Raw genomic sequence first — 109,995 nt, 5'->3', positions numbered from 1 at the left:
GGTTCGACATCCGCGGCGAGGTCCAGCCCGACCGACATATCCGCATGGACCCGCTGTGCTTCAACCGCGCCTACGACTGGCAGATGCCGGCCATGACCGCTGAGGCGGCCATGCGGGAGGTGAGCCATGGCTGAGAAAATCCGCCTCTCCCAGATCAGCGACCTTGCCGCACTGCAGGCCGCCATCCGCCGTAAGGGCTTCCCCTGCAACGTGGCCATTACCGGCGCCGGCCGCAGCCTTCCGCAGAACGCCCTGTTCCATAAATGGTGCGAGGAGATCGCCCAGTTCTTCGTCCGCATGGGCAAGACCACTTTCGCCACCGGCGCGCCGATGAACATGGAGAACGTGAAGCGGAACCTGAAGCAGACCTTCCTGGGCGAGGAGGTTGTCCGCGACATCAACCTGAAGACAGGCGAAGTCACCGAGCGCCACGAGCTGCGCCACACCAGCCAGCTCGACAAGGGCGCCATGCACGCCTTCATGACCTGCGTGGACAAGTGGGCAACGGAGCACGGCATCTACCTGCCGCACCCGGAGGACAGCGAGTACATGCGCATGCAGCGCGAGTTCGGGGAGGCGGCATGAGCATCTTCAAGCATGTCTGGTGGGCGATCCGATACGGCGAATGGTGCGCCGGCCTGGATCGCGACTGGGGCAAGAAGGAGGGCGAGACCTTCTTCTACTGCCGACCGATGTACTACGACGGCCATCATTGCTATGTCCGCTTCGGTTGGCTCTGGTTCGGGGTGTCCTACTGATGATCACCTCCCGCCAGCCCCGCCCGAAGAAGTGCCAGAACATCGCCTGCGGGAGCAAGTTCGTCCCGCAGCGCCTGGGGCAGCGAGTATGCAGCCCAGCCTGTGCACTGGCGACCAAGGACGTCCACGCCGAGCGCGCTCGCAAGGCCATTCAGGATCGCGAGCGGAAGGAACTGAAGGTCCGCAAGGAGAAGCTGAAGAGCCGTTCGGACCATCTCCGCGAGGCTCAGCAGGCATTCAACGCCTACATCCGCGAGCGCGACCGCCATCAGCCCTGCATCAGCTGCGACTCGACCACCAACGACGCCGGCCTGATCACCGGCAGTCGCTGGGACGCCGGCCACTACCGGTCGACCGGTTCCTGCCCGGAACTGCGCTTCGAGCCCATGAACGTGCACAAGCAGTGCGTCCGCTGCAATCGGGACCTGTCCGGCAACGCCGTGGAGTACCGCATCCGCTTGGTTCTGCGCATCGGCGCCGATCGGGTTGCGTGGCTGGAGGGGCCGCACGAGGCACAGCGCTACACCATCGAGGAACTGAAGGGCATCAAGGCCAAGTACCGGGCCCTGGTGCGTGAACTGAAGAAGGGAGAAGTCGCATGAGCTGGAAATGCCTGTTCTTCGGTTGCTGCTGGGGCGGCGCCTACACCTGGCACAGCCTGGGCGAGCGCTTGCAGACCTGCACCTGCCGCCGTTGTGGGGCCACGCGGACGGAGACTGCGGTTTGACGTTGGCTGAGTACGTCGCCTGGAACATGGCGATCTTGAGGGAATACGGGTTGATCAAGGGGGAGAAGGACCATGCGACTGAATAGCGCGAGAACTGCCTGGCACGATTGCCTCTATTCGCAGTGGAACAGCAACGCGGCGCACTTCGCCATGATCCAGGAGCTGGGCGTCGGGGTGCAGAAGACCGAGCTCGATAACTCGGTGGGCATTTGCGCGCACCGGGCCCTGGCTGGGCGCATCCAGTCGGCTATCGCCACGCTGCCGCGCCGGCTCCAACTGTTCGGCCACCACATGTACGCTCCGGGCGAGAGTGACGATCTGCGGGAGGAGGCGGAGGACCTGGTGTTTGAGCTGGCCTACAGCCGGGGCGAGCGCATGTACGCCAAGCGCATCCCCAAGGCCCAGGCGGTCGCCGCCGGCGTGCTCCACCGGTACCGCCGTATGCACCAGGGCGGCCAGAGCGCGGCGGCCGACCCGCTGCCATCTCCGGAAGGCTTCCGCGCCTGGGTACTGGACGAGCGCGGCGTGATGCTGGCCAGTGAGTCTTGGGCTAGGGAGTGGGGCGGTTTCGTCTCGGCCTGCTTCCTGGCTTGCGACGACCTGGACAAGCAGGCGCTGATTCCTGTCTCCACCGCCATCAGCCTGATGCTGGAGGCTGCGTGAAATTGTTTCGTTATAACCTTGCTAAAAATCTCGGCTGGCTGTACGCTTTTCCCATAACTCGAACTTCCCCCTAACGAAGTTCAATCCAAAGCCCTGGCCGAAACGCCGGGGCTTTTTTGTGGGCTCTTGATTCCTGGCGCGCGTTGTAGATAATTTTCAGTGGGCGTGATGAACGCCTACCTGCCTGATGGTGGGAACCTTGCGTAGCCCGGTCTTTTGGCCGGGCTTTTTCATTTCTGGAGTCCGGAATGACGCTCGAGCACCGCATCAAGCGCTGGTACTACGAAGCGCAGCGACGCGGCATCCAGCTCGAGCGAATCCTGATCCATCCCGATGACCTTGCCGAAGCGCTGGCGCTGTCTCCATGGCTGCCAATTCAAGTGCTCGGCTCAAGTTTCTGCCGCTGACCTGTCACCACCTCCCCCGGCGGGAAGGCGGCGCCCATTCCACGCAATGCCATGGCAGGCGACTTCTGCAGGGCTCCTTGATGAGAGTGAACATGACTGAGCCGGCTACCACTGCTGCTGGCGGCATTGCCCTGTACAAGCTGGGCGCCTTCGGCTTTGCCGCTGCCATGGCGGCGATTGTCGTGATGGCGCTGACCCTGCCGAAGACCGCCCGCGAGTTCGTGGTCGCCCTGATCTGCACCCTGATTGCCTCGATTGGTGGCGGCGCCGCCGTGATCAAGGGCTTCGGGCTGATGACCTGGGCGGATGACCTATTTGGCCTGTGCGCACTGCTCGGCCTGGTGTTCGCCTGCGGGCTCCCCGGATGGGTCCTGATTCGCGGCTTCTTCGCCTATGCCGAGTACCGAAAGTCAGGGCAGAGCTTCATCAAGATGCTGCAAGACCTGATGGGTGTGGTTCGAGCTGCCGTCTTCAAGTGAGGACGGTTGCCGTGGTCGTTCATGCGCTGCTGCTGGCTCTGTTCCTGCTGGGCTTCATCTTCTGGCGGCTGTCCTTCACCACCAATGACGTGCTCGTCGCCTACATCCGCTGGGGCACGGGCTTCTTCTGCTTCGCGGTCGGCATCGTCGGCAGCTTGATCTACTGGTACCTGACATGAAAGCTACTGACGCCGAGCTCGATATCCTCGCCAAAACGCTGTTCGGTGAGGCTCGCGGCGAGGGATTCGGCGGCATGGTTGCCGTCGCCCACGTGATCCTCAATCGGGTCAAGCTCAATGGCTGGATGGGCAAGTCGATCATCGGCGTGTGCCAGAAGCCCTGGCAGTTCAGCTGCTGGAACGGCAACGACCCGAATTCCGTGTACCTACGTGGCGGCAAACCGATTCCGAGCGGCGAGTACATGCGCGCCCGTGAGGCCGCTGTCGCAGCCGTGGAAGGCCACGAGCCCGATCCCACCGCCGGCGCTACCCACTACTACGCCAAGAGCATGAAGACTCCTCCGGCCTGGGTGAAGGGCGCCAAGCCCACCGTCACCATCGGCAATCATCGGTTCTTCAAGGATGTGCCGTGATCCGCATCCTGGCCGCTGCCTGCGCTGTCCTCGCCTTGGGCCTGGCCGTCTGCGCCTGGTTGCTGGATGAGAAGGGCGAGGCGCTGGCCAATGCTCGTGGCGAGGTCGCCCAGCTCCAAGCCGATGCCGACTTCTTCGAACGCGCGATCCAAGCCCGCGACAGCGTCGACCACCAGTTCCAGGAGGCCCTTGGCAATGTCCAGGCTGAGCACGACCACCTTGCTGATGGCATTCGCACTGGCAAGTACCGCGTGTACGTCAACGCCAAGTGCCCAGTGTCGAACCCCGGCACCGCCGGCAGCGTTGATGCAGGAAGAACCGAGCTTGATCCCGCTGATGGACAGCGTGTTGCAGATCTCCGGGCCGGCATCCAGCGACTAGAAGCCAAGGTGAAGGGGCTGCAGAGCCACATTCGCGAGGTGTGCAAGTGAGCAACGTCGTCGGCCTGGCAGATAACGGACTGACCCCAGCCCTTCGCCACGCCCTGGAGCGCTTGCAGCAAGAGCTGTGGGACGCCCTCGACAAGGCTGCAGATGCTGGCGCCCCGGCTGGGCTTCTGGTCGGGCAACTGGAGTTCATGAAGGCCGCTATCATCGACCAGAACTTCCGGAGCGTGGAGCGCGAGGGCTGAGATGGCCGATTCTTTCTACCGCTGGCCCTGTGGCATGTTCGAGAACATTGGCGGCCCCTGGTCGGTCATGCGCTATCGCCCGATGGCCTGTACGCCGGCTGGTGACGTCGTGATCACTGTTGACTCCAAGGAGGCCTGTGATCGCATCGTCGCTGAGCTGATGACGCGTGACCCTGAGCCCTCACTGGAAGAGGCTCAGATGCTGGCAAGCGAACTGGCCGGCCAATGAACAATGTTGCCGACCTCGGCGAACGCCTGCCCCAGGTGGTCGTCCAGCTCCCCGGTGCCGTCCACCTGATCCCCGTGACCCTGCCGGCGATGACGTCATCGCCGGCAGGGTAGAGGCCAGCATCCTGACCGAGCCGGTTCTGCGCCGGATCGTGGGGGAGTGGCTGCAATTCACACAGGCCAATCAGGGCTGACGGCAATGGCCTATGGGGCAAACACGCTACTGGAGCACCCCGAGAGGTCGAAGTCATCTGATGGGTCGGCAAGCCATCCCATCGCCTTGAGCACCTTTGCGCTGTCCATGGACGTCAGAAAGGGGGTTTGCGCTTTATCGAGCTGCGCAGGGGCGAGGGCCGGGGCGCAGCTGTTGGCTCGTAGGACGTGTTCCCTGAGCATGAAAATTGTCGAGCGATGCCTCCCGTCGAAGATTCTGAAATGGCGTGCTGACAGCCTTACCGTTTCGATGATTGGCAATTTGAATTCGCAGCAATCTATGACCCCGCGGTAGATAGTGCTGAGCTTACCGTGATTTCCGTATCCATCAATTCTGGGGTTGGAGACAAAGTTGTACGCTGCTTCGCCGCTCATAAAGACAATCGTGGGGGCTTTGTCTTCGTCGCTGACCTTGTCGAGGTGCCTCGAATCAATGATGTACTGGCAGTCGTTCCGGTCAGTAAGTCGAATTGGAAGAGCCAAAGTAACCTCGGTTCTGTGATGGGTAGACGTCCATTATCTGGATTTGCCCGCCGCAGGCAAAGCAAGCCTCGAAGGTCCCAATGAATGCCGATGCCTTCGGCCACTATCGGCCAGTTCGCCGAGGGCGAGGCCTGGGCAGATGCCTACATCTGAGCGCACTAGCTAGTTCGGAGGCTGAGCCATAGGCATACTCCAGGTTCGTCTAGAACAGGAGGTTGTCATGGCGTTCAAGGTTTTCGGAGATCAAGAATTCGACAAAGTCCGGCACGCGGTTGCGGAATCGCAACGGATCAAGCAGCGTGCCAAGACCTTAATGGAGAACATCCGAGCCGTTTGTGAGTCGGAATATCCCAAGGAAAGCTGGGGTATTGAGCTACAGATTGGCGAAGATGGAAACGTAGGTATCCAGACTCCCTATGGTCGCGGCAGAGCGAGGCTTGTGATGTCCTTGGGTGAGAACGGAACTCAAGGCATCTATCGCATCGAGCGTGAAGCCTTGAACTGCCTGGACCAATCCGAGTGGCGCCATGTGTGGTCGATCCGGCTGGATGGGAAGGGGTTGTACCCAGCCAACGATCCAAATACGCGGATGCAGTTCGGCGGCTTCCGTGATGATGACAACTACGCCGAGCTTGCCCTGTCGATTCTCTATGCCATCGCCTGCGGCCACGAGCAGTAGTTCCTGATGGAGTTGCAAGCCCCGCCGAGTGCGGGGCTTTTCATTTGAGCTAAAACAATGCGCCCACTTCCTCCCGCCACCATCGGCCAGTTCGCCGAGGGCGAGGCCTGGGCAGATGCCTACATCCCGGCACCTGAGGTGCTGGAGTGGGTCATGGCCACCTTCATCCAGGAGGATGGCGAACTCTTCAACGAGGACCACGCCCACCTGCAGGATGCGCCGATCGCCTTCCTCTGGGCGGCCTCCGGGTTCGAGAAGCAGGGCCGCTACGTGCTGGGCCAGGCCGAGGAAGTCACCTTCCGCTGTGGTCCTTGGCAGAAGGGCCGGCAGGAACAGCAGATGCTCCGCTGGTATGGGTTCGCCCCGACCTTCCTCATCACCCTGGCCGCTGACTACTGCGCCGAGTGCTCGGACGCCGAGTTCTGCGCCCTGGTGGAACACGAGCTTTATCACATCGCCCAGGCGCTCGATCAATACGGCGAGCCCAAGTTCACCGAGGACGGTCTGCCCAAGCTGAAACTCCGGAGCCATGACGTCGAGGAGTTCGTCGGTGTGGTTCGCCGCTACGGTGCCAGCGAGGGCGTGAAAGCCCTGGTCGAGGCGGCCAGCAACCCGCCCGAGGTGGCGAAGATCAACATCGCGAGGGCCTGCGGAACCTGCCTGCTGAAGTCGGCCTGATATTCGGACAGGCATGGACGGTTGAACGCCTATGGCAGCTCTCAGCGGCGAAGTGAAGGCCTTCATCGTTCAGGCCCTGGCTTGCTTCGACACGCCTTCTCAGGTGGTCGAGCAGGTCCAAAAGGAATTCGGCATCACGGTGACCCGCCAGCAGTGCGAGGCACATGACCCCACCAAGGTCTCCGGTCGTGGGCTGGCGAAGAAGTGGGTGGAACTCTTCAATGAGTGCCGCAAGCGCTTCCGCGAGGAGACTGCAGACATTGCCATTGCCAATCGCGCCTTCCGCCTCCGGGTGCTGGAGCGGATGGCTACCCGGACAGAGCAGTCCAAGAACTTCGCGCTGACCGCCCAGCTGCTGGAGCAGGCCGCGAAGGAAGTGGGCGACATCTACGTGAATCGCCAGGCCAAGGTCGAGGTCAGCCCGGAAGACGTGCCGCCGACCCGCGTGGAGGTCGAGATCGTCGACGCCAGGAAGCGCGATGCCGACGCTTAACGTTCCGCAAGGGCAGTTCCTGGCCCTGCCGCACAAGTTCCGGGGATTCGTCGCCGGCTTCGGCTCCGGAAAGACCTGGGTCGGTTGTGCCGGCATCTGCAAGCATGTCTGGGAGTGGCCGGGGATCAACTCCGGCTACTTCGCCCCGACCTACCCGCAGATCCGCGACATCTTCTTCCCGACCATCGAGGAGGTCGCCTTCGATTGGGGCCTGAAGGTCAAGACGAAGGAGAGTGACAAGGAGGTCGAGTTCTACGCTGGCGGGCGGTACCGCAGCACGACCATCTGCCGCTCCATGGAGAAGCCGCAGACCATCGTCGGCTTCAAGATCGGCCATGCCCTGGTCGATGAGTTGGATGTGCTGCCGGTGCTCAAGGCCCAGCATGCCTGGCGCAAGATCATTGCCCGGATGCGCTACAAGGTGCCCGGGCTGAAGAACGGGGTGGACGTCACCACGACGCCCGAGGGCTTCAAGTTCGTCCACCAGCAGTTCGTGAAGCAGCTGCGCGAGAAGCCGCACCTCGCCACGCTGTACGGCCTGGTCCAGGCGAGCACGTTCGACAACGAACTGAACCTGCCGGACGATTACATCCCGTCGCTGATGGAGTCGTACCCGCAGCAGTTGATCCAGGCCTACCTGGAAGGCCTCTTCGTCAACCTGACGTCGGGCACGGTCTACCACGCCTTCGACCGGAAGCAGAACGGCTGCACCGACGTTCACCAGCCCGGCGAACCGCTGCACATCGGCATGGACTTCAACGTCGGCAAGATGTCCGCCGTCACCCATGTGAAGCGCGACGGCCTGCCCCGCGCAGTCGACGAGATCATGCAGGGCTACGACACCCCGGACATGATCCAGAAGATCAAGGAGCGCTACTGGCGCTACGACGGCAACACCTACCAGAAGACCTGCGAGATTCTGGTCTACCCAGACGCCTCCGGTGACTCGCGCAAGTCGGTGAACGCCAGCACCACGGACCTAGCCCTGCTCAAGCAGGCCGGTTTCCAGGTGAAAGCGCCCGCCGCGAACCCACCGGTGAAGGACCGGGTGAACGCGATGAATGCCATGTTCTGCAACGCCGCCGGGGAGCGCCGCTACCTGGTGAACGCCGACAAGTGCCCGACCTACGCCGACTGCCTGGAGCAGCAGGTCTGGGCCGACAACGGCGAGCCGGACAAATCGCAAGGCGCCGACCACCCGAATGACGCGGGCGGCTACTTCATTCACAACCAGTTCCCGATCGTTCGACCGATCACCTCTCTCAGCATGGGATACGCCCACTAATGGCCCACGACGTCACCTATCAGCGCCCAGAGTACCTGGCCGCCATGCGCTGGCGTTGGCCTATGGTGCGCGACATCTGCGCCGGCTCCGAGTGCGTCAAGGCAAAGAAAGAGACGTACCTGCCGAAGCCGAACTCGACCGATGAATCCGAGCAGAACAAGGCCCGTTACAAGGCCTATGTTCAGCGCGCAGTCTTCTTCAACGCCACTGGCGGCACTAAGAAGGGCCTGATCGGTGCCGTGTTCCGCGTGGTGCCGACGCTGAACGTGCCTGGTCTGCTGCAGTACGTGGCGAAGGACATCGACGGCGCCGGCAACAGCATCTACCAGCAGTCCCAGTCGGTGCTGGGTCAGGTGCTGGAGTCGGGCCGTGCGTTCCTACTCGCCGACTACCCGGCGGTTCAGGGCGGCGCCAGTCGCGCGGACCAAGTCTCGGGCCGCATTCGCTCCACCCTGACCGCCTATGACGCTCAGGACGTGATCAACTGGGATGTCCAGAAGGTCGGCGCGGAGCACATCCTCTCGCTGGTGGTCATTCGCGAGTGCCTGAAGGAGCGCGATGGCTTCGGCTACAACGAGGTCGAGCAGTACCGCGTGCTCGAGGTCATCGGCGGCATCTACACCGTCACCTTGTGGCGTCAGACCAGTGGCGGCTGGGAAAGCTCCGGCGCTGTCACTCCGCTGCGTTCGAACGGCAAGCCCTGGGATCGAATCCCCGGTACCTTCGTCGGTGCCGAAAACAACGACGTCACCGTCGACGAGGCGCCGCTGTACGACCTCGCCGAGCTGAACCTCGGTCACTACCACAACAGCGCCGACTACGAGGACGCCGCCTACCTGATGGGCCAGCCGCAGGTTTTCATGGCCGGCCTGGACGAGCAGTGGGTCGAGTTGCTGGAGAAGAAGGGTATCTACTTCGGCTCCCGCGCCATCCTGCCGCTGCCAGCGAACGGCTCCGCCGGCATCCTGCAGGCCCAGCCCAACACCATGGTCAAGGAGGCCATGGACTCCAAGGAGCGCCAGATGGTCGCCCTGGGTGCGCGGCTGATCGAACGTGGCAGCGCCACCAAGACCGCGACGCAGGAAACCAACGAGAACGCCGCCGAGCACAGCGTCCTGTCTCTGGTCGCCTCCAACGTCTCTGAGGCCTACACCAAGGCCTTGGGCTGGATGGGCGAGTTCGAAGGCGCTACCGGTGCCGTCGAGTACAAGCTGAATCAGGACTTCGTCGAAGCCACACTGGACGCCCAGATGTTGCAGGCCCTGGTCGCCGCTTGGCAGGCCGGCGCGCTGACCCAGTCCGCGCTGTTCCGCCTGCTTCGCAAGTTCGACCTGGTCGATCCGGAGAAGACCGACGAGCAACTGCGCGATGAACTGGAGCAGAACGCTCCCGGCCTGAACCTGGATGACGACGATGGCGACGCCACCGTTACTGGTTGAAGCCTCCACCCGCAACCAGGTGCTGATCGAGCGCCTGAAAGCGGGGGAGGTCGAGAAGATCCAGCCGTTCCTGAAGGAGATCGACCGCGAGATCCGCTTGCAGCTGAGTCGGGACAACTTGACCAGCTACAGCCGCCAGCGCCTGGAACAGCTGCTGGCGCAGATCGACGGCATCCTCCTCGCGATCTACCAGCGCTACCTGGTGGAACTGAATGCCGACCTGATCGACATCGCCGAGTACGAAGCGGCCTTCGAGGCACGCAGCCTGGACCAGGTGCTGGTGAACGTCACTGCCGTGGTGCCGACGCTGCCGGCCATCCGCGCGGCGGTGTACAGCGAACCGCTGCAGGTCACCGGCGTGGATGCCGGCAAGCTGCTGGAGCCGTTCCTGCGTGACTGGACTACGTCCGAGGTGCAGCGCGTCACCGGCACCATCCGCAAGGGCTACATCCAGGGCCAGACGAATCAGCAGATCATCCAGGCGATCCGCGGCACCAAGGCGGCGAATTACAACGACGGCGTGCTCGCCACCAGCTACCGGAATGCCGAGGCGGTGGTGAGGACCGCCGTCCAGCACGTGGCCATGACTGCGCGCATGGAGACGCTGAAGACCAACGGCGACGTGGTGACCGGTTATGAATGGGTGTCGACCCTGGACAGCCGCACGACACCGATTTGCCGCAGCCTGGACGGCAGAACATTCAAAGTAGGGAAGGGGCCGATACCGCCGGCACACATCCGCTGCCGCAGCTCGATCGCGCCGACCCTCGACGCCCGCTTCGACTTCCTCAAGGAAGGCGCCACCCGGGCGAGCAAGGACGGCCAGGTCGACGCCAGCCTGACCTACTACGAGTGGCTGAAGACCCAGTCGGCCGCATTCCAAGATGCCGCCCTGGGCCCGACCCGCGCCCAACTGTTCCGCAGTGGCGGCCTGAGCGCCGAGCGCTTCGCCGAATTGCAGCTGGACCGAAATTTCAATCCGCTGACCCTCGAGGAGATGTGGCGGCTAGAACCACTGGCGTTCGAAAGGGCAGGTATCTGAGGTAGGCTTCGCACCATCCCACAATGGAGGTGCAGTCGTGACAATTGAGGTGCAAAAAAAGATCGCCGAGGCTTTGGATCAGCTGTTCGGAGCAGTTGCCAAACTGAGGGATGCATTCCCAGAAAAGCCCTTCACCCCTGACGGAAGGCTTGTCGGTGATATCGGCGAGGCGATGGCGAGTCTGCATTACGACCTCACCCTGAACGAAGGGCTCACGAAGCACCACGACGCCATCGCTGTTGATGGGCGCAATGTTCAGATCAAGGCGACGTTCAGCAACCACCTGACCTTTCCGGTTCACCACGTACCGGACTATTACCTCGGTATCAGACTCCGACCTGACGGCTCGTTCGAGGAAATCTACAACGGGCCAGGTCAATTGATTGCTGAAGGCTTGGCTCGGCGCAAGCCGACCAGCACCGGACTCCATGGGAACCTCATGGGGATGCTGAAAAGGATCAATGGGGAAGTTCCAGATACGGAGCGTATTCCTCGGCGCTGAAACCATCACATCAAACCCGCTTCGGCGGGTTTTTTTATGCCCGCAGGCAGGGCCTGCACCTCGTCTCAGGGAGACCCCTCATGCTCAAGTTTCAACTGGACAGCCTGGAAGGGCTGGATGAGTTCCAGCACGCCCTCTACACCGAGAAGGACGGCAAGTACGTCCTGAACATCGAGGGCCTGCCACAACCGGAAGACGTCAGCGGCCTGAAGAACAAGGTCAACGAACTGCTGGCGGAGAAGAAGGCTGCCGAGAAGAAGGCTCAGGAAGCTGCCGACACTGCCCGGCGCGAGGCTGAAGAAGCCGCCCGCAAGTCCGGCAACGTCGAGGCGCTGGAGAAGTCCTGGCAGGAGAAGTACTCCCGCCGCGAGACCGAGCTCAGCACCCAGCTGGAAGCCGAGCGCAACACCCTGCAATCCCAGATCAAGTCCCTGACCGTTGGCCGCACCGCGACCGACCTGGCGGCCGAGCTCGCCATTCAGGGCAGTGCCAAGGCGCTTCTGCCGCACATCGAGCGGCGTCTCGGCATGGACATTCGCGACGGCAAACCCACCGTCGTGGTTCTCGATGCGGCCGGCAATCCCTCTGCCGCGACCCTCGACGAACTGAAAGCGGAATTCACCAACGATCCGGCCTTCGCGCCGCTGATCGTCGGTAGCAAGGCATCTGGCGGCGGGGCCGGGGGTGCCGGGAAAGGCGGCGGGGCCGCAAAAGGCAACATCGGCGGCACCAAGGAAGAACGTCAGGCGGCCATCGCCAGCCGGTTCTCCGACCTACCTCTCAAGTAAGGAGAAATACCCATGTCCCTGTCCCAGATGCAGGTTTTCAACGACTTCATCATGCCGGCGACTCTCGAGACGCTGGACCAGATGCTCGTCGCGTTCAACGAGGCCAGCGCCGGCTCCATCGTGCTGAGCCCGGACGGCTTCACCGGCGACTTCCTCCAGGAGTCGTTCTTCCAGACCCTCGCCGCTGCCCAGCGCCGCGTCGACCGCTACGCCGCCAACGGCGCCGCCACCCCTACTGATCTGACCGAGCTGAAGAACAGCTCCGTGAAGATCGCCGGCGGCTTCGGTCCGGTGCGCTACGAGCCGTCGCAGATGACCTGGCTGGAGCGCCCGACCGTGCAAGGCATAGAGGTCGCGAGCCGGGCGTTCGCCGAGATCCTGCTGAAGGATCAGCTGAACACCGCCATCGCCGCCCTGGTCGCCGCGATCACCGCCCAGGCCACCGCCACCAACGACGTGTCGGCCACCTTGGGCATCACCCAGGCCGCGCTGAACAACGCGCATGCCAAGTTCGGCGACGCCAGCCAAACCCTGGTGGCCCAGGTGATGCAGGGCACCACCTACCACAAGCTGATTGGTCAAGCCCTCGCCAACGCCCAGCAGCTGTTCGTGGCCGGCAACGTGCTGGTGGTGGATATCCTCGGCAAGCGCACCGTGGTGACGGACGCCCCGGCCCTGCTGCAAGCCGGAACCCCGAACAAGGAGATCATCCTCTCCCTGGTCTCCGGCGCCGCGCTCGTATCCAACAGCCGCGACGTGATCTCCAACGTGCAGACCACCAACGGCAACCAGCGCATCGAGACCACCATCCAGGTGGACTACTCGTTCGCTCTGGGCCTGAAGGGCTACACCTGGGATCAGACCAACGGCGGCAAGTCGCCCACCGATGCCGAGATCGCCACCGGCACCAACTGGGACAAGACCGCGACCAGCATCAAGCACACCGCAGGCGTGGCCCTGATCGGTGACGCTTCCAAGTAACCCCCTGACGCCGGGGCCCAGCGCCCCGGCAATTGAGGTGCAGCATGGCTGAGAACAACATCTGGTACCTGCCCGGTCCGTTCCATCGCTACGAGGATGACGTGAAGGCGCTGGCCAAGAAGGCCGGTCTCCGCATCATCGACGCGAACGTGACGGCGAGCCGTGACGGTGCCGCCGAGAAGACCCCGAAGGTTGCGCTGAAGCCCGAATGGCGCCCGGCCGACGAGTCCGATGGTAAGCTGAGCATTGACGAAATCCGCGCCCAACTGACCGCCAAGGGCGTGCAGTTCGACGAGAAGGCCAAGAAGGCCGACCTGCAGAAGCTGCTGGACGCCCAGGGGTAATCCATGAGTCTTGTCATCGAGGACGGTACCGGCAAGCCTGATGCCGAGAGCTTCGCCACCGCGGCGGAACTGGTGATCTACGCCGGCAAGTTCGGCGTCACCATTCCGCAGACCGAAGGCGAGCAGGAGGCATTGCTGCGCCGGGCCGCCCTGCAGATGCAGACCATGAACTGGAAAGGGTGCCGCGCACATCCCGACCAGGCGCTGTCCTGGCCGCGCAAGAAAGTCGAGGTGGACGGCGAGATCCTGCCGTCCACCTACATCCCGGCGCGCATTGAGTACGGCCAGATGGCCCTCGCGGGTGAGATTTACGCCGACGGCCTGGACCCGCCGGAGAAGCGCACCGGCCCCGTCATCCGCGAACGCGTGGAAGGCGCAGTCGACGTGCAATACGCCGAGGTCGCCAGCGTGAACCGCGGCAAGCTTTTGCCGGCGGCGCCGGATCGCCCGAGCCAGGCTCAGTTCGCCGACTACCTGGCCAAGCGGGGATTGTTTGCTGTTAGGGTATAAAAATGTACTGGCCACTTTGAAAATAGTACTTGATAAGTACTTTGCAGGTAACATATTGTGCGCTCCTCATCAAAAAGGAGCAGATTTATGTTGCCAAACCCCAAGAGCAGTAACTTCCGCACAGCTCTCCGGGCAGCAAGGAAAGAGGCAGGCATGACTCTCTCCGAGCTTGCGGCAGCGGCCGGCATTTCTAACGTAATGCCTGGGCGCTATGAGCGAGGCGAATCCCAGCCGACGATGGGCACCTGGCAGGAATTGAACAAGGTCCTGTTCGAAGTGGACGACGAGGAAATCGAGGCAGAAGCCAAGAAGCAGGAAATCGGCGATTCGCTCACTGAGTCTACGCTTGAAGAAATCCTCGAGGAGCTCAAAAGTCGAGGCTTCAAGACGATCTCGCTTTCCTATAGCTGATTTTTTAAAAGCCCCGCCCAGTGCGGGGCTTCTTCATTCTGGAGCTGAAATGTCCGCCTTCTACGACCGCATGGCCTCGACCGCTTTGCGGTTGATAGAGCGCTTTGGATCCCAGCAGACCCTGCGTGACGTCGTCCCTGGGGCCTACGATCCGGTCTCCGGCGAAACAAGCGGCGATACGCCGATCAGCCAGTCAGCCCAGGTGATCCTGGTTGACTACACCCTGCAGGAGTCCGGCCAGCAGTATGCCGAGGGCTCCGAGATCCGCCAGGGCGATAAGAAGATCATCATCGCCGCCAAGGGGCTGGCATGGCCGCCGGCCTTGACCACGCGCCTGGATGTGGGCGGCGTGCTCTGGCAGATCGTCAACATCAAGGAAGCCAATCCCGCTGGCACTCCGCTCGTGTACTTCTGTCAGGGGCGGAAATGAGCTTCCGCGCCGACATCGCCCGCTTCACGGCCGAGACCGAGAAGGCGGCCGACGAGATCGTTCGCGGCGTCACCATTGCCCTGTTCACAGCCGTCATCAAGGACACCCCTGTGGACACGGGAAGAGCACGAGGGGAGTGGCAGACCACTACCGAAAACCCAGCCCAGGGCGAGAACGGCCGCGAGGACAAATCCGGCGCTGGCTCGATTGCTGAAGTGGTCGGCAAGACCCCGCAGAAGGCTGGCGGCGAGACGCTGCTGACCAACAACCTGCCGTACATCGAGGGGTTGGAGTACGGCGATTCCAAGCAGGCTCCGGCAGGCATGGTCCGAAAGAACCTCGCCCGCATCACCCGACTCGTCCGCGTCACGGTCAACCAGCACAAGGTCTGACATGTCCGAAATCAAGATCAACGCCGCCCTGGTAGCAGGGCTGACGGCGGCCGCGCTCGGCATTCCGACGGCGAACGAAGGCAAGGATTTCACCAAGCCGGCAGTGTCTCTGCCCTGGGCGTCCTGGTTCAACCTGCCCGCCGACACCGATGTCGCCAGCCTGGGGCAGGGTGGTATGGATGAAACCGTCGGCGTCTTCCAGGTCGACCTGAATTACCCGCTCAACGACGGCACGGGGAACATCCTCGCCGCCGTGCAGAAGCTCCGCGACTACTTCGTCGCCGGCCGCCGTCTGGTCTACCAGGGCCAGTGCGTGAAGGTCGAGCGCGTCACCCGCAACAACCTCCGGCCGGTCAACGGCTGGCAGCAGATCAACGTCTCCATCTACTACAGCGCCAACACCGTGCGCCCGGAGGTCTAAGTCATGTCTTCCTGTTTCGCCAACGGCTCCGCCGTCAAACTCTTCTACGTGCGCGAGTATGCGCAGAAGGTCGCCATCACCATCAGCGCGGCCGCCAGCGACGACAGTCTCAACGACTCCAGCAACGGGTTCCTGACTGCCGGCTTCATCGCTACCCACATCATCACCGTCGCCGGTTTTACCGAGGCGGCGAACAATGGCAAGTTCAAGATCGCCACCGCCGCGGCTGGCAAGCTGACCTTGACCGATCTCGACGGCAACCCTGTCACCCTGGTCGATGAGGCTGCGGGCGATTCGGTGACCATCACCATGGAGGGCTCAATTCCCGGCAATCCGGTGTTCAAGCCGATCCGCTTTGTCTCCGAGGGCCTGAGTCCGAACATCAACCAGATCGAGTCGGCCGAGATCAACCAGGCCCGTCAGCGCGCGCCGAGCCGTGGCGGCACCTACAGCACGCAGGGCGAGATCGCTGCGGAAGTCAGTTTCGGGAGCTTCGACGACCTGATCGAGGCCGCCATGCAGGGCACCTGGACCGCCGACGTGCTGATCATCGGCTCCACCGAGCGCTCCTTCGCCATCCTCGAGCGCCACACCGACATCGGTGTCGACTACATCTACCGCGGTAGCCGTGTGGCCACCATGAACATCTCGGCCCCGCTGGGTGACAAGGCCGGCATCACCTTCGGCATCCTGGGCACCAAGGCCGAGGCCTACACCGTTCCGGGTGGCGCGACCTTCTCCCCGGCCACTACCACCGACATGATGGTCACCACCAACGGCTCCTTCGCCGAGGACGGCACCCCGATCGCCTACGCAACCGAATGGAGCGTGACCCTCGATAACGGCATGGAGGCTGCCTTCTCACTGTTCCAGCGCGAGGCCTATTGCATCTCCAACGGCATCGCCTCGGTCACCGGCAGCATGAGCGCCTACCTCAAGGACGGCAGCCTCTGGGCCAAGGTGCTCAACGAGGCCGAGACCGACCATGTGGTCGTGCTGGAGGAGGGCGCCGACAGCTACACCATTCAGTTGCCGAAGGTCCGCTACACCCAGGGCCAGAAGCAGGTCAGTGGTCCCGGCGCGGTGATCCCGCAGTACACCATGTCCGCCGGCTACGACGGCACCACCTCCATGCGCATTACCCGGAGTTAATCTCTCCCCTTTCATTCAATGTTGCGACAAAGCCAGCGGCAGCACGGGTGAACGTCCACATTGGGCGACCATGTGAATTTCGGCCTGGGATTAAAAGCTTGGCCTCGGTCAGGGAAAGAAGGTCCCCTTCTAAAAAACGTGGTTCAGGAATGTGGATCTGCCCGCCATTCCCATCTATCGGGATCAGCGTGTCGCCTGTGTCTAGGTACTGCACCAAAAGCACTTTGCTGGCGCCCAGCTTGTCGATCTGCTGAAGAATGCCTACAGCCTGGTCTGACAGGAGTGCATTGGGATTTAGGCTTTGGCTCAGTTGGGCGAAGCCATCTAGAGCAGTTGTAATGGCTGCGAGCGCGTTATCTATCCGTTCGAGACTTGCCTTCAGTGCGCCTTGGCTCTGGTTAAGGATCGCCTTGATGCTGATCGTGGTCGTGTGGTTCGACTCTATCAATGATCTCAAATCAGCATGATTGCTCTCAGCGAGCCATTGCATGAATTCGTCAAAACTCGCGCTTTTCACGCTGTCGCGCCCGGATTTGAACTGGCCGATGAGACCAATTATTGAGGCGAGAGAAGATGCGAATGGTTCCATATTCACTCCTAGGTGTCCGTAGGAATTCGAGCATTGCACAAGAACGCAGCTGTTTCTTTCATCTGAATATTTTTTTCACCCAATCAGTCCAGGCACGTCTTCGCCTTGAGGTACTCGATGACTGACATAGATCTTTTCAAGACCCGCGGCCGCGCCAATGACGGAATCCGCATCCCCTTGTCTGAGCCGGACGGCAAGCCGACCGAGCATTGGTTGCAGATTCGCTCGGTCTGGTCCGACGAGTACCAGGCGGCCCGGTCGGAACTGATCCGTCAGGCCGTCGAGGACGGCAAACGACTGGCTGAAGCCAAGCAGGAAGAGGTGCAGGCACTTCGCCGGGAGGCCGACCGCCGCCGCCGTGCGGTGGCCGCCGCGTCTCTGGTGTCTGGTTGGTCGTTCGACCTTGAATTCACGCCAGAGGCAGTTGCCGACTTTCTGCTGGAAGCCCCGCAGATCCTCGCTCATGTCGAGCGCATCGCCGAGGACGACCGCCGTTTTTTCGGGAAAGGATCGGCCAGCTCGTCGAGTGGGGCAAAGCAGAACTGACCCTGCTGCGGCCGCCGCCGGGCTCTGACCGACCGCTCCGGGAACACCTGGAGCAGATCTGGAAGGTCACCGGCGAAAGGCCAAAGGAACTGGCCGATCAACCCGACTGCCCGACGGACTTGCAGTACCTCTGGCTCTGGTTCTGGCAACTCTCCCGCCCCTTCAACTTCACCGAACTCCATCATTGGTCGCAACTCACCCGGCGCAATCTGCGCGCCTGGGAGGCTGAGCTGCTGGCCGATCTGCAGCGGATCTGGATATGACCGAATACGCGAAGCTCGTCGTCAGCGTCGACAGTCGGCAGGTGAGAACCGCCGACAGCGACCTGGATAAGCTGACCCAGTCTGCCGGGAAGACGGAGAAGGCCACGGACCAATTGTCCGGCGCATTCCGCCGCCTCGCTGGGCCCCTGGCGGCAGTGATCAGCGCCCGCGAAATCGCCCAGGCGGCGGAGAGCTACACCACGCTTACCAACCGGCTGCGCCTGGTCACCAACGGCACCGAGGAACTGGTGGCGGCGCAGGACACCGTGTTCCAGATCGCGCAGGAGTCCCGCCAGTCGCTCGCGGGCGTGGCCGAGCTCTATCAGCGGATCGCCACCTCCGCGCAGAATCTCGGACTCAGTAGCGCCGAGATGGCCTCGATCGTCGATACCGTATCCAAGAGCATCGCGCTCAGCGGAACCGCGGCGGCGGCATCGGAAGCCGCGTTGACCCAGTTCGCCCAGTCCCTGGCGGAAGGGCAGTTGCGCGGCGACGAATTCAACTCGGTGATCGGTCAGGCGCCGGCGCTGGCCGATGCCATCGCGCGAGGGCTGGGCACCACTACCGACAAGCTGCGCCAACTGGCAACGGATGGGCAGCTGACGGCGGAAGCCGTCACTCAGGCGCTGCTGAAACAAGGTGACGCGGTCGACCAGGCTTTCGGCGATCTGGGCACCACCGGCGGCCAGGCCCTGACGGTGCTGGGCAATAGCCTGACCAAGCTGGTGGGCGACCTGAACGACGCCACCGGTGCTGGCACTCTGTTTGGTGACACCATCATCGGCCTGGCACAGTTCATCGACTCCGGCGCGCTCACTGACGGGATCGTCCAGACCTTCAACATCTGGTCGCAGACGTTTGATGCCGCCAGCCAAGACATTGCCGGTCTAGGCGTTGACCTGGAAGGGCTGGAGGAATCGGGCAGCAGCACCGCCTCCTTCCTCGCGGATGCCTTCCAGCAGATGCCCGCAAACCTGCGTGCAGCTGTGCAGATCGCCACGATCGAGGTAGCCAGTTTCTTTGACCGCGTGAAAGTTCAGGCCGGTGGTGCTGCCGCGCAGATTCACGCCTACATCTCCGGCGGCGCTGAGGCGGCTGCCAAGGTCGGGCAACTGGTAGAGGCCGACTTGAAACGCTTGGAAGGGGTCAAGCAGCAAGCTGTCGACGATGCATTTGCAGAACGTGACGCCATCATTCAGGCGGCCGAGGCCAGCCGGCAGAAGTCCGCCGAGGAGCGTCAGCAGCGAGCCGAAGCCCGAGCTGAACGGCAGAAGCAGATCGAAGACCTGCGCAAGGCCATGCAGGGCCGCCAGATCAGCACGGGCGGGGCGGGCGACGTCGAGAAGCAAGCGAAAGAAGCGCAGAAGGCCGCCGAGCGGCTGCAGCAGTTGTACGACACCAACAACCAGGCTCTGTCCCGCCAGGTGGCACTCTTTGGCAAAACCACCGAAGCCGCCCGTGTCCGCTACGAAGTGGAAAACGGCGAACTGGCCAAGCTGAACACCCAGCAGCAAGAGCGTCTGGTCGGCTTGGCTGAGGAGATCGACAAGCTCAACCAGCGGAAGGAGCTGCAGGAGCGAGTGCAGCAGATCGAGGAGTCCACTTGGACCGACGCCCAGCGCGCCTTGGCCGATTACCAGGCTCAGGTCGAAGACCTGTGGAAGGCCAAGCAAGAGCTGGGGTGGACCGAAGAGCAGTACCAGCGCCGGGTCGACGCCGTCACCGAGGCGCACAAACGTCAGACCGAAGAAGCGAAGACTGCTACGGGCGAGTGGGACGAGATCACCAAAAACGCCGTGCAGAGCTTCCAGAACTCACTGAGCAGCACCATCAAGGACACCATCACCGGGGACTTCGACGACATCGGCAAGCGCTGGGTGGACCTGTTGAACCAGATGGCGGCGGATGCCCTGGCCGCCCAGGTTGCCCGCTCGTTGTTTGGCGAGGCCGGCGGCGGCGCCAAGGGCTCGACGGGGGCGTTCGGTGCCATTGGCGGCTGGCTGAAGGATGCCTTCACCGGCAGCGGTGGCGGTACCGGCTTGGCAGGTCTGTTCTCCAGCTTCGCCGGCCTGTTCGACCGTGGCGGCCCGATCCCGGCAGGCGGCTGGGGGATCGTCGGCGAGCGGGGTCCGGAGATCGTGCGTGGCCCGGCCAACGTGACCGGACGCCAGGAGACAGCGCAGATGATGGGTGGGAACAGCGTCAGTATCGGCTCTCTGGTCTTCCCTAATGTCACCAATGCCAAAGAGGCACGAGAGGCTGGCGCGGTTGCGGCCCGACAAATCGCCCGAGTAGTGCAGGGCGCCGGGAGGTACACCTGATGGCCATGTTCTTGGAAGAGCGCCTGACCGACAAAATCGACTACGGCAGCGGCTTCGCCGCGGCCTATTCGAACCAGATCGTCGTGACGGCAGGCGGAGACGAGTATCGCAGTCAGCGCCATCCGTTCGTGAAAGCGACCATGGCCATCGAGTTCGAGAAGCAGACGGTCGTCGTGATCGACGACATGATCGATCTGAACCACCGGGCCGGCGGGACGCTGCGCGGTTTCCGTGTGCTGCACCCGGTGGACTTCTCGAGCAACAACTACCGCGATGCGCCCACAGCCTTCGACCAGGCGCTGCCGTTGGTGAATCCGACGGTCCCCGGTGTGTATCAGCTGATGCGCTGGTACGGGAACAGCGCTGATCCTGCCTGCGCGCGTCGGCGTATCCGCAAGCCACAGGCGGGAACTGTGCTGGTGGCGGTGGGCGGCGTGATCATTCCAAGTCCGGCGCAGTGGTCCGTCGATAACACGACCGGAATCGTCACGATGGCGGCCGACAAAACCGGCACCATCACGGGGATCAGCAAGGCATCGCAGGCCGTGTTCACTGCGAACAACACTCTGGCCATCGGCGACACTCTGCGCCCGTCTGGAATCCTGGGGATGACCCAGATGAACGGGCTGCGTGGCACCGTGGTGGCGAGAACAGCCACGCAGTTCACCCTGGACATCAACTCCACCGCGTTCTCGACCTACACCAGCGGCGGCACCTTCAACACCCGCCCGCAGTCTGGCGAGGCTGTCACCGCCGGCTTCAAGTTCGACCTGCCCATGCGCTTCAACGCTGACCTGGCAGGCGACTTCTCCAACTGGGACACGATCGCGACTCCGAGCATTCAGCTCATCGAGATATTGAACCCGTAGCGCCACCCCTTCCAAAGAGCCCGCCCTGTGCGGGCTTTTGCATTTCTGGAGCCCCATGAAAGCACACGTCGCAGACTGGCAGACGCGGGTGTACTGCGTCCGGATCGAGCCGGCCAACGATGCACCCGTGGTGCGCTTGGCCGGATATCCGGTCGACCTGGTCATGAGCAATGGCGAGGTTTACCTGACCGAGCAGGGCTACGAGTTCTCTGGTTTGGGCGCCACCAGCACCTTTGCCAGTTCGTCGGTAGACCTTAAGGGCATTCTGCAGCAGGGCGCCATCTATCGCGACGACCTGCAGGCCGGGGTCTACGACAACGCCAGGGTGAAGCTCTTCGCCACCAGCTGGGCCAACCCCATCGAGGACGAAGAAGAGCTTGGCGAGTGCTTCTTCGGCAAGGCCGAGACCATTGACGACCAATACACGGTCCAGTTGATGGGCAAGATTGATGTGCTGTCGCAGTCAGCCGGCGACAGCTATTCGCCCACCTGCCAGAACGTGTACATGGATCGCCTTCTCGGCGCCGCCGGAAAGCTGCCGATCCATCGCAGCCGGTGCACTGGGCCTCGTTCGGCGCCGGATGGCCCGGATTACGACACGAAGAAGGTCACAGGCACTCTCACCAGCGTCACCGACCAGTACTACTTCGTCGATAGCTCTCGTGCAGAGGCGGCCGACTACTTCGCTACTGGCTCCATCCGCTTCCTTACGGGGCCGAATGCCGGGCTCAAACCCATTCAGGTAAAGGCATTCGCCACTGGCGGAGCAATCCTGCTGCAGGAAGCGCTGTTCTACCTGTCTCAGGTGGGCGACCAGTACGAAATGATCCCGGGCTGCCGTAAACGCTTCGACGAGGATTGCGTGGCTGGCAACGGCAATGGCAAGAACTTCAAGGGCCATCCCCATGTGCCTGCTCCTTCCCAATCCGGACAGATTGGGAGGGGCGCATGACACCAGAGGACATCATCGCCGCCGCTCGCCAATCGCTGCGAACACCTTTCCGCCATCAGGGACGCGTGCCCGGACTGGCGCTGGACTGCGCAGGACTGTTCGTTTGCACCTGCCGCGCGGTCGACCTGCCCGTCGAGGATGAGCAGGGCTATGGCCGTACGCCATTCCAGGGCCTGCTGCTGGAAGCCATCCGCCGCCAGCCATTCCTGCAAGAAGTACCGAAGGCTGACCTGCAGCCGAGCGATGTCTTGCTCATGCGCTTCACCCGAGAGCCTCAGCACATCGCCATCGCCACGGATGCTGGAATGATTCACGCCTACGAACACAGCGGGGCGGTGGTTGAACACCGCCTTGCGGACGTCTGGCGCTCCCGCATTACCCATGTATTCCGCTTCGAGGGCCTGGAATGAGCAGCGTCGGCCAGGGACTCGGTAGCGTCATTGGCGCAGTCATTGGGGTCGTCGTCACTGGTGGTAACCCGATTGGCGCCATCCAGGGCGCATCGATTGGCGCCACGATTGGTGGCTACCTTGATCCGCCAAAGGGCCCGACGATCCAAGGGCCGCGCCTCGGCGATCAGTCCGTCCAAGTCAGCACCTACGGCGCCATGCTGCCGCGCTTCTACGGCACCATCGCCGTCGCCGGCAACATCACCTGGCTGGAGAACAACCAGCTCAAGGAGCATGTCCGCAAGAAGAAATCAGGCGGGAAGGGTGGTGGCGCGACGACCACCACCAAGATTTACACCTACAGTGCGACCTTTTTCCTCTCCCTGGGCCTTGGTCCTATCGCCGGCGTACGCCGCATCTGGTGCTCGGACAAGCTGATCTACAACGCCGGCAGCGATGACCTGGAAACCATCATCGCCAGCAACCAGGCGGCGAGCGGCTGGAAGCTCTACCGCGGCACCGACGACCAGCTGCCCGACCCGCGCTACGAGGCGGATGTCGGCGTGGGCAATGCCCCGGCGTATCGTGGTGAAGCCTACCTCGCCTTCTACGACTTCCAGCTCGCGGACTTCGGCAACAGCCTGCAGGGTGCGCAGTTCAAGGTCGAGGTGGTCACGCAGTCCGACTTCAATGGGCTGCGCGGCGCGGTGGATGCCGCTTCTGGGCAGACTTACGGCGGTGGTCAGTACATCTATGGCACCGACGGCGCGACCTTCGTCAGCTATTCGGGCAGCGACTACGTGCACGCCCTTTCGGGTAACGCGACGTTCCGCGGGAGTGCCGCCACCGAGAATACGCTGCCGGCCTCGATCGGTGACCAGTCCTACGCCGGGCGCCTGTCCAATGGGCTCTATCTGTTCTCCAAGCACACCAACCTGACCTATGTCGATGGCGTGGACATTGGGGTCAAGGCCCCGGGCATCGCCCTTGAAACCGGCCTGGTGCTCAACATCCCGCCCGCCGACAAGGCCAACAAGAAGCTGGTCGGCTGCACCATCAGCAGCGACGGCGCGCACATCCTCCTGGCCCTGTGCGACGACAGCCTGGACATCAACACCAGCATCAGCACGGCGACCTATTACCTGCTGGATGCCGAGCTGAACCTGGTGTCCAGCGGGCCGGTGCTGAGCCAAATTTCCGCCCACGTCGGCGTGTGCTGGGGCCGCACGCGCACCTTTGGTTATGTGGCCTCGTGCCTGTCGAATGACCTGCAGCACCTGTTCCAGATCGATGGCGCCGGCGGCGCGCTGCACCGTTATTCGATCACTGCGGCAGGTTTGCAGTTCGAGGAGACCCTGTCGGGCGCCATCAGTTCGGCCGGCTTCTTCACCTACCCGGCGATCTACGAGCAGGACAGCATCCTCTATGTCGCCGCGGCGGCGCGGTTCTACACCTTCGTCAATTCGCCGGAGGTCATGCCCGAACTGACGCCGCTGGCGGCCATCGTCGAGCAGGAGATCGCCCTGTCCAGTCTGCTGACGGCGGCGGATGTCGATACCTCACTGCTGACGGCTCAGGTGCGCGGTTATCGGGTCTCCGGCGGCAGCATCCGCAGCGCGCTGGAGCCGCCACAAGGCACCTGGCCGTTCGACATGATCCAGTCGGGATATGTGCTGAAACCAGTACCGCGCGGCCAGGCCTCGGTGATGACCATTCCCTGGGAAGATCTTGGCGCCAGTGATGGGGACAGCCCGGGCGACCTGCTGCAGGAATCACGGGAGATGGATTCGCAGTTGCCGGCCCGGACCAGCATCAAGTACTTGGATGCGGCGCGCGAGTACGCCATTGCCGAACAATCCGCTGCCCGGGACAACACGCCGGCAATCAACCGCGTCGACCGAGAGTTGCCCATTGTGCTCACCGCCGACGAGGCGGCAGGCGTGGCCGATGTACTGCAGAACCTCGCTTGGGAGGAGCGCAGCGAATATGCCTTCAGCCTGCCGCCGATCTACCTGGCGCTGGAGCCGGCGGATGTCGTCACCATCGTCGCACCCTGGGCGACCTTCGAGCTGCGCCTCACCGAGATCAACTACGCCCCAAGCGGCCGCCTGGAATGCAAGGGACGGCCCAACCGCGCTGCGCTCTACACCAGCAACGCCAAGGGCGGGGAGGGCGTACCGCCGCCGGGCACCATTCCCCTGGCTGGCGCCACGCTCTGGCTGGCGCTGGATATCCCGGTCATCGATGAAACCCAACAGAATGAGCCCGGCTTTGCCACGGGAGCACTCGGCTACACCAATGGCTGGCCCGGTGCGGTACTGTTCAGTTCGCCGGACAACGGCCAAACCTACGCGGAAGTGCAGGGCTATGCCGGCAAGGCGACCATTGGCTACGCGCGCAACGCGCTCGGCGCCAACAGCTGTGCGCTGGTGGATCAAGGCAGCGCCCTCATCGTCGACCTGCTGGCCGGTGAGTTGGAGAGCATCACCCTCGAACAGATGATCGCCAGTGCCAACTACGCGGCCTATGGCGTGGATGGGCGCTGGGAGATTATCCGCTTCCAGACCGCCAGCCTGCAGGCGGACGGTTCCTACCAGCTCTCGGGGCTCGTGCGCGGCGACAAGGGCACTGAGTGGGCAACCGGCCTGCACCAGGCCGGCGACTTCTTCGTGCTGCTCGCCGACCCGGACAACATCTTCATCGGTGCCGCGGTGGAAACCCTGGGCCTGGCCCGCACCTACCGCGCGGTCACCAGCGGCGCCAGTCTGGATTCCGCCGCCGATCAGCCGTTCACCTACCAGGGTGTGAACCTGCGGCCACTGTCGCCGACCTACCCGGTGGCAACCGCAACGCCATCGGTGACCTGGCCTTCAGCTGGACGCGGCGTTCGCGCCTCAGTTCCAGCTGGTGGGCGACCGGGGTGCCCGCTCCAGTGGGCGAGACCAGCGAGTCCTACCAGATCGACGTGATGTCCGGCGCGACGGTCAAGCGCACCATCAGCACCACCTCGCCGGCCGCCACCTACACCGCATCCGAGCAGAACGCCGACTTCGGCTCTGCGCAGCCTGCCATCTCCCTTCGCATCTATCAGCTGAGCAGCGTCGTCGGACGCGGCTTGCCGCTGGAGGTAACCCTGTGACGACGACCCCAAGACCGGCCTCACCGATCTTTCCAACAATGCGGGCAGCACCTGGTGGTCAATGGCGACTGGTCGATCATCGACCAGTTGCTGGACCGCACGGTCAAGGACAAGGACCTGGCCACCCGCGGGCAGTCCGGCCGATGGCGACGCCTACATCGTCGCCGGGAGTCCGACCGGCGTATGGAACGGCAAGGCCACCCAGCTGGCGTTCTGGCGTACCTCGGCCGGGGTCTGGCAGTTCATTGTGCCGCGCACCGGCTGGACAATGCGGGTCAGCGATGAACTGGACACCAACGGCTTGCCCAAGCAGTACGGTTTCGACGGGACCAACTGGGAACTGGTGGCCGGTGCGGGCGCCACGCCGGTTCAGGATGAAGGCTCGACGGTCGTCGCGTCACCGACGCATCAACTTCGTCGGCGCCGGCGTCTCCGTGACCGATGTCGGTGGCGTGGCCACCGTCACCATTTCCGGCGGCGGGGCGGGCGGCGTGGCACCTGCCCTGCAATACACCTGCGAGACCGGCAGCACCGCCGACAGCGACCCGGCGCCGGGCTGATGAAGTGGAATCACGCCACCCAGGCCAGCGCCACGCAACTGTTCATCGACGACCTGACCGCCGATGCGGTGAGCATGACCACGCTTGGGGCCAGCTGTCACCGAACGGCTTCCTGCTCATCCAGAAGGCGGCCGATGCGAATACCTGGCAGCTGTGGAAGTTCACCTCGATCACCGCCGCAACGGGCTACGTGAAGCTGGGGGTAACCCTGATCGCGACGGTGGCGCCTTCACGACGGCGATGCCCTGCTGCTCGAGTTCGACAACGGGGCCAGCGGCGGCGGGGTCTCACCAACCTGACCGAGTCGAAGGTCACCGCCGCGCCGAACGCGACGTGCCGGTCGTCTCCCTCTCCGTGACCATCACGGAAACCAATGGCGACTTGGCCATTGTGCCGAAGGGCACGGGTGCCCTGCTGGCGTCCGTGCCGAACAATGCGGCTTCGGGCGGCAACAAGCGCGGTGACCGCGCGGTCGACTTCCAGCGCAGCCGCTTCGATGCGACTCAGGTGGCCTCGGGTGCCGATTCCTTTATTGGCGGCGGCGCGTACAACACGTCCAGTGCGCTGAATACGGTAGTGGTCGGCGGCTACCAGAACACCGCCTCCAGCAACTATTCTGCGGTACTCGGCGGCCAGCAGAACACCGCCAGCGGCGTGCATGCCTGCGTGCCCGGGGGCCATAACAGCCTGGCCGATGGCGCAGGCTCCATGGCCGCCGGCATCGATGCGTCCACCCGGGCCATTCGCGGCGCGGCCGCCTACGCAGCCGGGATGTTCTCCAGTCGTGGTGATGCTCAGCGCGCGGAATATGTGCTGCGCCGGCAGACCTCTAACGCCACGCCGGCGCGACTCAGTGCGGATGGATCGAGCACCACAGCGCAGTTCCAGATCACGCCGCCGAACAACAGTGCTTACGCGTTCAGCGGGCTGATCTCGGCGCGGGCCAACTCGGGCAGCGTGACATCCATGTGGGAGATCAAGGGTGCGATCAAGCGCGATGGCTCCGCCGGCACTGCGGCGTTGGTGGGGACGCCCACGGTCACGTTGCTGGGGCAGGACGGCGGCGCTGCGGCCTGGGCGGTCGCGCTTACGGCTGACACCACGACGGGCTGCCTGGCCATTACCGTGACCGGCGCGGCCAGCACCTTCATCAACTGGGTGGCTGAAGTCAGGACTGCCGAGGTGGCCTGGTAAAGCCTTGAAGGTCTGCCTGCCCTCGGCTACCTTGTGCTGGCGCGGCGTTCGCCGTGGCACTCCACCGGCCAGGGTTCCCCGGCCGGTACCGTCTCTGTCCATCGGGCATGCGGATTCCTCAATAGAAGGAGTCGGCCATGTCTGCCCGAAAATCCCTCGCGACACCCCGCGCCCAGGCCTTCAAGGCCCAGCGTGGTCGCTGCTATTACTGCCACCTGCCCATGTGGCAGTCCAATCCCGAACAGTTCGCCGCCCGGCATGGGCTGACCATGGGTCAGGTGCAGGCATTGCGCTGCACCGGTGAGCACCTGGTGGCGCACAAGGATGGCGGTGGAGTGGGACACGGAAACATTGTGGCTGCCTGCTGGTGCTGCAACCACGGGCGGCACGCCCGGAAGGCAGAACTGTCGCCGGAGCAGTTCAAGAATCACGTGGGGAAAAGGATGAAGCGGCAGGGCTGGCACAGCGAAGGGCTGCACCGGCTGAAGGGGTAGGGGATGTGCCCAGAACGGGCGAGAAGGGGCGCACCGAGTGATACCAATTTTGATACCAATCGGTGCGTTTTGGTGGGTGCTCGCGTGCGCTAAACCCTTGATTTATCTACTCTCAGGCAACCGAGAAAACCCCTTCCATACCGCATGGTGATATTTGCGGTGGAGATCACGGTGGAATCCTGAGCTTAGGGCGCACGTAGCGCAAAAAAGGCGCGATTGTAGCGTTTCCGCTGCCATCACGGGGATCGATTGTCGATCCAGCTCGACCAACGGGGTCGTTAGCCTGACGCCGATACGTCGGGCTTCGCTGGCCAGCGCCAATCTGCGGCTGTCGTAAAACAGTCATCCGCTGCCGCTAGCCTGGAGCGGCTTCCACGGCACTTCTCGATGCGTCAGTGCATCGACCCACCGTCAATGGTGCAGCCCAGCACGAACAGCTGGGCTTTTTCTCCCGCCTCGCGGCCGTGGTTTGGATCAACCGGAGCATCCATGGAAATCTCGATCCAGCAGGTCATTCGGGGCGACAGGCTCGAGTGGCTGGTGGAGGCCCTTGGCATGAAAGTGCCGTTCCGCGACCGGGCTTCGGCGCTGGCGTTCGCGGTCCGCTTGCAGGAGCGGGTGGAGGCACCGCATTGGTTGCCGAACCCGGAAAAGAGTGAGGGCATGGAAGGGTGATACGGGTGTGCTGTCGTTTTCAGCTATTGCTTGCAAGGCGTTCGTTGCGGCAAGAATGTGCCTTCAGGACCAGCAGGAGATGGCATGTGAAAAAGACTCTGTTGTTTGGCGCTCTCGCCTTGCAAACCGTCGCCCTGGCGGCAGTGGCGGGGGAGTGGCCGCAAGGTGGCGGCGAGAAGTTCACCCAGGAGTGCGTTGTCAGCGCGGCCCGTCAGGTCCCGCAGGACAAGGCGGTAGCCTACTGCAAGTGCTCCAACAGCATGATGCAGGAGGCATTCACCACCCAGCAGCTGGTGGGGGTGACCGAAGGGCGCAAACCTACCAATGAAGAGCTGACGGTCCTGACCGATATCTCGCGTTCCTGTGCCAGCGAAACCCTTAAATGAGCCAGTAACCAGAGCGTCATATCCAATCCCTAGGATGGGCACTGCGCCACGGACGGTGCCCATCTCCCCGCATTCCCTCACTCCCTGAAGAAAACCTGCACCAGGTGATAGCCGAACTGGCTCTTCACCGGGCCGTGGATGACGCGCACGGGTTTCTTGAAGATCACCTGATCGATCACTCGCACCATCTGGCCGGGGCGTACCTCGCCCAGGTCGCCGCCGCGCTTGGCGGAAGGGCAGATGGAGTGCTTCTTGGCCAGGGTGGCGAAGTCTTCGCCTTTATCCAGGCGTTTCTTCAGCTGTTCGGCTTCCGCCTCGGTCTTGACCAGAATATGGCGGGCAAGGGCCTTGGCCATGGGAATTCCTCTTGGACTGTGGAACGGTTCATTGTGCCAGCACGGGCGGTCGCCATACAGTTGCTGTCCTGTGATCCGCGACGCGGATGCCTTCACACCTGATTGGACGAGCACCCCCATGGACCTCTCCGCGATGCTGAAAATCCTGGCCAGCCAGGATGGTTCCGACCTCTACCTGTCCACGGGCGCGCCGCCCTGTGCCAAGTTCAACGGCCTGTTGCGGCCGCTCAGCAATGAGCCCCTGAAGGCCGGTGACGTGGCCAGGATCGCCGAATCGATCATGGACCCCGAGCAACGGGCCGAGTTCGACCGCGAACTGGAGATGAACCTGGCCATCTCGCTGCCGAACATCGGCCGCTTCCGGATCAATATCTTCCGCCAGCGCAACGAGGTATCCATCGTCGCGCGGAACATCAAGCTGGATATCCCGCGCTTCGAAGACCTCAAGCTGCCCGAAGTGCTGCTCAAGATGGTGATGGAGAAGCGCGGCCTGGTGCTCTTCGTCGGTGGCACTGGCTCCGGCAAGTCCACCTCCCTGGCGGCGCTGATCGACTACCGCAACCGCAACACCGGCGGCCACATCATCACCATCGAAGACCCGGTGGAATACGTGCACCGGCACAAGAAATCCATCATCAACCAGCGCGAGGTGGGGGTGGACACCCGCAGCTTCCACGCCGCGCTGAAGAACACACTGCGCCAGGCGCCGGACGTGATTCTGATCGGCGAGATCCGTGACCGCGAGACCATGGAGCATGCGCTGGCCTTCGCCGATACCGGTCACCTTGCGATCTCCACGCTGCATGCCAACAACGCCAACCAGGCGCTGGACCGCATCATCAACTTCTTCCCCGAAGAACGTCGCCCGCAGTTGCTCAACGACCTGGGCAACAACCTCAAGGCTTTCGTTTCCCAGCGCCTGGTGCGCACACAGGACGGCAAGCGCCGCGCGGCGGTGGAAGTGTTACTGGGTACCTCCACCATCAGCGACCTCATCAAGCGCGGCGAATTCCACTCCATCAAGGAGATCATGGAGAAGTCCCGTGGCCTGGGCATGCAGACCTTCGACCAGGCGCTGTTCGACCTGGTAGTGGAGGGCGCCATTCCCGAAGACGAAGCGATCAAGAACGCCGATTCGGCGAACAACCTGCGCCTGAAGCTCAAGCTCTATCGCGATGGTCCTGCTGCAGCCCCAGCACCGACAGCCCCCGCCCCGGCGCCAGTTGCTGCTCCGAGCGCCACCCAGGATGCCGCCAGCTGGGGGCTGGAGCTGAAGCTGGAAGACCTGGAGGAGGATGGGCCGGAGGAGCCAGCGCCTCGTTAGAAGGTTCGGCCATGGACACCCTGGGGCAGCTTAAGTGTTGCAAGTAGCTGCATTGTCCGTAGGAGCTGGCTTGCCAACGAATGGCCCCTTTTCGCTAGCAAGCTAGCTCCTACAAGGCTCCTGGCAACAGCTAACGCAGACATGGCGATTGAAATCGCCCCCACAGGCAGAATCACGACCGATTCCAGCCCAATAGCGCCCAGCCTGTACGGCCAAATTTAATTGCGTCTGTACATAGCGACTGCGCCCCGACGCGCATAGATTCGCCCCACGCACCAAACCAATCCGGGAGGCCGTGATGCGTATCGCCGTTCTGACGTTCGAAGGTTTCAACGAACTGGACTCCTTTGTTGCCGCTGGCCTGCTCAACCGCATGCGCGGGGAGGGCTGGAAGGCGGAAATTACGTCCCCCAGCGAGTGGGTCACTTCGATGAACGGCGTGCGGGTTCAGGCCCAGCAGCCGCTGGAGTTCGCCAACAGTGCCGATGTGGTGCTGTTCGGTAGCGGCATCCTGACGCGCGACATCGCCAAGGACCGCAGCATCCTCGACCGCCTGCAGCTGGACCCGCAGCGTCAACTGATCGGCTCGCAATGCTCCGGAGCCCTGCTGATGGCCAGGCTCGGTCTGCTGGGCGGCCTGCCGGCCTGCACCGACCTCACCGCCAAGCCCTGGGTGATCGACGCCGGTGTGCAGGTACTCGACCAGCCGTTCTTCGCCAGTGGCAACCTGGCCACCGCCGGCGGCTGCCTGTCCGCGCCCTATCTGGCGGCCTGGGTGATCGCCAAGCTGGCGGGCGAGGATGCCTGCGCCACGGCGCTGCACTATGTGGCGCCGGTGGGCGAGAAGGAGGCGTACATGGAGCGGGCCCTGGGTGTGATTCGGCCCTACCTGTAGGCGCGATGAATGCTTCTGTAGGGCCGATTTCAATCGCCAAGGGCGGAGCAACTGCTCCCAGGGCCAGAGGCTGGACCTTCGGCCCGGGTGGCGAATGAATTCGCCCCTACGGGTGTTCGGCCTTCAGATTCGGAGCTCCGGCAGGTCACGGTACAACTCCAGCGCCTGCGGATTGGCCAGGGCATCGGTGTTCTTCACCGGTCGGCCATGCACCACGTTGCGTACCGCCAGTTCCACGATCTTGCCGCTCAGGGTGCGGGGGATGTCGGCCACGGCGATGATCTTTGCCGGCACATGGCGCGGGCTGGTGTTGGCGCGGATCACCTGGCGGATGCGTTCGCGCAGGGCATCGTCCAGCGGCACGCCGTCACGCAGGCGCACGAAGAGCACCACGCGCACGTCATTTTCCCAGTCCTGTCCAATGGCGATGGACTCCAGCACGTCCTCTATTTTCTCCACCTGGCGATAGATCTCCGCGGTGCCGATGCGCACGCCGCCAGGGTTGAGCACCGCGTCGGAGCGCCCGTGGATCACCAGGCCACCGCGCGGGGTTTCCTCGGCATAGTCGCCATGCGCCCAGACGCCGGGGAAGGTGTCGAAGTAGGCGGCCTTGAACTTCGCGCCGTCCACGTCGTTCCAGAAACCCACCGGCATCGACGGGAAGTGCCGCGCACAGACCAGTTCGCCTTTCTCGCCGAACACACGCCTGCCATCTTCGTTCCACACCTGCACGTCCATCCCCAGGCCCTTGCATTGCAGTTCGCCGCGCCATACCGGCAGTACCGGATTGCCCAGGGCGAAGCAGGACACGATGTCCGTTCCGCCAGAAATGGAGGACAGGCAGAGCTCGCCCTTGATGTCGCGGTAGACGTACTCGAAGCTCTCGTGGGACAGCGGCGATCCGGTGGAGAGCAACGCCTTGAGCCGTTCCAGGCGGTGGCTCTGGCGCGGCTTGACACCGGCTTTCTCCAGCGCGGCCAGGTACTTGGCGCTGGCGCCGAAGATGCTGATGCCCTCGGCATCGATCAGGTCCATCAGGCGTTCCGGCGCGGGGTGGAACGGCGAGCCGTCATAGAGCACCAGAGTGGCGCCCAGGGCGAGGCCCGACACCAGCCAGTTCCACATCATCCAACCGCAGGTGGTGAAGTAGAACAGGGTGTCCGATGTCGTCAGATCGCAATGCAGGCCGTGCTCCTTGACGTGCTGCAGCAGGGTGCCGCCGACACCGTGGACGATGCACTTGGGTACCCCGGTAGTGCCGCTGGAATAGAGGATGTACAGCGGCTGGTCGAAGGGGACGGGGGTGAACGCGGGCTCGCCACCGGGCTGGTAGAAGTCGTTCCACAGGGCGACTCGTGCGCGTGTGGTGAAGTCCGTCGGGCGGGTCTCGGCTCGGGAATAGGGCACCACCACCAACTGCTCCAGCCAGGGCATGCGCTCGAGGACTTCATTCAGCTTGTCGGTCAGGTCCAGGTTCTTGCCCGCATAGCGGTACCCGGCGGCGGCGATCAGCACCTTCGGCTCGATCTGGCCGAAGCGGTCGATCACACCATGGGTGCCGAAGTCCGGCGAACAAGAGGACCAGGTAGCACCCAGGCTGGTGGCGGCGAGCATGCCCACCACGGCCTGCCAGGTATTGGGCATGAAGACTGCGACCCTGTCACCGACTCCCACGCCCATGGCCTTCAGGCTCTGCTGCAGGCCCGCGACGTGTGCGACCAGTTCGTTGTAGGTCAGTTGCACGCGGCTGCCGTCCTCGCCAATGGCCACCAGGGCAGGGTGGTTGTCGCGGCGTCGCAGCAGGTGCTCGGCGAAGTTCAGAGTCGCGCCGGGGAACCAGCGGGCACTGGGCATGGCTGGGCCTTCCTCCAGCACCGTGTCGGGTGGCGTGGAGAATCGGATGTCGAAGAACTCCATCAGTGCCTGCCAGAAGGCTTCGCGGCGGTCCAGGCTCCACGCGTGCAGGGCAGGGTAGTCGGGCAGGTCCAGGCCGTGGCGCTGGCACACCTTGCGGCGGAAGGCGTCCATGCGCGTAGCGGCGATCCGCACCGGGCTTGGGGTCCACAGTGGCTGATCCATCTGCGCATCCTCATCGAGTGATCAGGGTCGACCGGTTGCTATTCAGCATAGGCCCTGGCTCAGGGGCGGGTCAGGTCGAGGCGGCTCCAGTCGGGCGCGTGCAGCAGCACGTCGCTGAGTGCCTGGGCTGCGGTGGAGAGCTTGTGCTCGGCCAAGCGCAGCAGCCCTACCCGGCGCTCGACCTGCGGACTGTGCAGGGCAATGCAACGGGCGCCCAGTTCTTCCATCTGCCGAATGCACAGGCTGGGCACGGCGCTCACGCCCAGACCTTGGGCGACCATCCGGCCCACTGTCACCAACTGATGGCTCTCGAAGGCCACCGGCAGACGTCCGTACTGCGGGGCGAGCACCTCCTCCAGCATCAGCCGCACCGCTGACGGGCGCTGCAGGGTGATGAAGTTGCCTTGCAGCAGTTCCGCCCAGCCGATGTCGGCGCGCTGGGCCAGCTCGCAGTCTCCCGGCACCACGGCGACGAAGCGGTCGGTGTAGAAGGGCGTGAAGTCGAGGCCGTCGAGGGAATCCGGTTCGAAGGCGATGCCCATTTCCACCCGACGGTTGCGCACCATTTCCAGTACTTGCTCGTTGATCACGTCGTGGACTGCCACGTTGACCTTGGGATGCTGGTCGCGGAAGGCCTTCAGTGCGGCCGGCAGCAGGTTGCCGGCGAACGAAGGCATCGCGGCGATAGAGACCTTGCCCAGTTGCAGGGTGAAGTGCTGACGCAGCAGTTCCTCGGCGTTGTCCCAATCCGCCAACAGGCGCCGGGCGATGGGCAGCAGGGTTTCGCCTTCGGGGGTCAGGGCCACGCTACGGGTGGTACGCACCAGTAACTGGCCGCCTAGGGAATCCTCCAGGTTCTTGATCGCCAGGCTAAGGGCCGGCTGCGACAGGTGTAGCCGCTCGCAGGCCTGAGCGAAGCTCAGGCTCTGCGCCACGGCAAGGAAGGCACGCAGCTGTTTGATGGTCATTGATTTGGTTTGCTTATTAATCGTTAGGAAAAACAAACTTAACAAATCAGTCTTGTCAGGAGAAGCTCTGGCCCACTCACCGGCGGCACTCCGTCGCGACCAATAAAGACAAGAGGCACATGAGCATGAGTGGACTCGACAAGCGCGTTTACAGCTACGAGGAAGCCCTGGACGGGCTGACCGACAACATGACCGTCCTGGCCGGTGGTTTCGGCATCTGTGGCATTCCCGAGAACCTGATCGCCGAGATCCGCCGTCGTGGCGTCAAGGGCCTCACCGTGGTTTCCAACAACTGCGGTATCGATGGATTCGGCCTGGGCGTACTGCTCGAAGACCGCCAGATTCGCAAGATGATTGCCTCCTACGTGGGCGAGAACGCCCTGTTCGAAAAGCAGCTGCTCAGCGGCGAACTGGAAGTCGAACTGACTCCCCAAGGCACCCTCGCCGAGAAGATGCGCGCAGGTGGTGCCGGCATCCCGGCCTTCTTCACCGCCACCGGCTACGGCACCCCGGTTGCCGAAGGCAAGGAAGTGCGTGAGTTCAACGGTCGCAAGTTCATCCTCGAGCCGTCGATTACCGGCGACTTCGCCATCGTCAAAGGCTGGAAGGCCGATCACTTCGGTAACGTGATCTATCGCCACACCGCGCAGAACTTCAACCCGCTGGCGGCCACCGCCGGCCGTATCACCGTGGTCGAGGTGGAAGAAATCGTCGAGCCGGGCGAACTGGATCCGGCACACATCCATACTCCCGGCATCTATGTCGATCGCATCATCCAGGGCAGCTTCGAGAAGCGCATCGAAAAGCGCACCGTTCGCTCCTGATCCTGACCACGACAAAAAGAATTCGAGGAAACCGACATGGCACTGACCCGCGAACAGATGGCCCAGCGCGTGGCCCGCGAACTGAAAGACGGCTACTACGTGAACCTGGGGATCGGCATCCCGACCCTGGTCGCCAACTACGTGCCCGAAGGCATGGAAGTGATGCTGCAGTCCGAGAACGGCCTGCTGGGCATGGGCGCGTTCCCTACCGACGCTGAAGTCGACGCCGACATGATCAACGCCGGCAAGCAGACCGTAACCGCGGTGAAGGGTGCTTCTATCTTCTCCTCCGCCGAGTCCTTCGCGATGATCCGTGGCGGTCACGTGGACCTCACCGTGCTCGGTGCGTTCGAAGTGGACGTGCAGGGCAACATCGCCTCCTGGATGATCCCGGGCAAGCTGGTCAAGGGTATGGGCGGCGCCATGGACCTGGTGGCCGGTGCCGACAACATCATCGTCACCATGACCCATGCGTCCAAGGAGGGTGAGTCCAAGCTGCTGGAGAGCTGCTCGCTGCCGCTGACCGGCGCCGGCTGCATCCGCAAGGTGCTGACCGACCTGGCTTACCTGGAGATCGAGAATGGCGCTTTCATCCTGCGTGAAACCGCACCGGGTGTGAGCATCGCCGAGATCGCCGAGAAAACTGCCGGCCGCCTGATCGTCCCGGACGACGTGGTCGAAATGACGTTCTGATTGCTCTGCCGCTCTGGAGGAGGCCACCACGCATGGCGCTCCTCCGGCGCGGTTTTTTTAATGTATTTGCAGGAGCGAGCTTGCTCGCGAAGATCGCTTCGATTCGCGAGCAAGCTCGCTCCTGCGTATCAAATGGAGTCCTCCATGCAAGACGTCGTAATCGTTGCCGCCACCCGTACCGCCATTGGCAGCTTCCAGGGTGCCCTGGCCAACATTCCCGCCCATGAACTGGGTGCTGCCGTAATCCGTCAGCTGCTGGCCCAGACCGGTTTGAAAGGCGAGCAGGTCGATGAAGTGATCCTCGGCCAGGTACTCACCGCCGGTGCCGGCCAGAACCCGGCGCGCCAGGCCGCCATCCTCGCCGGCCTGCCCGTCGAAGTACCGGCCATGAGCCTGAACAAGCTCTGCGGCTCTGGCCTCAAGGCCCTGCACCTGGGCATCCAGGCGATTCGCTGCGGTGATGCCGAAGTGATCATCGCCGGCGGCCAGGAAAGCATGAGTCTGGCGCCCTACATCCTTCCGGCAGCCCGCACCGGCATGCGCATGGGCCACGCCAAGGCCCTGGACAGCATGATCCATGACGGCCTGACCGACGCCTTCAACGGCTATCACATGGGCGTTACCGCCGAAAACCTGGTGGAGAAGTACGGCCTGACCCGCGAGCAGCAGGACGCTTTCGCCGCCGCTTCCCAGCAGAAGGCCGCCGCCGCCATCGAGGCCGGGCGTTTCAAGGATGAGATCACCCCCATCCTGATTCCGCAGAAGAAGGGCGACCCCGTCGCCTTCGACACCGACGAAGGCCCGCGTGCCGGCACCACCGCCGAGTCCCTGGCCAAGCTGAAGCCAGCCTTCAAGAAGGACGGCAGCGTCACTGCCGGCAATGCCTCCACCCTCAACGATGGCGCTGCCGCTGTGGTGCTGATGAGCGCCAACAAGGCCGAGTCCCTGGGGCTGCCGGTGCTGGCGCGGATCAAGGCCTACGCCAACTCCGGCGTCGACCCGGCCATCATGGGCATCGGCCCGGTGACCGCTACCCGTCGTTGCCTGGACAAGGCCGGCTGGAACCTCGCTGACCTGGACCTGATCGAAGCCAACGAAGCCTTCGCCGCGCAGTCGCTGTCGGTCGGCAAGGAGCTGGGTTGGGACATGGCCAAGGTCAACGTCAACGGCGGCGCCATCGCCCTGGGTCACCCCATCGGCGCTTCCGGCTGCCGCGTACTGGTGAGCCTGCTGCACGAAATGATCAAGCGCGACGCGAAGAAGGGTCTTGCCACCCTCTGCATCGGCGGTGGCATGGGCGTGTCCCTGGCCATCGAGCGCTAAGCCGCAACACATTCGACCCGCGCTGCGGGTCATGTAGGGTGGAAATCGCTTTTGATTTCCACCCTAGGCGCTACGTCCGGACTCCGATGGTGGATCGATGAAGCGTGATCCACCCTCCGGTAGCTTCACCCTCGTAGGTTGGCGCTGAGTTAGGCGGGCCCAATCGTTGGGCCTCGCAGGCTCGGACCAACCTACGGCTGCTTCACCTATAACTAGAAAGTTCCAACGGACCGGGCCCACCTGGTCCTCGCAAGGCCATCACGCACGAGCCCAAGGCCGAACGGTCACGGGCACCAGACCTCGCCATGCCCCAATAGGGCGTGGCGTCGTCGTTTCAGACAGAAAGAGGGCAAAGACCCTCGGATTCGACCAAGACCACTGTCCCGGCGCCCGGCTGCAATTGCGGCTGGGCGATTGCCGATAAAAACAACACTCCCGAGGTACCCGATGGCCACACAACTTCAAGAAAGCCGCTCAGCACGCTTTGCCATGCGTTGCTCCGCCTGGGCGGAACGCTGGTTCCCCGACTCCTGGGTCTTCGCCGCAGTTGCCGTACTGCTGGTTACCGTCGCTGCCTTGGGCATGGGTGCCCCGGCCAGCCAGGCCGCCAAGGCCTTCGGCGACGGATTCTGGAGCCTGATTCCCTTCACCATGCAAATGGCCTTCGTGGTCATTGGTGGCTACGTGGTCGCCAGCTCCGGCCCGGCCTCGCGCCTGATCGACCTGTTGGCACGCGTGCCGAAGAACGGCCGTTCTGCCGTGTGCTGGGTGGCGCTGATCTCCATGGTCGCGTCACTGTTGAACTGGGGCCTCTCCCTGGTGTTCGGAGGCCTGCTGGTACGCGCGCTGGCCCGCCGTGAAGAGCTCAAGATGGACTACCGAGCCGCCGGTGCCGCCGCCTACCTGGGCCTGGGCGCCGTGTGGGCACTGGGGCTTTCGTCCTCGGCCGCGCAGCTGCAGGCCAACCCGGCCAGCTTACCGCCGTCGATCCTCGCCATCACTGGCGTGATCCCCTTCACCGAAACCATCTTCCTCTGGCAGTCGGGCGTGATGCTGCTGGCGCTGGTCGTCGTGTCGCTGATCATTGCCTACATGACCGCACCCAGTGCCGCCAGCGCCCGTGACGCCAAGGCCTGCGGCATTGACCCAAGCTTCACCGCACCGCCGCAGGTCAAGCCGACCCGTCCGGGCGAATGGCTGGAACACAGCCCATTGCTGATCATCCTGCTGGTGGCTCTGGCGGGTGGCTGGCTGGCCCAGGAGTTCGCCAGCAAGCCGGCGATCACCGCCATCTCCGGCCTGAACACCTACAACCTGCTGTTCATCATGGCTGGCGCTTTGCTGCACTGGCGCCCGCGCAGCTTCCTGGATGCCGTGGCCCGCGCTGTGCCCACCACCACCGGCGTGCTGATCCAGTTCCCGCTGTACGGCTCCATCGCCGCCATCATGACTACCGTGAACGGCAGTGACGGTCAGACCCTGGCACACCACATCTCCACCTTCTTCGTGCAGATCGCCAACCACGACACCTATGCGCTGCTGATGGGGGTGTATTCGGCCGTACTGGGCTTCTTCATCCCATCCGGTGGCGGCAAGTGGATCATCGAGGCGCCCTATGTGATGCAGGTGGCCAATGAGCTGCAATACCACCTGGGCTGGTCGGTGCAGATCTACAACGCCGCCGAGGCGCTGCCGAACCTGATCAACCCGTTCTACATGCTGCCTCTGCTGGGCGTTCTGGGCCTGAAGGCGCGCGATCTGATCGGCTTCTCCTTCGTCCAATTGCTGGTGCACATCCCGCTGGTGATGGTGCTGCTGTGGGCGCTGGGTACGACGCTGACGTATGTGCCGCCGGTCATGCCCTGAGGGTAAGGAGGGAAGGCATCCCTCACCCGATCACGTCGCGCAATCCTGAACGGTCGCACGGACAGCCCCCTCTCCCTAAGGGAGAGGGTTGGGGTGAGGGGGCATGCCTTTCACCCAACAAGACCTTCAGATTGAAACCGTAGCCGGAGCGCTACGCACTCCTTGGCGAATGAATTCGCCCCTGTAGCGGAGGGGCGAACCGCTATCAGCCCCTCTTCGCCAGAATGGCTCGCGCCACCCGCGAGCCATTTTCCTTGCCGAGCACTGCGCAGATGCGTTGGCCGGCGTCCACCAGCCTGCCCATGTCGATGCCGGTCTCGATGCCCATGCCATTGAGCAGGTAGAGCACGTCCTCGGTGGCGACGTTGCCGGTAGCGCCCTTGGCATAGGGGCAACCGCCCAGCCCCGCGACCGAGCTGTCGAACACGGCGATGCCTTCCAACAGGCTGGCATGAATGTTCGCCACGGCCTGGCCGAAGGTGTCGTGGAAGTGACCGGCGAGCCTGTCGCGCGGCACGCGCGTACCCACCACGTTGATCAGGTGGCGGGTTGCGCCAGCGGTGCCGGTGCCGATGGTGTCGCCCAGGGAAACTTCGTAGCAGCCCATGGCGTAGAGCTCGGCGGCGACGGCGGCCACCTGCTCGGCGGGCACCTCACCGTCATAGGGACAGCCCAGCACGCAGGACACGTAGCCACGCACGCTGATGCCATTGGCCTTGGCCGCTTCCATCACCGGCAGGAAACGTTCCAGGCTCTCGGCGATCGAGCAGTTGATGTTCTTCTGCGAGAAGGACTCGGATGCGGCGGCGAACACCGCCACTTCCTTCACTCCAGCTTCCACCGCGGCTTCGAAGCCTTTCAGGTTCGGCGCCAGAGCCGCGTAGGTCACGCCGGCCTTGCGCTGAATCTGCGCGAAGACTTCGGCGGAACCTGCCATCTGCGGCACCCACTTGGGCGATACGAAACTGCCGACTTCGACATAGCCGAGGCCGGCGGCGGTGAGATCGTCCACCAGGCGCACCTTATCGGCGACGCTGATGGGGTGTTTCTCGTTCTGCAGGCCATCGCGCGGGCCGACTTCGACCAGGCGAACCTTGCTGGGAATAGTCATTGCGTCATCTCTCGAGTCAGGGTGTCCGGCTTTGCAAGCCCGGCACCAACCTACGACCTAAATGCATTGGTGCGCACGGCGCACCCTACATCCGGGATCTCCCAGGTAGGGTGCGCCGTGCGCGCCGGACAAGGCGTCAGGCCTCCTCCAGCTCCACCAGCGCGGTGCCTTCGTTGACCAGCTCGCCCTCGGTGCAATACAGCGCCTTGACCACGCCGTCGTGGGGCGCGCGGATGCTGTGTTCCATCTTCATGGCTTCGAGCACCACCAGGGCGGTACCGGCCTCGACTTTCTGGCCGGCCTCCACCAGGACGCGCACGATACTGCCGTTCATGGGCGCCGTCAGCCCGCCGTGATGGGCGTGGCTGGCTTCCACTTCCTCGATGGGGTCGACGCGGGTGACGCTGCGCAGTTCGCCGTTCCATTCCAGGTAGAGGTTTTCACCGCGACGGATCGCCAGGTGCTGGCGGCGCAGGCTGTCCTGCTCCAGGGTGATCTGTTCGCCCTTGAGCTGGATCGGGCTGGCGGCGGTGCCGCGCAGGCGCACCACCTGGCGCTCGTCACCGCAGGCCAGGTGCAGGTCGGTTTCGCTCGGCAGGCCAGCGCGCCAGCCGCTGTTGCGGCTCCAGGGCGAGTGCGGGTCGTCGCCGCGCACGCGCTCGGCTTCGCCCTGGCGGAAGGCTTCGCCAGCCACCTGCCAGAAGGCCGGGGGCAGGGCGGTCGGGGCGGGAAGCAGCTGCTCCTGGTGACGGGCGATGAAGCCGGTGTCCAGTTCCGCCTCGGCGAAGGCCGGATGGGCCAGTACGCGACGCAGGAAGGCCAGGTTGGTCTTGAAGCCGCCCACGGCGGTTTCGTCGAGCATCGCCAGCAGGCGTTGACGGGCTTCTTCGCGGTTCTCGCCCCAGGCGATCAGCTTGGCCAGCATCGGGTCGTAGAAGGGCGATACCTCGTCGCCTTCGGCCACACCGCTGTCCACACGACGGCCTGGGCCGGCGTTGGCTTCGCGGTAGAGGGCGAGGCGGCCGCTGGCGGGCAGGAAGTCCTGGTCCGGGTCTTCGGCATAGAGGCGCACTTCGATGGCGTGCCCGATCAGTGGCACCTGTTCCTGGGTGATGGGCAGCGCTTCACCACGAGCAACGCGAATCTGCCAGGCCACCAGGTCCAGGCCGGTGATGGCTTCGGTAACCGGGTGCTCCACTTGCAGGCGGGTGTTCATCTCCATGAAGAAGAAGTCGCCGCGTTCATCCAGCAGGAATTCCACGGTGCCCGCACCCACGTAACCGATGGCCTGGGCGGCGCGCACGGCGGACTCACCCATGGCCTTGCGGATTTCCGGCGAGAGGCCGGGCGCGGGCGCTTCTTCCACGACTTTCTGGTGACGGCGCTGGATGGAGCAATCGCGCTCGTTCAGGTACAGGCAGTTGCCATGGCTGTCGGCGAACACCTGGATTTCCACGTGGCGCGGCTTGAGGACGTACTTCTCCACCAACATGCGCGAGTCGCCAAAGGCGGACTGGGCTTCACGCTGGGCGGAGGCCAGCGCTTCGGCCAGTTCGCTTTCACGCTCGACCACCTTCATGCCCTTACCGCCGCCACCCGCGGCGGCTTTCAGCAGCACCGGGTAGCCGATGCGTTCGGCGGCGGTGCGGAAGGTTTCCAGGTCCTGGGCTTCGCCGTGGTAGCCGGGCACCAGCGGTACGCCGGCGGCTTCCATCAGCGCTTTGGCGGCGGACTTGCTGCCCATGGCGTCGATGGCGGTGGCCGGCGGGCCAAGGAAGATCAGCCCGGCATCAGCGATGGCGCGGGCGAAACCGGCGTTCTCCGAGAGGAAACCGTAGCCGGGGTGGATGGCCTGTGCGCCGCTGGCCTTGGCGGCGGCGATCAGCTTGTCCACCAGCAGGTAGCTTTCCGCTGGCTTGGCGCCACCCAGGTCGACGGCGATATCGGCTTCGCGCACATGGCGGGCGTTGCGGTCGATGGCGCTGTGCACGGCGACGGTTCGGATACCCAGCGCCTTGGCAGTGCGCATGACGCGGCAGGCAATCTCACCGCGGTTGGCGATCAGCAGGGTGGTGATCATTGTTATTGCTCCTGCCAGGACGGTTTGCGTTTTTCCAGGAAGGCGCGCAGGCCCTCCTGACCTTCGGGGCTTACACGGATGCGGGCGATGGCGCTTTCGGTGTAGCGGCGCAGGTTGGGGCTGAGAACGCCACTACCGACTTCGCGCAGCAGATCCTTGGTGGCGCTCATGGCCTGCGGGCTGTTCTGCAGCAGATTGGCGGTCCAGGCCTCCAGCGCCTGATCCAGCTCCTCGGCCGGATAGCACTCGGCGAGCAGGCCGAGTTCGCGGGCACGTTCGCCGCTGAAGCGCTCGGCGGTCAGGGCATAGCGGCGCGCAGCGCGTTCACCGATGGCCTGGACCACGAAGGGGCTGATCACTGCCGGCGCAAGGCCGATACGCACTTCCGACAGGGAGAACTGCGCGTCCACCGCACCGATGGCCATATCGCAGCAACTGATCAGGCCCAGAGCGCCCCCAAAGGCGGCGCCTTGCACCACGGCCAGGGTGGGCACCTTGAGGTGGTAGAGGTTGTACATCAGCTCGGCCAGTTCGCGGGAATCGTCGAGGTTGGCGTTGTAGTCGAGCTGGGCGGATTCCTGCATCCAGGCCAGGTCCGCACCGGCGGAGAAATGCCGGCCACGGCCGCGCAGGATCAGGAAGCGCACCTTGCCCTGGTCCTTGATGGCGTCCAGGGCGAGGATCAGTTCGCGGATCATCCCGGCGTTGAAGGCGTTGTTCTTCTCCGGGCGGTTGAGCCAGAGGGTGGCGACGCCGTTGTCGGCGAAGTCCAGTTGCAGCGTGGTGAAGTCGGTCATCGTGCTCTCCTGTAGGAGCGAACTTGCTCGCGATCAGCGGTGGTTCCCGGGTTCGCCAGCAAGCTGGCTCCTACGACGGCTCCACCGCTCGCAAGCAGGAGTTACATGCGGAACACGCCGAAGGTGGTCCGCTCGATCGGGGCGTTGAGGCTGGCGGAGAGGGCCAGGCCGAGCACGTCGCGGGTCTGCGCCGGATCGATCACACCGTCGTCCCACAGCCGCGCGCTGGAGTAGTACGAATGCGCCTGGCGCTCGTACTGCTCGAGGATCGGCTGCTTGATGCGCGCTTCGTCCTCGGCGCTCAGGCTGTGGCCGGCACGTTCGCTCTGTTCGCGCTTGACCTGGGTGAGCACACCGGCGGCCTGCTCGGCGCCCATCACGCCGATGCGCGCGTTGGGCCACATCCACAGGAAGCGCGGGTCATAGGCGCGGCCGCACATGCCGTAGTTACCGGCGCCGAAGCTGCCGCCGATGATCACGGTGAACTTCGGCACCTTGGCGCAGGCCACTGCCGTCACCAGCTTGGCACCGTGCTTGGCGATGCCGCCTTCTTCGTACTTCTTGCCCACCATGAAGCCGGTGATGTTCTGCAGGAACAGCAGCGGGATGCCACGCTGGCAGGCCAGCTCGATGAAGTGCGCGCCTTTCTGCGCGGCCTCGGCGAAGAGAATGCCGTTGTTGGCGAGGATGGCGATGGGGTAGCCGTGCAGGTGAGCGAAGCCGCAGACCAGGGTGGTGCCGAACAGCGCCTTGAACTCATCGAACTCGGAATCGTCCACGAGGCGGGCGATGACTTCTCGTACGTCGAAGGGTTGCTTGGCGTCAGCCGGGATCACGCCGTACAGCTCGTCACTGGCGTAACGCGGGGCGAGCGGGGCGCGCAGGTTCACTTCGCCGGCCTTGCGCCAGTTGAGGTTGGCGATGCTGCGACGGGCGAGCGCCAGGGCGTGCTCGTCGCTCTCGGCGTAGTGGTCGGCCACGCCGGACACTTTGCAGTGCACGTCGGCGCCGCCCAGTTCCTCGGCGGTCACCACTTCACCGGTGGCGGCCTTCACCAGCGGCGGACCAGCCAGGAAGATGGTGGCCTGGTTGCGCACCATGATGGTTTCGTCGGACATCGCCGGCACGTAGGCGCCGCCGGCGGTGCAGGAGCCCATGACCACCGCGATCTGCGGAATGCCCATGGCGCTCATGTTGGCCTGGTTGAAGAAGATGCGGCCGAAGTGTTCGCGGTCGGGGAACACGTCTTCCTGGCGCGGCAGGTTGGCGCCGCCGGAGTCCACGAGGTAGATGCACGGCAGGCGGTTCTGCTGGGCGATGGTCTGGGCGCGCAGGTGTTTCTTCACGGTCAGCGGGTAGTAGGAGCCGCCTTTTACCGTGGCGTCGTTGGCCACGATCATGCATTCCACGCCTTCCACGCGGCCGATGCCGGCCACGACGCCTGCGGCGGGTACGTCTTCGCCATAGACCTCATGGGCGGCCAGCTGGCCGATCTCCAGGAAGGGCGAGCCCGCGTCCAGCAGGCGGTTGATGCGCTCGCGGGGCAGCAGTTTGCCGCGCGAGGTATGGCGTTCCTGGGCCTTGGCGCCGCCGCCTTCATGGATGCGGCCGAGCAGGGTGTGCAGGGCACCGACCTGTTCGAGCATCGCCGCGCTGTTGCGGGCGAACTCCGGGGAACGGGTATTGATCTGGGTGTGCAGGATGGCCATCTGGCGCGCTCCGTCGAGTGTCTGTGCCGGCGCTTTCCTGTAGGAGCCAGCTTGCTGGCGAAGCCTTGTTCGCGAGCAAGCTGGCTCCTACAGGAGTGCGGTGTGGCGATCAGCGGGTTTCGTTGAACAGCTCGCGGCCGATCAGCATGCGGCGGATTTCGCTGGTGCCGGCGCCGATCTCGTAGAGCTTGGCGTCGCGCAGCAGGCGGCCAGCCGGGTACTCGTTGGTATAGCCATTGCCACCGAGCAGCTGGATGGTGTCCAGGGCCATCTTGGTGGCCATCTCTGCGGTGTAGAGGATCACCGCGGCTGCGTCCTTGCGCGATTCCTCGCCGCGGTCGCAGGCCTTGGCCACGTTGTACAGGTAGGACTTGGAGGCGTTCATGCCGGCGTACATGTCGGCCAGCTTGCCCTGCACCAGCTGGAACTCGCCGATGGACTGCTTGAACTGTTGGCGCTCGTGCACGTAGGGCAGCACCACATCCATGCAGGCGGTCATGATCCCGGTCGGGCCGCCCGAGAGCACGGTACGCTCGTAGTCCAGGCCGCTCATCAGCACTGCCACGCCACGGCCTTCCGCGCCGAGGATGTTTTCCTCCGGCACCTCAACGTCTTCGAACACCAGCTCACAGGTGTTGGAGCCGCGCATGCCCAGCTTGTCCAGCTTCTGGTGGCGGGAGAAGCCCTTGAAGTCGCGCTCGACGATGAAAGCGGTCATACCGCGAGAACCAGCGTTGACGTCGGTCTTGGCGTAGATCACGTAGGTGCTGGCGTCCGGGCCGTTGGTGATCCACATCTTGTTGCCGTTGAGCACATAGCGGTCGCCTTTCTTTTCGGCGCGCAGCTTCATCGACACTACGTCCGAGCCGGCGTTGGGTTCGCTCATGGCCAGCGCGCCGACGTGTTCGCCGGAGCACAGCTTGGGCAGATACTTGAGTTTCTGCTCGTGAGTGCCGTTCTTGCGGATCTGGTTGAGGCAGAGGTTGGAGTGGGCACCGTAGGACAGGCCGACCGAGGCGGACGCGCGGCTGATCTCTTCCATGGCTACAACGTGAGCCAGGTAGCCCATGTTGGTGCCGCCGTACTCCTCTTCCACGGTCATGCCCAGCAGGCCCATGTCGCCGAACTTGCGCCACATGTCCATGGGGAACTCGTTATCGCGGTCGATCTGAGCGGCACGCGGGGCCAACTCGGCTTGAGCGAACTGATAGACGGAGTCGCGCAGCATGTCGATGGTCTCGCCGAGACCGAAGTTGAGAGTGGGATAGCTCATCGTTACACCTGTGCTTGTCATTGTCGGTGAGTGGGGGAGGGGTCAGGCGTTGACGCCCTGTTTGCGTTCGGTTTCAGCCATGGCCGCCAGGCAGCGTTCCTCGGCCGTATCCAGTTCCAGCTGCATCTGCTGGATATCCAGCAGTTGCTGTTCAAGTTGCGCGCGGCGCGCGGCGATCTTGTCCATGAAGGTTTGCAGCTGCTTGCGGTTGCCGCTGCTGGGGTCGTAGAGGTCGATCAGCTCCTTGCATTCGGCAAGGGAGAAACCGATGCGCTTGCCGCGCAGGATGAGCTTCAGCGCCACCAGGTCCTTCGGGCTGTAGATGCGTTCCTGGCCTCGGCGCTCGGGGCTGAGCATGCCTTGCTCCTCATAGAAGCGGATGGCGCGGGTGGTGACGTCCAGTTCGCGGGCCAGGTCGGAGATGCTGTAAGTGGTGGGCATTGTCAGGGCTCGTGGTGTTTACCTTTACGTTAACGTAAACCTGTGCCAACCTGACTGTCAACTGCGCACCGCAATGGCAGACGACCGCCGGAATGGCTTGATACTTGCTCCTTGCAGGGGAGTGGCGCCGCTCTTTACGGACGCGGGCCGGGGGTGTAGACATTCAAGGCGTGCGACTGACCGCCGGACCATGCCGGGGCGCACGCTGGAGCGAGAGATGGCGCAAGACATTCGAATAAAAACCGCTGCCGATCCACTGCACGAGTCGCGGCAGGCTCGACTGAAACTGGCCAGCGAGGGTGAACTGCCCCAAGGCGTGCTGCGTGACGAAATCGACGCCTCCTGGCGGCGCAGCCTGGGCCATGGCCTCAATTGTCTGGAAGGCGATCAGGTGGGCCTGGAACAGGGCCACGACCTGCAATTGCTGCTGGACAGCAACCGCCTGCTGATCGACGCCGCCACCCCGGAGCTGGAATACCTGGTCAGCCAACAGGGCAAGGGTGGGCTGATCATCCTCGGCGACGCCCAGGCCAACGTCCTGGCCATCGAGGGCCAGACCGAATTCCTCAAGACTTTCGGCCTGCGTGACCTCAAGCCCGGCAGCTGCTGGAGCGAATCCTTGCGCGGCACCAACGCCATCGGCACCGCGGTGGTCGAAGGGCGCCCGACGCTGATCAACTACGGCGAGCATTACCTCGATCGACTCAGCCCGTTTTCCTGTACCTCGGTACCCCTGCGCGATCCCCAGGGGCGTGTGGTGGGTGTGCTCGACCTGACCCGTGAAGGTGTCATGGCGCAGCCCCAGGACAACCTCTCCACCCTGATGCTGGCGGCGGGCAACATCGAGAGCCGGATGTTCGGCCTCTGCTACCCCGACCATCTGGTGCTGGCCTTCCACAACCGTCCGCAGTACCTCGGCAGCGCCTGGCACGGCCTGTTGGCGCTGAGCCTCGACGGCGAAGTGCTGGCTGCCAACGAACGTGCCTGCGACCTCTTGCAGGTACGCCGTGAATCCCTGGTGGGGCGTCGTTCCAGTGACCTCATCGGCGAGCGCTCGCCGCAGTTCATCGCGCGCCTGCTGCAGGGTGGCGTGAGCAGCGTGCAGACCGCCAAGGGCGAGTTCTTCTTCCGTGCCTTGCAGGTGCCTCGCCACACCAACCTGAGTGGTCCTGCACCCACAGCCAAGGCGCCGTCCGCGCAGAAGGCCCAGATACTCGAAGAACTGGCTGGCCGCGACAGCCGCTTCGCCCGTGCCCTGCGTATGGCCCGCCAGGGGCTGGCCAACGAGCTGCCGGTGCTGCTACTGGGTGAAACCGGCACCGGCAAGGAAGTGGTCGCCCGCGCGCTGCACCAGTCTGGCCCGCGCGCCGACAAACCCTTCGTGGCGGTGAACTGCGCCGCCATCCCCGAGGGGCTGATCGAATCCGAGCTCTTTGGCTACCGTGAAGGCGCCTTCACCGGTTCGCGCCGTGGCGGCATGGTCGGCCGACTGATGCAGGCCCATGGCGGCACCCTGTTCCTCGATGAGATCGGCGACATGCCGCTGAGCCTGCAGGCGCGCCTTCTGCGTGTGCTGCAAGAGCGCAAGGTGGCGCCGCTCGGTGCCGGCGAAGAGCAGGACATCGACGTCGCGGTGATCTGCGCGACCCACCGCGACCTCAAGCGCCTGGTGCAGGAAAAACACTTCCGCGAAGACCTCTACTACCGCATCAACGGCGTCAGCCTGCGCCTGCCGGCCCTGCGCGAGCGCGACGACCTGGCGGGAATGATCAGCGGCGTGCTGCACAAGTTCGGCGCCACCAACGTCAGCCTCGACAAGGACCTCACCGAGCTGCTCGCCGGTTACGACTGGCCAGGCAATATTCGCCAGCTGGAAATGGTCCTGCGCTCGGCCCTGGCCATGCGCGAGGAGGGCGAGAAGGTCCTCGGCCTCGACCACCTCACCGACAGCCTGCTGGACGAACTGACCGCCAGTTGCCGCCAGCCCGGCAGCATCCGCGAGAACGAGCTGGAGCTGATCCGTGGCGCGCTGGACCGCCACCAGGGCAATGTCTCGGCCGCCGCCGATTCTCTCGGCATCAGCCGCGCGACCCTGTATCGCAAGTTGAAGCAGCTGCGCGGATGACATTTCCTGTAGGAGCGAATTCATTCGCGAAGGACCGCGCAGCGGTCCATGGCATCAGCCGCGAACCTGTCACCCGAATCGCGAATGAACTCGCTCCCACAACAGCCAACCGACATTCCGGCATTCCATGACCCGCCTCTTCCTCAAGCTGGTGGAAACCAGCGACCCTGACCTGTTGCGCCGTGCCCTAGCCTGGCTCTATGGCTTCGTGCGCCCGCAATTGCGCGCCATCCTGGTGTTGCTGGGCCTGTCCCTGGCCGCATCCCTGCTGGTGCTGGCCCAGCCCTGGCTGACCAAGACCCTGATCGACGACGGCTTGTTGGCCAAGGACTTCGGCATGCTGGTGCAGGTGGCCGTGGCGATGATCGCCGTCGGCATCCTCGGCACGGTGCTGTCCGGCATCAACCGCTATCTGCACACGCGGCTTTCCGGACGCATCCTTTTTGCCCTGCGAGATGACCTTTATCGCCACCTCCAGCAGCTTTCGCCCGCCTTCTATGGGCGCAAGCGCATCGGCGACATCCTTTCCCGACTGGATGGCGATGTAGCGGAGATCCAGCGTTTCGCCGTGGATTCACTGTTCTCCGCCGTCTCCAGCGTCATTGGCCTGATCGGCGCAGTGGCGCTCATGTTGCTGCTGTCCTGGCAGCTGTCGTTGCTGCTGGCGCTGTTGATCCCCATCGAAGTGCTCTGGCTGCGCTGGATGCGGCGCAAGGTGGAACGGGAAGTGCGCAGCCTGCGCGAGCGCTCGGCAGACGTGTCCTCCTTCCTGGTGGAAACCCTGCCGGCGATGAAGTTCATCCAGGCCGCGGGCCAGCAAAAGCGCGAATCCCGTCGTCTGGAAGGTCTGGGCCAGGGCTATATGAGCCAGTTGCTGCGGGTGCAGGTCACTGAGTTCTTCACTCACGCCGTGCCCGGCACGCTCACCTCGCTGTCCCGCGCCTGCGCATTCCTTATAGGCGGCTACTGGGTGATCCAGGGCACCTGGCAACTGGGCGCGCTGATCGCCTTTTCCACCTATCTCGGCATGGCCGTCGGGCCGGTGCAGAGCTTGCTGGGCCTGTATGTCGCCCTGCAGCGCATGACCGTCAGCCTTGGTCGGGTGATGGAACTGCAACAGGAACCTGTGCCGGTACGCCAGCCCGAAGCACCGAAACCCATGCCGGAGGGTAGGGGGGAGCTGCGCCTGGAGGGCGTGCACTTCGCCCATGAACAGCGTGCAGGTAACGTGCTGAACGGCTTGGACGCGGTGATCCCCGCGGGGCTCAAGGTGGCCGTGAGCGGCGCTTCCGGCGTCGGCAAGTCGACCCTCATCGACCTGCTGCAACGCTTCTACGACCCGGACCAGGGGCGCGTCCTGCTGGATGGCGCCGACTTGCGCGAGCTTGACCTCTTCGCCCTGCGCCGGCGCATTGCCGTCGTCAGCCAGGACATCGTCCTGTTTCGTGGCACGCTGGCCGAGAACCTTTCCTACAGTGCCCCGGACGCCAGCCGCGAAGCCCTGGAACAGGTGGCGCGGCTGGCTCGCCTCGATAGCCTGATCGAGTCCCTGCCATTGGGCCTGGACAGTCCGCTGGGCGAGCGCGGCCAGCAGCTCTCCGGCGGCCAGAAACAGCGCATCGCCATCGCCCGCGCGTTGCTGCAGGACCCGCTGATCCTGGTGCTGGACGAAGCGACCTCGGCGGTGGACGAAGCCACCGAGCGTGAGGTGATCGCCGCCATCGACCAGCTCTTTGCCGGACGCACGCGCATCCTCATCAGCCACCGGCCTTCCACCCTGGCTCAGGCCGATATCGCCTTTCGTATGGAGCACGGCCAACTGCACGGCCTGGAACCCGAGCAGGTGACTCATGGCCATTGAACTCGCCATCGGCATCATCGACAGCGGCTTTGCGCTGGAACAGGGCGGGCTCGTCGCTCAATCGCGCCGTTTCTGGCTGGAAGGCGGGGAATTGAAGGAAGGCGACACCCAGCCCGACGCCCTTGGCCACGGCAGCGTGGTGCTGGACACCCTGACGAGCCAGTGCGGCCCGGTCCGCCTCTGTGTCGCCCAGGTCTTCGCTGAGCGCTGGCAGACCAGCCCCTTGCAGATTGCCGCCGCCTTGCATTGGCTGATCGACCAGGACGTCGCGCTGGTGAACATGAGCCTTGGTCTGCGCAACGACCGCCCGGTGCTGCGCGAAGCCTGTGTGCTCGCCCATGCCGCCGGCATCCTGCTCTGCGCCTCAAGCCCCGCCCAGGGCGATCCGGTGTACCCGGCCGCTTATCCGGGCGTGATCCGCGTGACCGGTGACGCCCGCTGCGCGCCGGGGCAATGGTCCTGGCTGAACAGCCCCCAAGCCGACTTCGGTGCTCATGTGGCGGCGGCCAACGGCTTGGCCGGCTCCAGTGTCGGCTGCGCGGCACTGAGCGGAGTCATCGCCGGCTACCTGCAAGCCCGTCCTGGCGCCAGTCGTGAGTCGCTACTGGAGTGGCTGCGCGAAGGCGCCACCTACGAAGGGCCGGAGCGTCGTGGTCATGTCTGAAATCGTCGTGCTCGGCGCGGGCCCTGCCGGCGCAGCGGTCGCATTGGGGTTGAAGCGACTCGGCTATGGCGTGCGTGTGATCAGTGAATGGCGGCGCTTTGCAGCAGTTGAAGGCGTCTCCCAGCGCGTGCTGGACGGCCTGCGTCAGGCTGGCCTGCAACAGGCACTCGCCTGTGCTGCGGCCCCTTCGCCCCGTCGGGTGCTGTGGAATGGCGACGGCCAATCCATCAACCAGGAATCCCTGCTGGATCGCCCTCGCTTCGATGCGGCCATCCGCGAAGACCTGCGCGAGGCCGGTATCGAAGTACTGGAAGCTCGCGTGTTGAAAGTGGAAAGCACCGATGACGGTCACCTGATCCAGATCGAAGCGGGCGAACCACTGCGCGCCGACTTCCTCGTTGAAGCCCGTGGTCGCCAGGCGCCCCTGGCCGGGGGGCGTCTGCGCGGGCCGGAAACCCTGAGCCTGCTGAACCAGTGGCAGGAATCACCCGGCCGTCCGGGTTCGGCGGTGGAAAGCCTGCGCGATGGCTGGGCCTGGATGGCGCGCCTGGAGGATGGGCGCTGCTACTGGCAGATCACCCTGGACGCCCGTGACCTGCCGCCCAAGGACCAACTCCCCGATTACTGCGCTCAGCGTCGTGCCGAATCGACACTGGTGCGCGAGCTGTTTGGCGAAAGTGCGTTGCACCCCGCCAGCCTGCACGCCCGCAGCAGCACCGCCATTCTCTTTCATGAAGCCAGCGGCGCGAACTGGCTGAGGGTTGGGGACGCCGCCATGGCAGTGGACCCGCTCTCCGGCAACGGCATCTTCCAGTCTCTGTCTTCCGCCCTGCAGGCACCGGCGGTGATCAATACCATGCTGCAACGCCCGGAGCGCACCGACCTTGCCCGTCGGTTCCACCAGCGCCGGGTGGAACACCTCTTCCTGCGTTTCGCCCGCACCGGTCGGGACTTCTACGCCCTGGAACAGCGCTGGCCCGACCAGCCCTTCTGGCGCGACCGCCGCATCTGGCCGGATGCCGAACCCATGCATGCAGCAGCCGATTTCAGTCGGGTGAGGGTAGCGCGCGCCCCGGTGATCCACGGCGATCTGATCGACGAAGCCGAAGTCGTGGTCACCGCCGACCAGCCCCTGGGCATCTGGCACCTGCAAGGTGTCGAACTCGCGCCCATCATCAATGCCCTCCGTCGAGGGGACCTGGATCGTGCACTGGCCACCTTGCCCGAATCCCAACGGCGGATGGTGCAAGGCTGGTTGCTGGCGCAGGGCTATCGGCCCTGAAGTCCCGGCAGTACAGCCTGTACGATGGATGGCACTCTTTCCGTCCACCTGATCCCCAGCCAGCCTGCAAACGCCATTATTTTGCTGTCACGGTCCTACGCAAAAAGACCTATCAGGCAATAGCGCTGTCGCATTTGGATCGGCGGGCATCGTCCTCGCGCAAGTCGCCTTTCACCTGTCGCGCGACCATCGCGGGGCAGTGATCATTGCCCGCCACGGCAGGTTCAAAACCTTACAAGAAGAAAGGCATTCAAAGCTTGAGGAGGCCCATGCACAAGACACCTGGATCACCCGTCGACAAGGTCGTTTTCTGGGGGGCTGCGGCGATTTCAGCCTCGTTGGTCACCTGGGGGGCACTCGCGCCCACGGCCATGGCGACGGCGTCGCAGGCGCTGCTGAACACCATCATCGACTGGTTCGGCTGGAGCTTCGTCCTCTCCACGGCGTTCTTCCTGGGTTTCGCGCTGTTCCTGGCTTTCAGCCGCTTCGGCCGAATCAGACTGGGCAAGGACGACGAACAGCCCGAGTTCAGCACGTCGTCGTGGATCGCGATGATGTTCAGCGTCGGCATGGGGATCGGCCTCATGTTCTGGGGCGTGGCCGAGCCGATCACACACTTTTCGACGCTGCCCAACGACCTGGCGCAGCCGCACTCCAGGGAAGCGGCCAAGGTCGCAATGGGTTACGCCTACTTCCATTGGGCGTTCCATCCCTGGGCGATCTACGCCATCGTCGGCCTGGTGATGGCTTACTTCTCGTTCCGCAAGGGACTGCCGAACCTGATCTCCAGCGCCTTTACGCCACTGATCGGCGAGGCAGGCGTGCGCGGGCCATTGGGCAAGTCGATCGACGTGCTGGCGGTTCTGGCCACTCTTTTCGGCACTGCCACCTCGCTCGGCCTGGGCGCGCAGCAGATCAACAGCGGCCTGAACTACCTCTGGCACACCGGCGAATCGAACAGCATTGCATTGGCGATCATTGCGGTGATGACGGTGCTCTTCATCCTTTCCGCAGTGTCCGGCGTGGGCAAGGGGGTGCAGTTCCTGAGCAACGTCAACATGGTGGTCGCGGTGTTGTTGTTGCTGTTCCTGGCGGCGGTTGGCCCCAGCGTATTCATCATGAACACCCTGGTCGCATCGATAGGCGAATACCTCCGCGAACTGGTGCCGATGTCGTTCCGTACCGCGGCTTTCAGCGATGGCAAGTGGCTCGCTGGCTGGACCATCTTCTACTGGGCCTGGTGGATATCCTGGGCTCCCTTCGTCGGTACCTTCATCGCGCGAATTTCGCGAGGCCGCACCATTCGCGAGTTCGTCATCGGCGTCATCTTCATTCCCAGCGGCGTCACCATGGTCTGGTTCGCGATCATGGGCGGCGCGGCCCTCTACTCGGAGCTGGCAGGCGCGGGTGGCATTGCCGCAGCGGTGAATGACCAGGGACCGGCAGTGGCGCTCTTCACGTTGCTGTCCCAGTATCCCGCTGCCACGCTGACTTCGTTTGCGGCCATTGTGCTGGTCGGCGTGTTCTTCATCTCGGGAGCCGACGCGGGTTCCATTGTCATGGGCATGCTGTGTGCCCGCGGCAGCCTGCAGCCGCCAGGCTGGCTGGTGGTGCTATGGGGCACGCTGGCCAGTGCGGCGGCCTCGGTGCTGCTGGTGATGGGCGGCCTGGTAGCGTTGCAGACCGCCGCCATCATCTTCGCCGCGCCATTCCTGGCGGTGATGGTGGGCTTGTGCGTGTCGCTGTGGAAGGCACTGCTGAGCGAGCGGCAGGTCGGCGTGGCGCATGACCCGCTTGCCGCGCTCCGCGACCGAGCGCCAGCCGCTTTGGATTGAAGATGAAGCCCCAAGCGCCGCGCAAGTTTCACCCCCACGCGCGCGGCCAACCCCCCTCTCCCTCGGGGAGAGGGCTGGGGTGAGGGAATTTGATCTCAGCCCGGACTGGACAGGTCTCCCCTGTAGGGGTGAACTCATTCGCCAAGGGCAAGGCAGTTGCCCCTCGGCAACAACCCTCTGACCTCCATCGCCAGCCACCGGATGCTCACTGCCACGCTGCAAGGCTATCGCCGGGCCCGTCCGCGTTGCGCCGGAAGAAGTCGCGCAGGTGCTCGACGAAGAAGGACACCTTTGCCGACAGGTTGAGGCGTTCGAGATAGACCGCGTAGATGTCTGCAGGCGGTGTTTCATAGTCCCCCAACACTTCCACCAGGCGGCCGGCGCGCAGGTGACTGGCGAGGTTCCACTCGGCGCGCATGAGAATGCCGTGACCATCCAGCGCCCAGTTCAGCGCCACCTCGCCATCGTTGGTGCTGAGGCCGCCGCGTACCTTTATCGACTCCGTCTGCTTGCCCAGGCTCAGGCGCCAGATGCCGAAGGCCGCATCGTTCTGACGTAGCACGATGCAGTTGTGCTGCACCAGGTCCTTGGGTGTTTCGGGACGACCGAAGGCCTCGAGGTAGGCCGGTGCAGCACACAACCTGCGGCGGTTCGCGGCGATCTTGCGGGCGATCAGCCGGGAGTCGGGCAACTCACCGAAGCGGATGGCGACGTCGATGGCATCGTCCGGCAGGTTGATCGGCCGGTCGGTCAGGTGCAGCTGTACCTCGACTTCCGGATAGCGCCTGACGAACGAAGAGATCGCCGGGCCGACATGGGTGCGGCCGAAGCCCAGCGGCGCATTGACGCGCAGCAGCCCCTTGGGCTCGGCCCGGCTGCTCGACACCTGACTCTCCATTTCCTCGATCTCGCCAAGGATCCGTTGCGCGTTGATCAGATAGAGCTCGCCCTCGGCGGTGAGGCTGATGCTGCGCGTGGTGCGATTGAGCAGGCGCACGCCAAGGCGCTGCTCGAGTTGCGCAAGCCGCTTGGAAACCGCCGGCGGCGTCAGATTGAGCTCCCGCGCAGTGGCTGCAAGGCTTCCCGCCCTGACCAGTTGGGTGAAGAAGGCCAGCTCCGATACCTGATTCATAATTAACCTGAAGGAAACAATGAAATAACTTTCATTGTATTACGCGACTTCAGGAAAACCATTAACTTTGCTTTCGTGAATTACCCACATGAAATCTGGGTCATTTGCCAGCCACAGCCTGATGCGGCCGCCCGGGCGCCAACTACATCCGACTCACAACAATAATTCGGAGAAAACCATGGCCAAGCGATACCTAGGAAAGCTCTATGTCCAGGTTCTGATCGGCGTGACCATCGGCATCTTGCTCGGTGCGATCTGGCCCCAGTTCGGTGCCGATCTGAAGCCTATCGGCGATGCCTTCATCAAGCTGATCAAGATGGTCTTCGCGCCAATCATCTTCGCCACGGTGGTGCTCGGCATCGCCAAGATGGAGAACATGAAGGAGCTCGGCCGGGTCGGCATGCGCTCGCTGATCTACTTCGAAGTCCTCTCGACCTTCGCCCTGGTGCTGGGCCTGGTGGTAGTCAACTTCGTGCAGCCCGGCCAGGGCATGAACGTCGACCCGGCCACCCTCGACATCAAGAGCATCTCTACCTACACAGCCACCGCGGCGAGTAGCTCCGGCAGCTTCACCGACTTCCTGCTGCACATCATTCCCGCCAGCGTCACCGACGCATTCGCCAAGAACGAAATCCTGCAGATCCTGCTGTTCTCGACCCTGTTCGGCATCGCCCTGGCTCACCTGGGACCGCGCGGCAAGCCAGTGGTGGATGTACTGGAAGCCTTCTCCCACGGCATGTTCTACATCGTCGGCATGGTCATGCGCGTTGCACCGCTGGCTGCCTGCGGCGCGATGGCCTTCACCGTCGGCAAGTACGGTCTTGGCTCGATCGTTTCGCTCGGCAAGCTGATGGCGACCATGTACCTGACCTGCTTCCTGTTCGTGGTCTTCGTCCTCGGCTTCATCGCCCGCTTGTCCGGCTTCAGCCTCTGGAAGTTCCTCAAGTACCTCAAGGAAGAACTGTTCACCGTGCTGGGCACCAGTTCCTCGGAATCGGTCGTGCCACAACTGATGAACAAGTTGGAGAGCGTCGGCGTCTCCAAGCCGGTGGTGGGGCTGGTGATTCCCTCCGGGCTGACCTTCAACCCCGACGGCCAGTGCATCTACTACACCATGGCGGCCATCTTCATTGCCCAGGCCACCAACACACCGTTGACCCTGACCGACCAGTTGATCGTGCTCGGCGTGCTGCTGCTCACCTCGAAAGGCTCGGCGGGCGTCACTGGCTCCGGCTTCATCACCCTGGCCGCCACCCTGGCCTCGATGGACAACATCCCGGTCGCCGGCATGGTGCTGCTGCTCGGTGTCGACCGCTTCATGTCCGAGGCGCGCGCCATCACCAACACCATCGGCAATGCGGTTGGAACCATGGCCATCGCCAAGTGGGTCGGTGCCCTCGACAAATCCCGAATGGATCAGGTGCTGAGCGGCAGCGAACTGCCGGAACAGAGCCAGGCGCAGCAATCATCGCTGCCGAACCACGCCGTAAAGCCGGCCACGACCGCCAGCGGCGCCTGACTCAGCGGACCCGCCAACAGAACACCCAAAGACCCGCCTTGTGATGCAGTGAGGAATAAGAAGATGGATAACGAATCAGCCGTTCAATCGCTTACCGACGTGATGGCAAAGTTCACCGCCTATATCGGCAAGCGCCTGCCGAAGGACGTCAAGGAAAAGACCGCAAAATTGCGCGCCGCGGAGACCAATTCCCTGGCCATCGAGATCTACGATTCGATGGCCGAGAACCAGGACTACGCGGACAAGCTCGACCGCCCGAGCTGCCAGGATACTGGTGTCATCCAGTACTTCATTGCCGCCGGCGCCCGGTTCCCGCTGTTGGGTGAACTCGAAAACATCCTGCAGAACGCGACCCTGGAAGCCACCAAGAAGGGACCGCTGCGGCACAACGCCGTGGAGACCTTCGACGAGAAGAACACCGGCACCAACACCGGTTCGAAGATCCCGTGGCTGGACTGGGAAATCATCCCCGACGCCGACTATGCGCTGATCGACGTCTACATGGCCGGCGGCGGCTGCACCTTGCCGGGTTCGGCCAAGGTGCTGATGCCCGGACAGGGCTACGAAGGGGTGACCGAGTTCGTCTTCGACGTGATCACCTCGCGCGGCGTGAACGCCTGCCCGCCGCTACTGGTCGGCGTCGGCGTGTCCACTTCGGTGGAAACCGCGGCGCGCCTGTCCAAGCGGGCCATCCTGCGTCCGGTGGACTCCTCCCACCCGAACGCGAACGCCGCGATGATGGAAAGGCTCCTCGAAGAGGGCCTCAACGAGATCGGCATTGGTCCGCAGGGGTTGACCGGCAACAGCAGCGTAATGGGCGTCAACATCGAATCCTCGGCGCGTCACCCGTCGACCATTGGCGTGGCCGTCTCCACCGGTTGCTGGGCGCACCGTCGCGGCAAGATCCGCATCAATGCTGACCTGTCCTACGACATCCTCTCCCACGAAGGAGTAGTACTGTGAAAAAAGTCCTCTCGACCCCGATCAAGGATGAAGACCTCGCGGCCCTCAACGTCGGCGACGTGGTCTACCTGACCGGCCAACTGGTGACCTGCCGCGACGTGGCGCACCGCCGACTGATCGAGCTCAAGCGCGAACTGCCGGTCGACTTGCGCGGCGGGGCGATCTTCCACGCCGGTCCCATCGTCCGCAAGAAGGACGACGGCAGTTTCGAAATGGTGTCCATCGGACCGACCACCAGCATGCGCATGGAGAAGTTCGAACGTCAGTTCATCGAGGAAACCGGCGTCAAGCTGATCATCGGCAAGGGCGGCATGGGCCCGGAAACCACCGCCGGCTGCCTGGAGAACAAGGCTGTGCATGCGGTATTCCCCGGCGGTTGCGCGGTTCTTGCCGCGACCAAGGTGGAGGAGATCGAACGCGCGGAGTGGCAGGACCTGGGCATGCCGGAAACCCTCTGGGTGAACCGGGTTCGCGAGTTCGGCCCGCTGATCATCTCCATCGATACCAAGGGCAACAACCTGTTCGAGCAGAACAAGGCGCGCTTCAACGAGCGCAAGGGCGCTGTCATCGAGAAGATCAACAGCCAGGTGCGCTTCATCAAGTGACCTGGCCAGCGATCACGGCAGGGAAGCCGTGATCGCCCCCTTGCGGTGCAAGACGTGCTCCTTGCTCCCGTCTCCCGGACATGCCTCCTGGCGGGTTTCCGCCATCTTCTGTCCGGGTAGTGGCGTTCTTTCCCCACTCCATCGCCGGGAATTCCCACCAGGTTCCCGAAATAGACGCACCACGAGCGTCGGGTACAGGTCTTGCAATCATGAACGGCAAAGACCAGACAACGACTCAAGGGATAAGACCATGCAGAAAGCCTGTCACCATGAGCTGCGCAACGCCTTCCGTGCCCTGCTTGCCAGTCCAGCCTGTTACCACACCGCATCGGTGTTCGATCCCTTGTCGGCACGCATCGCCGCGGACCTCGGTTTCGAGGTCGGCATCCTTGGCGGTTCGGTCGCATCCCTGCAGGTGCTCGCCGCACCGGACATCGCCCTGATCACCCTCAGTGAGTTCGCCGAGCAGGCCACTCGCATCGGCAGGGTGGCCCGCCTGCCAGTTATCGCCGACGCCGACCACGGCTATGGCAACGCGCTCAACGCGATGCGTACGGTGATTGAACTGGAGCGCGCCGGCGTCGCCGCGCTGACCCTCGAAGACACCCTGTTGCCGGCACAATTCGGCCGCAAGTCCTATGACCTGATCAGCGTCGAAGAGGGAATCGGCAAGCTGCGCGCAGCCCAGGAAGTCCGCGACGACCGCGCGCTGGCGATCATCGCCCGCACTCACGCCGGCGTGCAGCCGTTGGCCGACGTCATCCACCGCACCCGCGCTTACCAGGGCGCCGGCGCCGATGGCATTTGCCTGGTCGGTGTGAAGGACTTCGCTCATCTCGAGGCCATCGCCGAAGACCTGCGCGTGCCGCTGATGCTGGTCACCTACGGCAACCCGGAACTGCGCGACGACAGCCGACTGGCCGAGCTGGGTGTGCGCATCGTGGTGGACGGTCATGGTGCCTACTTCGCAGCGGTCAAAGCCACCTACGACAGCCTGCGCGAACAGCGTGGCATCCCAATCGGCAACGGCCTCAATGCCTCGGAATTGGTAACCCGGTACACCTGCCCCGACGACTACATCGCCTGGGCGCGGGAGTACATGAACGTCAAGGAATGATGCTGCAGCCTGACTGGCGATTAACATCGCCTCCACAGGCAATCTCGGCTCAGATCCGCAGGATGGGTTGAGGTACGAAACCCATGCGGACCATGGTTGATGGTTTCTCACGTCCAACCCCGCCGCGCAGGGCCACGGATGCAGCGGCTGCATTCACGGCGATACCTCCTCATGCGTGTCCTCGTAACGAATTCAGAACCGCGTACAGCTTCTCCCGCACGGCTTCTGTGAACTGACTCGGTGGCCTAACGGCATTGGCTGGCAATGACTCTTCGCAAAAAATCGCAAATTCCTCCGCGATCTGTTCGCACAAGTTGCGCAGCTTTTCGGGCGTATCCCAGAGCGTTGGGTCTACGGCCGGCAGCACTATCATCTTGTGGCTGGCGAGGCTCTCGAACTGGAGGTTGATCGCCCCATCCTCCTGCCGTGTCACGATGCAGTGAAATCCCGGCATCAATTCTTCGAAAAGCACTTCAATGCCCCGATTTTCGCTGGTGATGTTCATCGTGGGTTCTCCTCGACCCGGAAGGTGATCAGCGATCGCCGAGAGGGCAGGTCAGCAGTCGGGTGAACTGAACACCGGGCACCCATATTCATCGATGTGCAGCAGCTTGCTGAGCGCATCCTGGGCAGCCAGTGCCCCATCGGACCTGCGCTTGAAGTGAGTGCGGTAATAGACCTGGTGGAGTTGGGGTTCGATATCGGGGTGATGCAGCTTGATGGCGATGAATGCCGGGACGTGATCACCGTTGAGGCGGGTTTCGGTCCAGGCAGCATGCCCGGGGAAGTCTCGTCGGTTCATGGCGGCCTCCTGCTGGGGTGCAACTCAGACATTGCGGATGTCAAATATGAACCAGCAACCAGAATCCGGGATGAGGTATCGATGAATGGCGTGCCCTGGTACTCAGGCAGACGAACGGTCCGAAATTTACGGGAACGGCTGTCCATTACTACGTTGTCTAAGTATCCGTTTTGTCAGGCCGCTGGATAACACCGGAGGCACCATGAAGCGCCTGCTTCAACAACGACTTCAAGATCAAGTGGATTCAGTCCTTCCCGGCTTCGAGGTCCTGTGCGAGTTCGGCCTGGGCCAGGTCATCGAGATCCGCCTGCGGCGAATCAAGTCGCACGAGTCGATACGCATAACGGGCGTACAGCTGGCCGACCTCCGTGGACCGGGCGCGCTTGATAGGACGGTCGAGCAGCTCCTGTTCGAGATTCAGGCAATTGTCGGCGATCTGCCTGCCCAGGACCCTGTAAGGACGGGGTAACGTGAAGCCCGGCGAGCAGGCCCTCATCGGCTCGTGACGACCTCCGCCTGATTTCAGAGGAGACGCAGCATGGACCGATTCACCGGCGGCTGCCTCTGCGGCAACGTCCGAATCGTGGCGTCGGGGCGCCCGTACCGGGTTGGCCTTTGTCACTGCCTCGACTGCCGCAAGCATCACGGGGCTCTTTTCAACGCCTGCGCGGTGTTTCCTCAGGATGCCGTGACGATCGAGGGCGAAACTCAAGACTCCGCTGGTCGATTTTTCTGTCCCCGCTGCGGCTCGTCCGTTTTCGCCCGTACCGCAGACGAAATCGAAGTGAACCTCGGCGCCCTGGATGCTCCAGACCAACTGATGCCGACCTACGAAAGCTGGGTTGTGCGTCGCGAGTCCTGGTTGCCGCCGTTCCCGCTCGCAAGGCGCTACGAGCATGATCGTGATTCGACGGGGCGCCTTGAGGAGTAGGCAGGAACGTTGCGTTCGAGCAGACGAGTCAGCCGATGGCCTTGGCCATTTCAGTGGTGGCGGCCCAGCCCAGCTCTTCATAGACCGGCTTGCCTGCATCGGTCGCGTGCAGCACGGCGAAGCTCAATCCGCGCTGGGCGAACTCCGCTTCCGCCAACTTCATCAGGGACGAAGCCAGGCCGCGGCGCCGATAGGCAGGTTCGACGAACACATTCAGCACATAGCCGCGCTGGTCCAGGTTCGGATGGGCCGGGTGGGGTGGCCAGTCGATACTCATGAGGCCTATCGCCGCCACGGGCTGTCCACCGTCCATCAATGCAAAACCATAGTAACGGCCATCGACCAGGCGCTGATGTAACCAGGGGCGGAAGTGCTCGGTCATCACCCGCAACTCCGAAGGAACTCCGCCTGCCTCGAGGAACATGGTTTCGCGATGCCGGCAGATCATCGGAAGGTCATCCGGCTCCAGCCGACGCACCTTAAAACCTGAAAAGTCGATGTCATCGAGCATCTCTTTCATCGCCTGGAACCGTTCGGAGTGGTCGATGCTAAGGCGGTTACAAGGTGCGTGATAGGTGCAGATCCAAACGAAATCCGCCATACAGAAATTCGATTCAGCCGCGCGAAGGGACGCCCTCAACCGGCTTGCTGCTTGCCATGCAGATCCACTCGTTCCTGGCTTGCCGCAGATCCTCCAGCCCGTGCAGTAGATCGGTTGTGCTCAACAGCGACATGGCATCGCGCAGATGTTGCAGGCCGAGCGTCTGGCCGCTTTTGCAGGCTTGCCATTGCTGTTCGGCGGCCTGGCGAGGATCGTCGAATTGCGTACCGAGTTGGGCAATGCCATTTCGCAGCGTCAGTGGCTTCAGCTTTGACAAGAACCCTGGAAAGTCTGCGAGAAATTGCTCGATGAATCGGCGCAACTCCTCTGGTGGGGTAGAAGGCGACTGGAGCCCGAAGAGGATGCCGGGCCGTCCACCGACGCGCCGATAGCCTGACAGGACGCCATAGCCCAGTTGCAGCTCGGTGCGCATGCGCTGAAAGAAGGCGGGCTCGATCAGCTGCGCAAGTGCACGCCAGATGGCCTCGGTGAGCGTGTCCTCACCGGGTTGGGCACAGAACAGCAGGAGTGCGTGTTGCGGGTCGGCCGTTTCGAATCGAGTCCAGGGCAGTTCGGCGGGGTTTCGTCCATTCGAAGGCAGGGGACCGAATGCCCGGCCGGGTAGCGCACGGGTCTGAGCGACTACCTGAGCCTGGGTCCGGGCATCCAGCCCGAATGCGAGGCCATCCCAGTTGGCCGATCGCCAGAAGTCATCCCAGGCGGACTCCAGCGCTTCAGCGGAAAATGGCTCGCAATCCGCCTCTGCGCCCTGATCCAGGCGGTAGAACATTTGCTGGATGAGGATGCCGCTGGATTGCCTCGCGCGGGACGATACGGACGGCGGCGTCGGCATGACCTCGAGTTGTTCGAGTACCGCCTGCAGTGCTGATGGAATCACGCGAGCGATTCCAATGAATGCAATCTCCCAATCCGTTTGCAGATGGGTCAGGCGGATTTCCAGACCGGCTTGCCGCGCTTCATCAATCATAGCGGCCAGCTTCGTGCGCAACATGGCAAACAAACGGTGCTGCGTGGGTCTGGCCGAGGCTGCGCGCCAACGCAGGAAGAGGGCGCCCTGGCCACTGGGGCTGGGTGGTTCGGGGGCAAGTTGCAGACCCCCAGGGTGAGGTGGTTGGTCGGGTGCAACGTCAGGCCATCGCTCCTCGCCCAGGAAGCGGTTTGTGGGCGGGAGTTGCCAATGTTGGGGCGCGGGCGAGCTGGCCGCGCGTGGATGGCCGCCGCGCAGATGCACCAGCTGCGCAGGCTGCAGTTGGGCCAGCACGGCGGGGAGGGCGGCAAGCATTTTTCGGCCTGATCCGGGCCATTGCCGGTCGTTGCACAACCAGTGTCGGGCCAGTGCCAATGGCCGCATGGTTTCCAGCTGGCGCAGTTGCACGCGAGCGTACTCGTCATGCAAGGCGTCCTTGTCCTGCACGCCGGCAAAGAACTCCAGCCAGCTGAACAGCAGGGCGATGGCATCCGGCTGATCGGCAGATGGCGGGCACGCCAGTTGCAGGTCGAGTTGCAGGATGGCCTGCCGTTCTCCGACCTTGGACAGCTTGATGTTCAGCCGCTCTGCGATCCCTGCGTCGCGGAGATGGCCGAACCAGCTGCCAGGCCCCTCGTGGGCCAGCCAGAAGGCGATGAAGTCGAGGGTCAGTTCGGCGTCTCGCGGCAGGCTGTCGAGGACGAAGGCCAGGCTCAGCTCGGAATCGGAGGGCGCGGGCGCAAGGCCGTTCCGAAGGGGGAAGAGGGCGGGCGGAGACGCTCGTCTCAGCAGCGGGGCGCTGCCGAGCTGTGCTGCATGGCGCTGCGCCAGCCAGTGCAGTTCATGGAGCGGCTGCGGGCCCGCCAGCACCAGGGTCTTCTGGCCGGTTCGATAGAACTGGCGGTGGTGTTCGTGCAGTGCTGCCTGGAAGGCCGGCTGGCGAATCGGCAGGCTGTAGCGATTGCCGGCATGGAAGCGGGCGCAAGGATGGTTCCGCGGCAGACTGGCCGCCAGTGGCAGGGCGCTACGCCCGTCGGCGTGTGTCCAGGCGAGGAACTCGGCATGCAGCACCTCGCGCTCCCTTTCCTGGCTCTGCAGCGCTAACAATGGCGCGGCGATCATGTCGCATAGGCGCGCCAAGCCGCCGTCGAAGGCGCTGCGCGGCAGCTCGAAGAAAAAGTCGGTATGACGTTCGCGGGTGGTCGCGTTGACGTCGCCGCCCTGGGCCAGGACGAATGGAATCAGGCCCTGTCCCAAGGGGAAGCTGGCACTGCCGAGGAAGACCAGGTGTTCGAGGAAGTGCGCCAGGCCGGGAAAGGCCTGAGGAGCATCATGGCTGCCCGCATGTATCCGCAGGGCCGCAGCGGCCCTGCCTAGGCCAGGCTGGTGGAGCAGGACCAGTTCCAGGCCATTGTCCAGGCGGGTGCGCAAGGGGCTGGGTCCGGGGGCGGCGAGTCGGCTGTTCATGATCTCAGCGGCTCGTCGCGATGAGCCGGGCATTCTTCTCGTTGCGATAGGTCAGTTGTTCCGGCGGCTTGGCGGCATGCTCCGCTTCTTCCCGGGCCGCCAGTATCTGGCCGTGGTGTGCCGACTTGGCGCAGACCGGGTCGGCGTTGCTGGCGTCGCCGGTGAGCAGGAAGGCCTGGCAGCGGCAACCGCCGAAGTCCTTTTCCTTCTCGTCGCAGGAGCGGCACGGCTCGGGCATCCAGTCGTAGCCACGGAAACGGTTGAAACCGAAGGACTCATACCAGATATGCCGCAGCGAGTGCTCGAGCACATTCGGGAACTGCACCGGCAACTGGCGGGCGCTGTGGCACGGCAGCGCGGTGCCATCCGGGGTGATGTCGAGGAACAGGCTGCCCCAGCCGTTCATGCAGGCCTTGGGGCGTTCCTCGTAGTAGTCCGGGGTGACGAAGATCAGCTTGCACGGGTGCTTCTCGGCGGCGAGCTTGTCCCGGTACTCATTGGTGATGCGCTCGGCCCGTTCCAGCTGGGCGCGGGTCGGCAGCAACCCGGCGCGGTTCAGCTCGGCCCAGCCGTAGAACTGGCAGGTGGCGAGTTCGACGAAGTCCGCCTCCAGCTCCAGGCACAGTTCGATGATCCGCTCGATGCTGTCGATGTTGTGCCGGTGGATGACGAAGTTCAGCACCATCGGGTAGCCCTGGGCCTTCACCGCGCGGGCCATGGCCAGCTTCTGGGCGAAGGCCTTGCGCGAGCCGGCCAGCAGGTTGTTCACCTCCTCGTCGGCGGCCTGGAAGCTGACCTGGATATGGTCCAGCCCGGCGTCCTTGAAGGCGGCAATGCGCGCCTCAGTGAGGCCGATGCCGGAGGTGATCAGGTTGGTGTAGTAGCCCAGCTCCCGCGCGGCGTGGATCAACTCTTCCAGGTCCTGGCGCACCAGCGGCTCGCCGCCGGAGAAGCCGAGTTGCGCCGCGCCCAGCTCACGGCCCTGGCGGAACACCTCGATCCACTGGGCGGTCGTCAGTTCCTCGCCCTGTTTCGCGAAGTCCAGGGGGTTCGAGCAGTACGGGCACTGCAGCGGGCAGCGATACGTCAGCTCGGCCAGCAGCCAGAGCGGCAGGCCGATATTGTGCTCAGCGGAGCTGGATCCAGAACTTTTCACTGGCGACCTCCATGAACTGCACGACGTCATCCGCCAGGTCCGGCGCATCCGGATACTGTGCGCTCAGGTTGCGAATGATCGAGTCGACATCGCGTTGACCGTCGATCTGCGTGGCAATGGCACCGGCACTTTCGTTGAGGCGGATCATCCCTTCCGGGTAAAGCAGCACATGGCAGTTCTGCGCCGGCTCCCACTGCAAACGATAGCCACGGCGAAACTGCGGGATCTGATGGATATCGAACTCGCTCACAGGGCAATCCCCCGGTGCCAGACCCGCTCACGGGTCACCGTGTGGTAAGGCGGACGGTCCAGCTCGTACGCCATGCTCATGGCGTCGAGCATGCTCCAGAGCACGTCCAGCTTGAATTGCAGGATTTCCAGCATGCGTTGCTGGGCTTCCCAGGTGCGGTAATGCTCGAGGGTGATGCGCAGGCCGTGCTCGACGTCGCGGCGCGCCTCCTTCAGGCGCTTGCGGAAGTAGTCGTAGCCGCTGGCGTCGATCCACGGATAATGCTGCGGCCAGCTGTCCAGCCGCGACTGGTGGATCTGCGGGGCGAACAGCTCGGTCAGCGAACTGCTGGCCGCTTCCTGCCAGCTCGCGCGACGGGCGAAATTCACATAGGCGTCCACCGCGAAACGCACCCCCGGCAACACCAGCTCCTGGGACAGCACCTGCTCGCGGCCCAGGCCCACCGCCTCGGCCAGGCGCAGCCAGGCCTCGATGCCACCTTCCTCGCCGGGCGCGCCATCGTGGTCCTGGATGCGCTGGATCCATTCGCGACGGGTATTGCGGTCCGGGCAGTTGGCCAGGATGGCGGCATCCTTCAGCGGGATGCACACCTGGTAGTAGAAGCGGTTGGCCACCCAGCCCTGGATCTGCGCGCGGCTCGCACGGCCTTCGTACATCGCCCGGTGGTACGGGTGGTGGATGTGGTAACAGGCACCCTTGGCGCGCAGGGCCTGCTCGAACTCGGCGGGGCTCATGGCTGGCTGGTTCATCTCGGGCTCCCTTACAACTCGATGCTCATGCCGTCCCAGGCCACTTCGATGCCGTGGCGGCCCAGTTCAGCGCGCTCGCGGGAATCGACGTCGAGGATCGGGTTGGTGTTGTTGATGTGAATGAGCACCTTGCGCGGGCCCGAAATGCCGTCGAGCACCTCGATCATCCCGCCCGGGCCGCTCTGTGGCAGGTGGCCCATCTCGCTGCCGAGCTTGTCGCCGACCTCGCAATGGCGCATTTCGTCGTCACGCCACAGCGTGCCGTCGACCAGCAGGCAGTCGGCGCGGCGCATCCAGCCGAGCAGTGTCTCATCCACCTGGCCCAGGCCCGGGGCGTAGAACAGGCTGCCGCCGCTCGCCAGGTCCTCGATGAACAGGCCGATGTTGTCGCCCGGATGCGGGTTGCCGCGATGCGGCGAGTACGGCGGCGCACTGCTGCGCAGGGGGATGGCGGTGAACTTCAGGCCAGTACAGGCGGGAATCTCGAACACCGGACTGGCCAGGTCGATGGGGTGCCACGCCAGCCCGCCGTTCCAGTGCTGGAGCATGTTGAACAGCGGGAAGCCGCTGGTCAGGTCCTGGTGAACCATGTCGGTGCACCAGACCGGGTGCGGGCAGCCCTCACGCAGGCTCAAGAGGCCAGTGACGTGATCGATCTGGCTGTCCATCAGGATGATCGCGGCGATGCCCGTGTCGCGCACGCGGCGGGCCGGTTGCAGCGGTGGGAAGGCGTCGAGCTGGGCGCGGATATCCGGCGAGGCGTTGCACAGCACCCAGTCGACGCCATTGGCGCTGAGGGCGATGGAGGACTGGCTGCGCGGCTGCGCCCGGACCTTGCCGCTGCGTACGCCGGCGCAGTTGCGGCAATTGCAGTTCCACTGGGGGAAACCGCCACCGGCGGCCGAGCCGAGAATCTGGATATGCATGGCGAATACGACCTGCCTTGGAATCCTGCAGGAAAAAGGACCCCGGTAAACCGGGGTCAAGCAAGGACGCTGTGCCGGTGGAGGCCAGCTCAGCGCCGTGGAGCATCAGCGGTTGGCGAAGTACAGGGTCACTTCAAAGCCAATGCGCATGTCGGTGTAGCTGGGTTTGGTCCACATGGGTCGAATCCTCTCTTTTGTTATTGCGTGGGGTGAATCGACGAAATCTTCGTCTGTGCTGGCCAGGCAAGGCGGTGCGGTCGCGGCCGCCTTGCCTGGTCCGATCACGGTTTTTCTTTCGCAGCGGTCGACTGCTGCTCCTTCGTGTAGTCCGCGTACTCGCGACTCATGACGTAGGCCTTGATTTTTTCGACCTCGTCCGCCGTCAAAGTGTCCCCGAAGGATGGCATGCCCAGAGGACGCAGCACGCCTTCCCGGACGATCTGCTGGAACAGGCTGCGGCGCGACTCGTCGGATTTGCGCAGGTCAGGCACCAGCCCGCCGCTCATCGCCCCGACGCCATGGCACACGGAGCAGTAGCTGCCGTACAACTGCTGGCCAGCTTTAAGGTCGGCTTCACTGGCGTGGACCGGTTGCGGGATGCGGGTGAGGGCGGCGACTTGTTTCTCCGGAAGCTGCGGCAGGCTGGCCTTGCCGTCCAGCTTGAACACCAGCAGGCGGCTGACGTTGCCGACGCCCGGCGCTTTCGCCGCATCGCCGCCAATCAGCGGGGCGACACCGCCCCAGCCGGCCATGATCGCCACGTACTGTTCGCCCTTGTAGCTGTAGGTCATGGGCGCGGCGACGATGCCGGTCTGGGCGGCGAAGGACCAGAGCTGCTTGCCCTTGTCGGCCGAGTAGGCCACCAGGTTGCCGGCGGCCGTGCCCTGGAACACCAGGTTACCCGCGGTGCTCAGGGTGCCGCCGTTCCAGTAGTGCGGGTAGGGCACGCGCCAGGCTTCCTTCTGCTTCACCGGGTCCCAGGCCAGCAGCGCACCGGACACCGCCTCGCGCGGAATCTCGGTGGCGTCGGAGAAACCGGCACCGGTGTTGAAACCCTTGCGGCGAACGAAGTCCTTGCCTTCGTTGCGGTAGACGCCTGGGATTTCCTGGTAGGGGATGTACACCAGTCCGGTCTGCGGGTTGTAGGACATCGAGTGCCAGCTGTGGGCGCCGAACGGGCTCGGCCACATCACCACGGGCTCTTTCTCATAGCGCGCACCCGGTACCTCCACCGGACGGCCGGTCGCCAGGTCGACGCGCTCGGCCCAGGTCACCTTGCCGAACTTCTCGGCGGACAGGAGCTTGCCGGTTTCGCGATCGAGCACGTAGAAGAAACCGTTCTTCGGCGCCTGCATGATCACCTTGCGGGGCTTGCCGTCGAGCTCCAGGGTCGCCAGGGTGAGTTGCTGGGTCGCGGTGAAGTCCCAGGTCTCGCCCGGGGTGGTCTGGTAGTGCCAGGCCAGTTTGCCGGTGTCCGGGTCCACGGCGAGGATCGACGACAGGTAGAGGTTGTCGCCACCGCCAGGGCTGCGCAGTTCTCGGTTCCACGGCGAGCCGTTGCCGGTGCCGATGTAGAGCAGCTCCAGGTCGGGGTCGTAGGCCATGCCGTCCCAGACGGTGCCACCACCGCCGCCTTTCCAGTACTCGTCGCCTTTCCAGGTCTTGGCTGCTTCGGCCAGCTCCGGATGCTCGTAGGGCTTGGCCGGGTCGCCGGGCACGGTGTAGAAGCGCCAGGCCATCTTGCCGGTCTCGGCGTCGTAGGCGGAGAAGTAGCCGCGCACGCCATATTCCGCGCCGCTGGTGCCGATGATCACCTTGCCCTTCACCACGCGCGGCGCGCCGGTGATGGTGTAGGGCTTGCTGTTGTCGGTGGTCTGCTGGCTCCAGACTTCCCGGCCGGTCTTGGCGTCCAAGGCGATCAGGCGGCCATCGAGAGTGCCGATGTAGATCTTGCCATTCCACAGCGCGACGCCGCGGTTGACGGCATCGCAGCAGGCGTCGCGGGCCTTGCCGCGTTCGATCTGCGGATCGAAGGTCCAGAGGACCTTGCCAGTGGCCACGTCGACGGCGATGGCGCGGCTCCAGGAAAGCGAGGCGTAGAGCACGCCGTCGGAGAACAGCGGGGTCGCTTCCAGTCCACGGTGGTTATCGAGGTCGATGTACCAGGAGAGGCCGAGCTTGCCGACGTTGTCGGCAGTGATCTGCTTCAGGGGGCTGAAGCGCTGTTCGTCATAGGTACGACCGTGGCTGAGCCATTCGCTGCCATCTTTCTCGCTGGCGACAATGGCGGCCTGGTCGACGGGAGCCGCGTAGGCGGCTGGCCCCAGCAGGGCGACGAGCAGGGCGGCGGCGAGGCGGGTACGGTTTCTGTGCATGGGCTGCGTGTTGGACATTTACGCAGGACTCCTTGATGTGCTTGTTATGGGCGGAGTGCTTTCGCTCATCCGATATGAATCAGGCGGTCGGCTGGCGAAAGGTCAGAACACCTGCAGCAGTCGCAGGTTGATGCGGTTGTCTTCCTCGAACCCGTTCTCGACGGACAGGTCCTGCCCGTAGGTCGCCAGCACCTGGGTGGTGGGCGTGATGAAGTAGGAGGCGCCGATGTTGTATTTGCTGGTATCGGGTTCGTCGTTCAGATCGATGCCGTCGACTTCGTTTTCCCCGCCCCAGGTCCTGGATATGCCTGCACGGATATCGAAGCGCTCAGTGAAGTTGTAGCGCAGGAAAGCCTGGCCCTGATAAAGCTCCGACTGCTTGCGTGTCACGCTGTCCGGACCGTAGTCGTCGTTGTCGCCGAAGAAGGTCACGTCGCCCACCAGGTCAAGGGTTAGCTTGTCGGTGAGGCCGGTGATGTAGCCGGCCTGGAGGGTGAACTTCCAGCGGTTCTCGCCGAGGTTTATCGGCTGGTCGTTGTCGTAGCTGCCGGTCGGCGCAAAGATGAACGGCGTGATACCGAAGTAGCGACGCTTGGCCGGGTCGTTCACCAGCCAGATGGTGGACGCGAGGATCAGGTCGCCGGTGCCGCTATCGCTCCCCAGGCCCTTGAGATCGTCCTTGGCACGCAGATTGCCAAAGGGCAGGAGAAACTGCGGATCGATGATGTAGTCGCCGAGCTTCATGAAGTGCACACCCCGGAGGATGCCCACGTCCGAATCCAGGCCTGCGTCGATGGGAGCCTTGTGGCCGTTGGCGTACAGCGCGTTGCGTTCGGCGTGTTGGTAATACAGCAGGCCGAGGTTGGTGCCTTCGGGCAAGGCCGTGTAGTCGCCTGCATCCACATCCAAAGCGTGGGCGGCAGGGGTGAATCCGGCTGCGAGACCGAGGCTGGTGGTCAGGGCCAGGGCCCTGGAAACAGCGGTCTTGTGCGTGCTGCTGGAACAGGCGAGACGAGCTTTACCGCTCTTCGTCATGACATCACCTTTTATTGTTTTTGTTTATCATTGATTGCTGTTCTCTGGCCTTTACTTGAAAGAACAACCAGAAACGCATCAGCTGTTCAGCAGGACCTGTGCCATATTGTTTTAAGTTCTAATTAGTGCTTGAAAATCAATGGCTTGTATAAAAATGCAATTGGCGGTTGGAAGTTCCAGGAAGGTTGCACCGTCTCGCTGTCTCACTCTGAGCCAGTTGCAGGGCGGCAATGCTGTACCGGTCTGATACAACCGTTTCGAGGATGAGCCATGAGCAAGCCCGATGACCCCATTCCCGCCACTGAAGGCAGGACGGTTCTCATGTCGCCTGAGGGCCGCAGGCCGGCCTTCGGATCGCAGTTGATCGCACGCTCGTGGGAGCGCTCCCAGCATTACGGAATTTCGCCTCGCGACCGGGTGCTCTTCGATGCTCCGGTCGTGGTCCGTCCAAAGGACATCCAGGAACACGGAGGGACGCTTCTCGGCGCCGCGAAGCCCGAGATGGAACAGTTGCACGGAGCGCTTGCGCCGAAGGACTGGGTACTTGCCTGCATCGACATGGAGGGCGTGGTGCTCAACTCGATCGGCAAGTGCAACAGCGCCAGCCAGGAGCTCAACCAGGTTTTCCGGCCCGGCGCGCAGTTCCTCGAAACGCTGGTGGGCACCACCGGGCCGAGTTGCGCCCTGGAAGAGCGGGAAACCGTCGTCGTGGCTGGCGCCGACCATTACCTGGAGGAGGCCCATGCCTTCACTTGCATGGCCACCCCGATCTTCGGCCTCGATGGCGGAATAGTCGGCGTGCTGGATGCCAGCCGCAAAGGGCCGGCGACTTCCCTCTATTGCCTGGAGTCCCTGGTCATCGCGGCCCGCGCCATCGAACGGCGGATGTTCATGGAGTTGGGGAATGTCCTGCTGGTGCATTTGCACTACCGGCTGGACATTCTCGGCACCCCCATGGAGGGGCTGCTGGCGTTCGATCCGGTCGGAAAGCTGAAAGGGGCCAATCGCATCGCCACGCAGATATTCTCGTCGCCGGGGTTGAAGCGGGGCATGGATTTCAACGAGCTGTTCGACATGCCTTTCGCCCATGCCGTCTGCTATCGCCGCTACGACCTCAGCGTGCCATTCCGCATGCAGACCCAGTGGGGCTGCCAGCTGCACGCCTGCCTCACCACCTCACCGGAGAAGAAGGCCAGTCAGTTGCAGGAGCCGCCGCGCACCTTCGCCACCGCCGAGCGCCGCCCCCTCGCCGTGCAGGGGCCGTGCCTCGAAGACCCAGCGGTCAGTTCTGCGCTGGAGCGTGCCCGCAAGGCCTTCGCACGGGATATCCCGGTGCTGATCAACGGCGAGACCGGCACCGGCAAGGAGGTGTTCGCACGCCTGCTGCACGAGGGCAGTGCCCGCGCCAGTGGTCCCTTCGTGGCGATCAACTGTTCGTCGATTCCGGCGAGCCTGATCGAATCGGAGCTGTTCGGTCATGTTGAGGGTGCCTTCACCGGCAGCCGCAAGGGCGGGGCGGCCGGCAAGATCGAGCAGGCGCACCAGGGCACCCTGTTCCTCGACGAGATCGGCGACATGCCGCTGGAACTGCAGGGGCGCCTGTTGCGCGTGCTGCAGGAGCGGAGCCTGAGCCGTCTCGGCAGCACTGCCGTCATCAAAGTGGATTGCGCGCTGATCTGTGCCACCCACCGAGATCTGGCACAGCTGTCGCAGGAGCAGGGTTTCCGTGAGGACCTCTACTACCGGATTAACGGTTTGCGGGTCACCTTGCCGGCCCTGCGCGAACGTACCGATCTGGCGCTACTGATCCAGCGCTTGCTGCAGAGCGAGACGGCATCCCATGCGCCGCTGGCGTTGGAGGAATCCGCATTGCAGGCCCTGCTGAGCTACAGCTGGCCGGGGAATATCCGGCAGCTCCATCAGACGCTCCGGCTCGCTGCCGCGCTGGCCGAAGACGAGGGTTGGATCGGGCTTCGACACTTGCCCGACGAAGTGCTGCCGGCCATCGCGAAGGCGTCGGCAAGCCGGGCAGAACCGGCGCCGGCCGCCGCACCTCAATCACTGGCGGGGGATACCTTGCTGGCATCCGAGCAGCGCGCGATCCGTGCCGCCATCGATGCCTGCCAGGGCAATCTCTCGGCTGCCGCCCGTAGCCTGGGGATTGGACGGGCAACCTTGTACCGCAAGCTGAAGGCGATGGGAGAGGAGTGAGGTTCAGGGCAAGACCGCACGCGGCAACGGGTGCAGCCTTGCCGTCTGGTCGGCGCGTCAGCGGGCAGTGGTCGGGTCGATGATTCCGCGAACTTCGGAGACACGATTGGCCGGGAAGCCACCTTGCTCGGCATGTTCGCGGACCAGTTCTTCGTTATCCGCGCGGTACACGCAATAGACCTTGTCGTCCGTCACGTAGCTGTGCAGCCACTGAATCTGTGGCCCCATGGCGCTGAGCACGGCGCATGACTTCTGCGAGATGGCCTGAAGCTCCTTGATCGTGAGCTTTCCCGCATCGGGGATGTCGCGTTCGATGACGTAGTTCGGCATGGTTTTTTCCTTCTTGTTGTGGGTTGTCTGGTGACGCTTGTGTCGTAGGGTGGATGGCGCTTTTTTCCCCCACACAACGGTGTCGGACCGGGTGCCGAATGGTCGCTTGGCACCCTTGTTGGAGCGAATTCATTCGCGATTGAAATCGCTCCCACAGGAGCCCTCAGAGCTTGATCAGCACCGACTTCAGCTCGGTGTAGTGCTCGATGGCTGCCGCGCCCATTTCGCGGCCGACGCCGGAGAGCTTGTAGCCGCCGAAGGGCAGGGCCGGGTCGAGGGCGCTGTGGCAGTTGACCCAGACCGAGCCGGACTTGATGCGCGGAATCATCCGGTGCACCGCCGACAGGTCGTTGGACCAGATGCTGGCGCCCAGGCCATAGGGGTTGTCGTTGGCCATGCGCACCACCTCGTCGATATCGTCGAAGGGCATGGCCACCAGCACCGGGCCGAAGATTTCTTCCTGCACCAGGCGGTGCTGCTGGTCGACGTCGACGATCACGGTCGGCTTGACGAAGTAGCCGGGGCCGAAACCTTCGCCGCCGCAGGCGATGGTGGCGCCCAGTTCGCGGCCGAGGTTGATGTAGCCGGTGACGCGGTCTTGCTGCTTGGCGGAGACCAGCGGGCCCATCTGCACGCTGGGGTCCAGGCCGTTGCCGAGCTTCATGCCGTTGGCGATGCCCGCGATGTCGGCAATCACGTTGTCGAAGTGCTTGCGGTGCACATACAGGCGCGAGCCGGCGCAGCAGACCTGGCCCTGGTTGAAGAAGATCGCGCTGGCGGCGCCGGCGGCGGCTTCGGCGAGGTTGGCGTCGGGCATGACGATGGTCGGCGACTTGCCGCCGAGTTCCAGGGTCACGCGGGTCATGTTGTCCATGGCCGCCTTGCCGATCTGCTTGCCCACCTCGGTGGAGCCGGTGAAGGTCAGCTTGTCCACGCCCGGATGGCAGGTGAGGGCGACGCCGGCATTCAGGCCGGTGCCGGTGATGACGTTGAACACCCCGGCCGGGTAGCCGGCTTCCAGCACCAGTTCGGCCAGCTTGAGGGCGGTCAGCGGGGTTTCATCGGCGGGCTTGAGGATCACGGTGCAGCCGGTGGCGAGCGCCGGGCCGAGCTTCCAGCAGGCCAGCAGCAGGGGGAAGTTCCAGGCGACGATGGCGCCGACCACGCCCACCGCTTCGCGGCGGATGTAGCCGTGGAACTGGTCGCCCGGCATCAGCGGCAGGGACGGGTCGACCGTGGTGCCTTCGATCTTGGTGGCCCAGCCGGCCATGTAGCGGAGGAAGTCGATGGCCAACTGCACGTCCATGACCTTGGCCACGGCGGCGCTCTTGCCGTTGTTCAGGCATTCCAGTTCGGCCAGTTCCTGGGCATCGCGCTCCATCAGGTCGGCCAGGCGCCACAGCAGGTTCTGCCGCTCGCGCGGACGCATGCGGCTCCAGGCGGAATCATCGAAGGCCTGGCGCGCGGCCTGCACGGCGCGGTCCACATCCTCGGCGGTGGCGGAGGGCACTTCACCGAGGATTTCGCCGGTCGCAGGATTACGGAAACTCATGGTGTTGCCGCTGGCGGCGTCCTGCCATTGGGCACCGATCAGCATCCGATGGGGGCGGTCCAGGAAGGAGCGGGTTTGCGGAAGAATTGGGGGAGTCTGCATGGGCGGGGCCTCTTGTTGTTGGTGTCTGGCCCAGCGGGAGCAAGGCCTGTGCCAGCGCCCCTGCAGGCCAGGCAGGACGCCGGGCGCGGAGGTAGAGACGTCCTCTGCGCAACGCATCGATTCGGCAGGGTTGTGCCGGACTGGGGCAGGTGTCTCTGAATGAGACAGCCCGGCTGTCTCGCTTCAGCCGGGCCGGTTCGGAGCGAAGCCGTAGATGCCAGCGTGGGGCTACACCCGGAACTGTTTCAGGGTCTGGTTCAACTGGTTGGCCAGCGTTCCGAGCTGATGGCTCGCCGCATTGGACTGGCTGGCGGCGAGGGCACTTTCCTCCGCCAGGGAGGCCGCCTGCGTCACGTTCAGGTTGATGTCCTCGACCACCTGGGACTGCTCCAGGGTGGCGCTGGCAATCGAGGCGTTCAGGCCTGTCAGGTTACGCAGCGACTGGGCAATCTGCTCCAGGCTCCGGCCTGCCAGGCGAGCCTGTTCGACGGTCAGCGCCGACGCCTGGCTGCTTTCGTCGATGACCTGCACGGCGGCTTCGGAGTTGGCTTGCAGGCGCTCGATCATCGTCTGGATTTCGGCCGTTGATTTCTGCGTGCGTTGCGCCAGCAGCCGCACCTCGTCGGCGACCACGGCGAAGCCGCGCCCCTGTTCACCGGCGCGCGCGGCTTCGATGGCGGCGTTAAGGGCCAGCAGGTTGGTCTGTTCGGCGATGGCGCGGATGACTTCCAACACGGTGCCGATCTGCGCGCTTTCATGGGCCAGGGACTGGATGACGTCGACCGCCTTGCCGATGGTGCCCGAGAGCTGGTCGATTTGTTGCAGGCTGCTGCCGATATTGTCCTGGGCACGCAGCGCTTGTTCTTCGGCGTCGAGCATTTCGCTGGAGGCTTGTTCGGCGTTACGCGCCACCTCCTGCACGGCATAGGAAAGCTCCTGGACCGCGGTGGCGACCAATTCCATCTGTTGCGATTGTTGCTGGCTCTGGCGCTGGGTGTCGTCGGCGATGACCCCCAGGGATTGTGAGGCACGGTCGAGCGAGTCGGCGGTTTCCAGCGAATGGCCGATGACGCCGCGCAGCTTGCGGGTGAAGGCGTTGAAATGTGTGCCCAGGGCGGTCAACTCCTCACTCCAGTGTTCATCGAGACTACGGGTGAGGTCAGCCTCGCCGCTGGCGATGTTGGCCATGGCATTGACCGCCTGGTCCAGCGGTGAAGCGATGCTGCGGGCGATCAGCATGATCAGGACGGAGAGCAGCAGGCCCGTCAGCAACAGGATGCCGAGGGTGTTGAGGGCGTGCGCGCGGAACTCGACCTGCACGTCGTCGACGTAGATGCCCGAGCCGACTATCCAGCCCCAGGGCTGGAACAGTTCGACGTAGGAGACCTTCGGCACCGGCTCGTCGGAGCCGGGACGCGGCCAACTGTAATGGACCAGACCGGCGCCATCGCGCTTGGCGACAGCCACCATGTCGTCGAACAGCCGTTTGCCGTCCGGGTCCCGCGTGCCGGTCATGACCTTGCCTTCGACCTTGGCGCTGGGGTGCATGACCATGCGCGTGTCCAGGCCTTCCAGCCAGAAATAGTCTTCACCGTTGTAGCGCAGGCTGCGCATCAGTTCGATGGCCTGCCGCTGGGCTTCTTCGCGGCTGAGCTTGCCGGTGCTTTCCAGCCCCTGGTAGTAGCGCAGGATGCTGCCGGCGGTCTCGACGACATGGCGGGTCTTCAGGGCCTTGGCGGCGTGCAGGTCGGAGAGGTTTTGGCTGAGCATCAGCCCGGCCAGGGCGAGCAGTACCAGCAGGGAGGTCGAAAGGATCAGCCACAGGCGGTGACTAATAGCGATATGGCGCAGGTTGGGCATGGCAGTTGGCTTCTTGTTGTGGGTCTCCGACGGCCGGAGCAAGGCCTGTGCCAGTCATGGACCTTGTCGAACTGGCGTGTGCGGGCCATCAGGCTGGGGTCGTTCCCAGGCAGGGCTGCCGGCTCCGATTGAGACACCGGGTTGTCTCATGCCACCGCAAGACAGCGTGTGGAGGAAGGGTGAAATCGAGCCCGAAAAAAACCGGGCGCTCCACGGGAGCGGAGACGCCCGGAAAACGTGGGTGACTCAGAGTTGATAGCTGGCCAGTTCGCGGGCAATCACGAGGCGCTGCACTTCGCTGGACCCTTCGTAGATCTGCGTGATTCGCGCATCCCGGTAGTACTTCTCCACCGGGTAGTCCTCCAGGTAGCCATAGCCGCCATGGACCTGGATGGCGCTGGAGCACACCTGCTCGGCGATTTCCGAGGCGAACAGCTTGGCCTGCGAGGCTTCCGACAGGCAGGGGAGGCCGGCGCTCTTCAGGCGAGCGGCATGCAGGATCATCAGGTGAGCGGCATTGATGCGGGTCTGCATGTCCGCCAGCAGGTTGCCGATGCTCTGGTGCTCAATGATCGGCTTGCCGAACTGCACCCGCTCGCGTGCATAGCCCAGCGCCGCTTCGAAGGCCGCCCGGGCAATGCCGAGGGCCTGGGCAGCGATGCCGATGCGGCCACCTTCGAGGTTCGACAGGGCGATAGCGAGGCCTTTGCCGCGTTGGCCCAACAGGTTGGCTTCCGGCACCACGCAGTTGCTCAGGGTCACGGCGCAGGTGTCCGAGGCCTTGATGCCCATCTTGTGTTCGCTGCGGTCGACGTCGAAACCGGGCGTGTCCGTGGGTACCAGGAAGGCGGAGAGGCCTTTCTTGCCCAGCTCCGGGTCGGTCACTGCGAAGACAATGGCGAGCTTGGCCCGTTTGCCGTTGCTGACGAACTGCTTGGCGCCGTTGAGCACCCAGTGGCCATCCACCAGCTCGGCACGGGTGCGCAGGTTGTGCGCCTCGGAGCCCGCCTGGGGTTCGGTCAGGCAGAAGCAGCCTATCGCCGCGCCACTGGCCAGGGCCGGCAGCCACTGGTCCTTCTGCGCCTCGCTACCGTAGTTGAGGATCGGGCCGCAGCCGACCGAGTTGTGGATGCTCATCAGCGCACCGAGGGCGGCGTCGCCGGCGGAGATTTCCTCTACCGCCAGGGCGTAGGCGACATAGTCGATGTAGGTGCCGCCCCACTGCTCTGGCACCACCATGCCGAGCAGGCCCAGTTCGCCCATCTGGCGTACCAGTTCGTCGTCGATCCAGCAGGCTTTCTCCCAGGCCTGTGCGCGGGGTGCCACTTCAGCGCGGGCAAAATCTCGCGCCATGTCGCGGATCATGCGCTGTTCTTCGGTGAGTTCGAGGTCATGCATCGTGCTTGTTCTCCCGCAGGATGGCACCGTCAGGCGGTGCGAAGAGGTTTGCCGGCCGCGCTCGGGAAGCCGCCGAAGAAGGACAGCACCCGTTCTTGCGTCAGCTCCGCCAGGGTCGGCGGGTTCCAGCGTGGCGTCTTGTCCTTGTCGATGATCAGGGCGCGGATACCCTCGATCAGGTCGCCCTTGTCGAACCACTGGTCGTCCAGGTGCAGCTCCAGGGCGAAGCAATCACCCAGCGACAGATGACGGCCCCGGCGCAGCAGTTCCAGGGTCACGGCCATCGCCAGGGGAGAGCGGCTGTCCAGCACGCGCACGGTTTCCTCGGCCCAGTCGGAGTATTCAGCGCAATCCTCGGCCAGCAGCGATTGGCGGATGGCAGTGATATCCGGCAGTGAGAAATGCCGGTCGATAGCCGGTCGCAGCGCTTTCAGCTCCGAGCCGGGAATGCGCTCGGCGGCCAGGCAACCGAGTAACTGCGCGAGGTTCTCCCTCGGCGCATAGCTCCATTTCAGGGTGTCCAGTGCCTGGTCCAGCTCCGCGATGCGTTCGCTGGGCAGGCAGTAGTCGGCGAAGCCGGCATACAACGCATCGGCCGCGCGCACCTGGCAGCCGGTGACGCCCAGGTAGATACCCAGCTCGCCCGGCAGGCGAGGCAGGAAGTAACTGCCGCCGACGTCCGGGAAGAAGCCGATGCCGACCTCCGGCATACCCATGCGGGTGCGCTCGGTGATGACGCGCAATGAGGCGGCCTGCGCCAGTCCCATGCCGCCGCCGAGGACGAAACCGTCCAGCAGCGCCAGGACCGGCTTGGCGTAGTTGTGCAGGTACTCGTCGAGTGCATACTCCTCTTCGAGGAACACCTTGTGCTGGTTGTCACCGGCTGCATGGCTCTCGTACAGCATGCGGATGTCGCCACCCGCGCAGAAGGCCTTCTCACCGGCGCCGCGAATGACCACGGCGACGATGTCCGGGTCCAGCTCCCAGGCCCACAGGTGACGATGTAGCTGGCGCACCATGGGCAGGGTCAGGGCATTGAGCCCGGCCGGGCGGTTCAGCGTGAGGTGGCCGACGCGGTTGCGCACGCTGGCCAGGATGGGCGCCTCGTCACTCATGCTCAGGCTTCCCGACGGAACAGGTTGATGATCGCGGAGAAGTCGAGCCCGCCGTACCCTTGCAGGCTGAAGGTCTGATACAGCTGCTGGGCGGCGGCGCCGAGCACGACCGGTTGTTTCGCGTGGCGCGCGGCCTCGGTGGCCAGTCCCAGGTCCTTGAGCATCAGGTCGGTGCCGAAGCCGCCGCTGTAACCGCGCGAGGCGGGGGCATTTTCCAGTACGCCGGGGAACGGGTTGTTGATCTCCGAGCTCCAGCAGCGGCCGCTGGAGGTGTTGATGATGCCCGCCAGCACCTTTGCATCCATGCCGAGGGCGACGCCCAGGGCCATGGCTTCGGCGACGCCGACCATGGAGATACCGAGCAGCATGTTGTTGGCGATCTTGGCGACTTGGCCGTTGCCGGTGTCCCCACAGTGGACGATGTTCTTGCCCATGGCGGCGAGCAGCGGGTGGGCCTGGTCGAAGGCGCTGGCCGTGCCGCCGACCATGAAGGTCAGGGTGCCGGCCGCTGCACCGCCGGTGCCGCCGGAGACCGGCGCATCGAGCATGGGATTGCCCTGGGCGGCGGCCGCCTTGGCGACGTCGCGGGCACTCAGTGGGTCGATGGTGGAGCTGTCGATCAGCAGTACACCCGGGCCGATGTTGGCCAGCAGCCCATCGACGCCCAAGTAGACGGCCTTCACGTGAGCGGCGGTGGGCAGCATGGTGATGATCGCGGCAACACCGTCACGGGCGAGCTCCGCCGGGCTGTTGGTCGTACGCGCACCGAGCTCCACGAGCGCGGCAGTCGCCAGCGGCGAGGGGTCGAACACGGTGAGCGTGTGGCCGGCCTTGAGCAGGTTGCGGGCCATGGGGCCGCCCATGTTGCCGAGACCAAGAAATCCGATATGCATGCTGGTGTCCTCTTGAAATTGGGCCGGGAGGGCGGTCAACGGTGGGTGAAGTTCGGTGCGCGCTTTTCCACGAAGGCATTCATGCCTTCCTTCTGGTCGGCGCTGGCGAACAGCGAATGGAACAGCCGCCTTTCGAAGCGCACGCCTTCATTGAGTCCCAGCTCGAAGGCGCGGTTGACGCACTCCTTGGTCATCATGGCGGCGGGCAGCGATTTACTGGCTATTCCACGGGCCGCGGCCAGGGTCTCGTCCAGCAGGGCTTCGGCTGGCAGGACGCGGGCTACCAGGCCGGCGCGTTCAGCTTCCTCAGCGGTCAGCTGGCGGCCGGTGAGGCACAGTTCCATCGCCTTGGACTTACCCAGGGCATGGGTCAGGCGCTGGGTGCCACCGATGCCCGGGATCACGCCCAGGGTCAGCTCCGGAAGGCCGAAGCGGGCGTTCTCGGCGGCGTAGATGAAGTCGCACATCAGCGCCAGCTCGCAGCCGCCGCCCAGGGCGTAGCCGGCGACCGCCGCGATCAGCGGCTTGCGCCGTGCGCCGATGCGGTCGGCGGCGGCGAAGAAGTCATCCAGGTAGATCTGCGGGAAGCCGAAGGCGGACATCTCCTTGATGTCGGCACCGGCGGCGAAGGCTTTGGCCGACCCGGTGATCACCAGGCAGCCGACCTCCGGATCGGCCTCCAGGCCGTCAAGGGCCTGGTTCAGCTCGGCGACCAGCTGCGAGTTGAGGGCGTTGAGCGCCTTGGGGCGGTTCAGCGTGATCAGGCCGACGCGGTCCTGCACGGAGACCAGGATGGTTTCGTATTCCATGGCATTACTCCAGGCGGGCCGGCGCGAGGCGCCGGCCCGGAGGGATCATTTCAGGGTGATGGTGGTGTTCACCGCGCCGCCGACATCGTCTTCATCGAACCAGCGTTGGGTGATGGTCTTGGTTTGGGTGTAGAACAGCACCACCTGCTTGCCGTAGGGGCCGAGGTCACCCAGCTTGGAGGCGCGGGAGCCGCTGAAGGAGAACAGCGGGACCGGCACCGGGATCGGTACGTTGATGCCGACCTGGCCGACGTCGATCTCTTCCTGGAAGTGCCGCGCGGCAGCACCGGAGCGGGTGAATAGAGCGGTGCCGTTGCCGTTGGGGTTGGCGTTGATGAAGGCGATGGCCTCATCCAGGCTGGCGGCGTTCACCACGCAGAGCACCGGCCCGAAGATTTCTTCGCGGTAGATGGTCATTTCCGTGGTCACGCCGGAGAAGATGGTCGGGCCGACGAAGTTGCCGTCCTCATAGCCAGGTACGCTCGGGTTGCGGCCATCGAGCACCAGCTTGGCGCCTTCCTCGATACCCGTGGCGATCAGGCCACTGATGCGGTCCAGTGCGGAGCAGGAGACCACTGGGCCGATGTCGGTGCCCGGCTCGACACCGGCACTCACCTTGAGGGTCTTGGCCTTTTCCACCAGGTCCGGCAGCCAGGCTTGCGCCTCGCCCACCAGGATCACCACCGGCAGGGCCATGCAGCGCTGGCCGGCGGCGCCGAAGGACGCGCCCAGCAGGTTATTCAGGGTCTGCTGCTTGTTGGCGTCGGGCAGGACGATGGCGTGGTTCTTCGCGCCCATCATGCATTGCGCACGCTTGCCGTTCAGCGAGGCGCGGTTGTAGACGTGGGTGCCGACCTTGGTGGAGCCGACGAAGGACACAGCCTTGATGTCCGGGTGGTCGCAGATCAGGTTCACCGCATCGACGCCGCCGTGGATCACGTTCAGGACGCCTTTCGGGATGCCGGCTTCCAGCGCCAGTTCGACCAGGCGCATGGTCACCAGCGGGTCCTGCTCGGAGGGCTTGAGGACGAAGGTGTTGCCGCAGGCAATGGCCATGGGGAACATCCACAGCGGAATCATCGCCGGGAAGTTGAACGGGGTGATGCCGGCGCACACGCCGATCGGTTGCAGCAGGGTGTAGGTGTCCACGCCGTTGGCGACGTTGTTGGCCAGCTCGCCCATCTGCAGGGTGCCGATGTTGGCGGCGTGTTCTACCACCTCAAGGCCACGAAAGACGTCGCCCTCAGCGTCCGGCAGGGTCTTGCCCTGTTCGGCGGTGAGCAGGGCGGCCAGCTCCTTGATGTTCTCGCGGATCAGCTGCTGGTACTTGAGGAAGATGCGGGCGCGTGCGCCGATCGGGGTCTTGCGCCAGGTCTTGAAGGCGTCCTGGGCGGCGGCAACAGCGGCGTTCATCTCGTCCTGGGTGGCGAAGGGTACGCGGGCCAGGACTTCCTGGGTCGCCGGGTTGACCACGTCGCGCCACTGCTGGGACTTGGATTCGACGAATTCACCGTTGATGAGCAGCTTGACGCTGGGAACGCTGGAAGAGGTCATGTATGGGTCCTGCCTGCTTTCGTTGGGTCGAGTGAGGCCCCTCGGGCAAGTCGTCCGAGCGGTCGGGGTATTAGTGGGAGGGCCGGCGAACCGGCCCGGAATCAGCCCTTGAGCTGCGGGAAGTCTTCTTCGAAGTACTCGCCGGCGCCCCGTGCATCGCCCTGGCGGCGTTGCACTTCCATTTGCCGCAGTTCCACGCGGCGGATCTTCCCGGAGATGGTCTTGGGCAGTTCGCTGACGAACTCGATGCGGCGCACACGCTTGTAGGGCGCCAGGTGCTCGCGGGCGAAGGCGAGGATGCTCAAGGCCAGTTCGGCGCTGCCGGGCTCGTCGTGGGCGAGGATCAGGAAGGCCTTGGGCACCGCCAGGCGCACCGGGTCGGGGCTGGGCACGATGGCCACTTCCATGACGGCGGGATGCTCGATCAGCGCGCTTTCCAGTTCGAAGGGGCTGATGCGGTAGTCGGAGGCCTTGAACACGTCATCGGCACGGCCGACGAAGGTGATGTAGCCGTCTTCGCAGATCTGCGCGGTGTCGCCGGTGCGGTAGTAACCGTCGCGCATCACTTCGGCGGTCTTCTCCGGGTTGTCTTCGTAGCAGAGCATCAGGCCCAGCGGACGGACTTCCAGCGGCAGGGCCACTTCGCCTTCGTTGGCGGGCTGGCCGTCAGGGTCGAGCATGGTCACCTGGTAGCCGGGTAGCGGTCGGCCCATGGAGCCTGGCTTGAGCTTCTGGCCAGGGGTATTGCCGACCAGGGCGGTGGTTTCCGACTGGCCGAAGCCATCGCGCAGGTCGAGGCCCCAGGCGTGCTGGACCTGCTCGATGATTTCCGGGTTGAGCGGCTCGCCAGCGCCCACCAGTTCACGCAGGCGCAGGCGGCTGCGGTAGCTGGCCAGGTCTTCCTGGATCAGCATGCGCCAAACGGTGGGTGGTGCGCACAGGCTGGTGACGCCGTAGCGCTCCAGCACGCCGAGCAAGGCCGGGGCGCTGAAGCGCGCGACGTTGTGGATGAAGATGCACGCACCGGCGTTCCAGGGGGCGAAGAAGCAGCTCCAGGCATGCTTGGCCCAGCCCGGGGAAGAGATGTTCAGGTGCAGGTCGCCAGGTTGCAGGCCGATCCAGTACATGGTCGACAGGTGACCGACCGGGTAGCTCTGGTGGCTGTGCAGCACCATCTTCGGTTTGGAGGTGGTGCCGGACGTGAAGTACAGCAGCATCGGGTCGGTGGCGAGAGTCACGCCCTCGGCCTGGAACTCGGCCGGGTATTGCTCCGCCGCGCTGTGCGGCGTCCAGTCCGATGCATCACCGCCGACGCTTATGCGGGTGAGGCCTTCGGCCAGGCCATTGAATTTTTCCAGGTGCGCGCCGCCGGCTACTACATGGTTGATCCGGCCGCGCTCGATGCGATCGCGCAGGTCCTCGGAGGTGAGCAGGGCGGTGGCGGGGATCACTACGGCGCCAAGCTTGAAGGCGGCCAGCATGGTCTCCCACAGGGCGATGTCGTTGCCGAGCATCATCAGGATGCGTTGGCCGCGCTTCACGCCCAGGGCTCGCAGGTGGTTGGCGACACGGTTGGAGCGCTCGGACAGCTCCTGGAAGCTATAGCGGCGCTCGCTGCCATTCTCTTCGACTATCCAGAGTGCCGGCGCCTGGTTGTCCTTGGCCATGCCATCGAAATAGTCCAGGGCCCAGTTGAACTCCTTGAGCTGTGGCCAGCGGAAGCCGCGCACGGCGGTGTTGTAGTCGGTGCGGTGGGCCAGCAGGAAGTCACGGGCGGCAAGGAAGGGAAGGCTGTTGTTGTTCATGGTGCGTGCCCTTGATTGTTTTTGTCGGGTCTTTCGGCCGGTGGCCGGGTTGGTGGGTTGAGTATAGGTGGGCGCAAATCAAATAAGAACGAGCAGAAAAACCGGTGCGATGTGCAAAAAAATCATAATTTCATTGAGTGTCTCAAGGGCGGCTGTTCGGCCTTTCGCGAATGAACTCGCTCGCACTGGGTGGATGCCGCTTATTGCATCCACCTTGGGGCGCCGGGTTGGAACTTGGGCGATATGCGCAGCACGGCTTTTGTGTAGGAGCGAGCTCTGCTCGCGAACGGTCCTGCTCCGAAGGTTCGCGAGCAGAGCTCGCTCCTGCAAATGCTGCGGTACCGACCTTTCGGGGGAGGGTTGGCGTTCGTCGCGTTGGGCTTCGCAGCGCTCAGCGCCAGCCTACGGAAGCCCCTCTCCTTGAAGGGAGAGGGGTGGCGCGTGCGGGCCATCGGCCGCTGCGACCTTGGGTGAGGCCATTACCAGAGTGGCAGTGTGTAGCTGAGGATCAGGCGGTTCTCGTCGAGGTCATTGCCGAAGTTGGTCGAACGTACCGTGGCGTTGCGCCACTTCAGCCCGAGGTTCTTCAGTGGGCCGCTCTGCACCACGTAGGCGATATCGGTGTCGCGCTCCCATTCCTTGCCGTCTTCGCGGCCAGCGCCCAGCTCGATGCCGTCGCCGGAGAGGTAGCGGGTCATGAAGGTCAGCCCCGGAATCCCGACAGCCGCGAAGTTGTAGTCGTAGCGGGCCTGCCAGGAGCGTTCCTCGCGGTTGGCGAAGTCGCTGATCTGTACGAAGTTCACCAGGTAGGCGTCGCTGCCATTGACGTAGGCGAAGCCGGTGTCGCCGCTCATACGCTGGTAGCCCAGGCCTACGGCGTGGCCGCCGAAGCCGTAGGTGAACATTGCGCCGAAGGCCTTGTTGTCGACATTGCTGCCGCCCTCGTCGGTGGAGCGGGCAAAGCGCAGGTCGCTCTTCAGGCTCTGGCCGTCACCCAGGGGCAGCAGGTGGTTCAGGCTCAGGTAGTGCTGGCGGTAGAAGTCGTCCAGGCGGCCGAAGCCATAACCAGTGGTGAGGGCGTCGTTCCACTTGTAGCTGAGGTTGGCGAAGTCGAAGGCATCGCTGGTGGTCTGGCGCGCGCGGATGTTCTTCACGCCCACCGTGGTGATGCTCATGTCCTCGTAGTCCGAGGAGTCGCGCTGGTTCACCTGGCGCAGGCGTCCGGCATCGAAGGTCAGGCCGTCGATCTCCAGGGAGTTGAGTTGACCGCCTTCGAACGTCTGCGGCAGCAAGCGCGAATCGTTGGCCAGCAGCACCGGCAGCTTGGGCATCAGGGTGCCGAGCTTGAGGGTGCTCTTCGAGGCGCGCAGCTTGGCGGTCAGGCCCAGCTCACCGTATTCATCCTGGGCGCGCTTGGGCGCTTCGCGGTCACGCTTGAGCAGTCCGGAACCGGCACGGTCGGGGCTGGAGTCGAGTTTCACGCCGAGCAGGCCGATGGCGTCGACGCCGACACCGATCTGTCCCTCGGTGAAGCCGGACTCATAGCGCAGGAGGAAGCCCTGGGCCCATTCCTCGGCCTTGGCCTGGGTCGCGTTGTCTTGGCGGAAGTCGCGGTTGAAGTAGAAGTTGCGCAGCTCCAGGCTGGCTTTCGAATCCTTGACGAAGTCCGCCAGGGCGGGTGTGGAGCAACACAGCGCGCCGCCGACGAGCAGTAGGTGGGAGGTGAGGGTTTTGCGATCCATGGAGGCCTCTTGTTGTTTTAGTGGACGAGCGAATCCGTACCGGCACAAGGGCCGGTAGCGGGGTAAGTCGGAATTGAAAAAGGGCACGCCCAAAAGGAGCGATGGGCGTGCCCGTTAACCTCGCTGCGGGATACGCGTCAGTGGCTGCTGGCGGCGGCAGCCCCCAGGCCGGTCTGGGCGCGGACGAACTGGTCGTCATAGGCGGCGCGTTCGCGGCTGGCGCGGGCGCTGCGATCGAGTGTGGAGACGACGATGATCACCAGGAACGCCAGCGGCATGGAGAACAGCGCCGGCTGGTCGTAGGGGAACAGTGCCTTCTCATGGCCCAGCACGCCGACCCAGACGGCCGGTGCACAGATCACCAGGGCCAGGGCGCTCACCAGCCCGGTCAGCCCGCCCCAGAGGGCACCACGGGTGGTCAGGCCTTTCCAGTACATGGCCATGATCAGCACCGGGAAGTTGGCCGAAGCGGCGACGCCGAAGGTCAGGCCCACGAGGAAGGCGATGTTCATCTGCTCGAAGAGAATGCCCAGGCCGATTGCGACCAGGCCGATAGCCACGGTGGCGATGCGCGACACCCGCATTTCATCCTTCTCGCTGGCGTGCCCCTTTTTCAGCACAGAGGCATAGAGGTCGTGGGAGATGGCCGAGGCGCCCGCCAGGGCAAGGCCTGCAACCACGGCGAGGATGGTGGCGAAGGCTACGGCGGAGAGGAAACCGAGGAACAGGTTGCCGCCCACTGCCTGGGCCAGGTGCATGGCGACCATGTTGCCGCCGCCCACCAGGGCGCCACCCAGCTTGCCGTCGACGAAGTACTGCGGATCGGTGCCGACGATCACGATCGCGGTGTAGCCGAGCACGCAGACCACCAGGAAGAAGAAACCGATGAAGCCGGTGGCGAACAGCACCGAGCGGCGGGCTTCCCTGGCATTGGGCACGGTGAAGAAGCGCATCAGGATGTGTGGCAGGCCGGCGATGCCGAACACCAGGCCGAGGGACAGCGAGACGGCACTGATCGGGTCGGCCAGCAAGGTACCGGGCCCCATGATCTTGACGCCGCTGGCGTGTACGGCGACCGCTCGCTCGGCCAGGTTCTCGAAGCTGAAGCCGAACTCGCTCATGGCCATCAGCACCAGTGCGGTGCCACCGGCCAGCAGCAGGACGGCCTTGGTGATCTGCACCCAGGTGGTGGCGATCATGCCGCCGAAGATCACGTAGACCAGCATCAGGACACCGACCACTACCACGGCCAGCTGATAGTCCAGGCCGAACAGCAGCTTGATCAGTTGGCCGGCGCCGACCATCTGCACGACCAGGTAGCAGCAGACCACGGTCAGCGAGCCGAGGGCGGCGAAGCTGCGAATGCGGGTCTGGTCCAGGCGGTAGGAGACGATGTCGGCGAAGGTGTAGCGGCCCAGGTTGCGCAGGCGCTCGGCCATCAGGAAGGTGACGATGGGCCAGCCGACGAAGAAGCCGATGATGTAGACGAAGCCGTCGTAGCCCTTGGCGAACACCAGGCTCGAAAGGCCCAGCAGGGTGGCCGCCGACATGTAGTCGCCGGCAATCGCCAGGCCGTTCTGGAAGCCCGAGATGCCACCGCCAGCGGTGTAGAAGTCGGCGGTGGAGCGGGTGCGCCGGGCGGCCCACCAGGTGATGGCCAGGGTGGCCAGGACAAAGACGAAGAACATGCCGATGGCATGCAGGTTGAGGGGTTGCTTCTGCGCCGTGATGGTGTCGGCGAAGCCGCTCAGCGGCGCGAGGGCAAGGAGGGCGAGGAGGGCTTTCATGCCTGACCCTCCGCGAGGATTTCCGCGCTCAGTGCATCGAAGCGGGTATTGGCGTGACGCACGTACCAGGCGGTCAGCAGCCAGGAAAGAATGATGATGGCGGCACCCAGCGGGATGCCGCGGCTGAGATGGCTGCCCTCGTAGAGGGGAAGGTGCAGCCAGCCGGGGACGAAGGCTACGAGCATGATGAACAGGTAGTAGACCGCCAGCACCAGGGCGCTGAGCGACCAGGCGAGAACGGCGCGCTCCTGGGCCAGGCGCTGGAACTTCGGGTTGGCCATGATGCGAGCGCTGGCCGAGGTGTTGGGGGAGTGGTGAGGTGTCATATCGGGCTCCGCTTTAGTTGTTTTTGTCGTGCCTGTCGCCGCCGCCTTTTTCAGGCGTGCAGCATTCCCGGCGGCGCCTCGGGTAGGCGTCGCCAAGTTCTTCGTCAGTGAGGTGTTCGTCAGTGACCGCGGCTCCCTCCGGGAGCCAGCAAATGGTGGGTAGAGCAAGGCGCGGGAAGGCCGGAAACCAGGCATGCATTCATGCTGTCAGCCCTCCATTCCAGTGACCCTGCAAGGCGAGAAAAGCACTTGGCTACGGGACGATGGATGTGAGTATATGTAAGCATCCATCCATTAAAGAACAGGCAAAATATCCTGATGGACATGCAAAAAAATCCTAGTCCGGAACAGGTCAAATGGGACGACCTACGATTCTTCCTGGAAGTCGCCCGAACCCGCACCGCAACAGGAGCTGCCCGCCGCCTTGGAGTCGACTACACCACCGTGTCGCGGCGCGTACGAGCCCTGGAGCAGGCGCTGGGTGCCTTGCTGTTCGAGAAGTCGCGCGCGGCTGGGTTTGTCCTGACGGTGGAAGGCCAGCGCCTGCTGAGCCATGCCGAGACCCTGGAAAGCACCTTGCAAGCCGCCTGTGAACAAGTGTCGGGCACGCGCCTGGGGCTTTCCGGCCATGTGCGCATCGGCTGTACGGAGGGCTTCGGCTCCTATTTCGTGACGGCGCAGATGAGTCGTTTCCTCGAGCAGTACCCGCATATCTCGGTGGACATCCTTCCCGTCCCTCACTTCGTCAGCCTGTCGCGCCGCGAAGCGGACATCGCCATCACCCTGGAGCGGCCCGAGCGCGGTCCCTATGTCTGCTCCAAGCTCGCCGACTATCGCTTGCGCCTCTACGGCACGCCTGAGTACCTGGCCAGCCAGCCGCCGATCGAGACCCGCGAGGACCTGGCAAACCATCCCTTCATCACCTACGTCGAGGACCTGGCGTTCAGCCCAAAGCTGCTGTATCTGAATGACCTGCTGCCCGGAGCCATGAGCCAGCTGCGCAGCACGAGTGTCATCGCCCAGTACCAGGCGGCGTTGCAGGGGAGGGCGCTGGCGATCCTGCCGTGCTTCCTGGTGGCGGGGGACCCGAAGCTACAGGCCGTGCTGCCCGATGAAGTAGAAGTGACGCGCCAGTTCTGGATCTACTACAGCGAGGACCTGCGCCGCCTCAAACGCATCACGCTGGTTGCCGAGTACCTGCACCGTTGCGCCGATCGCAATCGTGGTTGGCTGATGGGGGAAGAGGACAGGATGCAGGTTCCGCTATTCGAGGTGTGATCTCGGCGGTGCATGCGTTCAAGCATTTGCCGCCGAGATTTGGCCGAATCGCTCCCGATACGCGGAGGGCGCCAGTCCCACGGTCTGGCGGGGTATCGCAAGTGTTCGTTCAAGCAGCACGTCAGACTAATCGTTTCCGGAAAAAGAAGCGCTTGTGCTCTGGGGGGAATTCATCGAGGTGGCCGAACTCGGTGAATCCGTGTTTTTGGTAGAACTCGGGTGCCTGGAAATCAAAGGTGTCCAGCCAGATACCGACGCAGCCTTTTTCACGTGCAACGTCTTCAGCCATGTTCATCAGGCGTGAGCCTGTGCCTTGACCTCTTGCTTGCTCAGGTATGGCTAGCAGCTCGATGAACAGCCAACGAAAAAAGATCTCGCCATAAAGGCCTCCAATGATTTCGTTGGTGTGCTCATCGCGGACTAACAGGGCGATTGCTTCTCGCTTTGGGTCACCCGCTTGAGAAAGGTTATGGGCCCGCAAGGGCTTGAGGATAGCTGCGCGCTCATCTTCTCCCGGGTTTACCGTCAGTTCGATACGAGTACTCATTCGCTAGTCCTTTAGATGTTCACTGATATGGAGAGGCGCCACTTGCTCAGTTGGCTTGGTTGATCCGTTCGCGTCCGCTTTCTTGTCGTTGGCTACGGCAGCCCGCTGATCAGTGTGCCGGAGTTTCCCTAGGCGATCGATTTGCGATGAGGAGATTAATTCTTCTCCAAGCAGGGGCGCAGGGCTTTTGGGCGATGGCTTCAAGACTTTGGGGTTGAGCGGCGGCAGGTCAATGCGGTGAGCATGACTCCTCGTTGGGTTTCGCGTCGCTCTAGCGCAACGTCGCCCGCACCAAACTGCAAAACTCGCAAGGTTCTTCGCTCAGGCACGGGCACAAGCCGTCCAGCACATAACTCAGTAGGCGTCGTCCATGCCGTCGTCGATCTCGATGCCTTGTTCGCGCGTCTGTTTGATCCGGCCTGCGCGTGTTGCTGAGGCGGGGTCGTCGCAGGACAGCGTCGTGGGTTCCCCTGGTCTTCGTTCGCTATCGCAACCCGCTATGGCCGGCATGCGCCTCTGGTATTGGCGTGGGTTGGCGGGCCTCCCTAGAGTCGCGGAGGGACCGCGTGTCCGTTCATACCAACAAAACCAGAACGAGCCTTTACATGCCCAGCTTCCGCCTCAGCGCCATCGCCCTGGCGCTTTTCCTGTCCGGCGGCGTCCATGCCGACCTGCCCGCTGCCGGCAAGCCTGCCACCGAGTTCACCCGCACCCTTAACCAGGACTGGCTCGAGCGCCTGCCCTTCGCCGACAAGGCCGATTTCGAGAGCGCCCGCCGGGGGCTGCTCGAGCCCTTCAAGGGTGTTGTCGAAAATGCCGACGGGCTGCCGGTGTGGAACCGCAAGGCCTACGACTTCCTGGATGGCAGCGATGCCGCGGCCAGTGTCAATCCCAGCCTCTGGCGCATGGCGCAGTTGAACAACATCGCCGGTCTGTTCCAGGTACGCGAACGCATTTACCAGGTGCGCGGGCTGGACCTGTCGAACATGACGATCATTGAAGGCGACAGCGGGTTGATCCTCATCGACCCTCTGATCAGTACCGAAACCGCCCGTGCCGGCCTGGATATGTACTACCGGCATCGCCCGCGCAAACCGGTGCTGGCCGTGATCTACAGCCATTCCCACGTCGACCATTTTGGCGGTGTTCGCGGGGTGATCGAGGAAGCTGACGTGAAGTCTGGCAAGGTGCGAGTGATCGCGCCGGAGGGGTTTTACGAACACGCTGTCAGCGAGAACGTGCTGGCCGGCCCGGCGATGATGCGCCGCGCCCAGTATATGTATGGTTCGCTGCTGCCTCGGGGCGAGCGGGGCCAGGTGGATGCCGGCCTGGGCAAGAGCACGCCGAACAATGCCACGGTGACGCTGATCCCCCCCACCGAGCTGATCGCCAAGCCCCTGGAGACGCACGTCATCGACGGGGTGGAGATCGAGTTCCAACTCACCCCCGGCACCGAGGCGCCGGCGGAGATGAACCTCTATTTCCCGCAGTTCCGCACCCTTTGCATGGCTGAGAACGCCACCCATACCCAGCACAACGTGCTGACCCTGCGGGGCGCACTGGTGCGTGACGCCAAGGTCTGGGCGCACTACCTGGACGATGCGCTGGTGCGCTACGGCGACAAGGCCGATGTGCTCTTCGCCCAGCACCATTGGCCCACCTGGGGAGGCGCCGAGATCCGTGACTATCTGGCGGACCAGCGTGACATGTACGCCTTCCTCGACAGCCAGACGCTGCGCCTGATCAACCAGGGTCTCACGCCCACCGAGATCGCCGCGCAACTGTCGTCGTTGCCACCGCGTCTGGCCAGCAAGTGGTACAGCCGCGACTACTACGGTTCCCTCAGCCACAACGTGCGTGCCGTCTACCAGCGCTACATGGGCTTCTACGACGGCAACCCGGCCAACCTCGACCCCTTGCCGCCGGAAGTCGCCGGCACGCGCTACGTCGAAGCCATGGGTGGCGCCGACTCGGTGCTGGCCAGCGCCCGCAAGGCATTCGCGGCCGGGGAGTATCGCTGGGCTGCGCAGTTACTTAACCATCTGGTCTTCGCCGAGCCCGGCAACCAGGCGGCGCGAGACCTGCAGGCCGACACCCTGGAGCAGTTGGGCTACCAGAGCGAGAACGCCACCTGGCGCAACGTCTACCTGAGCGGCGCCCAGGAACTGCGCCAGGGCGTGGCGCAGCCCCGTGGCCGCAACGGTGCGCCAGACATGATTCGCGCCCTGACGCCGGGCATGTTCTTCGACTACCTGGCGGTGCGCATCGACGCCATGAAGGCCGCCGGGGAGGACCTGCGCATCAACTGGCGCTTCAGCGACCTGGGCGAGGATTACGCCTTGACCCTGCGCAATGGCGTGCTGACCTACCGCAAGGGCATGCGTCATGCCGAGGCGGAGGTGGACTTGACCATGACCAAGGCGCTGCTGGATCGCATCTCGCTGAAGGAAACCGGCTTCCTCAAGGAGGCCACCGTGGGTGGCATCGAGTTCGAGAGCGGCCGCGTCAAGCTGCTCAAGCTTCTCGGCGGGCTGGACGAGGCCAATCCGCAATTCAACCTGGTGGAACCCTGATTCCACGCCTAGGCTCCGGTCGCGCCCCGAGGCGGCGCGCCGGGGCGTTCCTGCGGCAGTAAGTCAGGCCGGCGGTCACCTACGCGGCGCCGCCGACTTCCTGGCTAAGGCGGCTTTCTATCGCGGGGGCGGGGCTGTTGTGTTCCCGTGTTGGGTAGCCGGCGTGCGGATAGTCATTGTCGTCGCTTCCTTGTGAAGGGCAGTGGGCTGCGCCGAGCGCCAGGCGCCCTGGAGGGCGACCAGCGTCATTGTCACCAGGGCCAGGCTGGTACCCATCACCAGGACCGGCCGCGCGCGACCGCACTCGTCCTGCAGCATGGCCAGGCTGATCCGGTAGCGCCCCCCCTGGCAGGCCCACAGCAGGCCCGCGGTTACCAGGGCGACGATCATCACTAGGGGCGACTCGCCACGTAGCGCCAGGCAAGCGATCACCAGCAGGGACACCTGGGTGCGACGCCAGGCCAGCTCAGTGCGTTCGGCCTGCAGGCCCCGGTCGGTGTTGCTGGTGGTCATCTCAGCGGGGCCAGAACAGGCTGGCCAGAATCAGCGCCGCCAGGCAGCAGCCCAGAGTCAACAGCGGCACCAGCACCGGTAGGGGCAGGGCGCGGCCGTGGCGCAGCGCCCGTTCCACGGCCAGCCAGCGCAGGCAGGCACCGATGCTGACCAGCAGGCTCAGGGCCAGCAAGCAGAGGGTGATGGTCAATCGCAGCCAGGGCTCGAAAGCCTGGCCCGCGAAGGTTTCCACGGCGATGCCGCCGCCCATCAGGGCGAGCGCCGTGCGAACCCAGGCCAGAAAGGTGCGCTCGTTGGCCAGGGTGAAGCGTGGGTCAGGTTCGTCGCCGCCAAGCAGGGTGTCGCTGAGCGACTTTCGGGGGGATGGGGTGGGCATGGTGTACCGGCCAGGAAGGGCCGCCATCGGCAGGGCGCGCGATGGCGGCAGGTGGGTCACTCAGCGCAATCCCTTGCTGCGCAGGGCACCGGGTGAGTAGTCAGAGGTGCTGGCCTGATAGCCGAAGTCGAATGGATGGCGCTGTTCGCTGGTCAGGCCGGAAGCCAGGTAGCGGCCGTTGTTGAGGTCGTAGGTGATCTCCATGGCGTTGACCGCCGACTGCCCGCTGTAGTGGTAGTAGCTGTGGGCCTCGCCGATGCGCCAGAGCTCGCCACGGTTGTCGTAATGGTCGGCCTCGAGGATGGCCCAGGTATCCTCGTCGATGAAGTAGTGGCGCTTGCTGTAGATATGCCGCATGCCGGGCTTGAGGGTGGCAACCACCTCCCATACACGGTGCAGCTCGTAGCGGGTGGCGTTGGGGTTGACGTGGCCGGGTTGCAGCAGGTCGTCGTAGTGCTGGTCGGGGGAGGCCAGCCGGTAGCTGTTGTAGGGCACGTAGAGGGTCTTCTTGCCCACCAGTTTCCAGTCGTAGCGGTCCGGCGCACCGTTGAACATGTCTCGGCTATCGGCGGTACGCAGGCCAGCGGTGGTGGGACCAGCCGTGTCATAGGCAATGCTGGGCGCGCGCCGTACCCGTCGCTGACCGGCGCTGTAGACCCAGGACAGGCGCGGCTCGGCCACCTGGTCGAGGGTTTCATGCACCAGCACCACTTCGCCCACCATGCGCGAAGGAGCGGTCAGCAGGTGGCTGTAGTAGTAGAGGATGTTGCGCGCCTGCTCCGGTGCCATGCCCTTCACCGCGTCGCGGCGGGTGAAGTATTGCTGGGTCGTCATGATGGTGTAGGCGCCGTCCTTCTGGGGCGCCGCGCTGTCGGAGGTCAGGCTGAAGCTGGCGTTGCGATTGCGGGTCAGATGGTTCCAGAGCACCTCCAGGCCATTCTGCGGAATGGGGAAGGCGACCATTCCAGAGAACCCTTCCACGCCGTTGCCGTCATTCACCAGGCGGGCGCTGGTGGCGTTGCGTGCGGCAGATTCACGGAGGGCGTCGGGTACGGCCGCCGAGCGGTGGCTGGGGTAGACCGGCAGGTGGAAGCTGTTCGGGTAGCGCTTGAGCAGGGCGATCTGCCCAGGGCTCAGTTGCTCCTGGTACTGGGTGTAGTTGCGCGCATCGATAGTGAACAGTGGCTGCTCACCGCTGAAAGGATCGGCCGGCGTGCCGTTGGCCGTCAGCTCGGGCCTGGCGGCTTGCAAGCCGCCGTCCCAGGCCGGAATGCGGCCGTCGGCACTGCCAGCGCGTTCGGCACCGATCGGGGTCAGGGGGCCTTGCAGCTTGGCTGCGTCTTCCGGCGAGACAGCGGCCAGAACCTGGCCGGACAGGAGGAGGGTGCAAAAGAGTGCGCCGCCACGCACCAGGCTGTGGGTGTTGATCATGAGGGACTCCATTTAGAAATTGACGCCCAGGCTGATGGACAGGTAATCGCGGTCACCACGGGTGCCGTAGTCGCCGTCGATGTAGTCGGTGTATGCCAGGCTGGCGCTGTAGGTGTTGTTGAGGGAGGCGTCGAGGCCGACGCTGATGGCCTTGGAACCTTCACTGAAGGCCGAGCCTTCGCCGGGGCCGTTGCCGTCCACATCGTGCTGCCAGGAGAGGTTGGGGCGCAGGTCGATACCGGCGATGGCATTGGGGTAGCTCAGGTTGGTGCGCACCCGGTAACCCCAGGAGAAGCGCGTGAGAAAACCCTGGTCATTGCAGTGCTCCGGCGTTTTCGAGGTACCTGCACAGGCGCCGCTGGCAAGGATGCCGCTGCCATAGGTGCCGCTGCGGCCATAGCGTGGACCGAAGGTGCCTTCCAGGCCTCCGACCCAGGTGGCTCCCACTTCGCCCACCACCACCAGTTGATCGGCCCCCAGCACCTGGGCGAAAGAGTGGGTGGCGGTGGCCTGCGCCTGGGTGACTTCCTTGCGTCGGTAGCCGTTGAACAGCGTGCTGTCCGCGTCGGGGCGGATGTCTTCGGCCACCAGGGGCGAGCGTGTGGCGTTGTTCAGCAGCGATTGGATAACGTCTGTACCGTTGAGTTGGATCGGCATGTTCGGCCGGTAGCTGATCTCGCCCTGCAGCGCGGTACCGGTGCTGAGGTTGGTGGAGAACGACAGGCCATACAGGCGGATGTCTTCCGGGTACTGGGCCAGGTACTGGGAGGTACCCAGGCGCAGGGCACCGGCCAGACTCTGGCCGTTGGCGCTGCGAAGGAAAGCACCGCAGTTGGCCAGGGGGACACCGAGGTTGGCGCACAGCTGCGGGGCGAAGCTGGTGTTGGTGTAGTAGGGGCTGCTGATGGTGCCCATGTAGGGCACGCGGCTGTGGTAGTTGGCGATATAGGCGCCGAACTCGGTGTCCAGGTTGGCGGCGAACCAGCGCAGGGACATCCCCCACTGGCCGCCGTTGCGGGCATCCTCATCGCCGGCACGGGGAATGCGGATGCCCTCGTCGGTGAGGTTGACGCCGAACGGGGTGAGGCCAGCCACTGCCGCCGGGTTGCCGGTGAGCACGTTGCCCACGTCGAGGCCGTCGCAGCCATCGGCGAGGAAGTCGTTGCTGGAGAAGAAGGTGCCGCAGTTGTCCAACTGGGTCTGTTCCCAATCCAGCTGGTAGAAGAAGTCCCCGGAGATCGCATCAGTCAGGTTCTGCGACACGTAGAACATGTTTACTGGAACCAGGCCTTCCTTCACCTCCGAACCCGGACGGCGCAAAGCCGAAAGATTGAAGGGGTTGACCACATTCAGACCACCCGGGATGAACGTGCTTTCGCCCCAGTTCACCACCTGCTTGCCCAGGCGCGCCGAGCCCGGTTGATCGGCGATGGCGTAGTTGTAGTAGACGAAGGCGTCCAGCAACTCGGTGCCCGCGGTCTTCGCCGAGCGTTTGCGGTTGTTGTCTTCCACATCCTTGAAACGCTGGTCTTGGTCCCGCAGGACGTAGTCGTACCAGTAGCTGCCTCGCAGGAAGACGCCGACGTCACCGTGGCTCAACTGCAGGTCATGGGTGCCTTTGAAGATGCCGGAGAAGGCGTCGCCGGAGCGGAAATTGCGCCTGCCGTCGTCGCCGGTGGCGCTATTGAGCTGCTTCGGGTCAGGGGTGGCGGTAGAGATGCTGGTGCCGATGGAGAGCGAGGAATCCAGTTGGCCCTCGATCTCGCCGATCTGGAAATCGGCCGCCAGTGCATGACTGACAAGGCAACTCAGGGGCAATAGGAGAAAAGGCGGACGAATAATGCCGCGCATATTGAATCTCATCACTCATTATCCTCTTTGTTTTCGAGTGAGAACCAAGTTTCAGGCGCAGGCACAACAAGTTCGGGTATATCCAGGCAATAGGAATCCCGGCCGCTTGAGCGACGAATCGACACTATTCGGCAGAATCGATATCGAGGTGGGAAGTTGGCTCTGGTTGCCCTTTACTTATTGTTCTGCGTAGTTGGATGAAGTTGCGGATACTCCCTTCTATCTGATGTTTAAGCGATACTAGGGGCGCCCCGGAAACCCGACAAATAGTGTCTTCCGATAGTTGCCATATCACTTCGGCATAGCCAGCGAGACCCCTATGACCCTCAAGCAGCTCCGCTACCTGATCGCCATCGCGGAGGCAGGAAGCTTCTCCGCCGCTGCGCGTCGCTCCTTCATCGCGCAGCCGGCCCTGAGCCGGCAGATCGGTCTGCTGGAAAGCGAGCTGGAAATACAGCTGCTGGAGCGCCAGCACGACGGCGTAGCCCTGACCGATGCTGGCCGACGCCTCTACGAGGTGGCGCGTTCGGTGGTGCAGAAGCTGGATTCGGTGAAGGACGAACTGACCTCGACACGGGGGGATCCCAAGGGGCATGTGTCCGTTTCCATTCCTGCCACCGCCTCGGCGTTGCTGCTACCGGAGATCATCTCGCGGGCGGCGGAGAAGTTCCCCAGCATCACCCTGACGGTGTGCGACGGCCTCACCCGCGAGGGCGGTCAGGCCATCGAGCTGGGCAAGGTGGACTTCGGCGTGGTGCCCAATGCCGAGGAGCTGGAGCACGTAGCCGCTGAACCCATCTTCAGCGAGGACCTTTACTGGGTGGGGCCGGCCAGCGAGGCCGAGAAGAACACCCCCATCACCCTGGCCGAGGCGGCCGCCACGCGGCTGGTCGTGGCGCCGCGGGCCTTGCACCTGCGGCGGCGTATCGAGCAGGCGGCGATGGAGGCGGGGGTGGTGCTCAACGTGGCCTACGAACAGCAGTCGGCCCCGGGGATTGCCAGCCTGGTCCGCAGTGGGCTGGCGGCGACCATCTGCAACTGGCCGCCGCTGGTGGAGCTGTTCGAACCGACGGGTGCGCGGCTGGTGGTGGAACCGCGCATCACACGCACTGTGTCCATCGCCCACTCGATCCACAAACCGCTGTCCTTCGCCGCGTCCTGCATGCAGGACCTGGTGCGCACGATCCTGCTGGATGCGGTGCAGGAAGGCCGCTGGCGCGGCAGCCTGATCGAGCGCGTCGACGAAGAGGCTCAAGCCCTGGAACAGAGCGCGGGCGAGTCGTCCTGAGCCAGTCGCTCGCGGGAGCGCTGCGGGTTCATCGTCACAAGGCCGATCAGGCCCGCCATGATCAGCACGCCGCCGCAAACCAGGAAGCCCTGGGCGTAGCCCTGCGGATGCCCGGCACCGGCGCCATGCACCAACAGGCCGGTGACCACCGGGGCCGAGAGCCCCGCCAGCGAGGCTACTGCGTTGCCGATGGCAAGAATGCCGCCGCGCTGGCTGCTGGGCGTGAACTCCGCCAGCATCGCCGGCCCCACCGAGTACATCACCAGTGCCAGGCCGCCGCTCAGGGTCAGGGTGATGATGCGCGTGGTGACCGAAAGCTCCTGAAGGATCAGCGACGCGGAGAACAGCCCGGCGACGATCAGGCAGCCCGAGACGAAAGCGCCACGGGCCAGGCGTGAGGGCACGCCGCGATGCAGCAGGCGCTGGGACAGCCAGGCCATGAACAGGCTGAGCGGTGTGGTCACCACCACGAAGAGGACGAACATGCGGCCGGTGTTCAGCGGGTCGATGCCCAGGCCCACTTCCAGGTAGCTCGGCACCCAGGTCAGGGTCAGTGCCAGGGACCAGTTGGCAGCGAAGTGGCAGGCGTAGTTGCCCAGCACGCTGCCATCGGTAAGCAGGCGGCGGTAGGGCACTCGATGGGTGTCCGGGGTCACCTGGCCGGCGCGCAGGTTGTCGAGTGTGCCTTCCCGGCCCAGCAGCAGCCAGAGGGCGCACCAGACCACGCCGATGGCCGCCAGCACGACGAAGTTGGTGCGCCAGCCGTAGTGCAGGCTGATCCAGGGGATCATGGCGCCGGCCACCAGCAGGCCCATGGCGCTACCGGAGTGCAACAGCGCGACTGGCAGGCTGCGGCGATCATCCGGAAACCACTTGTACAGGGCGTGGGTCGCCACCGGGGAGGCGGGGCCTTCACCGATGCCCAGCAGCACACGGCAGGCGACGATCATCCAGAGGGAACTCGCGAACAGCATGGGCAGCTGGATCAGCGCCCAGAAAAGGCCCATGCCCAGCAACAGGGTTCGGGTAGGCCGGCGGTTGGCGAGAAAGCCGCCGACCACAGCGGAGACGGCGAAGAGCCAATGCAGGGCTCCGCCGATCAGGCCGAACTCAGTGGGGGTCAGGTCCAGTTCCTCCGTCATCGGCACGGCGACCAGGCCGATCACCACCTTGTCGAGGAAATTGACCAGCATCATGAAGGCCAGCAGGACCGCAATGGTCCAGGCGCTGGCAGGGCGGAAGGCAGTGTTGTCTCGGTTCATGGGGATGCTCTTGTTGTCGTTGTAGAAGACCCGTCCGGCTTCCCCGGCCAGACGGGCACTGCAGGGCGCGTCAACCAGGCATCAGGATGCCCTTGGCGATGGTGTTGCGCTGGATCTCACTGGTGCCGGTCAGGATGCGCATCATGCGGGTCGCGCGGAATAACCACTCGACGGGATGGCCCGCAACAAGCCCTGAACCGCCGTGGATCTGCACCGCACGGTCGGCGATGCGGAAGGCGGTTTCCGAGGCGTACAGCTTGCACATCGATGCCTCGACCTTGATATCGCCGCCGGCGTCGTTGCTGAGGGCGGTGGCGAACATCATGCTGCGTGCCGCATGGAGCTCGGTGGCCATGTCGGCGAGCATGTGGCTGATGGACTGGAACAGCGCGATGGGCTGGCCGAACTGCTTGCGCGTGCGGGCGTGGTCCATTGACAGGTTCAGGGCCAGGCCGGCCATGCCGAGCATGGTTGGGCAGTGCAGCAGGCGGTTCAGCGTGATGCGCCCCATGGCCAGCTTGAAGCCAGCGCCTTCGTCACCGATGCGGTTCTCCACGGGGACGCGGACGTTTTCCAGCAGGATGTTGCCGTGGGCGCCGCCGCCGGACATCACCGAGTAGTCACTGTCCACCTGAACCCCTTCGGCAGTGAGGTCGACGAAGAATGCCGAAATGCCCTGGGGGCCGCGTCCCGGCTCGGTCACCGCCAGCAGCACGGCGATGTCGGCGTAGGTAGCGCCGGAGATGTAGCGCTTGGCGCCGTTGAGTACGTAATGGTCACCCTCGCGGCGGGCTTCGGTACGGATGGCGGTGGCGTCGGAACCGGCTTCTGCCTCGGTCAGGGCAAAGCACACGGCCTTATCCGCCCGGCATACCGGCTTCAGGAAGGCGTCCACCTGGAAGTCGCTGGCGACCCGGAACAAGTGGCCGATACGGGGTGGCCCGGAGAGTTCGCCCAGCACGTGCGGGGCGAGGGGCGAGCCGGTCAGCACGGCCGCCTCCTTCACTGCGCAGAGTTCGGCAATGCTGAGTCCGGCGCCGCCCAGGTTTTCCGGTAGCAGGGCGTTGTAGAAGCCCAGCTCGCAGGAGCGCTTCCAGATATCCCGCAGCAGGGGCCGGGCGACCGGTTGGCCCCAGGTGATACCTTCCCGCTGCACCAGCGGGTCGAGTTCGTCGCGGACGAATGTGTTGATGCCGTCGATGACGCGGCTGGCCTTCTCGCTTGGTTTGAGCATCTGCCTGTCTCCCTTAAATTCGTCGTTCGCTGTTCTGCCAGTACGCTTCGCGGATCAGGCGGCGCACGACCTTGCCGTTGGGGTTCTTCGGCAGTTCCTTGACGAAATCCACCGCGCGGGGCTTCTTGAAACCCGCCAGGGAGCGCCCGCAATACTCGATGATGGCTTCGGCGCTCAGGTTCTCGCCCGGTTTCAGTACCACCACCGCGCGGACTGCCTCGCCCCATTGCTCGTCCGGTACGCCCACCACGGCCGCCTCGAACACCTGGGGCAGGCTGTAGAGCACTTGTTCCACTTCGGTGGGGTAGATGTTGAAACCGCCGGAAATGATCATTTCCTTCTTGCGGTCAACGATGAACACGTAGCCGCGCTCGTCCACCGTGGCCAGGTCGCCGGTGAGGTAATAGCCGTCGCGCATGACCTCGGCGGTCAGCTCCGGCGCCTGCCAGTAGCCCTTCATGATGTCCGGGCCCTTGACCACGATTTCGCCGATCTCGCCAGGGCCCACGTCCTCGAAGGCGTCGTTCACCACCCGCAGAGTGGTCTCGAAATAACAGCGGCCGCAGGAGGCCAGGCGGCGCTGGTCGTCGCCCTCGATCAGGTGGTCCTGTTCGGTCAGCACCGTCACCAGGGAGCACGTCTCGCCTGCACCGTAGCCCTGGGCCAGGATCGGCCCGAATACGTCGATGGCGCGCTTCACCAGGGCCGGAGCCATGGGAGCGGCGCCGTACATCACCAGGCGCAGGCTGGAGAGGTCGAAGCGCTCCACCTCCGGGACGTTCACCAGGCGGTTGATCATGGCCGGCACCAGGAACAAACGGGTGACCCGCTCACGCTGGATGGTCTCCAGCAGCAGATGGTCGTCGTAGCGCTCCAGGAGCAGGTTGCAGGCGCCCACGGCCAGCAACGGCATGATCTGCATGCCACTGGCATGAGTGATGGGCCCCACATGGGCCATCACATCGCCCGGGGCCGCACGCCGGGTAGGGCTGGCGATACTCTTGCGGATCAGCGCCTTGCGGTTGCCGAAACTGAGCATGGCGGCCTTGAGTACGCCGGAGCTGCCAGAGGTGTAGTGCAGCACCGCCAGGTCATCGTCGTCCGGATCACAGTGCACTGGAGCCTCGCTGCCACGCTCCAGCACGTCCAGGTAGCGGGCGTCGCCAGCTTCGTCGTCGAGGGAGATGATCCAGCGCAGGCGCGGCACCTCACTGCGACGGGCATGGAGGGCCGCGGCGAAATGGCCGTCGGCCAGCACCGCCTGGCTGTGGGAGTCGTCAAGGACCTGGAGGATTTCGTCCAGGGAGAGGCGGGCGTTGATCGGAACCTTGACCATGCCGGCCTTGTAGAAGGCGATCTCCGCTTCCACCAGTTCCACCCGGTTCAGCGCCAGAATCGCCACATGGGCGCCCCGGGCCAGCTCCAGGGCCTGGAGCCCGGAGGCAAGACGATTGGTGCGAGCCTCCAGCTGCGCAAAAGTGATCCGTTTCCGGCTATCGACAACCGCCTCGTAGTCGGGCCAGTACAGGGCACTCCGACTGATGATCTTTCCTAAGTTCATTTATTGTTCTCATCGGCAGGACAACTGCGCCGATGCTAGCCAAGCGAACTTCGCGGCAACTAATACAACAGTACGATGCTGGCCATAGCGATATGGAATAGCTGCACCAACTGCTGGACCTGTCGCTCTTCATGGGAAGCACTCATGGCGACATCCCCACGCCGTCCGCAAGGAACGCCGGTGGATCCCGCCAGGCTACCCATAACTCCCGCTGCCAACGCACCACAGCAATTTGCCGATCAGCCCAACCGATAAAGGCCCGGCGCGGTCCTGCGTTCGGGTCACGGTGATAGTCATGCAGCGTCGGCACCAGCACCTCGCTCAGCCAGCGGCTGATCTCGGCAAGCGCAGTTCGACCTCACGCCAGAACGCCTGATCGGCGATACCGCTTATGGCACGGCCCCGATGCTGGCCTGGATGGTCGAAGAGAAGGACATCGGGCCCCACGCTCACTGAGCGTGTGATTCTGTCGGCGGCATGGGCGGCAGCTACTTTTTCAACAGAATCGGCCAGGAGTGGCCGTCTGGGGCGGGGAAACATACCCGTCCCATTTCTTCCTAAGGTTCGAAAAAATACAGAACGCCATCTGCCCGACTCACTGCAATGCCTGCGCGAGTAGGAACGATCAAGTTACACAGACGAGAGTGAATGCCCTTCCACAGAGGCTCGCCTGTCGCAAGGTCATACGCCGCAGCGTACATACCGTGTACCCATTCGATACCTATTCACGCCATCGCTTGAGTAGCATCTCGATAAAGAGTTCTGCGGTGCTCGACAGGGGTTCGCCATCTCGACGTACCAGACCGATAGTGCGCTCGATGTGCGGCGGAGGCAGGTCGCGGGAACAGAGGTTCTCATGTTCTGCATCCGGCATTGCCATGCGCGGCAAAATCGCGACACCAAGACCGCATTCAACCAGGCCAAGCGAGGTGGACAGATGCTGCACCTCATAGAATCCGTTGAGTCGGATTCCGTGGCCGGAAAGAGCACTGTCGAGCAACATTCGGTTGCCGCTGTCCCGGCTCACAGTGATGAGTCGCACCCCCTGCAAATCTTGCCAACTCACCTCAGGCAGCGCTGCGAGAGGATGGTCGCTGCGCATTGCGAGTACGAAAGGGTCACGAAGTAGGGGCGTGAAGCTAATGTCTGGGTGTTGGGCGCTGATCATGTTGATGCCAAAGTCAGCGTCTCCACTCACCACTCGTTCAAGGCCTTCGTTGGCGCTTACGTCGAGTATTCGGATGCGAATGCCCGGATACGCCTCATTGAAAACTCGTATCACGCTGGGCAGGAAGTAGAACGCCGCGGTCGGGATGCACGCGATCGTCACGGTACCTTTTTGATGTGTCTTGAGCTCACGTATGCCCTGTATCGAGGACTCGTAGTCTTCCAGCATCCGTCGAGCCCGGGGCAGGTATTCCTTGCCTATTTCGGTTAGCCAGGTGCGCCGCGTGGTGCGCTCCAGCAGCTTGGCTCCAAGGGTTTCTTCCAGTTTCTGAAGGCGGCGAGACAGCGCCGGCTGGGATAGATGGAGTGCCTGGGCGGCTTCCTGAAAAGACTGTGATTCAGCTACTCGCACAAAAGCTGCGAGGTCGAGAAATTCTATTCTATGCATGAAAGGATCTCTATGGTTCTGCTTTGCGCATTAATGCTTGAATCCTATCAGTTGGCATTGATCTTTGCATTTGAAGCATCAAAAGGGCGCTGACAAGCTGTAGCCATCGTTGGAACGGTCACGGGTTAAACCAAGATGATGAACAGCATCCCTTGCATGATTATGCGTGGCGGCACCTCGCGCGGCCCCTTCATCCACATGACCGATCTGCCTGATTCGCAGGAAGCGCGTGCCCAGGTCTTACTCGATTTAATGGGCTCCGGACATCCGCTCCAGGTAGACGGTATTGGCGGCGGTAACTCCCTTACCAGCAAAGTGGCCATCGTTGGACACTCCAGTCGTCCGGACGCAGATGTGGACTATCTGTTTGCCCAAGTGGACGTGACTGAGCGCCGGGTAGATTTCACTCCCAACTGCGGCAACATGCTTTCGGCAGTTGGCCCGTTCGCGATCGAGACCGGCCTTGTGGCGCCCACCTATGGCGAGACGCGAGTGCGAGTGTTCAACATCAACACTCAGCGCATCATTGAGTGTTTCGTACCCACTCCGCGTGGTCGCGTGGAATACGAAGGCGATACCAGTATCAGTGGCGTTCCAGGCTCTGCAGCGGGCATTCGTCTCAGCTTCCTGGACGTCGCTGGTGCCAAGACCGGGGCCCTGCTTCCTACAGGTCATGCTATCGAGCAGATTGAGGGTGTCGACGTCACCTGCCTGGATGCCGCGACACCGACGGTGATGATTCGTGCAAGCGACCTGGGTGTGGATGGTCACGCCGATCCGGCTTCACTGGATGCCAACAGCGCAATGCTTGAGCGTCTGGAGCGCATTCGCTGTGAAGCGGGCCGTCGCATGGGCATGGGAGATGTCAGCCAGTCGGTGCTGCCAAAACCCATTCTGCTGTCGTCGGCAGTTGGCGAAGACGGAACGCTGTGTGCGCGCTACTTCGTACCACAGCGCTGCCACAAGGCGCTTGCCGTAACTGGCGCGATCGCTCTTGGCGCCGCTGTGAATGTTCCCGGCAGCGTGGCCCATCGCCTCGCCCTGGAAACCAGTCGCGTAGAAGCTGGCCAACCCCTCGCGTCCATACGTATCGAGCACCCCTCAGGCCATCTGGACCTGCGAGTCGAGTTGCGTGATGGCAACCCGATGGATATCGCCCGAGTCTCGCTGATCCGAACTGCCCGCAAGATCATGGATGGTCGTCTCTATTACCGCATGCCGGATGCAGTCCACTGATTCCAAATGCTGTCCCGCGTCTCGATACGCCCAGACAACAATCACAAGACGGGTAACCCAAATGAACTCTTTCATCACACGCTGCTTACATCACAACTGCGCTGCAACCAGTCATCCACATTCTTCGTGAGGATGGCTGGGGCGCTTGCACGCCCTGGCGATTAGCGGCTTCATGTGCGGCGGCTCGTACGCCTGAATGGAGCTGGAACCCATAATTACAAGAGTCCAACGCCATGCTTTCTCTGCTCGGCTTGTCCATGGTGGTCGTGTTCACCTATCTGATCATGACCAAACGCCTGTCCCCGGTAGTGGCCCTGACAGTAGTGCCCATTGTCTTCGCATTGGTCGGCGGCTTCGCGCCCGAGCTCGGCAAGATGATGCTCGACGGCCTGAAGACGGTGGCGCCTTCTGCAGCGCTATTGCTTTTCGCCATCCTGTTTTTTGGCATCATGATCGACTCCGGGCTGTTCGACCCGCTGATTCGCCGCATCCTGCAGACAGTCAACGGCAACCCGGTGAAGATCGCCATGGGCACCGCCGTACTGTCGCTGCTGGTGGCGCTGGATGGTGACGGCACCACCACCTACATGATCACCGTGGCCGCCATGCTGCCGCTGTACAAGCGCATCGGTATGAACCCGCTGATCCTCGCCTGCATATCCATGCTGTCGCTGAGCATCATGAGCGGCATGAGCCCCTGGGGCGGTCCGGCTACCCGTGCAATCGCCGTACTCGGGCTGGACGCCAGCGAATACTTCATTCCGATGCTCCCGACTATGGCGGGCGGGGCGCTTTGGGTGGTGTTCACCGCCTATATTCTGGGGCGCAAAGAGCTGAAGCGGATCGGCAATACCCATCTGAAAACCGGTGGTGACGACTGCTACATCAAGGCCATCCTGGCCGATAACCCGAACAAGCGACCGAAGCTGATCTGGCTGAACCTCCTGCTGGTGATCGCGGTAATGGTCGCTCTGGTGGCAGGACTGATGAACGCGGCGGTGCTGTTCATGCTCGGCTTCGTCGTGGCCTTGATGATCAACTACCCGCAGCTGGACCTGCAGAAGGAGCGCATCCTCGCCCACTCGGGCAACGCCATGACCGTGGTGCTGCTGGTGTTCGCCGCCGGGGTATTCGCCGGCATATTCTCCGGCACCAAGATGGTGGATTCCCTGGCCAACTCCCTGGTGGAGATGATCCCATCCTCCTGGGGCAGCTTCTTCCCGCTGGTGGTGGCCATCACCAGCATGCCGCTTACCTTCGTGCTCTCCAACGACGCGTACTACTTCGGCATGGTGCCCATACTCGCCCAGGCCGCTGCGGCCTATGGCATCGATCCGGTGGAAATCGCACGCGCGTCCATCCTCGGCCAGCCGGTGCACCTGATGAGTCCGTTGGTGGCCTCGACACTCCTGCTGGTGGGCATGGTCGATACTGACATCGGCGACTTCCAGCGCTTCACCTACAAATGGGCGATCCTCACCTCGCTCGTCATTACCGTGCTGGCCCTGCTAACGGGTGCCATCACGCTGCTCGCCTGAGTTTCCGCGCCCGGCGAAGTCGGGCAAGCCTCCCTGATATCTGGCCCCGTGGTGTGTTCCTGCGCGCCCGCTGGCCGAGTGCGTCCAGAACAAAAAGGTGAAGACACCATGAAAACCAACGCCAAGCCCCTGCCTTCCACCCTGGCGTGCCTAGTCGCCTGCCTGGCACCTGCCGCAGGGGCCGCCGGTTTCATCGAAGACAGCAAGGCCAACCTGCAATTGCGCAACATCTACTTCAACGATGACTTCAAGGATGAGAAGGGCATGTCCGCCAAGTCCGCTGCCAACGCACAGTCGAAGAAGGAAGAATGGGCCCAGGGTTTCCTGCTGGATCTGCAATCCGGCTACACCGCAGGCCGCCTCGGTTTCGGCCTGGACGCCCTGGGACTGCTGGGTGTGAAACTGGACTCCGGCGCTGGGCGAGCCGGTACCGGGCTTTTGCCACTGCACGATGACGGCCGGGCTGCGGACGAATTTTCCAGCCTGGGCCTGACCGGCAAGGCACGCTTCGCCGGTACCACGCTCAAGCACGGCACTCATCAGCCCAAGCTGCCGGTGCTGGTGCGCAACGATGCACGTTTGTTGCCGCAAACCTTCGAAGGCACCCAGGTCACCAGCGCAGATATAGCCGACCTAAGCCTCACAGGTGGTTACTTCGACGAGTTCCGCATGCGCGACTCCAGTGACAACCATTCGATCACTGCCGATGGATACGCAGGTGATGACGGTGAGGGCTTCTGGTTCGCCGGCGCTGACTACAAGCCCAGCAAGGCCCTGATCCTGAGTTACTACTATGGCGAGCTGGAAGAGTTCTACCAGCAGCACTTCATCGGCGTGGTCCACAGCTTGCCCCTGGGGCCAGGCAGCCTCACCACCGACCTGCGCTATTTCCATAGCCAGGATGCGGGAGAGGCGCGCAATGGCGAACTGGACAACGACATGTACAGCGGCCTGCTGACTTACACCCAGAAGGGCCATGCCTTAAGTGCAGGCTACCAGCAACTGAATGGCGAAGGCGGGCTGCCATTCGTCAACGGCGCCACGGTGTACAGCTTTAGCAACGCCGGGGTCGGCAAGTTCGTCGAGGAAGACGAGCGCACCTGGATGCTCGGATATGCATACGACTTTGCGGCCATCGGAGTGCCTGGACTGACTGCTGGCGTTCGCTATTTCAAAGGCCGGGATGGCACGACCGAACTGCGCGGCAGCGAGGTGAATGCCCACGAATGGGAGCGGGACATTGACCTTGCCTACGTGGTGCAACAGGGGGCTCTCAAAGGACTTGGCGTGAAGCTCCGCAACATCGCCTATCGCTCCAGCTACAGCAGGGGCCGCGACAACAATCGCCTGTATTTCACCTACGACATCGCGCTCTGGTAGGTCCCGAATGCGGGCTTACCAGCCCGAAGTGGCGCTTGGAAGAGCGGGCGCCGCGCCCGCGTGCCCACAAGGCGCGCGGGCCCTTAATCCTCAAACCACGCTTTTCCGGCCACCCGTCTCGACTACCCGTCGCGCCGGCGGAGGTTCCGGAGCCGGGGGCTTTGCCCCCGGCATTTTTTATCAATAGCGGAGATACGGATTTATGGAGTGGCTGAGTGACCCTGTTTTCTGGATGGCACTGATGCAGATTATCGCCATCGACATCCTGTTGGGCGGCGATAACGCAGTGGTCATCGCACTGGCGTGTCGGCATCTTCCGGAGGAACAACGCCGCCGTGCCATCGCCGGTGGCGTGGCAGGGGCAATCCTATTGCGCGTCGCGTTGTTGTTCTTTGCCATGCAGCTATTGGCCTTGCCGTACCTGAAGCTGGTAGGTGCGGCGCTGTTGCTATGGATCGGCGTGAAATTGTTGCTGCCCGAAGACGAACAAGCCCATGAAGTAAGGGCAGGTGCGAGCTTCTTCGCTGCAATCAAAACGATCATCATCGCCGACGCTGTCATGAGTCTGGACAACGTACTTGCCGTGGCTGGGGCTGCCGGCGGCAACCTGGTCCTCGTCAGCCTGGGCGTGCTGATCAGCATCCCGATCATCGTCTGGGGCAGCCAGCTGGTGCTCAAGGTGATGGATCGTTTCCCGCAGGTTGTACTGCTGGGGGGCGGCTTGCTGGGTTGGATTGCTGGGGGCATGGCGGTAACCGACATCGCCGTGGCGAACTGGGTTTCGAACGATGTCTGGTCGAAGCACCTGGCTGCAGCTTGTGGCGCTGCCCTGGTGATGGGCACAGGTCTATTGCTGCGCACGCGCGCATCCGCAGTGGTTGATTCGTCAAACGGCTGATGACAGTGGCCTCAGCGAGACAGGCGGATGATCTGCCTCGCCAGGAATGGGCCGACCAGAATGACACCGAATAGGCGCATGGTCTGCATGGCCAGCACCAGACCGACATCCGCCTGGGTATCCAGAGCGATGATTGCCATGGAGTCCAGCCCTCCTGGGCTGGTGGCGAGATAAACGGAGAGGAAGTCCTTGCCCAGCAGTTCCGCAATGTAATGCGCGGACAGGGCGCAAAGCGCGATCAGGGCAAGCGCGCTGAGGAGCATGGCGGGAAGCCGGCGGACGACGAAATCGAAGGTCTCGCGATCGAATCGTAATCCCACGTAGCAACCAAGGGCGCCGTAGGCCAGGCACAACAGCCACTGGGGCAGGTCGATGATGAATACACCGCCCAATTGCATCGCCGCCCCAGCCAGTAGTGGCACGAGCAGCGCGCCTGCTGGGAAGCGAGCACCAATCAACACACTGCCGACCAGAACAAAGATGGTGAGGATGCCATTGGCAGGCACAGCGAAGCCGAGGGCGGCTGCGTCAGCCGGGATTTGGGGGGAAGTAATTTCGCCACCGAGAGCGTGGCTGACGACTGCACCTATTAACACGACGCAGACCACTCGCACGTATTGCATCGTGGCGACCACTCGGGAGTCTGCCCCGTGGTCCTCCGCCATAGCCACCATAGCGGACGCCGCCCCGGGGGACAGGCCCC

The 109,995-nt window shown here is 63.8% G+C and carries 111 protein-coding genes and 2 pseudogenes (2 of these 113 running past the window's edge); 68 read left to right on the top strand and 45 right to left on the bottom strand.

All coding sequences use genetic code 11. The annotated features are described in order from the left end of the window. From SA496_RS14290 to SA496_RS14150, 29 genes are all read left to right on the top strand, one after another. Positions 1-134, top strand: partial view of a hypothetical protein gene (locus SA496_RS14290; protein WP_330113939.1) — the final stretch only. 172 nt of this gene lie to the left of the window's left edge; the window shows 134 of its 306 coding nt (coding positions 173-306); its start codon lies off the left edge, out of view; the stop codon is at positions 132-134. Next, positions 127-585 (top strand): recombination protein NinB, encoded by a 459-nt coding sequence (locus SA496_RS14285; protein ID WP_330113938.1) that lies wholly within the window; start codon positions 127-129, stop codon positions 583-585. The genes SA496_RS14290 and SA496_RS14285 overlap by 8 nt, the downstream gene beginning before the upstream one ends. Continuing rightward, positions 582-758 carry a hypothetical protein gene (locus tag SA496_RS14280; protein ID WP_330113937.1) on the top strand — a complete coding sequence of 59 codons (177 nt, stop codon included), beginning with the start codon at positions 582-584 and terminating at the stop codon, positions 756-758. The genes SA496_RS14285 and SA496_RS14280 overlap by 4 nt, the downstream gene beginning before the upstream one ends. Further along, on the top strand, positions 758-1,360 hold the full coding sequence (locus SA496_RS14275) for a recombination protein NinG (RefSeq protein ID WP_330113936.1): 603 nt from the start codon (positions 758-760) through the stop codon (positions 1,358-1,360). The genes SA496_RS14280 and SA496_RS14275 overlap by 1 nt, the downstream gene beginning before the upstream one ends. Next, positions 1,357-1,485, top strand: a complete 129-nt coding sequence (locus tag SA496_RS14270) for a PSPA7_2676 family Cys-rich small protein (protein WP_330113935.1) — start codon at positions 1,357-1,359, stop codon at positions 1,483-1,485. Before SA496_RS14275 ends, SA496_RS14270 begins: the two co-directional genes overlap by 4 nt. Positions 1,486-1,557: 72 nt before the next feature. Next, positions 1,558-2,148: a hypothetical protein gene (locus SA496_RS14265; RefSeq protein WP_330113934.1), complete on the top strand. Its 591-nt coding sequence runs from the start codon at positions 1,558-1,560 to the stop codon at positions 2,146-2,148. Positions 2,149-2,396: 248 nt separating this feature from the next. Further along, on the top strand, positions 2,397-2,555 hold the full coding sequence (locus SA496_RS14260) for a hypothetical protein (RefSeq protein ID WP_330113933.1): 159 nt from the start codon (positions 2,397-2,399) through the stop codon (positions 2,553-2,555). A 92-nt stretch (positions 2,556-2,647) separates the two neighbouring features. Beyond that, on the top strand, positions 2,648-3,034 hold the full coding sequence (locus SA496_RS14255) for a hypothetical protein (RefSeq protein WP_330113932.1): 387 nt from the start codon (positions 2,648-2,650) through the stop codon (positions 3,032-3,034). An 11-nt stretch (positions 3,035-3,045) separates the two neighbouring features. Beyond that, the gene (locus SA496_RS14250; protein ID WP_330113931.1) at positions 3,046-3,213 is read left to right on the top strand and encodes a hypothetical protein; all 168 of its coding nucleotides are present in this window, start codon (positions 3,046-3,048) and stop codon (positions 3,211-3,213) included. After that, on the top strand, positions 3,210-3,626 hold the full coding sequence (locus tag SA496_RS14245; RefSeq protein WP_330113930.1) for a cell wall hydrolase: 417 nt from the start codon (positions 3,210-3,212) through the stop codon (positions 3,624-3,626). The genes SA496_RS14250 and SA496_RS14245 overlap by 4 nt, the downstream gene beginning before the upstream one ends. Continuing rightward, a complete protein-coding gene (locus tag SA496_RS14240) occupies positions 3,623-4,057 on the top strand; it encodes a lysis system i-spanin subunit Rz (RefSeq protein WP_330113929.1) in 435 nt (144 codons plus the stop codon). The genes SA496_RS14245 and SA496_RS14240 overlap by 4 nt, the downstream gene beginning before the upstream one ends. Next, positions 4,054-4,257 carry a hypothetical protein gene (locus tag SA496_RS14235; RefSeq protein WP_330113928.1) on the top strand — a complete coding sequence of 68 codons (204 nt, stop codon included), beginning with the start codon at positions 4,054-4,056 and terminating at the stop codon, positions 4,255-4,257. Before SA496_RS14240 ends, SA496_RS14235 begins: the two co-directional genes overlap by 4 nt. 1 nt (position 4,258) lies before the next feature. Further along, a complete protein-coding gene (locus tag SA496_RS14230) occupies positions 4,259-4,486 on the top strand; it encodes a hypothetical protein (protein WP_330113927.1) in 228 nt (75 codons plus the stop codon). A 915-nt stretch (positions 4,487-5,401) separates the two neighbouring features. Next, positions 5,402-5,860, top strand: coding sequence for a hypothetical protein (locus tag SA496_RS14225; RefSeq protein ID WP_330113926.1), 459 nt, complete (start codon positions 5,402-5,404; stop codon positions 5,858-5,860). A 57-nt stretch (positions 5,861-5,917) separates the two neighbouring features. Continuing rightward, a complete protein-coding gene (locus tag SA496_RS14220) occupies positions 5,918-6,538 on the top strand; it encodes a putative metallopeptidase (RefSeq protein ID WP_330113925.1) in 621 nt (206 codons plus the stop codon). A gap of 31 nt (positions 6,539-6,569) precedes the next feature. After that, positions 6,570-7,031 (top strand): DUF2280 domain-containing protein, encoded by a 462-nt coding sequence (locus tag SA496_RS14215; RefSeq protein WP_330113924.1) that lies wholly within the window; start codon positions 6,570-6,572, stop codon positions 7,029-7,031. Further along, a complete protein-coding gene (locus tag SA496_RS14210; RefSeq protein WP_330113923.1) occupies positions 7,018-8,316 on the top strand; it encodes a terminase large subunit domain-containing protein in 1,299 nt (432 codons plus the stop codon). Before SA496_RS14215 ends, SA496_RS14210 begins: the two co-directional genes overlap by 14 nt. Continuing rightward, the gene (locus SA496_RS14205) at positions 8,316-9,755 is read left to right on the top strand and encodes a DUF4055 domain-containing protein (protein WP_330113922.1); all 1,440 of its coding nucleotides are present in this window, start codon (positions 8,316-8,318) and stop codon (positions 9,753-9,755) included. Before SA496_RS14210 ends, SA496_RS14205 begins: the two co-directional genes overlap by 1 nt. Beyond that, entirely contained in the window at positions 9,730-10,797 is a 1,068-nt protein-coding gene (locus SA496_RS14200) for a minor capsid protein (RefSeq protein WP_330113921.1), read from the top strand. Before SA496_RS14205 ends, SA496_RS14200 begins: the two co-directional genes overlap by 26 nt. Before the next feature lie 37 nt (positions 10,798-10,834). Then, positions 10,835-11,299 carry a DUF6998 domain-containing protein gene (locus tag SA496_RS14195; RefSeq protein WP_330113920.1) on the top strand — a complete coding sequence of 155 codons (465 nt, stop codon included), beginning with the start codon at positions 10,835-10,837 and terminating at the stop codon, positions 11,297-11,299. 80 nt (positions 11,300-11,379) lie between these two features. Beyond that, entirely contained in the window at positions 11,380-12,087 is a 708-nt protein-coding gene (locus SA496_RS14190) for a hypothetical protein (RefSeq protein WP_330113919.1), read from the top strand. A gap of 12 nt (positions 12,088-12,099) precedes the next feature. Continuing rightward, the gene (locus SA496_RS14185) at positions 12,100-13,068 is read left to right on the top strand and encodes a major capsid protein (protein ID WP_330113918.1); all 969 of its coding nucleotides are present in this window, start codon (positions 12,100-12,102) and stop codon (positions 13,066-13,068) included. 44 nt (positions 13,069-13,112) lie between these two features. Further along, positions 13,113-13,412 (top strand): HeH/LEM domain-containing protein, encoded by a 300-nt coding sequence (locus tag SA496_RS14180; RefSeq protein ID WP_330113917.1) that lies wholly within the window; start codon positions 13,113-13,115, stop codon positions 13,410-13,412. Positions 13,413-13,415: 3 nt separating this feature from the next. Further along, positions 13,416-13,922 (top strand): DnaT-like ssDNA-binding protein, encoded by a 507-nt coding sequence (locus tag SA496_RS14175; RefSeq protein WP_330113916.1) that lies wholly within the window; start codon positions 13,416-13,418, stop codon positions 13,920-13,922. A gap of 87 nt (positions 13,923-14,009) precedes the next feature. Continuing rightward, a complete protein-coding gene (locus SA496_RS14170) occupies positions 14,010-14,333 on the top strand; it encodes a helix-turn-helix domain-containing protein (RefSeq protein ID WP_330113915.1) in 324 nt (107 codons plus the stop codon). 49 nt (positions 14,334-14,382) lie between these two features. Further along, positions 14,383-14,763: a hypothetical protein gene (locus tag SA496_RS14165; protein WP_330113914.1), complete on the top strand. Its 381-nt coding sequence runs from the start codon at positions 14,383-14,385 to the stop codon at positions 14,761-14,763. Next, a complete protein-coding gene (locus SA496_RS14160) occupies positions 14,760-15,155 on the top strand; it encodes a hypothetical protein (RefSeq protein ID WP_330113913.1) in 396 nt (131 codons plus the stop codon). The genes SA496_RS14165 and SA496_RS14160 overlap by 4 nt, the downstream gene beginning before the upstream one ends. A 1-nt stretch (position 15,156) precedes the next feature. Beyond that, positions 15,157-15,576 carry a phage tail terminator-like protein gene (locus SA496_RS14155; RefSeq protein WP_330113912.1) on the top strand — a complete coding sequence of 140 codons (420 nt, stop codon included), beginning with the start codon at positions 15,157-15,159 and terminating at the stop codon, positions 15,574-15,576. 3 nt (positions 15,577-15,579) lie between these two features. Then, positions 15,580-16,728 (top strand): phage tail tube protein, encoded by a 1,149-nt coding sequence (locus tag SA496_RS14150; protein ID WP_330115608.1) that lies wholly within the window; start codon positions 15,580-15,582, stop codon positions 16,726-16,728. Here SA496_RS14150 and SA496_RS14145 read toward each other — a convergent pair. After that, a complete protein-coding gene (locus SA496_RS14145) occupies positions 16,715-17,317 on the bottom strand; it encodes a hypothetical protein (protein WP_330115607.1) in 603 nt (200 codons plus the stop codon). The two genes, SA496_RS14150 and SA496_RS14145, sit on opposite strands and share 14 nt — an antisense overlap. A 117-nt stretch (positions 17,318-17,434) precedes the next feature. On the opposite strand from SA496_RS14145, the gene SA496_RS14140 reads away from it, so the two are divergent. The 14 genes and pseudogenes from SA496_RS14140 to SA496_RS14080 all read left to right on the top strand — a co-directional run bounded on the left by SA496_RS14140 (position 17,435) and on the right by SA496_RS14080 (position 29,105). After that, a complete protein-coding gene (locus SA496_RS14140) occupies positions 17,435-17,863 on the top strand; it encodes a hypothetical protein (protein WP_330115606.1) in 429 nt (142 codons plus the stop codon). After that, positions 17,827-18,126 carry a phage tail assembly chaperone gene (locus tag SA496_RS29245; RefSeq protein ID WP_442965091.1) on the top strand — a complete coding sequence of 100 codons (300 nt, stop codon included), beginning with the start codon at positions 17,827-17,829 and terminating at the stop codon, positions 18,124-18,126. Before SA496_RS14140 ends, SA496_RS29245 begins: the two co-directional genes overlap by 37 nt. Next, positions 18,123-20,447: a tape measure protein gene (locus SA496_RS14130; RefSeq protein WP_330115604.1), complete on the top strand. Its 2,325-nt coding sequence runs from the start codon at positions 18,123-18,125 to the stop codon at positions 20,445-20,447. The genes SA496_RS29245 and SA496_RS14130 overlap by 4 nt, the downstream gene beginning before the upstream one ends. Further along, entirely contained in the window at positions 20,447-21,316 is an 870-nt protein-coding gene (locus SA496_RS14125; RefSeq protein WP_330115603.1) for a DUF2460 domain-containing protein, read from the top strand. Before SA496_RS14130 ends, SA496_RS14125 begins: the two co-directional genes overlap by 1 nt. Positions 21,317-21,371: 55 nt before the next feature. After that, entirely contained in the window at positions 21,372-22,268 is an 897-nt protein-coding gene (locus SA496_RS14120; RefSeq protein WP_330115602.1) for a DUF2163 domain-containing protein, read from the top strand. Further along, the gene (locus tag SA496_RS14115) at positions 22,265-22,678 is read left to right on the top strand and encodes an NlpC/P60 family protein (RefSeq protein WP_330115601.1); all 414 of its coding nucleotides are present in this window, start codon (positions 22,265-22,267) and stop codon (positions 22,676-22,678) included. The genes SA496_RS14120 and SA496_RS14115 overlap by 4 nt, the downstream gene beginning before the upstream one ends. After that, complete coding sequence (locus SA496_RS14110) at positions 22,675-25,626, top strand: phage tail protein (RefSeq protein WP_330115600.1); 2,952 nt, start codon at positions 22,675-22,677, stop codon at positions 25,624-25,626. Before SA496_RS14115 ends, SA496_RS14110 begins: the two co-directional genes overlap by 4 nt. After that, complete coding sequence (locus SA496_RS14105) at positions 25,590-25,796, top strand: hypothetical protein (protein WP_330115599.1); 207 nt, start codon at positions 25,590-25,592, stop codon at positions 25,794-25,796. Before SA496_RS14110 ends, SA496_RS14105 begins: the two co-directional genes overlap by 37 nt. A 61-nt stretch (positions 25,797-25,857) precedes the next feature. Further along, positions 25,858-26,076, top strand: a pseudogene (locus SA496_RS29240) (DUF2793 domain-containing protein); the annotation flags it as partial. A gap of 94 nt (positions 26,077-26,170) precedes the next feature. Then, positions 26,171-26,356: a hypothetical protein gene (locus SA496_RS14100; protein WP_330115598.1), complete on the top strand. Its 186-nt coding sequence runs from the start codon at positions 26,171-26,173 to the stop codon at positions 26,354-26,356. 240 nt (positions 26,357-26,596) lie between these two features. Further along, complete coding sequence (locus tag SA496_RS14095) at positions 26,597-27,550, top strand: hypothetical protein (RefSeq protein ID WP_330115597.1); 954 nt, start codon at positions 26,597-26,599, stop codon at positions 27,548-27,550. Between the two features lie 137 nt (positions 27,551-27,687). Next, positions 27,688-28,044 (top strand): restriction endonuclease, encoded by a 357-nt coding sequence (locus SA496_RS14090; RefSeq protein WP_330115596.1) that lies wholly within the window; start codon positions 27,688-27,690, stop codon positions 28,042-28,044. Positions 28,045-28,533: 489 nt separating this feature from the next. Next, a complete protein-coding gene (locus tag SA496_RS14085) occupies positions 28,534-28,719 on the top strand; it encodes a hypothetical protein (protein WP_120650543.1) in 186 nt (61 codons plus the stop codon). 86 nt (positions 28,720-28,805) lie between these two features. Continuing rightward, entirely contained in the window at positions 28,806-29,105 is a 300-nt protein-coding gene (locus tag SA496_RS14080) for a hypothetical protein (protein WP_120650545.1), read from the top strand. A 77-nt stretch (positions 29,106-29,182) separates the two neighbouring features. On the opposite strand, the gene SA496_RS14075 is transcribed toward SA496_RS14080, so the two are convergent. Further along, the gene (locus tag SA496_RS14075) at positions 29,183-29,461 is read right to left on the bottom strand and encodes a peptidylprolyl isomerase (RefSeq protein ID WP_028627186.1); all 279 of its coding nucleotides are present in this window, start codon (positions 29,459-29,461) and stop codon (positions 29,183-29,185) included. 118 nt (positions 29,462-29,579) lie between these two features. Between SA496_RS14075 and SA496_RS14070 the strand changes: the two genes are divergently transcribed. Both SA496_RS14070 and SA496_RS14065 read left to right on the top strand, forming a co-directional pair. After that, a complete protein-coding gene (locus SA496_RS14070) occupies positions 29,580-30,785 on the top strand; it encodes a PilT/PilU family type 4a pilus ATPase (RefSeq protein ID WP_178123535.1) in 1,206 nt (401 codons plus the stop codon). A gap of 298 nt (positions 30,786-31,083) precedes the next feature. Continuing rightward, positions 31,084-31,680 carry a DJ-1/PfpI family protein gene (locus SA496_RS14065; protein ID WP_330115595.1) on the top strand — a complete coding sequence of 199 codons (597 nt, stop codon included), beginning with the start codon at positions 31,084-31,086 and terminating at the stop codon, positions 31,678-31,680. Positions 31,681-31,803: 123 nt separating this feature from the next. On the opposite strand, the gene SA496_RS14060 is transcribed toward SA496_RS14065, so the two are convergent. Both SA496_RS14060 and SA496_RS14055 read right to left on the bottom strand, forming a co-directional pair. Then, positions 31,804-33,759 (bottom strand): acetoacetate--CoA ligase, encoded by a 1,956-nt coding sequence (locus SA496_RS14060; RefSeq protein WP_120650549.1) that lies wholly within the window; start codon positions 33,757-33,759, stop codon positions 31,804-31,806. 59 nt (positions 33,760-33,818) lie between these two features. Beyond that, positions 33,819-34,727: a LysR family transcriptional regulator gene (locus tag SA496_RS14055; RefSeq protein WP_120650550.1), complete on the bottom strand. Its 909-nt coding sequence runs from the start codon at positions 34,725-34,727 to the stop codon at positions 33,819-33,821. 125 nt (positions 34,728-34,852) lie between these two features. Here SA496_RS14055 and SA496_RS14050 point away from each other — a divergent pair, with 125 nt between their 5' ends. The 4 genes from SA496_RS14050 (at position 34,853) to SA496_RS14035 (ending at position 39,433) form a co-directional block, all read left to right on the top strand. Beyond that, positions 34,853-35,551 carry a CoA transferase subunit A gene (locus SA496_RS14050; RefSeq protein WP_120655174.1) on the top strand — a complete coding sequence of 233 codons (699 nt, stop codon included), beginning with the start codon at positions 34,853-34,855 and terminating at the stop codon, positions 35,549-35,551. A 36-nt stretch (positions 35,552-35,587) separates the two neighbouring features. Next, complete coding sequence (locus tag SA496_RS14045) at positions 35,588-36,244, top strand: CoA transferase subunit B (RefSeq protein ID WP_120650552.1); 657 nt, start codon at positions 35,588-35,590, stop codon at positions 36,242-36,244. Positions 36,245-36,388: 144 nt separating this feature from the next. Next, positions 36,389-37,567: an acetyl-CoA C-acetyltransferase gene (locus SA496_RS14040; RefSeq protein WP_120650554.1), complete on the top strand. Its 1,179-nt coding sequence runs from the start codon at positions 36,389-36,391 to the stop codon at positions 37,565-37,567. Between the two features lie 447 nt (positions 37,568-38,014). Next, complete coding sequence (locus SA496_RS14035) at positions 38,015-39,433, top strand: short-chain fatty acid transporter (RefSeq protein ID WP_120650556.1); 1,419 nt, start codon at positions 38,015-38,017, stop codon at positions 39,431-39,433. Between the two features lie 205 nt (positions 39,434-39,638). On the opposite strand, the gene SA496_RS14030 is transcribed toward SA496_RS14035, so the two are convergent. The 6 genes from SA496_RS14030 to SA496_RS14005 all read right to left on the bottom strand — a co-directional run bounded on the left by SA496_RS14030 (position 39,639) and on the right by SA496_RS14005 (position 46,844). Beyond that, a complete protein-coding gene (locus SA496_RS14030; protein ID WP_120650557.1) occupies positions 39,639-40,544 on the bottom strand; it encodes a hydroxymethylglutaryl-CoA lyase in 906 nt (301 codons plus the stop codon). Positions 40,545-40,680: 136 nt separating this feature from the next. Further along, a complete protein-coding gene (locus SA496_RS14025) occupies positions 40,681-42,624 on the bottom strand; it encodes an acetyl/propionyl/methylcrotonyl-CoA carboxylase subunit alpha (protein WP_330115594.1) in 1,944 nt (647 codons plus the stop codon). A 2-nt stretch (positions 42,625-42,626) separates the two neighbouring features. After that, positions 42,627-43,421 carry a gamma-carboxygeranoyl-CoA hydratase gene (locus SA496_RS14020; RefSeq protein WP_120650561.1) on the bottom strand — a complete coding sequence of 265 codons (795 nt, stop codon included), beginning with the start codon at positions 43,419-43,421 and terminating at the stop codon, positions 42,627-42,629. Positions 43,422-43,522: 101 nt separating this feature from the next. Continuing rightward, positions 43,523-45,130, bottom strand: coding sequence for a carboxyl transferase domain-containing protein (locus SA496_RS14015; protein WP_153920695.1), 1,608 nt, complete (start codon positions 45,128-45,130; stop codon positions 43,523-43,525). 109 nt (positions 45,131-45,239) lie between these two features. Further along, positions 45,240-46,403 carry an isovaleryl-CoA dehydrogenase gene (locus SA496_RS14010; protein ID WP_153920692.1) on the bottom strand — a complete coding sequence of 388 codons (1,164 nt, stop codon included), beginning with the start codon at positions 46,401-46,403 and terminating at the stop codon, positions 45,240-45,242. Between the two features lie 42 nt (positions 46,404-46,445). Further along, positions 46,446-46,844 (bottom strand): MerR family transcriptional regulator, encoded by a 399-nt coding sequence (locus SA496_RS14005; RefSeq protein ID WP_028630063.1) that lies wholly within the window; start codon positions 46,842-46,844, stop codon positions 46,446-46,448. Between the two features lie 217 nt (positions 46,845-47,061). Here SA496_RS14005 and SA496_RS14000 point away from each other — a divergent pair, with 217 nt between their 5' ends. The 5 genes from SA496_RS14000 to SA496_RS13980 all read left to right on the top strand — a co-directional run bounded on the left by SA496_RS14000 (position 47,062) and on the right by SA496_RS13980 (position 54,611). Further along, positions 47,062-48,969 (top strand): sigma-54-dependent Fis family transcriptional regulator, encoded by a 1,908-nt coding sequence (locus tag SA496_RS14000; protein WP_330115593.1) that lies wholly within the window; start codon positions 47,062-47,064, stop codon positions 48,967-48,969. A 127-nt stretch (positions 48,970-49,096) separates the two neighbouring features. Then, positions 49,097-50,830 carry an ABC transporter ATP-binding protein gene (locus SA496_RS13995; RefSeq protein WP_330115592.1) on the top strand — a complete coding sequence of 578 codons (1,734 nt, stop codon included), beginning with the start codon at positions 49,097-49,099 and terminating at the stop codon, positions 50,828-50,830. Then, positions 50,820-51,494 carry a subtilisin-like serine protease QhpE gene (gene qhpE, locus SA496_RS13990; protein ID WP_120650571.1) on the top strand — a complete coding sequence of 225 codons (675 nt, stop codon included), beginning with the start codon at positions 50,820-50,822 and terminating at the stop codon, positions 51,492-51,494. The genes SA496_RS13995 and qhpE overlap by 11 nt, the downstream gene beginning before the upstream one ends. Beyond that, positions 51,487-52,776, top strand: coding sequence for a flavin-dependent monooxygenase QhpG (qhpG, locus tag SA496_RS13985; RefSeq protein ID WP_330115591.1), 1,290 nt, complete (start codon positions 51,487-51,489; stop codon positions 52,774-52,776). The genes qhpE and qhpG overlap by 8 nt, the downstream gene beginning before the upstream one ends. Before the next feature lie 269 nt (positions 52,777-53,045). Next, on the top strand, positions 53,046-54,611 hold the full coding sequence (locus tag SA496_RS13980) for a BCCT family transporter (protein ID WP_153920778.1): 1,566 nt from the start codon (positions 53,046-53,048) through the stop codon (positions 54,609-54,611). Positions 54,612-54,816: 205 nt separating this feature from the next. Here the strand turns inward: SA496_RS13980 and SA496_RS13975 are convergent, their stop codons facing one another. Then, positions 54,817-55,743 carry a LysR family transcriptional regulator gene (locus SA496_RS13975; protein ID WP_120650577.1) on the bottom strand — a complete coding sequence of 309 codons (927 nt, stop codon included), beginning with the start codon at positions 55,741-55,743 and terminating at the stop codon, positions 54,817-54,819. A gap of 178 nt (positions 55,744-55,921) precedes the next feature. On the opposite strand from SA496_RS13975, the gene SA496_RS13970 reads away from it, so the two are divergent. From SA496_RS13970 to SA496_RS13955, 4 genes are all read left to right on the top strand, one after another. Further along, positions 55,922-57,262 carry a dicarboxylate/amino acid:cation symporter gene (locus SA496_RS13970; RefSeq protein ID WP_330115590.1) on the top strand — a complete coding sequence of 447 codons (1,341 nt, stop codon included), beginning with the start codon at positions 55,922-55,924 and terminating at the stop codon, positions 57,260-57,262. 63 nt (positions 57,263-57,325) lie between these two features. Next, a complete protein-coding gene (gene ttdA / locus SA496_RS13965; RefSeq protein WP_120650580.1) occupies positions 57,326-58,225 on the top strand; it encodes a L(+)-tartrate dehydratase subunit alpha in 900 nt (299 codons plus the stop codon). Then, complete coding sequence (gene ttdB / locus SA496_RS13960; RefSeq protein ID WP_120650582.1) at positions 58,222-58,830, top strand: L(+)-tartrate dehydratase subunit beta; 609 nt, start codon at positions 58,222-58,224, stop codon at positions 58,828-58,830. The genes ttdA and ttdB overlap by 4 nt, the downstream gene beginning before the upstream one ends. Before the next feature lie 250 nt (positions 58,831-59,080). Next, the gene (locus tag SA496_RS13955) at positions 59,081-59,947 is read left to right on the top strand and encodes an isocitrate lyase/PEP mutase family protein (protein ID WP_153920683.1); all 867 of its coding nucleotides are present in this window, start codon (positions 59,081-59,083) and stop codon (positions 59,945-59,947) included. A 169-nt stretch (positions 59,948-60,116) separates the two neighbouring features. On the opposite strand, the gene SA496_RS13950 is transcribed toward SA496_RS13955, so the two are convergent. Together SA496_RS13950 and SA496_RS13945 are read right to left on the bottom strand one after the other, a co-directional pair. Next, positions 60,117-60,452 (bottom strand): hypothetical protein, encoded by a 336-nt coding sequence (locus tag SA496_RS13950; RefSeq protein WP_120650586.1) that lies wholly within the window; start codon positions 60,450-60,452, stop codon positions 60,117-60,119. A gap of 51 nt (positions 60,453-60,503) precedes the next feature. Continuing rightward, entirely contained in the window at positions 60,504-60,749 is a 246-nt protein-coding gene (locus tag SA496_RS13945; protein ID WP_120650587.1) for a hypothetical protein, read from the bottom strand. A gap of 202 nt (positions 60,750-60,951) precedes the next feature. Here SA496_RS13945 and SA496_RS13940 point away from each other — a divergent pair, with 202 nt between their 5' ends. Both SA496_RS13940 and SA496_RS13935 read left to right on the top strand, forming a co-directional pair. Continuing rightward, positions 60,952-61,218: a hypothetical protein gene (locus tag SA496_RS13940; protein WP_330115589.1), complete on the top strand. Its 267-nt coding sequence runs from the start codon at positions 60,952-60,954 to the stop codon at positions 61,216-61,218. 69 nt (positions 61,219-61,287) lie between these two features. After that, the gene (locus SA496_RS13935; protein ID WP_330115588.1) at positions 61,288-61,680 is read left to right on the top strand and encodes a GFA family protein; all 393 of its coding nucleotides are present in this window, start codon (positions 61,288-61,290) and stop codon (positions 61,678-61,680) included. A 28-nt stretch (positions 61,681-61,708) separates the two neighbouring features. On the opposite strand, the gene SA496_RS13930 is transcribed toward SA496_RS13935, so the two are convergent. The 9 genes from SA496_RS13930 to SA496_RS13890 all read right to left on the bottom strand — a co-directional run bounded on the left by SA496_RS13930 (position 61,709) and on the right by SA496_RS13890 (position 71,227). Continuing rightward, positions 61,709-62,200: a GNAT family N-acetyltransferase gene (locus tag SA496_RS13930; RefSeq protein WP_153920776.1), complete on the bottom strand. Its 492-nt coding sequence runs from the start codon at positions 62,198-62,200 to the stop codon at positions 61,709-61,711. A gap of 94 nt (positions 62,201-62,294) precedes the next feature. Then, complete coding sequence (pqqF, locus tag SA496_RS13925; RefSeq protein ID WP_330115587.1) at positions 62,295-64,736, bottom strand: pyrroloquinoline quinone biosynthesis protein PqqF; 2,442 nt, start codon at positions 64,734-64,736, stop codon at positions 62,295-62,297. Positions 64,737-64,740: 4 nt separating this feature from the next. Next, entirely contained in the window at positions 64,741-65,892 is a 1,152-nt protein-coding gene (gene pqqE / locus SA496_RS13920; protein WP_330115586.1) for a pyrroloquinoline quinone biosynthesis protein PqqE, read from the bottom strand. Next, on the bottom strand, positions 65,864-66,142 hold the full coding sequence (pqqD, locus tag SA496_RS13915; protein ID WP_120650597.1) for a pyrroloquinoline quinone biosynthesis peptide chaperone PqqD: 279 nt from the start codon (positions 66,140-66,142) through the stop codon (positions 65,864-65,866). The genes pqqE and pqqD overlap by 29 nt, the downstream gene beginning before the upstream one ends. After that, positions 66,139-66,891, bottom strand: a complete 753-nt coding sequence (gene pqqC, locus SA496_RS13910; protein WP_330115585.1) for a pyrroloquinoline-quinone synthase PqqC — start codon at positions 66,889-66,891, stop codon at positions 66,139-66,141. Before pqqC ends, pqqD begins: the two co-directional genes overlap by 4 nt. 11 nt (positions 66,892-66,902) lie before the next feature. Further along, positions 66,903-67,817 carry a pyrroloquinoline quinone biosynthesis protein PqqB gene (pqqB, locus tag SA496_RS13905; protein ID WP_330115584.1) on the bottom strand — a complete coding sequence of 305 codons (915 nt, stop codon included), beginning with the start codon at positions 67,815-67,817 and terminating at the stop codon, positions 66,903-66,905. Between the two features lie 105 nt (positions 67,818-67,922). Beyond that, positions 67,923-67,994 carry a pyrroloquinoline quinone precursor peptide PqqA gene (pqqA, locus tag SA496_RS13900; protein ID WP_120655176.1) on the bottom strand — a complete coding sequence of 24 codons (72 nt, stop codon included), beginning with the start codon at positions 67,992-67,994 and terminating at the stop codon, positions 67,923-67,925. Positions 67,995-68,098: 104 nt separating this feature from the next. Continuing rightward, complete coding sequence (locus SA496_RS13895) at positions 68,099-70,210, bottom strand: PQQ-dependent dehydrogenase, methanol/ethanol family (RefSeq protein WP_330115583.1); 2,112 nt, start codon at positions 70,208-70,210, stop codon at positions 68,099-68,101. Between the two features lie 84 nt (positions 70,211-70,294). Continuing rightward, on the bottom strand, positions 70,295-71,227 hold the full coding sequence (locus SA496_RS13890) for a transporter (RefSeq protein WP_120650603.1): 933 nt from the start codon (positions 71,225-71,227) through the stop codon (positions 70,295-70,297). Between the two features lie 270 nt (positions 71,228-71,497). On the opposite strand from SA496_RS13890, the gene SA496_RS13885 reads away from it, so the two are divergent. After that, the gene (locus tag SA496_RS13885; RefSeq protein ID WP_280358940.1) at positions 71,498-73,438 is read left to right on the top strand and encodes a sigma-54-dependent Fis family transcriptional regulator; all 1,941 of its coding nucleotides are present in this window, start codon (positions 71,498-71,500) and stop codon (positions 73,436-73,438) included. 57 nt (positions 73,439-73,495) lie between these two features. Here SA496_RS13885 and SA496_RS13880 read toward each other — a convergent pair whose 3' ends face one another. The 13 genes and pseudogenes from SA496_RS13880 to SA496_RS13825 form a co-directional block, all read right to left on the bottom strand. After that, positions 73,496-73,768 (bottom strand): DUF4242 domain-containing protein, encoded by a 273-nt coding sequence (locus tag SA496_RS13880; RefSeq protein ID WP_120650606.1) that lies wholly within the window; start codon positions 73,766-73,768, stop codon positions 73,496-73,498. Positions 73,769-73,931: 163 nt separating this feature from the next. Then, complete coding sequence (locus tag SA496_RS13875) at positions 73,932-75,422, bottom strand: aldehyde dehydrogenase family protein (RefSeq protein WP_280358413.1); 1,491 nt, start codon at positions 75,420-75,422, stop codon at positions 73,932-73,934. 228 nt (positions 75,423-75,650) lie between these two features. Beyond that, entirely contained in the window at positions 75,651-76,385 is a 735-nt protein-coding gene (locus SA496_RS29235) for a methyl-accepting chemotaxis protein (protein ID WP_371924401.1), read from the bottom strand. A 123-nt stretch (positions 76,386-76,508) separates the two neighbouring features. Further along, positions 76,509-77,192 (bottom strand): annotated as a pseudogene (locus tag SA496_RS29230) (cache domain-containing protein); the annotation flags it as partial. A 336-nt stretch (positions 77,193-77,528) separates the two neighbouring features. Continuing rightward, positions 77,529-78,680: an acyl-CoA dehydrogenase family protein gene (locus SA496_RS13865; RefSeq protein ID WP_330115581.1), complete on the bottom strand. Its 1,152-nt coding sequence runs from the start codon at positions 78,678-78,680 to the stop codon at positions 77,529-77,531. Positions 78,681-78,709: 29 nt separating this feature from the next. Continuing rightward, entirely contained in the window at positions 78,710-79,795 is a 1,086-nt protein-coding gene (locus SA496_RS13860; protein WP_330115580.1) for an enoyl-CoA hydratase/isomerase family protein, read from the bottom strand. Between the two features lie 2 nt (positions 79,796-79,797). Beyond that, positions 79,798-80,688 carry a 3-hydroxyisobutyrate dehydrogenase gene (gene mmsB, locus SA496_RS13855; RefSeq protein ID WP_120650617.1) on the bottom strand — a complete coding sequence of 297 codons (891 nt, stop codon included), beginning with the start codon at positions 80,686-80,688 and terminating at the stop codon, positions 79,798-79,800. Between the two features lie 35 nt (positions 80,689-80,723). Beyond that, positions 80,724-81,497 carry an enoyl-CoA hydratase gene (locus tag SA496_RS13850; protein WP_120650619.1) on the bottom strand — a complete coding sequence of 258 codons (774 nt, stop codon included), beginning with the start codon at positions 81,495-81,497 and terminating at the stop codon, positions 80,724-80,726. A 45-nt stretch (positions 81,498-81,542) separates the two neighbouring features. Then, positions 81,543-83,051: a CoA-acylating methylmalonate-semialdehyde dehydrogenase gene (locus SA496_RS13845; RefSeq protein WP_120650621.1), complete on the bottom strand. Its 1,509-nt coding sequence runs from the start codon at positions 83,049-83,051 to the stop codon at positions 81,543-81,545. A 101-nt stretch (positions 83,052-83,152) separates the two neighbouring features. Next, positions 83,153-84,856 carry an AMP-binding protein gene (locus SA496_RS13840; protein WP_120650623.1) on the bottom strand — a complete coding sequence of 568 codons (1,704 nt, stop codon included), beginning with the start codon at positions 84,854-84,856 and terminating at the stop codon, positions 83,153-83,155. 479 nt (positions 84,857-85,335) lie between these two features. Then, the gene (locus SA496_RS13835; RefSeq protein WP_330115579.1) at positions 85,336-86,598 is read right to left on the bottom strand and encodes an OprD family porin; all 1,263 of its coding nucleotides are present in this window, start codon (positions 86,596-86,598) and stop codon (positions 85,336-85,338) included. 137 nt (positions 86,599-86,735) lie between these two features. Beyond that, the gene (locus tag SA496_RS13830) at positions 86,736-88,385 is read right to left on the bottom strand and encodes a cation acetate symporter (protein WP_330115578.1); all 1,650 of its coding nucleotides are present in this window, start codon (positions 88,383-88,385) and stop codon (positions 86,736-86,738) included. After that, entirely contained in the window at positions 88,382-88,711 is a 330-nt protein-coding gene (locus SA496_RS13825) for a DUF485 domain-containing protein (protein ID WP_120649768.1), read from the bottom strand. The genes SA496_RS13830 and SA496_RS13825 overlap by 4 nt, the downstream gene beginning before the upstream one ends. A gap of 324 nt (positions 88,712-89,035) precedes the next feature. On the opposite strand from SA496_RS13825, the gene SA496_RS13820 reads away from it, so the two are divergent. Next, a complete protein-coding gene (locus SA496_RS13820) occupies positions 89,036-89,989 on the top strand; it encodes a LysR family transcriptional regulator (RefSeq protein ID WP_330115645.1) in 954 nt (317 codons plus the stop codon). 121 nt (positions 89,990-90,110) lie between these two features. Here the strand turns inward: SA496_RS13820 and SA496_RS13815 are convergent, their stop codons facing one another. Beyond that, on the bottom strand, positions 90,111-90,536 hold the full coding sequence (locus tag SA496_RS13815; RefSeq protein ID WP_120650631.1) for a GNAT family N-acetyltransferase: 426 nt from the start codon (positions 90,534-90,536) through the stop codon (positions 90,111-90,113). Between the two features lie 605 nt (positions 90,537-91,141). Here SA496_RS13815 and SA496_RS13810 point away from each other — a divergent pair. Beyond that, positions 91,142-93,109, top strand: coding sequence for an alkyl/aryl-sulfatase (locus tag SA496_RS13810; RefSeq protein WP_153921640.1), 1,968 nt, complete (start codon positions 91,142-91,144; stop codon positions 93,107-93,109). Positions 93,110-93,226: 117 nt separating this feature from the next. Here SA496_RS13810 and SA496_RS13805 read toward each other — a convergent pair whose 3' ends face one another. Genes SA496_RS13805 through SA496_RS13790 form a run of 4 tightly spaced genes read right to left on the bottom strand, consistent with a single transcriptional unit; the run spans position 93,227 to position 97,292 of the window. Then, positions 93,227-93,622, bottom strand: a complete 396-nt coding sequence (locus tag SA496_RS13805) for a DUF202 domain-containing protein (RefSeq protein WP_330115577.1) — start codon at positions 93,620-93,622, stop codon at positions 93,227-93,229. Position 93,623: 1 nt separating this feature from the next. After that, positions 93,624-93,998: a YidH family protein gene (locus SA496_RS13800; RefSeq protein ID WP_028630079.1), complete on the bottom strand. Its 375-nt coding sequence runs from the start codon at positions 93,996-93,998 to the stop codon at positions 93,624-93,626. Positions 93,999-94,058: 60 nt separating this feature from the next. Further along, complete coding sequence (locus SA496_RS13795; RefSeq protein ID WP_120650637.1) at positions 94,059-95,429, bottom strand: DUF1329 domain-containing protein; 1,371 nt, start codon at positions 95,427-95,429, stop codon at positions 94,059-94,061. Positions 95,430-95,441: 12 nt separating this feature from the next. Next, complete coding sequence (locus SA496_RS13790; RefSeq protein ID WP_442965085.1) at positions 95,442-97,292, bottom strand: DUF1302 domain-containing protein; 1,851 nt, start codon at positions 97,290-97,292, stop codon at positions 95,442-95,444. Positions 97,293-97,599: 307 nt separating this feature from the next. On the opposite strand from SA496_RS13790, the gene SA496_RS13785 reads away from it, so the two are divergent. Continuing rightward, positions 97,600-98,568 carry a LysR family transcriptional regulator gene (locus SA496_RS13785; RefSeq protein WP_120650641.1) on the top strand — a complete coding sequence of 323 codons (969 nt, stop codon included), beginning with the start codon at positions 97,600-97,602 and terminating at the stop codon, positions 98,566-98,568. Here the strand turns inward: SA496_RS13785 and SA496_RS13780 are convergent. The 4 genes from SA496_RS13780 to SA496_RS13765 all read right to left on the bottom strand — a co-directional run bounded on the left by SA496_RS13780 (position 98,532) and on the right by SA496_RS13765 (position 104,240). Then, positions 98,532-99,830, bottom strand: a complete 1,299-nt coding sequence (locus SA496_RS13780; protein WP_120650643.1) for an MFS transporter — start codon at positions 99,828-99,830, stop codon at positions 98,532-98,534. The two genes, SA496_RS13785 and SA496_RS13780, sit on opposite strands and share 37 nt — an antisense overlap. A gap of 70 nt (positions 99,831-99,900) precedes the next feature. Then, positions 99,901-101,064, bottom strand: coding sequence for an acyl-CoA dehydrogenase family protein (locus tag SA496_RS13775; RefSeq protein ID WP_330115576.1), 1,164 nt, complete (start codon positions 101,062-101,064; stop codon positions 99,901-99,903). A gap of 13 nt (positions 101,065-101,077) precedes the next feature. Continuing rightward, positions 101,078-102,625, bottom strand: coding sequence for an AMP-binding protein (locus tag SA496_RS13770; protein ID WP_330115575.1), 1,548 nt, complete (start codon positions 102,623-102,625; stop codon positions 101,078-101,080). A 721-nt stretch (positions 102,626-103,346) separates the two neighbouring features. After that, positions 103,347-104,240: a LysR family transcriptional regulator gene (locus tag SA496_RS13765; protein WP_120650649.1), complete on the bottom strand. Its 894-nt coding sequence runs from the start codon at positions 104,238-104,240 to the stop codon at positions 103,347-103,349. A gap of 138 nt (positions 104,241-104,378) precedes the next feature. Between SA496_RS13765 and SA496_RS13760 the strand changes: the two genes are divergently transcribed. The 4 genes from SA496_RS13760 (at position 104,379) to SA496_RS13745 (ending at position 109,292) form a co-directional block, all read left to right on the top strand. After that, complete coding sequence (locus SA496_RS13760; protein WP_218569242.1) at positions 104,379-105,476, top strand: 4-oxalomesaconate tautomerase; 1,098 nt, start codon at positions 104,379-104,381, stop codon at positions 105,474-105,476. A 233-nt stretch (positions 105,477-105,709) separates the two neighbouring features. Next, on the top strand, positions 105,710-107,014 hold the full coding sequence (locus tag SA496_RS13755) for a CitMHS family transporter (RefSeq protein WP_120650653.1): 1,305 nt from the start codon (positions 105,710-105,712) through the stop codon (positions 107,012-107,014). Between the two features lie 108 nt (positions 107,015-107,122). Continuing rightward, entirely contained in the window at positions 107,123-108,394 is a 1,272-nt protein-coding gene (locus SA496_RS13750; RefSeq protein ID WP_256660943.1) for an OprD family porin, read from the top strand. Between the two features lie 202 nt (positions 108,395-108,596). After that, positions 108,597-109,292, top strand: a complete 696-nt coding sequence (locus tag SA496_RS13745; RefSeq protein WP_330115574.1) for a TerC family protein — start codon at positions 108,597-108,599, stop codon at positions 109,290-109,292. 11 nt (positions 109,293-109,303) lie between these two features. On the opposite strand, the gene SA496_RS13740 is transcribed toward SA496_RS13745, so the two are convergent. Continuing rightward, positions 109,304-109,995, bottom strand: partial view of an AbrB family transcriptional regulator gene (locus tag SA496_RS13740; RefSeq protein ID WP_330115573.1) — the 3' portion only. Its footprint extends 337 nt past the window's final position; 692 of the gene's 1,029 nt are visible here — the last part of the coding sequence; its start codon lies off the right edge, out of view; it ends in the stop codon at positions 109,304-109,306.

Origin of the sequence: Pseudomonas sp. JS3066, from assembly GCF_036328175.1 — a bacterium.
Taxonomy (GTDB): domain Bacteria; phylum Pseudomonadota; class Gammaproteobacteria; order Pseudomonadales; family Pseudomonadaceae; genus Metapseudomonas.
This window is presented reverse-complemented; position numbering and strand designations above follow the sequence as displayed.

Bases quoted from the DNA above. Each gene is read 5' to 3' on its own strand.
- SA496_RS14150 (WP_330115608.1), top strand. From the start codon at position 15,580: ATGTCTTCCTGTTTCGCCAACGGCTCCGCCGTCAAACTCTTCTACGTG.
- SA496_RS13865 (WP_330115581.1), bottom strand. From the start codon at position 78,680: ATGCATGACCTCGAACTCACCGAAGAACAGCGCATGATCCGCGACATG.
- qhpG (WP_330115591.1), top strand. From the start codon at position 51,487: ATGTCTGAAATCGTCGTGCTCGGCGCGGGCCCTGCCGGCGCAGCGGTC.
- SA496_RS14245 (WP_330113930.1), top strand. From the start codon at position 3,210: ATGAAAGCTACTGACGCCGAGCTCGATATCCTCGCCAAAACGCTGTTC.
- SA496_RS14045 (WP_120650552.1), top strand. From the start codon at position 35,588: ATGGCACTGACCCGCGAACAGATGGCCCAGCGCGTGGCCCGCGAACTG.
- SA496_RS13930 (WP_153920776.1), bottom strand. From the start codon at position 62,200: ATGAAAGAGATGCTCGATGACATCGACTTTTCAGGTTTTAAGGTGCGT.
- SA496_RS14175 (WP_330113916.1), top strand. From the start codon at position 13,416: ATGAGTCTTGTCATCGAGGACGGTACCGGCAAGCCTGATGCCGAGAGC.
- SA496_RS14280 (WP_330113937.1), top strand. From the start codon at position 582: ATGAGCATCTTCAAGCATGTCTGGTGGGCGATCCGATACGGCGAATGG.
- SA496_RS14130 (WP_330115604.1), top strand. From the start codon at position 18,123: ATGACCGAATACGCGAAGCTCGTCGTCAGCGTCGACAGTCGGCAGGTG.
- SA496_RS13880 (WP_120650606.1), bottom strand. From the start codon at position 73,768: ATGCCGAACTACGTCATCGAACGCGACATCCCCGATGCGGGAAAGCTC.
- SA496_RS14075 (WP_028627186.1), bottom strand. From the start codon at position 29,461: ATGGCCAAGGCCCTTGCCCGCCATATTCTGGTCAAGACCGAGGCGGAA.
- SA496_RS14115 (WP_330115601.1), top strand. From the start codon at position 22,265: ATGACACCAGAGGACATCATCGCCGCCGCTCGCCAATCGCTGCGAACA.
- SA496_RS14120 (WP_330115602.1), top strand. From the start codon at position 21,372: ATGAAAGCACACGTCGCAGACTGGCAGACGCGGGTGTACTGCGTCCGG.
- SA496_RS13755 (WP_120650653.1), top strand. From the start codon at position 105,710: ATGCTTTCTCTGCTCGGCTTGTCCATGGTGGTCGTGTTCACCTATCTG.
- SA496_RS14005 (WP_028630063.1), bottom strand. From the start codon at position 46,844: ATGCCCACCACTTACAGCATCTCCGACCTGGCCCGCGAACTGGACGTC.
- SA496_RS13840 (WP_120650623.1), bottom strand. From the start codon at position 84,856: ATGAACAACAACAGCCTTCCCTTCCTTGCCGCCCGTGACTTCCTGCTG.
- SA496_RS13770 (WP_330115575.1), bottom strand. From the start codon at position 102,625: ATGAACTTAGGAAAGATCATCAGTCGGAGTGCCCTGTACTGGCCCGAC.
- SA496_RS13835 (WP_330115579.1), bottom strand. From the start codon at position 86,598: ATGGATCGCAAAACCCTCACCTCCCACCTACTGCTCGTCGGCGGCGCG.
- SA496_RS13955 (WP_153920683.1), top strand. From the start codon at position 59,081: ATGCAGAAAGCCTGTCACCATGAGCTGCGCAACGCCTTCCGTGCCCTG.
- SA496_RS14220 (WP_330113925.1), top strand. From the start codon at position 5,918: ATGCGCCCACTTCCTCCCGCCACCATCGGCCAGTTCGCCGAGGGCGAG.
- SA496_RS13775 (WP_330115576.1), bottom strand. From the start codon at position 101,064: ATGCTCAAACCAAGCGAGAAGGCCAGCCGCGTCATCGACGGCATCAAC.
- qhpE (WP_120650571.1), top strand. From the start codon at position 50,820: ATGGCCATTGAACTCGCCATCGGCATCATCGACAGCGGCTTTGCGCTG.
- SA496_RS14020 (WP_120650561.1), bottom strand. From the start codon at position 43,421: ATGACCGACTTCACCACGCTGCAACTGGACTTCGCCGACAACGGCGTC.
- SA496_RS14210 (WP_330113923.1), top strand. From the start codon at position 7,018: ATGCCGACGCTTAACGTTCCGCAAGGGCAGTTCCTGGCCCTGCCGCAC.
- SA496_RS14165 (WP_330113914.1), top strand. From the start codon at position 14,383: ATGTCCGCCTTCTACGACCGCATGGCCTCGACCGCTTTGCGGTTGATA.
- SA496_RS14190 (WP_330113919.1), top strand. From the start codon at position 11,380: ATGCTCAAGTTTCAACTGGACAGCCTGGAAGGGCTGGATGAGTTCCAG.
- SA496_RS13845 (WP_120650621.1), bottom strand. From the start codon at position 83,051: ATGACCTCTTCCAGCGTTCCCAGCGTCAAGCTGCTCATCAACGGTGAA.
- SA496_RS14265 (WP_330113934.1), top strand. From the start codon at position 1,558: ATGCGACTGAATAGCGCGAGAACTGCCTGGCACGATTGCCTCTATTCG.
- SA496_RS14065 (WP_330115595.1), top strand. From the start codon at position 31,084: ATGCGTATCGCCGTTCTGACGTTCGAAGGTTTCAACGAACTGGACTCC.
- SA496_RS13805 (WP_330115577.1), bottom strand. From the start codon at position 93,622: ATGACCACCAGCAACACCGACCGGGGCCTGCAGGCCGAACGCACTGAG.
- SA496_RS14255 (WP_330113932.1), top strand. From the start codon at position 2,648: ATGACTGAGCCGGCTACCACTGCTGCTGGCGGCATTGCCCTGTACAAG.
- SA496_RS13745 (WP_330115574.1), top strand. From the start codon at position 108,597: ATGGAGTGGCTGAGTGACCCTGTTTTCTGGATGGCACTGATGCAGATT.
- SA496_RS14230 (WP_330113927.1), top strand. From the start codon at position 4,259: ATGGCCGATTCTTTCTACCGCTGGCCCTGTGGCATGTTCGAGAACATT.
- SA496_RS14225 (WP_330113926.1), top strand. From the start codon at position 5,402: ATGGCGTTCAAGGTTTTCGGAGATCAAGAATTCGACAAAGTCCGGCAC.
- SA496_RS14070 (WP_178123535.1), top strand. From the start codon at position 29,580: ATGGACCTCTCCGCGATGCTGAAAATCCTGGCCAGCCAGGATGGTTCC.
- SA496_RS14285 (WP_330113938.1), top strand. From the start codon at position 127: ATGGCTGAGAAAATCCGCCTCTCCCAGATCAGCGACCTTGCCGCACTG.
- SA496_RS14155 (WP_330113912.1), top strand. From the start codon at position 15,157: ATGTCCGAAATCAAGATCAACGCCGCCCTGGTAGCAGGGCTGACGGCG.
- SA496_RS13830 (WP_330115578.1), bottom strand. From the start codon at position 88,385: ATGAAAGCCCTCCTCGCCCTCCTTGCCCTCGCGCCGCTGAGCGGCTTC.
- SA496_RS14060 (WP_120650549.1), bottom strand. From the start codon at position 33,759: ATGGATCAGCCACTGTGGACCCCAAGCCCGGTGCGGATCGCCGCTACG.
- ttdA (WP_120650580.1), top strand. From the start codon at position 57,326: ATGGATAACGAATCAGCCGTTCAATCGCTTACCGACGTGATGGCAAAG.
- SA496_RS14025 (WP_330115594.1), bottom strand. From the start codon at position 42,624: ATGATCACCACCCTGCTGATCGCCAACCGCGGTGAGATTGCCTGCCGC.
- SA496_RS13850 (WP_120650619.1), bottom strand. From the start codon at position 81,497: ATGGAATACGAAACCATCCTGGTCTCCGTGCAGGACCGCGTCGGCCTG.
- pqqF (WP_330115587.1), bottom strand. From the start codon at position 64,736: ATGAACAGCCGACTCGCCGCCCCCGGACCCAGCCCCTTGCGCACCCGC.
- SA496_RS14270 (WP_330113935.1), top strand. From the start codon at position 1,357: ATGAGCTGGAAATGCCTGTTCTTCGGTTGCTGCTGGGGCGGCGCCTAC.
- SA496_RS14200 (WP_330113921.1), top strand. From the start codon at position 9,730: ATGGCGACGCCACCGTTACTGGTTGAAGCCTCCACCCGCAACCAGGTG.
- pqqC (WP_330115585.1), bottom strand. From the start codon at position 66,891: ATGAACCAGCCAGCCATGAGCCCCGCCGAGTTCGAGCAGGCCCTGCGC.
- SA496_RS13795 (WP_120650637.1), bottom strand. From the start codon at position 95,429: ATGATCAACACCCACAGCCTGGTGCGTGGCGGCGCACTCTTTTGCACC.
- SA496_RS13950 (WP_120650586.1), bottom strand. From the start codon at position 60,452: ATGAACATCACCAGCGAAAATCGGGGCATTGAAGTGCTTTTCGAAGAA.
- SA496_RS14160 (WP_330113913.1), top strand. From the start codon at position 14,760: ATGAGCTTCCGCGCCGACATCGCCCGCTTCACGGCCGAGACCGAGAAG.
- SA496_RS14185 (WP_330113918.1), top strand. From the start codon at position 12,100: ATGTCCCTGTCCCAGATGCAGGTTTTCAACGACTTCATCATGCCGGCG.
- SA496_RS14180 (WP_330113917.1), top strand. From the start codon at position 13,113: ATGGCTGAGAACAACATCTGGTACCTGCCCGGTCCGTTCCATCGCTAC.
- SA496_RS13815 (WP_120650631.1), bottom strand. From the start codon at position 90,536: ATGAGTACTCGTATCGAACTGACGGTAAACCCGGGAGAAGATGAGCGC.
- SA496_RS14000 (WP_330115593.1), top strand. From the start codon at position 47,062: ATGGCGCAAGACATTCGAATAAAAACCGCTGCCGATCCACTGCACGAG.
- SA496_RS13790 (WP_442965085.1), bottom strand. From the start codon at position 97,292: ATGAGATTCAATATGCGCGGCATTATTCGTCCGCCTTTTCTCCTATTG.
- SA496_RS14140 (WP_330115606.1), top strand. From the start codon at position 17,435: ATGACTGACATAGATCTTTTCAAGACCCGCGGCCGCGCCAATGACGGA.
- SA496_RS14015 (WP_153920695.1), bottom strand. From the start codon at position 45,130: ATGGCCATCCTGCACACCCAGATCAATACCCGTTCCCCGGAGTTCGCC.
- SA496_RS14095 (WP_330115597.1), top strand. From the start codon at position 26,597: ATGCCCTGCTGCTCGAGTTCGACAACGGGGCCAGCGGCGGCGGGGTCT.
- SA496_RS14100 (WP_330115598.1), top strand. From the start codon at position 26,171: ATGAAGGCTCGACGGTCGTCGCGTCACCGACGCATCAACTTCGTCGGC.
- SA496_RS29235 (WP_371924401.1), bottom strand. From the start codon at position 76,385: ATGGAATTGGTCGCCACCGCGGTCCAGGAGCTTTCCTATGCCGTGCAG.
- SA496_RS13760 (WP_218569242.1), top strand. From the start codon at position 104,379: ATGAACAGCATCCCTTGCATGATTATGCGTGGCGGCACCTCGCGCGGC.
- pqqB (WP_330115584.1), bottom strand. From the start codon at position 67,817: ATGCATATCCAGATTCTCGGCTCGGCCGCCGGTGGCGGTTTCCCCCAG.
- SA496_RS14275 (WP_330113936.1), top strand. From the start codon at position 758: ATGATCACCTCCCGCCAGCCCCGCCCGAAGAAGTGCCAGAACATCGCC.
- SA496_RS14030 (WP_120650557.1), bottom strand. From the start codon at position 40,544: ATGACTATTCCCAGCAAGGTTCGCCTGGTCGAAGTCGGCCCGCGCGAT.
- SA496_RS14125 (WP_330115603.1), top strand. From the start codon at position 20,447: ATGGCCATGTTCTTGGAAGAGCGCCTGACCGACAAAATCGACTACGGC.
- SA496_RS13970 (WP_330115590.1), top strand. From the start codon at position 55,922: ATGGCCAAGCGATACCTAGGAAAGCTCTATGTCCAGGTTCTGATCGGC.
- SA496_RS13895 (WP_330115583.1), bottom strand. From the start codon at position 70,210: ATGTCCAACACGCAGCCCATGCACAGAAACCGTACCCGCCTCGCCGCC.
- SA496_RS13825 (WP_120649768.1), bottom strand. From the start codon at position 88,711: ATGACACCTCACCACTCCCCCAACACCTCGGCCAGCGCTCGCATCATG.
- SA496_RS13940 (WP_330115589.1), top strand. From the start codon at position 60,952: ATGAAGCGCCTGCTTCAACAACGACTTCAAGATCAAGTGGATTCAGTC.
- SA496_RS14085 (WP_120650543.1), top strand. From the start codon at position 28,534: ATGGAAATCTCGATCCAGCAGGTCATTCGGGGCGACAGGCTCGAGTGG.
- mmsB (WP_120650617.1), bottom strand. From the start codon at position 80,688: ATGCATATCGGATTTCTTGGTCTCGGCAACATGGGCGGCCCCATGGCC.
- SA496_RS13945 (WP_120650587.1), bottom strand. From the start codon at position 60,749: ATGAACCGACGAGACTTCCCCGGGCATGCTGCCTGGACCGAAACCCGC.
- SA496_RS14260 (WP_330113933.1), top strand. From the start codon at position 2,397: ATGACGCTCGAGCACCGCATCAAGCGCTGGTACTACGAAGCGCAGCGA.
- SA496_RS13820 (WP_330115645.1), top strand. From the start codon at position 89,036: ATGCAAAAAAATCCTAGTCCGGAACAGGTCAAATGGGACGACCTACGA.
- SA496_RS14055 (WP_120650550.1), bottom strand. From the start codon at position 34,727: ATGACCATCAAACAGCTGCGTGCCTTCCTTGCCGTGGCGCAGAGCCTG.
- SA496_RS14010 (WP_153920692.1), bottom strand. From the start codon at position 46,403: ATGAGCTATCCCACTCTCAACTTCGGTCTCGGCGAGACCATCGACATG.
- SA496_RS13995 (WP_330115592.1), top strand. From the start codon at position 49,097: ATGACCCGCCTCTTCCTCAAGCTGGTGGAAACCAGCGACCCTGACCTG.
- SA496_RS13780 (WP_120650643.1), bottom strand. From the start codon at position 99,830: ATGAACCGAGACAACACTGCCTTCCGCCCTGCCAGCGCCTGGACCATT.
- SA496_RS13935 (WP_330115588.1), top strand. From the start codon at position 61,288: ATGGACCGATTCACCGGCGGCTGCCTCTGCGGCAACGTCCGAATCGTG.
- SA496_RS14040 (WP_120650554.1), top strand. From the start codon at position 36,389: ATGCAAGACGTCGTAATCGTTGCCGCCACCCGTACCGCCATTGGCAGC.
- SA496_RS13765 (WP_120650649.1), bottom strand. From the start codon at position 104,240: ATGCATAGAATAGAATTTCTCGACCTCGCAGCTTTTGTGCGAGTAGCT.
- SA496_RS13875 (WP_280358413.1), bottom strand. From the start codon at position 75,422: ATGCAGACTCCCCCAATTCTTCCGCAAACCCGCTCCTTCCTGGACCGC.
- SA496_RS13750 (WP_256660943.1), top strand. From the start codon at position 107,123: ATGAAAACCAACGCCAAGCCCCTGCCTTCCACCCTGGCGTGCCTAGTC.
- SA496_RS13800 (WP_028630079.1), bottom strand. From the start codon at position 93,998: ATGCCCACCCCATCCCCCCGAAAGTCGCTCAGCGACACCCTGCTTGGC.
- SA496_RS14035 (WP_120650556.1), top strand. From the start codon at position 38,015: ATGGCCACACAACTTCAAGAAAGCCGCTCAGCACGCTTTGCCATGCGT.
- SA496_RS13885 (WP_280358940.1), top strand. From the start codon at position 71,498: ATGAGCAAGCCCGATGACCCCATTCCCGCCACTGAAGGCAGGACGGTT.
- SA496_RS13860 (WP_330115580.1), bottom strand. From the start codon at position 79,795: ATGAGTGACGAGGCGCCCATCCTGGCCAGCGTGCGCAACCGCGTCGGC.
- SA496_RS13890 (WP_120650603.1), bottom strand. From the start codon at position 71,227: ATGACGAAGAGCGGTAAAGCTCGTCTCGCCTGTTCCAGCAGCACGCAC.
- SA496_RS14050 (WP_120655174.1), top strand. From the start codon at position 34,853: ATGAGTGGACTCGACAAGCGCGTTTACAGCTACGAGGAAGCCCTGGAC.
- SA496_RS14090 (WP_330115596.1), top strand. From the start codon at position 27,688: ATGTCTGCCCGAAAATCCCTCGCGACACCCCGCGCCCAGGCCTTCAAG.
- SA496_RS13975 (WP_120650577.1), bottom strand. From the start codon at position 55,743: ATGAATCAGGTATCGGAGCTGGCCTTCTTCACCCAACTGGTCAGGGCG.
- SA496_RS14145 (WP_330115607.1), bottom strand. From the start codon at position 17,317: ATGGAACCATTCGCATCTTCTCTCGCCTCAATAATTGGTCTCATCGGC.
- SA496_RS14170 (WP_330113915.1), top strand. From the start codon at position 14,010: ATGTTGCCAAACCCCAAGAGCAGTAACTTCCGCACAGCTCTCCGGGCA.
- SA496_RS13980 (WP_153920778.1), top strand. From the start codon at position 53,046: ATGCACAAGACACCTGGATCACCCGTCGACAAGGTCGTTTTCTGGGGG.
- SA496_RS14110 (WP_330115600.1), top strand. From the start codon at position 22,675: ATGAGCAGCGTCGGCCAGGGACTCGGTAGCGTCATTGGCGCAGTCATT.
- SA496_RS13785 (WP_120650641.1), top strand. From the start codon at position 97,600: ATGACCCTCAAGCAGCTCCGCTACCTGATCGCCATCGCGGAGGCAGGA.
- SA496_RS14215 (WP_330113924.1), top strand. From the start codon at position 6,570: ATGGCAGCTCTCAGCGGCGAAGTGAAGGCCTTCATCGTTCAGGCCCTG.
- SA496_RS13810 (WP_153921640.1), top strand. From the start codon at position 91,142: ATGCCCAGCTTCCGCCTCAGCGCCATCGCCCTGGCGCTTTTCCTGTCC.
- SA496_RS14205 (WP_330113922.1), top strand. From the start codon at position 8,316: ATGGCCCACGACGTCACCTATCAGCGCCCAGAGTACCTGGCCGCCATG.